This is a genomic window from Pseudoalteromonas sp. Ps84H-4 (assembly GCF_024124645.1).
GTDB classification, from domain to species: domain Bacteria; phylum Pseudomonadota; class Gammaproteobacteria; order Enterobacterales; family Alteromonadaceae; genus Pseudoalteromonas; species Pseudoalteromonas lipolytica_C.
Window position 1 is genome coordinate 1 of sequence record NZ_JAMXSK010000002.1, and the last position, 115,343, is coordinate 115,343.

At 41.0% G+C, this 115,343-nt stretch carries 96 protein-coding genes, 1 tRNA gene and 1 pseudogene (1 of these 98 running past the window's edge); 68 read left to right on the forward strand and 30 right to left on the reverse strand.

Features of this window, described 5'->3' with window-relative positions; all coding sequences use genetic code 11:
* The 4 genes and pseudogenes from NH454_RS02505 to NH454_RS02520 all read left to right on the forward strand — a co-directional run.
* A pseudogene (locus tag NH454_RS02505) lies at window positions 1-72 on the forward strand (elongation factor Tu); the annotation flags it as partial.
* Window positions 73-557: 485 nt separating this feature from the next.
* Window positions 558-2,147, forward strand: coding sequence for an alkaline phosphatase (locus tag NH454_RS02510; RefSeq protein ID WP_138558976.1), 1,590 nt, complete (start codon window positions 558-560; stop codon window positions 2,145-2,147).
* A gap of 11 nt (window positions 2,148-2,158) precedes the next feature.
* A complete protein-coding gene (locus NH454_RS02515) occupies window positions 2,159-3,958 on the forward strand; it encodes an alkaline phosphatase (RefSeq protein WP_253038144.1) in 1,800 nt (599 codons plus the stop codon).
* Window positions 3,959-4,029: 71 nt separating this feature from the next.
* On the forward strand, window positions 4,030-4,746 hold the full coding sequence (locus NH454_RS02520; RefSeq protein ID WP_135922801.1) for a hypothetical protein: 717 nt from the start codon (window positions 4,030-4,032) through the stop codon (window positions 4,744-4,746).
* Between the two features lie 65 nt (window positions 4,747-4,811).
* Here the strand turns inward: NH454_RS02520 and NH454_RS02525 are convergent, their stop codons facing one another.
* Window positions 4,812-6,884, reverse strand: a complete 2,073-nt coding sequence (locus NH454_RS02525) for a TonB-dependent receptor (RefSeq protein ID WP_253038145.1) — start codon at window positions 6,882-6,884, stop codon at window positions 4,812-4,814.
* Window positions 6,885-7,108: 224 nt separating this feature from the next.
* On the opposite strand from NH454_RS02525, the gene NH454_RS02530 reads away from it, so the two are divergent.
* The 5 genes from NH454_RS02530 (at window position 7,109) to NH454_RS02550 (ending at window position 13,387) form a co-directional block, all read left to right on the forward strand.
* The gene (locus NH454_RS02530; protein ID WP_253038146.1) at window positions 7,109-7,903 is read left to right on the forward strand and encodes a VOC family protein; all 795 of its coding nucleotides are present in this window, start codon (window positions 7,109-7,111) and stop codon (window positions 7,901-7,903) included.
* Window positions 7,904-8,020: 117 nt separating this feature from the next.
* On the forward strand, window positions 8,021-8,686 hold the full coding sequence (locus tag NH454_RS02535) for an SDR family oxidoreductase (protein ID WP_235383207.1): 666 nt from the start codon (window positions 8,021-8,023) through the stop codon (window positions 8,684-8,686).
* A 138-nt stretch (window positions 8,687-8,824) separates the two neighbouring features.
* Window positions 8,825-9,205, forward strand: a complete 381-nt coding sequence (locus NH454_RS02540) for a hypothetical protein (protein ID WP_135922798.1) — start codon at window positions 8,825-8,827, stop codon at window positions 9,203-9,205.
* Window positions 9,202-11,538 carry a fatty acid cis/trans isomerase gene (locus tag NH454_RS02545; protein ID WP_253038148.1) on the forward strand — a complete coding sequence of 779 codons (2,337 nt, stop codon included), beginning with the start codon at window positions 9,202-9,204 and terminating at the stop codon, window positions 11,536-11,538. The genes NH454_RS02540 and NH454_RS02545 overlap by 4 nt, the downstream gene beginning before the upstream one ends.
* 97 nt (window positions 11,539-11,635) lie before the next feature.
* Window positions 11,636-13,387, forward strand: a complete 1,752-nt coding sequence (locus tag NH454_RS02550) for a response regulator (protein ID WP_253038149.1) — start codon at window positions 11,636-11,638, stop codon at window positions 13,385-13,387.
* Window positions 13,388-13,395: 8 nt separating this feature from the next.
* Here NH454_RS02550 and NH454_RS02555 read toward each other — a convergent pair whose 3' ends face one another.
* Window positions 13,396-14,019 (reverse strand): hypothetical protein, encoded by a 624-nt coding sequence (locus NH454_RS02555; RefSeq protein WP_253038150.1) that lies wholly within the window; start codon window positions 14,017-14,019, stop codon window positions 13,396-13,398.
* Between the two features lie 129 nt (window positions 14,020-14,148).
* On the opposite strand from NH454_RS02555, the gene NH454_RS02560 reads away from it, so the two are divergent.
* The gene (locus NH454_RS02560; protein ID WP_135922794.1) at window positions 14,149-15,606 is read left to right on the forward strand and encodes an ATP-binding cassette domain-containing protein; all 1,458 of its coding nucleotides are present in this window, start codon (window positions 14,149-14,151) and stop codon (window positions 15,604-15,606) included.
* 26 nt (window positions 15,607-15,632) lie between these two features.
* On the opposite strand, the gene NH454_RS02565 is transcribed toward NH454_RS02560, so the two are convergent.
* Complete coding sequence (locus tag NH454_RS02565) at window positions 15,633-16,511, reverse strand: TraB/GumN family protein (protein ID WP_253038151.1); 879 nt, start codon at window positions 16,509-16,511, stop codon at window positions 15,633-15,635.
* Window positions 16,512-17,046: 535 nt separating this feature from the next.
* On the opposite strand from NH454_RS02565, the gene ilvG reads away from it, so the two are divergent.
* The 7 genes from ilvG (at window position 17,047) to can (ending at window position 25,500) form a co-directional block, all read left to right on the forward strand.
* Complete coding sequence (gene ilvG / locus NH454_RS02570; protein WP_138557996.1) at window positions 17,047-18,696, forward strand: acetolactate synthase 2 catalytic subunit; 1,650 nt, start codon at window positions 17,047-17,049, stop codon at window positions 18,694-18,696.
* Window positions 18,693-18,938 carry an acetolactate synthase 2 small subunit gene (gene ilvM / locus NH454_RS02575; protein ID WP_135922791.1) on the forward strand — a complete coding sequence of 82 codons (246 nt, stop codon included), beginning with the start codon at window positions 18,693-18,695 and terminating at the stop codon, window positions 18,936-18,938. Before ilvG ends, ilvM begins: the two co-directional genes overlap by 4 nt.
* Before the next feature lie 115 nt (window positions 18,939-19,053).
* A complete protein-coding gene (gene ilvD, locus NH454_RS02580; protein ID WP_135922790.1) occupies window positions 19,054-20,910 on the forward strand; it encodes a dihydroxy-acid dehydratase in 1,857 nt (618 codons plus the stop codon).
* Window positions 20,911-20,912: 2 nt separating this feature from the next.
* Window positions 20,913-22,466 (forward strand): threonine ammonia-lyase, biosynthetic, encoded by a 1,554-nt coding sequence (ilvA, locus tag NH454_RS02585; protein ID WP_253038152.1) that lies wholly within the window; start codon window positions 20,913-20,915, stop codon window positions 22,464-22,466.
* A 124-nt stretch (window positions 22,467-22,590) separates the two neighbouring features.
* Entirely contained in the window at window positions 22,591-23,598 is a 1,008-nt protein-coding gene (locus NH454_RS02590) for an ABC transporter substrate-binding protein (RefSeq protein ID WP_171040430.1), read from the forward strand.
* 41 nt (window positions 23,599-23,639) lie between these two features.
* Complete coding sequence (locus NH454_RS02595) at window positions 23,640-24,818, forward strand: methyltransferase (protein WP_253038154.1); 1,179 nt, start codon at window positions 23,640-23,642, stop codon at window positions 24,816-24,818.
* 19 nt (window positions 24,819-24,837) lie between these two features.
* Complete coding sequence (gene can / locus NH454_RS02600; RefSeq protein WP_135922787.1) at window positions 24,838-25,500, forward strand: carbonate dehydratase; 663 nt, start codon at window positions 24,838-24,840, stop codon at window positions 25,498-25,500.
* A 45-nt stretch (window positions 25,501-25,545) separates the two neighbouring features.
* Here the strand turns inward: can and NH454_RS02605 are convergent, their stop codons facing one another.
* Window positions 25,546-25,809 carry an accessory factor UbiK family protein gene (locus tag NH454_RS02605; protein WP_036971505.1) on the reverse strand — a complete coding sequence of 88 codons (264 nt, stop codon included), beginning with the start codon at window positions 25,807-25,809 and terminating at the stop codon, window positions 25,546-25,548.
* 111 nt (window positions 25,810-25,920) lie between these two features.
* Here NH454_RS02605 and rep point away from each other — a divergent pair, with 111 nt between their 5' ends.
* A complete protein-coding gene (rep, locus tag NH454_RS02610; protein WP_138557993.1) occupies window positions 25,921-27,933 on the forward strand; it encodes a DNA helicase Rep in 2,013 nt (670 codons plus the stop codon).
* Here the strand turns inward: rep and NH454_RS02615 are convergent.
* From NH454_RS02615 to elbB, 3 genes are all read right to left on the reverse strand, one after another.
* Window positions 27,923-30,487 (reverse strand): diguanylate cyclase, encoded by a 2,565-nt coding sequence (locus NH454_RS02615; protein WP_199527138.1) that lies wholly within the window; start codon window positions 30,485-30,487, stop codon window positions 27,923-27,925. The genes rep and NH454_RS02615 overlap by 11 nt on opposite strands.
* A gap of 201 nt (window positions 30,488-30,688) precedes the next feature.
* Window positions 30,689-31,081, reverse strand: coding sequence for a cytochrome c5 family protein (locus tag NH454_RS02620; protein WP_062568504.1), 393 nt, complete (start codon window positions 31,079-31,081; stop codon window positions 30,689-30,691).
* A gap of 182 nt (window positions 31,082-31,263) precedes the next feature.
* The gene (gene elbB / locus NH454_RS02625; RefSeq protein ID WP_199527139.1) at window positions 31,264-31,914 is read right to left on the reverse strand and encodes an isoprenoid biosynthesis glyoxalase ElbB; all 651 of its coding nucleotides are present in this window, start codon (window positions 31,912-31,914) and stop codon (window positions 31,264-31,266) included.
* Window positions 31,915-32,428: 514 nt separating this feature from the next.
* On the opposite strand from elbB, the gene polA reads away from it, so the two are divergent.
* The gene (gene polA, locus NH454_RS02630; RefSeq protein ID WP_135922783.1) at window positions 32,429-35,164 is read left to right on the forward strand and encodes a DNA polymerase I; all 2,736 of its coding nucleotides are present in this window, start codon (window positions 32,429-32,431) and stop codon (window positions 35,162-35,164) included.
* A 323-nt stretch (window positions 35,165-35,487) separates the two neighbouring features.
* On the opposite strand, the gene NH454_RS02635 is transcribed toward polA, so the two are convergent.
* The gene (locus NH454_RS02635) at window positions 35,488-36,408 is read right to left on the reverse strand and encodes a triacylglycerol lipase (RefSeq protein WP_253038156.1); all 921 of its coding nucleotides are present in this window, start codon (window positions 36,406-36,408) and stop codon (window positions 35,488-35,490) included.
* A 421-nt stretch (window positions 36,409-36,829) separates the two neighbouring features.
* On the opposite strand from NH454_RS02635, the gene NH454_RS02640 reads away from it, so the two are divergent.
* Both NH454_RS02640 and NH454_RS02645 read left to right on the forward strand, forming a co-directional pair.
* On the forward strand, window positions 36,830-37,417 hold the full coding sequence (locus tag NH454_RS02640; RefSeq protein ID WP_135922781.1) for a YceI family protein: 588 nt from the start codon (window positions 36,830-36,832) through the stop codon (window positions 37,415-37,417).
* On the forward strand, window positions 37,417-37,935 hold the full coding sequence (locus NH454_RS02645; protein ID WP_135922780.1) for a DUF1285 domain-containing protein: 519 nt from the start codon (window positions 37,417-37,419) through the stop codon (window positions 37,933-37,935). Before NH454_RS02640 ends, NH454_RS02645 begins: the two co-directional genes overlap by 1 nt.
* Here NH454_RS02645 and yihA read toward each other — a convergent pair.
* Window positions 37,932-38,579: a ribosome biogenesis GTP-binding protein YihA/YsxC gene (yihA, locus tag NH454_RS02650; protein ID WP_135922779.1), complete on the reverse strand. Its 648-nt coding sequence runs from the start codon at window positions 38,577-38,579 to the stop codon at window positions 37,932-37,934. The genes NH454_RS02645 and yihA overlap by 4 nt on opposite strands.
* Window positions 38,580-38,863: 284 nt before the next feature.
* On the opposite strand from yihA, the gene NH454_RS02655 reads away from it, so the two are divergent.
* The 3 genes from NH454_RS02655 (at window position 38,864) to NH454_RS02665 (ending at window position 41,409) form a co-directional block, all read left to right on the forward strand.
* A complete protein-coding gene (locus tag NH454_RS02655) occupies window positions 38,864-39,496 on the forward strand; it encodes a c-type cytochrome (protein WP_135922778.1) in 633 nt (210 codons plus the stop codon).
* Window positions 39,497-40,297: 801 nt separating this feature from the next.
* A complete protein-coding gene (gene yihI / locus NH454_RS02660) occupies window positions 40,298-40,897 on the forward strand; it encodes a Der GTPase-activating protein YihI (RefSeq protein ID WP_135922777.1) in 600 nt (199 codons plus the stop codon).
* Window positions 40,894-41,409 carry a DUF2489 domain-containing protein gene (locus tag NH454_RS02665; RefSeq protein WP_135922776.1) on the forward strand — a complete coding sequence of 172 codons (516 nt, stop codon included), beginning with the start codon at window positions 40,894-40,896 and terminating at the stop codon, window positions 41,407-41,409. The genes yihI and NH454_RS02665 overlap by 4 nt, the downstream gene beginning before the upstream one ends.
* Before the next feature lie 60 nt (window positions 41,410-41,469).
* On the opposite strand, the gene hemN is transcribed toward NH454_RS02665, so the two are convergent.
* On the reverse strand, window positions 41,470-42,843 hold the full coding sequence (gene hemN, locus NH454_RS02670; RefSeq protein ID WP_253038158.1) for an oxygen-independent coproporphyrinogen III oxidase: 1,374 nt from the start codon (window positions 42,841-42,843) through the stop codon (window positions 41,470-41,472).
* Between the two features lie 272 nt (window positions 42,844-43,115).
* Between hemN and NH454_RS02675 the strand changes: the two genes are divergently transcribed.
* The 5 genes from NH454_RS02675 to NH454_RS02695 all read left to right on the forward strand — a co-directional run bounded on the left by NH454_RS02675 (window position 43,116) and on the right by NH454_RS02695 (window position 47,802).
* Window positions 43,116-43,192 (forward strand) — tRNA-Ile (locus NH454_RS02675).
* Between the two features lie 250 nt (window positions 43,193-43,442).
* Entirely contained in the window at window positions 43,443-44,150 is a 708-nt protein-coding gene (locus NH454_RS02680) for a hypothetical protein (RefSeq protein ID WP_253038159.1), read from the forward strand.
* Window positions 44,151-44,171: 21 nt separating this feature from the next.
* On the forward strand, window positions 44,172-44,675 hold the full coding sequence (locus tag NH454_RS02685; RefSeq protein ID WP_253038160.1) for a sigma-70 family RNA polymerase sigma factor: 504 nt from the start codon (window positions 44,172-44,174) through the stop codon (window positions 44,673-44,675).
* A gap of 4 nt (window positions 44,676-44,679) precedes the next feature.
* Window positions 44,680-45,252: a hypothetical protein gene (locus NH454_RS02690; protein ID WP_253038161.1), complete on the forward strand. Its 573-nt coding sequence runs from the start codon at window positions 44,680-44,682 to the stop codon at window positions 45,250-45,252.
* Window positions 45,253-45,729: 477 nt separating this feature from the next.
* Window positions 45,730-47,802 carry a M13-type metalloendopeptidase gene (locus NH454_RS02695; RefSeq protein WP_135922771.1) on the forward strand — a complete coding sequence of 691 codons (2,073 nt, stop codon included), beginning with the start codon at window positions 45,730-45,732 and terminating at the stop codon, window positions 47,800-47,802.
* A gap of 533 nt (window positions 47,803-48,335) precedes the next feature.
* Here the strand turns inward: NH454_RS02695 and yjgA are convergent.
* Entirely contained in the window at window positions 48,336-48,857 is a 522-nt protein-coding gene (yjgA, locus tag NH454_RS02700) for a ribosome biogenesis factor YjgA (protein ID WP_235384419.1), read from the reverse strand.
* 137 nt (window positions 48,858-48,994) lie between these two features.
* Here yjgA and pmbA point away from each other — a divergent pair, with 137 nt between their 5' ends.
* Both pmbA and NH454_RS02710 read left to right on the forward strand, forming a co-directional pair.
* The gene (gene pmbA / locus NH454_RS02705; RefSeq protein ID WP_253038162.1) at window positions 48,995-50,332 is read left to right on the forward strand and encodes a metalloprotease PmbA; all 1,338 of its coding nucleotides are present in this window, start codon (window positions 48,995-48,997) and stop codon (window positions 50,330-50,332) included.
* Between the two features lie 129 nt (window positions 50,333-50,461).
* A complete protein-coding gene (locus NH454_RS02710) occupies window positions 50,462-50,878 on the forward strand; it encodes a VOC family protein (protein ID WP_135922767.1) in 417 nt (138 codons plus the stop codon).
* Window positions 50,879-51,569: 691 nt separating this feature from the next.
* Here NH454_RS02710 and NH454_RS02715 read toward each other — a convergent pair.
* On the reverse strand, window positions 51,570-52,226 hold the full coding sequence (locus NH454_RS02715) for a LiaF domain-containing protein (RefSeq protein WP_138558023.1): 657 nt from the start codon (window positions 52,224-52,226) through the stop codon (window positions 51,570-51,572).
* 329 nt (window positions 52,227-52,555) lie between these two features.
* On the opposite strand from NH454_RS02715, the gene NH454_RS02720 reads away from it, so the two are divergent.
* The 3 genes from NH454_RS02720 (at window position 52,556) to NH454_RS02730 (ending at window position 53,805) form a co-directional block, all read left to right on the forward strand.
* Entirely contained in the window at window positions 52,556-53,125 is a 570-nt protein-coding gene (locus tag NH454_RS02720; RefSeq protein ID WP_135922765.1) for a BON domain-containing protein, read from the forward strand.
* Between the two features lie 57 nt (window positions 53,126-53,182).
* Window positions 53,183-53,341: a YqaE/Pmp3 family membrane protein gene (locus NH454_RS02725; RefSeq protein WP_064971745.1), complete on the forward strand. Its 159-nt coding sequence runs from the start codon at window positions 53,183-53,185 to the stop codon at window positions 53,339-53,341.
* Between the two features lie 254 nt (window positions 53,342-53,595).
* On the forward strand, window positions 53,596-53,805 hold the full coding sequence (locus NH454_RS02730; protein ID WP_135922764.1) for a hypothetical protein: 210 nt from the start codon (window positions 53,596-53,598) through the stop codon (window positions 53,803-53,805).
* On the opposite strand, the gene NH454_RS02735 is transcribed toward NH454_RS02730, so the two are convergent.
* Window positions 53,790-55,817, reverse strand: a complete 2,028-nt coding sequence (locus NH454_RS02735; RefSeq protein ID WP_135922763.1) for a methyl-accepting chemotaxis protein — start codon at window positions 55,815-55,817, stop codon at window positions 53,790-53,792. The genes NH454_RS02730 and NH454_RS02735 overlap by 16 nt on opposite strands.
* Window positions 55,818-55,940: 123 nt before the next feature.
* Between NH454_RS02735 and NH454_RS02740 the strand changes: the two genes are divergently transcribed.
* Window positions 55,941-56,711 (forward strand): NADP-binding protein, encoded by a 771-nt coding sequence (locus tag NH454_RS02740; protein ID WP_253038163.1) that lies wholly within the window; start codon window positions 55,941-55,943, stop codon window positions 56,709-56,711.
* Here the strand turns inward: NH454_RS02740 and hutC are convergent, their stop codons facing one another.
* A complete protein-coding gene (gene hutC, locus NH454_RS02745) occupies window positions 56,712-57,419 on the reverse strand; it encodes a histidine utilization repressor (RefSeq protein WP_135922761.1) in 708 nt (235 codons plus the stop codon).
* 138 nt (window positions 57,420-57,557) lie between these two features.
* Here hutC and hutI point away from each other — a divergent pair, with 138 nt between their 5' ends.
* Both hutI and NH454_RS02755 read left to right on the forward strand, forming a co-directional pair.
* Window positions 57,558-58,799, forward strand: coding sequence for an imidazolonepropionase (hutI, locus tag NH454_RS02750; RefSeq protein WP_253038164.1), 1,242 nt, complete (start codon window positions 57,558-57,560; stop codon window positions 58,797-58,799).
* A 121-nt stretch (window positions 58,800-58,920) separates the two neighbouring features.
* Window positions 58,921-60,594 carry an EAL domain-containing protein gene (locus NH454_RS02755; protein WP_205994313.1) on the forward strand — a complete coding sequence of 558 codons (1,674 nt, stop codon included), beginning with the start codon at window positions 58,921-58,923 and terminating at the stop codon, window positions 60,592-60,594.
* Window positions 60,595-60,753: 159 nt separating this feature from the next.
* On the opposite strand, the gene NH454_RS02760 is transcribed toward NH454_RS02755, so the two are convergent.
* Together NH454_RS02760 and rraA are read right to left on the reverse strand one after the other, a co-directional pair.
* Entirely contained in the window at window positions 60,754-61,803 is a 1,050-nt protein-coding gene (locus NH454_RS02760) for a formimidoylglutamase (RefSeq protein ID WP_253038165.1), read from the reverse strand.
* 5 nt (window positions 61,804-61,808) lie between these two features.
* Window positions 61,809-62,306 (reverse strand): ribonuclease E activity regulator RraA, encoded by a 498-nt coding sequence (rraA, locus tag NH454_RS02765; protein ID WP_135922757.1) that lies wholly within the window; start codon window positions 62,304-62,306, stop codon window positions 61,809-61,811.
* Between the two features lie 212 nt (window positions 62,307-62,518).
* On the opposite strand from rraA, the gene NH454_RS02770 reads away from it, so the two are divergent.
* The 3 genes from NH454_RS02770 (at window position 62,519) to NH454_RS02780 (ending at window position 66,089) form a co-directional block, all read left to right on the forward strand.
* Window positions 62,519-63,055: a phosphatase PAP2 family protein gene (locus NH454_RS02770; protein WP_235403923.1), complete on the forward strand. Its 537-nt coding sequence runs from the start codon at window positions 62,519-62,521 to the stop codon at window positions 63,053-63,055.
* On the forward strand, window positions 63,052-64,086 hold the full coding sequence (locus tag NH454_RS02775; protein ID WP_138558029.1) for an MJ1255/VC2487 family glycosyltransferase: 1,035 nt from the start codon (window positions 63,052-63,054) through the stop codon (window positions 64,084-64,086). Before NH454_RS02770 ends, NH454_RS02775 begins: the two co-directional genes overlap by 4 nt.
* A 122-nt stretch (window positions 64,087-64,208) precedes the next feature.
* Window positions 64,209-66,089, forward strand: a complete 1,881-nt coding sequence (locus NH454_RS02780) for a methyl-accepting chemotaxis protein (RefSeq protein WP_253038166.1) — start codon at window positions 64,209-64,211, stop codon at window positions 66,087-66,089.
* 97 nt (window positions 66,090-66,186) lie between these two features.
* On the opposite strand, the gene NH454_RS02785 is transcribed toward NH454_RS02780, so the two are convergent.
* The 5 genes from NH454_RS02785 to priA form a co-directional block, all read right to left on the reverse strand.
* The gene (locus tag NH454_RS02785; RefSeq protein WP_135922754.1) at window positions 66,187-66,561 is read right to left on the reverse strand and encodes a gamma-butyrobetaine hydroxylase-like domain-containing protein; all 375 of its coding nucleotides are present in this window, start codon (window positions 66,559-66,561) and stop codon (window positions 66,187-66,189) included.
* Window positions 66,562-66,637: 76 nt separating this feature from the next.
* Window positions 66,638-67,966, reverse strand: a complete 1,329-nt coding sequence (gene hslU, locus NH454_RS02790; protein WP_135922753.1) for an HslU--HslV peptidase ATPase subunit — start codon at window positions 67,964-67,966, stop codon at window positions 66,638-66,640.
* Between the two features lie 11 nt (window positions 67,967-67,977).
* Entirely contained in the window at window positions 67,978-68,496 is a 519-nt protein-coding gene (hslV, locus tag NH454_RS02795; RefSeq protein ID WP_008115012.1) for an ATP-dependent protease subunit HslV, read from the reverse strand.
* An 80-nt stretch (window positions 68,497-68,576) separates the two neighbouring features.
* Window positions 68,577-69,101 carry an SPOR domain-containing protein gene (locus NH454_RS02800; RefSeq protein ID WP_135922752.1) on the reverse strand — a complete coding sequence of 175 codons (525 nt, stop codon included), beginning with the start codon at window positions 69,099-69,101 and terminating at the stop codon, window positions 68,577-68,579.
* A gap of 17 nt (window positions 69,102-69,118) precedes the next feature.
* On the reverse strand, window positions 69,119-71,299 hold the full coding sequence (gene priA / locus NH454_RS02805) for a primosomal protein N' (RefSeq protein ID WP_253038167.1): 2,181 nt from the start codon (window positions 71,297-71,299) through the stop codon (window positions 69,119-69,121).
* A gap of 233 nt (window positions 71,300-71,532) precedes the next feature.
* On the opposite strand from priA, the gene rpmE reads away from it, so the two are divergent.
* The gene (rpmE, locus tag NH454_RS02810) at window positions 71,533-71,748 is read left to right on the forward strand and encodes a 50S ribosomal protein L31 (RefSeq protein WP_036973208.1); all 216 of its coding nucleotides are present in this window, start codon (window positions 71,533-71,535) and stop codon (window positions 71,746-71,748) included.
* A 699-nt stretch (window positions 71,749-72,447) separates the two neighbouring features.
* Window positions 72,448-73,689 (forward strand): malic enzyme-like NAD(P)-binding protein, encoded by a 1,242-nt coding sequence (locus NH454_RS02815; protein ID WP_135922750.1) that lies wholly within the window; start codon window positions 72,448-72,450, stop codon window positions 73,687-73,689.
* An 87-nt stretch (window positions 73,690-73,776) separates the two neighbouring features.
* On the opposite strand, the gene metJ is transcribed toward NH454_RS02815, so the two are convergent.
* Window positions 73,777-74,097, reverse strand: a complete 321-nt coding sequence (metJ, locus tag NH454_RS02820; RefSeq protein WP_054563330.1) for a met regulon transcriptional regulator MetJ — start codon at window positions 74,095-74,097, stop codon at window positions 73,777-73,779.
* A 266-nt stretch (window positions 74,098-74,363) separates the two neighbouring features.
* On the opposite strand from metJ, the gene metB reads away from it, so the two are divergent.
* Window positions 74,364-75,623 (forward strand): cystathionine gamma-synthase, encoded by a 1,260-nt coding sequence (gene metB, locus NH454_RS02825; RefSeq protein ID WP_253038168.1) that lies wholly within the window; start codon window positions 74,364-74,366, stop codon window positions 75,621-75,623.
* A 4-nt stretch (window positions 75,624-75,627) separates the two neighbouring features.
* On the forward strand, window positions 75,628-77,973 hold the full coding sequence (gene metL, locus NH454_RS02830; RefSeq protein ID WP_253038169.1) for a bifunctional aspartate kinase/homoserine dehydrogenase II: 2,346 nt from the start codon (window positions 75,628-75,630) through the stop codon (window positions 77,971-77,973).
* Between the two features lie 79 nt (window positions 77,974-78,052).
* On the opposite strand, the gene NH454_RS02835 is transcribed toward metL, so the two are convergent.
* The gene (locus tag NH454_RS02835; RefSeq protein ID WP_138557077.1) at window positions 78,053-80,563 is read right to left on the reverse strand and encodes a PBP1A family penicillin-binding protein; all 2,511 of its coding nucleotides are present in this window, start codon (window positions 80,561-80,563) and stop codon (window positions 78,053-78,055) included.
* Window positions 80,564-80,695: 132 nt separating this feature from the next.
* Here NH454_RS02835 and NH454_RS02840 point away from each other — a divergent pair, with 132 nt between their 5' ends.
* From NH454_RS02840 to NH454_RS02880, 9 genes are all read left to right on the forward strand, one after another.
* The gene (locus NH454_RS02840; RefSeq protein ID WP_135922746.1) at window positions 80,696-81,775 is read left to right on the forward strand and encodes a pilus assembly protein PilM; all 1,080 of its coding nucleotides are present in this window, start codon (window positions 80,696-80,698) and stop codon (window positions 81,773-81,775) included.
* The gene (locus tag NH454_RS02845; RefSeq protein WP_135922745.1) at window positions 81,763-82,335 is read left to right on the forward strand and encodes a PilN domain-containing protein; all 573 of its coding nucleotides are present in this window, start codon (window positions 81,763-81,765) and stop codon (window positions 82,333-82,335) included. The genes NH454_RS02840 and NH454_RS02845 overlap by 13 nt, the downstream gene beginning before the upstream one ends.
* On the forward strand, window positions 82,325-82,930 hold the full coding sequence (locus NH454_RS02850; RefSeq protein ID WP_135922744.1) for a type 4a pilus biogenesis protein PilO: 606 nt from the start codon (window positions 82,325-82,327) through the stop codon (window positions 82,928-82,930). The genes NH454_RS02845 and NH454_RS02850 overlap by 11 nt, the downstream gene beginning before the upstream one ends.
* Entirely contained in the window at window positions 82,930-83,466 is a 537-nt protein-coding gene (locus NH454_RS02855) for a pilus assembly protein PilP (protein WP_199527377.1), read from the forward strand. Before NH454_RS02850 ends, NH454_RS02855 begins: the two co-directional genes overlap by 1 nt.
* A 22-nt stretch (window positions 83,467-83,488) precedes the next feature.
* Window positions 83,489-85,546: a type IV pilus secretin PilQ family protein gene (locus NH454_RS02860; RefSeq protein WP_253038170.1), complete on the forward strand. Its 2,058-nt coding sequence runs from the start codon at window positions 83,489-83,491 to the stop codon at window positions 85,544-85,546.
* 179 nt (window positions 85,547-85,725) lie between these two features.
* The gene (aroK, locus tag NH454_RS02865; protein ID WP_036973192.1) at window positions 85,726-86,244 is read left to right on the forward strand and encodes a shikimate kinase AroK; all 519 of its coding nucleotides are present in this window, start codon (window positions 85,726-85,728) and stop codon (window positions 86,242-86,244) included.
* A gap of 28 nt (window positions 86,245-86,272) precedes the next feature.
* A complete protein-coding gene (gene aroB / locus NH454_RS02870; protein WP_135922742.1) occupies window positions 86,273-87,343 on the forward strand; it encodes a 3-dehydroquinate synthase in 1,071 nt (356 codons plus the stop codon).
* Entirely contained in the window at window positions 87,343-88,716 is a 1,374-nt protein-coding gene (locus tag NH454_RS02875) for an AAA family ATPase (protein ID WP_253038172.1), read from the forward strand. The genes aroB and NH454_RS02875 overlap by 1 nt, the downstream gene beginning before the upstream one ends.
* 53 nt (window positions 88,717-88,769) lie before the next feature.
* The gene (locus NH454_RS02880) at window positions 88,770-89,621 is read left to right on the forward strand and encodes a Dam family site-specific DNA-(adenine-N6)-methyltransferase (protein ID WP_138557075.1); all 852 of its coding nucleotides are present in this window, start codon (window positions 88,770-88,772) and stop codon (window positions 89,619-89,621) included.
* Here the strand turns inward: NH454_RS02880 and NH454_RS02885 are convergent.
* The gene (locus NH454_RS02885) at window positions 89,584-89,769 is read right to left on the reverse strand and encodes a DUF2970 domain-containing protein (protein ID WP_135922739.1); all 186 of its coding nucleotides are present in this window, start codon (window positions 89,767-89,769) and stop codon (window positions 89,584-89,586) included. The two genes, NH454_RS02880 and NH454_RS02885, sit on opposite strands and share 38 nt — an antisense overlap.
* A 4-nt stretch (window positions 89,770-89,773) precedes the next feature.
* Window positions 89,774-90,070, reverse strand: coding sequence for a hypothetical protein (locus NH454_RS02890; RefSeq protein ID WP_135922738.1), 297 nt, complete (start codon window positions 90,068-90,070; stop codon window positions 89,774-89,776).
* Between the two features lie 333 nt (window positions 90,071-90,403).
* On the opposite strand from NH454_RS02890, the gene rpe reads away from it, so the two are divergent.
* From rpe to trpS, 3 genes are read left to right on the forward strand one after another with little or no spacing between them, the layout of a single operon-like run.
* Window positions 90,404-91,087: a ribulose-phosphate 3-epimerase gene (gene rpe, locus NH454_RS02895; RefSeq protein WP_135922737.1), complete on the forward strand. Its 684-nt coding sequence runs from the start codon at window positions 90,404-90,406 to the stop codon at window positions 91,085-91,087.
* On the forward strand, window positions 91,087-91,752 hold the full coding sequence (locus NH454_RS02900) for a phosphoglycolate phosphatase (protein ID WP_235382199.1): 666 nt from the start codon (window positions 91,087-91,089) through the stop codon (window positions 91,750-91,752). Before rpe ends, NH454_RS02900 begins: the two co-directional genes overlap by 1 nt.
* A 50-nt stretch (window positions 91,753-91,802) precedes the next feature.
* A complete protein-coding gene (gene trpS, locus NH454_RS02905; RefSeq protein WP_063699907.1) occupies window positions 91,803-92,807 on the forward strand; it encodes a tryptophan--tRNA ligase in 1,005 nt (334 codons plus the stop codon).
* A 134-nt stretch (window positions 92,808-92,941) separates the two neighbouring features.
* Here the strand turns inward: trpS and NH454_RS02910 are convergent, their stop codons facing one another.
* From NH454_RS02910 to uvrA, 4 genes are all read right to left on the reverse strand, one after another.
* Window positions 92,942-93,835 carry a TraB/GumN family protein gene (locus tag NH454_RS02910; RefSeq protein ID WP_138557072.1) on the reverse strand — a complete coding sequence of 298 codons (894 nt, stop codon included), beginning with the start codon at window positions 93,833-93,835 and terminating at the stop codon, window positions 92,942-92,944.
* 54 nt (window positions 93,836-93,889) lie between these two features.
* Window positions 93,890-94,081 (reverse strand): hypothetical protein, encoded by a 192-nt coding sequence (locus NH454_RS02915; RefSeq protein WP_135922734.1) that lies wholly within the window; start codon window positions 94,079-94,081, stop codon window positions 93,890-93,892.
* A 303-nt stretch (window positions 94,082-94,384) separates the two neighbouring features.
* A complete protein-coding gene (locus NH454_RS02920) occupies window positions 94,385-95,443 on the reverse strand; it encodes a hypothetical protein (protein WP_235382200.1) in 1,059 nt (352 codons plus the stop codon).
* Window positions 95,444-95,455: 12 nt separating this feature from the next.
* On the reverse strand, window positions 95,456-98,275 hold the full coding sequence (gene uvrA / locus NH454_RS02925; protein WP_253038173.1) for an excinuclease ABC subunit UvrA: 2,820 nt from the start codon (window positions 98,273-98,275) through the stop codon (window positions 95,456-95,458).
* A 162-nt stretch (window positions 98,276-98,437) separates the two neighbouring features.
* Here uvrA and NH454_RS02930 point away from each other — a divergent pair, with 162 nt between their 5' ends.
* From NH454_RS02930 to NH454_RS02970, 9 genes are all read left to right on the forward strand, one after another.
* Window positions 98,438-99,805 carry an MFS transporter gene (locus NH454_RS02930; RefSeq protein WP_199527303.1) on the forward strand — a complete coding sequence of 456 codons (1,368 nt, stop codon included), beginning with the start codon at window positions 98,438-98,440 and terminating at the stop codon, window positions 99,803-99,805.
* Between the two features lie 20 nt (window positions 99,806-99,825).
* Entirely contained in the window at window positions 99,826-100,518 is a 693-nt protein-coding gene (gene ssb, locus NH454_RS02935) for a single-stranded DNA-binding protein (protein ID WP_135922730.1), read from the forward strand.
* A gap of 149 nt (window positions 100,519-100,667) precedes the next feature.
* On the forward strand, window positions 100,668-102,011 hold the full coding sequence (locus tag NH454_RS02940; protein ID WP_253038174.1) for a site-specific integrase: 1,344 nt from the start codon (window positions 100,668-100,670) through the stop codon (window positions 102,009-102,011).
* Window positions 102,001-103,608: a site-specific integrase gene (locus NH454_RS02945; RefSeq protein ID WP_253038175.1), complete on the forward strand. Its 1,608-nt coding sequence runs from the start codon at window positions 102,001-102,003 to the stop codon at window positions 103,606-103,608. The genes NH454_RS02940 and NH454_RS02945 overlap by 11 nt, the downstream gene beginning before the upstream one ends.
* Window positions 103,601-105,850, forward strand: a complete 2,250-nt coding sequence (locus tag NH454_RS02950) for a hypothetical protein (protein WP_253038176.1) — start codon at window positions 103,601-103,603, stop codon at window positions 105,848-105,850. The genes NH454_RS02945 and NH454_RS02950 overlap by 8 nt, the downstream gene beginning before the upstream one ends.
* Window positions 105,850-106,347, forward strand: a complete 498-nt coding sequence (locus tag NH454_RS02955; RefSeq protein ID WP_253038177.1) for a hypothetical protein — start codon at window positions 105,850-105,852, stop codon at window positions 106,345-106,347. Before NH454_RS02950 ends, NH454_RS02955 begins: the two co-directional genes overlap by 1 nt.
* 335 nt (window positions 106,348-106,682) lie before the next feature.
* A complete protein-coding gene (locus NH454_RS02960) occupies window positions 106,683-107,072 on the forward strand; it encodes a hypothetical protein (RefSeq protein WP_253038178.1) in 390 nt (129 codons plus the stop codon).
* 154 nt (window positions 107,073-107,226) lie between these two features.
* Window positions 107,227-109,026, forward strand: coding sequence for an AAA family ATPase (locus tag NH454_RS22415; RefSeq protein ID WP_253038180.1), 1,800 nt, complete (start codon window positions 107,227-107,229; stop codon window positions 109,024-109,026).
* A complete protein-coding gene (locus NH454_RS02970) occupies window positions 109,013-110,758 on the forward strand; it encodes an ATP-dependent helicase (protein WP_253038182.1) in 1,746 nt (581 codons plus the stop codon). Before NH454_RS22415 ends, NH454_RS02970 begins: the two co-directional genes overlap by 14 nt.
* A 50-nt stretch (window positions 110,759-110,808) precedes the next feature.
* Here the strand turns inward: NH454_RS02970 and NH454_RS02975 are convergent, their stop codons facing one another.
* Window positions 110,809-111,987, reverse strand: coding sequence for a HEPN/Toprim-associated domain-containing protein (locus NH454_RS02975; RefSeq protein WP_253038184.1), 1,179 nt, complete (start codon window positions 111,985-111,987; stop codon window positions 110,809-110,811).
* A 335-nt stretch (window positions 111,988-112,322) separates the two neighbouring features.
* Here NH454_RS02975 and NH454_RS02980 point away from each other — a divergent pair, with 335 nt between their 5' ends.
* The 3 genes from NH454_RS02980 to NH454_RS02990 all read left to right on the forward strand — a co-directional run.
* Window positions 112,323-112,631 (forward strand): hypothetical protein, encoded by a 309-nt coding sequence (locus NH454_RS02980; protein ID WP_253038186.1) that lies wholly within the window; start codon window positions 112,323-112,325, stop codon window positions 112,629-112,631.
* Between the two features lie 169 nt (window positions 112,632-112,800).
* Window positions 112,801-113,241 carry a hypothetical protein gene (locus tag NH454_RS02985; protein WP_253038188.1) on the forward strand — a complete coding sequence of 147 codons (441 nt, stop codon included), beginning with the start codon at window positions 112,801-112,803 and terminating at the stop codon, window positions 113,239-113,241.
* On the forward strand, window positions 113,238-115,343 hold the 5' portion of the coding sequence (locus NH454_RS02990) for an ATP-dependent RecD-like DNA helicase (protein WP_253038190.1). Its footprint extends 69 nt past the window's final position; the window shows 2,106 of its 2,175 coding nt (coding positions 1-2,106); its start codon is at window positions 113,238-113,240; the stop codon falls past the right edge of the window. Before NH454_RS02985 ends, NH454_RS02990 begins: the two co-directional genes overlap by 4 nt.

The window sequence follows — 115,343 nt, forward strand, 5'->3', positions numbered from 1 at the left end:
GGTTTACGCTTCGCTATCCGTGAAGGTGGCCGTACAGTTGGTGCTGGTGTTGTTGCATCTATCGTTGAGTAATATCAACAGATAGAGCTTCACAGCTTATAAAAAGGTCGCCCTAGGCGGCCTTTTTAATGCCTGTAGAAAAGCTATCAGCTATCAGCTGTCAGCTTAGGTCGAGATGGTTGTTTAGTGTGGTGTCTCACTCAGCATTTGCCCTGTTCATTCTTCGGGTAGGTTGGTTTGAGCGAAGCGAAACCCAACACAATCCATATAAACCTGCTCTTTTATCAACTCAAATAACCTTTCCTCTGATTAGGCTTGACCTCACCCCTTTAAATTTACCCTTGCAAATTCGCTAACTCATATCTAGCAACTAGCCTATTTATTTCCACTAAAACTAATTACTTACCTTCTTGCGCTGCTTTTTTTGGTTTCATCATTTTGTCATGAAAAGTCACTTTTTCAGTAACAAAACACTCATAGGATGGCTGCGCTAATTAACCAAGCGCAGCTTAATTAGCTCCAAACTCTTAAAAATAACGTACTAACGGAACGTAACGATGAAAATTAATAAAATTGCGACTGCAATTGGTTTAACGTTGGCATTGTCAGCGACGGCCAATGCAGGTGTGTTACCAGACAGTCAAAAACAAAATGATTGGTATAGTGCCGCTGAAGCTACATTAACAAAAAAAGAAGCGGCAGCTCAGGCTGAGCAAACGTTTAAAGCTAAAAATGTCATTCTATTTGTTGGCGATGGTATGGGTATCTCAACGCTAACTGCGTCACGTATCATGGCAGGTCAAATGGAAGGTAAGTCGGGTGAAGAAGGCTTATTAAGCTTTGAAGAGTTCCCTTACTCGGCGCAAATCAAAACCTACAACGTTGATGCGCAAACACCTGACTCAGCAGGCACAATGACAGCGATTATTTCTGGCGTTAAAACTGATGTAGGTGTAATTGGTGTTAACGAAAACATTGAGCGTGGCAAGTGTGCAACAGTTGCAGGTAATGAATTAATCACTGCTACGGAACTTGCAGAAATCAAAGGTCTAGCAACAGGCGTTATTTCAACAGCCCGCATCACCCACGCAACACCAGCTGCAACCTATGCAAAATCAGCTGACCGTAACTGGGAAGACGTATCTGATATGCCTGCTGATGCAGTAGAAGCAGGTTGTGAAGACATTGCCTCACAACTTGTTAATTTCGAGAAGAACCTTGAAGCACGCTTCGTAGGTACTGATGTAGACGGCCTTGAAGTGGTGATGGGCGGTGGTCGTCGTCACTTCTTACCGAAAGATGCGGCATTCAATTCAGCTGATGCTGTCAGTGAAGTCGAAGGTGACCGTACGGATGAGCGTGATCTAACTGCTGAATGGCAAGAAATGTATCCTGATGGCAAGTACGTAATGGACCAAGCTGGCTTCGATACGCTCAATGCTGATACCAAGCGTGTATTTGCATTATTCAATGAATCACACATGCAATACGAAGCAGACCGCGCTAACGATGTAGCGGGGGAGCCGTCATTATCTGCAATGACTGGCAAAGCAATTGATATCTTAAAGAACAACGAAAAAGGCTTTTTCTTAACGGTTGAGTCGGGTCGTATCGACCATGGTCACCATGCGGGCAACGCTTTTAATGCATTAAGCGATACTGTTGAATTTGCTAAAGCGGTGCAAACAGCAGTTGAAAATACTAACCCTGAAGAAACACTTATCCTAGTAACAGCTGACCACAGTCACGTATTCACTATTGCAGGCTATCCAAAACGTGGTAACCCAATTTTAGGTAAAGTAGTAGCCGTTGGCAGTGAAGAACCAAGCCTAGCAGCAGATGGTATGCCATACACCACAGTTGGTTATGCTAATGGTTTAGGTTTTCGCGATTTAGGTGATGAAACCAATGCGGAAGTATCTTACAACGAGGCTCCATTTGCAGGTCGTGTTGATTTAACGGGGGTTGATACAACTGCACCTGGTTATCACCAAGAAGCAACAGTGCCATTAGGTTCAGAGACCCACGCAGGTGAAGATATTTCACTGCATGCAAAAGGTCCCGGTGCGCAACTAGCACAAGGCGTTGTGGAGCAAAACGTAATTTTCCACATCATTAACCAAGCTCTAGAACTAATTGAAGAATAATGGCGACGACGATGAAAAAACTAAATTTAATTTCTCTTGCTGTAGTAGTGGCATTAGCAGGCTGCTCTGATGATGACGATAAAAGCTCAACAAAAACACTGACTGTTGAAAATACTCTAGCGGTTGGTTCTGAGCAGTGTGTAAACGGTGGTACAGAAACTCTAACAGGTGCAGATAGCAACGATAATGGTGAGCTAGACTCAGCAGAAGTAACTGATTCAACAGTGTCATGTAATGCACCGGCAACCTCGTTAACTGCATCGCAATTAGCGCCACTGACTGACAATGACTGGTTTAAGTCAGCACAAGTTAAAGTTGCTACTAGCGAAGAAAATATTGCTGCAGTTGTAAAAGAGTCAGGTAAAGCGAAAAACGTGATTCTATTTGTTGGTGACGGCATGGGTATTTCGACCGTAACAGCTGCGCGTATTATGGCAGGTCAGCTAGAAGGTAAGTTGGGTGAAGAGCACCAACTTAGCTTTGAAAAACTACCATTCTCTGGTTTTGCTAAAACCTATAACGTTGACGCACAAACACCAGATTCAGCGGGTACGATGACGGCAATGGCGTCAGGTGTAAAAACTGATGCAGGTGTGATTGGTGTAGATGAAAATATCGAACGCGGTAACTGTGCAACGGTTGCGGGTAATGAGCTAGTTACAGCCACTGAGCTTGCTGAGATTGCCGGTAAGTCGACTGGTATTGTTTCGACAGCGCGTATCACTCACGCAACGCCTGCAGCAACGTATGCAAAATCGGCTGACCGTAACTGGGAAGACGTATCAGATATGCCAGAAGCAGCAGTGGCAGCAGGTTGTGAAGATATTGCATCGCAATTAGTTAACTTTGAAGCAAACCTCGAAGCTCGTTACGAAGGCCTAGATGTTGATGGCTTAGAAGTTGTGATGGGCGGCGGTCGTCGTCATTTCTTACCTAAAGATGCAGCTTATAACTCAGCCGATGCAGTGAGCTCGGTAGAAGGTGACCGTACAGATGGTCGCGACCTAACAGCTGAGTGGAAAGCTAAATATCCTGCAGGTCAGTATGTGATGGACCAAGCCGGTTTTGATGCAATCAATGCTGATACGACAGAACGTGTATTTGGTTTATTTAATGAAACTCACATGCAATACGAAGCAGATCGCGCGAACGACGTAGCGGGTGAGCCGTCACTTTCTGAAATGACAGCAAAAGCAATTGATGTATTAGATAACAACGACAAAGGCTTCTTCTTAACTGTTGAAGCAGGACGTATTGACCATGCTCACCACGCAGGTAATGCCTATAATGCATTGAGCGATACTGTTGAGTTATCAAAAGCTGTACAAGTTGCTCTTGATAAAACCAGCATCGAAGACACGTTAATCATCGTAACAGCTGACCACAGCCACGTATTTACCATTGCAGGCTACCCAAAACGTGGTAACCCAATCTTAGGTAAAGTGGTACCAGTTGGTAGTGATGAGCCATCACTTGCCGCAGATAACATGCCATACACAACCGTTGGGTATACCAATGGTGGCGGTTTCCGCGACTTAGGTGACGAAACAGATGCTGATGTAGGTTATGACTTTGCGCCAGTGACCGGTCGTGTTGATTTAACTGATGTTGACACAACCACACCTGGCTACCATCAAGAAGCTGTTGTACCGCTTGGTTCTGAAACACATGCAGCAGAAGATGTGGGTGTGTATGCAGTGGGCCCAGGTGCACATTTAGTAACAGGTACTAATGAGCAAAGCCTTATTTTCCACGTGATGGATTATGCAGCCGACCTTGTTAAGCAAGCCGATGCTAAATTAGCACAGTAATGAGTTATTGGGAGGCTTTGAGCCTCCCTGACTTAATTAGTTAATTAAAAATCAAATATAAAGAGAACCCCGTGAAAGTAGCTATCTTAATTGCCTCATTACTAAGCCCATTAGCCGTTGCTGGGCAATGCGATATGAACACAGGTTACACGCAAGCTGACTACAAAGTCACTACAGCTATTGTTGCTAATAAGCAGCAGACTGAAAATACTTTTACACTTTGGCGTACACCACATCAGGTGGCTAAGCAAAATCCACAGTTTATTGAGCTGTGGCAACAGTTACGTAATCAACAAGTTCGCCCAATCCGTTACTTCCAAGACGCACAGCGTGGTATTGAGTATCAACCATCTGAAGTTCAAGGTGAGCAAGATTGGAGTAGCAAATATCAGTTAGTAAGCGATAAATTTTTAGCCTCTATGACGCACCAAAAAAGCACCGGTGAAGGTTGTGAGCTAACAGAGTATTACACCCAGCAGCAAGGCCAAAGCAAAGTAGAGCTAAGCTGGCTTGCCAATCAAAAATTACTAAAATCACTTCGAATTTCAACACCCAGCTATAGCCGAGAGATTGTGTTAACAGCCAGCAATCATAATCAACAAGATGTGCAGGCAGAGTTTGCGAAATGGGATAACTATCAAACAACAGATTACGCAGATATCGGTGATAATGAAAGCGATCCATTTTTAGCTAAAATGATTAACCAAGGTTTTGTTGAACATGGTGCGAGCGGTTTTTATGATGCGCAAGGTAATCAGCTCAAAGGTGAGCATGGGCATCATCACTAATTAGTACCAACCACAAAAAAAGGCACCAAGGTGCCTTTTTTATTGTTTAATTACTTAGCTTAAACCTAAAATGCATAGTTCCAAGTTAGGTTTACGGTACGACCCGTGCCCGCAAAATAGCGTGTTGCAGCTGGGCGTGTTTGCCCGTAGTAAGTGATGTAGTACTTATCTAGCAGGTTATCGATACCTAGGCTAAATGCACCGTACTCAGCGCTTTGATATTGCACCGATAAATCAACGCTTGTGTAGCCGTCAAACTCTTCACCAGTATTAAAGTCGCGGTCAAATACTTTGTTAGCTTGTACGCGGCTAGATAGGTTCGCTGGCCACTGTTGCTGCCAGTAAAGATTTAAACGTGTAGGTGAAATATTGCTGCCGCCTAAATCGCTCTCTACTTTATTGTCGCCATCACCATCATATTGGCCTTCTGTATCAGCGTAACTTGCACCAAATGTTGTGCTGTTAGTTAGGTAATATTGTGCATTTGCTTCAAAACCTGAGATCTCAGTACGCTCACGTTGCACGCTGTAAATACCATCAGCATCAGCTTGTAAACGTGAACCTAAGTCTGAGTCAGATTCAAAGTAGCTGGCTTTAATATTGAAGCTATCGTTGGCATATTCAAAACCTAATTCGCGGTTATCAGAAATAACCGGCTCTAGGTTTAAGAAACTCTCAACCGATAAACCTGCTTGATTAATGCCACGCAGCACACGACCAACATCAGCCATGCTAAAGCCTTCGCTGTAGCTTGCATATAGACGAAGTTCATCAGTTACTTGATAGACAACACCTAAGTTCTCTAATAATTCGTTAAAGCTTGGCTCACCGCCTTCTACAAAGCTGCTGTTGTAAGATGCTAGGGTAGTAAAATCATCCACTTTTAATTTGCCGTACTCGTAACGTACGCCTGCATTGAAGGTCCAATCCTCTAAGCCGTCATAACGTAGTTGAGCGAATGGCGCGATGTTATTAAACTTGGTTTTTGGCACCCAATGGCGACCTGTTTGCGCAAGCTCTTGGTATGTTTCGTCAGAAAGTAAATCAATACCGGTCGCAATATCAAACTGGCTGTTTAACAGGTTATCTTTATTGTAAGTAACGCGGCTACCAAACTTTTGTGATTTATTTTGAGACTGATCGAAAATAGTCTCGCCATAGGCTGGATCTTGGAACGTAGCAAATGTGCCACCACCATACATAGCTGCAAAATCTTGCGTAAACAATTGAATAGCAAGGTTACCGCCAGCCACATTGCTGTGGTTATAATCTAGGGTAAAGGTTGTTACACGGTTACGTGGCGTGTCGCCTTCTACATCGCCTTTTTCAGCAGAGGTTGCAAGGCCTGTTGCTGGATCGCCATTTACAGCTACAAAGTCACCATTACCTTCAATTTTGTAGTGATTCAGCATTGCTTGAATGCTTTGCTCGTTATCAAGCTGATGTTTCACTTTTAAAAATAAGTCTAGGCTGGTTGAATCTTGCGTGTCACCTTGTGTGCCATCTAAACCAACAAAGTCACCGTTACCATCGCGATACATACCTGTACTACGAGCTGATACACCACCAATAAAGCTAATATCATCTAGTTGTTGGCTGAATAAGTAGCTGGCTTTATAGCTTTGGCTGTCGCTGCCACCGTCTGTTGGAGTGCTAAACCCCGCACTCATTTGGTGATTAAAATCGCCAGCTGATTTTGTGATGATATTAATAATACCGCCACTTGCGCCCATGCCTTGAATTGCATTTGCGCCACTGATCACTTCGATGCGTTCGATCATTGCAGGGTCAATCGTATTCCCATCACGAGAACCGTTACGAAGCGGGTTTGACTGAGGAACACCATCAATCATGTATAGCGGCTCACGGCCACGGAGTGTTTCACCGGCACTGGTCATTTTTTGACGACTTGGTGAAAAGCTCGGTAATAAATTACCTAAAATTTGCGATAGATCTTGAGTATGAGCAAGTTGCTCAGCAATGTCTTCACTAGTAATAACGCTGATAGTTGCAGGTACAGTACTAACTGGTGCCGTACTACGAGTTGTAGAAACGGTGATACGTTCAATATCTTGGGCCTGATTTGCAAACGCAGCGATAGGAGTAAGTAAAAAAGGAAGCGCAAGTTTCATTGTCATAGTTAAATCGCTATACAATTGTTATTAAAAATTGTTCGCATTTATACATGCGTTTGTTGTGACAATCAATATAGTCCATAATTGCAATTCTCTGTTTTAGCAGGGTTTAAACCTAAGTTATTGATTATGATTATTTAATTTTTCTAAACGTGAATTAAATAAATTTTAAAAATAATTGGCAAAAAAGCAGCTTGTTGATTACCGTTAATGAAGGAGGAACAGCCATGACAAAAATAAATACAAAGCACCCAGCAGGTACTTTCTGCTGGGCCGAGTTATGCGCGAAAGACTGGCAAGCTGCAAAGCAATTTTATACGCAACTTTTTGACTGGGGTTTTGACGATCAGCCAATAGGCGAAGATATGTATTACACCATGCTGCAAAAGCAAGGTGATGATATTGCCGCTATGTATCAACTGCCAGCAAGTATGAGCGAGATGCCAACCCATTGGTTATTATATATTGCTGTTGATGATGTTGACCAAAGCACAGAGCTTGCAAAATCATTAGGTGCAACGGTTTTGGCAGGGCCACATGATGTAATGACAGCGGGTCGCATGGTGATGCTGCAAGAACCGGGCGGTGCAACATTTGCCTTATGGCAAGCGGGTGAGCATATCGGGGCTAAACGAGTGCAAGAGCTAAACCTGCCTTACTGGTTTGAGCTTGTGTCGAAAGACATGCAAAAAAGTCGCGACTTTTATTGTCAGTTGTTCGGATGGCAGTTTGAGGTGAAACCCATGGAGGGCATGGACTACACCTTATTTACCATCGATGAGAAACCGATTGCAGGCATGCTTGAAATGACCAACGAATGGCCCGATGACATCCCATCTCATTGGATGCCGTATTTTGCGGTAGCAGATTGCGATCAGGCAGTCGCCAAAGCAACGCAGCTTAATGGGGCTATTTGTGTGCCAGCAACAGACATCCCAGATGTTGGACGCTTTAGTGTTATTACCGATCCCCAAGGGGCCGTATTTTCCATTCTTAAGTCAACCATTGATGAATTAACTTAAGCCCTTGGTTTTTGCCAATCTGTCCCAAGGTATATATATACCCAAACCACCTGAAGATGCAGAAACTCGCACCTTGAGGTGACTTGGGTATAGAAAAGCCAACTAAGGAGCAGATTGATGACTAAGCATGTGGTGGTTACAGGGGCCAATAAAGGTATTGGCCTTAATTTTTGTAAACAGTATTTAGCTCAAGGTTACCGTGTTAGTGCAGTAGTTCGCACTCCAAGCGAAGAGTTACAAGCACTCGATGTAAAAATTATTAGCGACATTGATGTATCTAACGCCGATGATGTTGCAACACTTGCCAACTACTTACACGGCGACAAAATTGATATTTTGGTTAATAACGCCGGTATTTTTCATAACGAAACATTAGCTGACATGGACTTTGCTGCCATCGAAAAGCAAATCAGCGTTAACAGTATCGCACCAATTCGCATTACTCATGCATTACTGCAAAGCTTAGGTATTGATGCCAAAGTGGCGATGATCACATCTCGTATGGGCTCAATTGCAGATAATAGCTCGGGCGGTTACATTGGCTATCGGATGTCAAAAGCAGCACTTAATGCCGCCAGTGTTAGTTTGGCCCATGAGCTAAAAGAGAAAGAAATTGCAGTAGGGTTATTTCATCCAGGCTTTGTACAAACGCAAATGGTTAATTTTGCCGGCGACATAAGCCCCGAAACTGCGGCAGAGCGGCTCATTAAGCGTATTGATGAATTAAACCTAAGCAACACTGGTGGGTTTTGGCATTCAAATGGCGAAACACTACCTTGGTAGTTGTTTTTTCTGCTTTTTTTATCTTCAGCTGGTTAGTAGTGATTAAGCTGCTAACGGCTGATAACTTTCGCTAATTATTGAACTTATAGTTTGCTATACTCGTACAATTGAAAGTCATTTTGATGTAGAGAAAAGCACATGGAATTAGAGCAAAATAGCGATTTAACCCTTCCACTTTTTTATTTCGATGAAAATCTTCACAGCCGCGATATCGAATCTCCAGATTTATTATTACATGTAACACTTAGCGAAGAGTTACTCGCACAGCTTTGCCAAAACCCAGCTGTTGATAGCAGTGTCGCAATTGCCATTAATGAATACCGTCTTGAAGCGTTGAATGATGATTATCAAGTATTAATTGATGGTGAGCACAGCGCGCAACTGAGTTTAGTTCGTGGGCCACTATTAAGCGCTATGCTTAGCTGCGACAACGACCAAACCTTTGTGTCGCCGCAAGTAGATATGATGCCAACCTTCGATTTAGGTGATGACATTGAAGATATCGAGGAGGAAGGATGAGAAAACTCCTCACTACCGTATTTGGTCTCATTCTGTTAAGTGGCTGTGCTTATTTAGGTGCAGCACACTATGATAAATTGTTTGGTGAAGAGCAACCAAGAGAGCGTGTTGTTGCTGCATCAACCTTAGAAGGGGCTGAGTTTTTAAATGATGTAAAGCCTGTTCTTGATACTCGTTGTGTGGTGTGTCATGGCTGTTATGACGCACCGTGTCAGCTCAAGCTATCTTCTGTAGAAGGTATCGACCGTGGTTTAAGTAAAGAGCGTGTTTATGACGGCACACGATTATTAGCGCAAGAGCCAAGTCGCTTACTATTTGATGCGACAACGACCGCTCAGTGGCGTGAGAAAGGTTTCACTCCAGTACTCAATGAAAGAATCCAAACAGCAGAGGCAAACCTTACCGGAAGCGTGCTTTACAATGCCTTAGTGCTTAAGCAAAGTAGCCCATTGCCTAAGCAAGCTATTTTAGGCGATGAGTTTGATTTTTCACTCGATCGTGAGCAAACATGTACCACAATGAGTGAGTTTGACTCATTTGCTAAGGATAACCCGCACAGCGGTATGCCTTATGGGTTGCCTGGTATTTCAACGGAAGAGTTTCAGCATCTGGCTAAGTGGCTTAGAAAAGGCGGCTATCTTGCTCATATCGATCCTCCTGAAAAGGACGTACTAAAACAAGTTGAACGCTGGGAAGCATTCTTAAATCAAGATGGTTTAAAGCATCAGCTTGCCGCTCGCTATATTTATGAACACTGGTACTTAGCGCATATTTATTTCCCTGAGCATGGCGATAAACATAGCTACTTTAAGTTGGTGCGCTCTTCGACGCCGCCGGGTGAAGAGATCAAACACATTAGCACCCGTCGCCCATATGAAGACCCTAAAGTTGAGCGAGTTTATTATCGTTTAATGCATGACCGTTCGACTATTTTAGCGAAAACACATTTACCTTTAGCATTAAATGACGAAAAGCTTGCACGCTTACATTCACAATTTATTGAAGCTGATTATCAAGTAAATAAACTGCCAAGTTATAAGCCTGAAGTGGCATCAAACCCGTTTAAAGCCTTTGCTGCAATTCCAGTAAACTCGCGTTATCAATTTATGCTTGATGAAGCTGAGCTTATTATTATGGGCTTTATTAAAGGGCCTGTTTGTCGTGGTCAAATTGCGTTAAACGTGATTAACGATCAGTTCTGGGTAGGTTTTGCGAAGCCTGAAATGGCGGCGACACCGAAAGTCGGTGAAATGTTGTTACAACATGAAGATGCGCTAGCCTTGCCTGCAGAAGAAGAAAGTAATGCTTTACCGATTTCTAGCTGGGTGAAGTATTCAAAACGCCAAAACAAATACTTGTCTGCCAAAGTTGCACTGGCAAATAAGATGTTTGCCAACGGTCAGCACCTCACAACCGATTTACTTTGGCAAGGTGATGGTCATAACCAAAATGCAGCGCTGACGGTATTTCGTCATTTCGATAGCGCAACGGTTGTTAAAGGCTGGATAGGTCAAGAGCCAAAGACCACTTGGATACTCGACTACGCGTTATTTGAACGTATTCATTACTTGCTGGTGGCAGGTTTTGACGTTTATGGCAACATTGGTCATCAGTTATTAACTCGTTTGTATATGGACTTTTTACGCTTAGAAGGTGAAGCAAACTACCTTGCATTATTACCAGAAGCTAAACGTAAAGAAATTAAAGCCCAGTGGTATCGTAAATCGCCACCTAGCCTAACGAGTTTCTTTGAAGATGAGTTGTCGTTTAGTCAGCCTACAGGCATAGAATATAAAACCGCAGATCAACAGTCTGAACTTTATAATATGCTCAAAGAGAAGCTCAAACCAATTTTGAGTCCTCGCTATGACTATACGAAAGTGCCTGAACCACTGGCGAAAATTAACGATCTTCCTGTTAAAGCAGTTAACTTGCTACCGCAAATTTCGTTTGTGTTAGTCAAAGATGGCGATGATAAGCACAAGGCCTACACCTTGATCCACCATAATGCTCATTACAATATCTCGAGCTTATTGAATGAAGAAGGTCAGCGTGCTTATGATGAAGATACCGTAACAATTGTGCCTGGATTTATAGGTGATTACCCAGAAGCAATTTGGTATTTACACAATGAACAACAGGTTGCAGCTTTTGCATCTGGGCTTGCAAAAATAACAGATGAAGCAGCCTACAGAGAGCTAAAAAGTGAGTTTGCTATTCGTCGCACGCATCCACAGTTTTGGCAATACAGCGATATTTTACACCGTGTAGCGAAAGAGTATCGCGGCGTCGAATTTGGTTTGTTTGATTATAACCGACTTGAAAATAGGTAAATTAATTTACCTATTTAGCTGATATTTAAAGCCCACCTTGAGTGGGCTTTATTGCATTATATGATCTACAATTACTCTAAAAATAAACGAGTAAAACATGTTTAAGTTAGTCACAGATATACGCAGAAGATATCGCTTCGGATTGTTAGCGATAGCAATTTTGATATCAACTTCAGCGGCGTTGATCCAAACCCTTTTGTATGTGCAAAAGGGAGATGCGAAAGTGATTAACATTGCAGGTAAACAGCGCATGCTTTCGCAAAAGATAGCTCTTTACGGTAATGCGTTAATTTATCATGAAGCTGATAGCTTTCAGCAACAACATCGTCGATTGCTAGAGCAGGCGGTCGATCAGTTTATTGCAGGTCACCAGTTTTTAATTCAGCAAGATAGTGAAGGTGATTATATTTATCTAAACGAATCATTACAGGCTCACTACTTCTTACCGCCCACAGCTCTTGATGCCCACGTTAAACGCTACATCAGTAAAGCCCAGTTACTTCTCAATAGCCGCGAAAATTATTTAGAAATAGACAGCTCACTATTTGCCAGTAATCAGCTTGAAGCCTTACTTACAAAATTAGATCAAGCCGTAAAGCTCTTGGAGCAAAAGTCAGTGCATAAGGTCACACTACTTGCCGTTCTCGAAATGATGTTTTGGGTTATTGCAATGGTATTACTACTCATTGAGTTACTATTTGTTTTTAAACCAATGGAGAATCTAATCACAAAAGCACTTACAAGTTATAAAGAACAAAAAGATTATGCAGAACAGGTAAATAAAACGAGAGAGCGTTTTATTGCTCGCACTAGTCATGAATTTAGAACACCTTTACAAGGATTAACAGCATCCATAGAGTCTCTTGATATTAAAGAAGAGCAAAAGCTGGCTCAGCAACAAGCACTATATTGTGCTAACCGCTTGGTGGTGATGTTAGATGAGTTGCTTGATTTACAAGAAATGACCACAGGCCAGTGGCAACCTAAACTTGACCAAGGCAACTTGTTAGAAACATTAAAACAAGCGATTGCACCCTATGAATACGCTTGTCACGAGAAAAAGATTACTCTTAGCGTCAGTTTATCTGATTCGCTTAACAGCGAATTCATTACTGATCATCCGCGGTTACAACAAGTCGTTGCTGAATTGATAAATAACGCGGTTAAATTTACGCCGGTGCAAGGGCGAATAGCAATTACAGGTACTAATCAAGGCAAGCAACGCCTGCTATTAGAAGTGCAAGATAATGGTAAGGGGTTTGACGAATTACCCTCAGATATACAAGATAATGAAAATAGAACTGAGCAACATTTTCAAGGCTTAAAAACAGGGCTATTGCGAGTCAAGCACATTGTTAAAGCATTAAATGGCGACATTCAATTTTTTAATGCGCAGCCACAAGGCGCCAAAGTGGTTATAAATCTTAACTTCGTAAGTTCACCGGGCATAGAACAGTCTGCAAAGTTGCCAGGTGCTTTAAACTGCTTAATTGTTGAGGATAATCCTCTTAATGCCACGATACTAGGTCGCATACTTAAGCATTTTAACTACAGTTTTGACGTTGCTGAAAATGGTTTAATCGCCACAGATATGGCCTTGCATACTCAGTATGATGTAATTTTTATGGACCTAAATATGCCCGTAATGGATGGTTTTAAAGCGATAGATATCATTCGTAATGAGCAAGGACAGCAAACCCCAATCTTGGTTGTGACAGCGAACACCTCTAATGATGATTTACAACGAGTATATGAACTAGGGGCTAATTTACACGTATATAAACCGATTTCTGCTGACTCGGTCGAAAAAGCCCTCAGTATTTTATTTACCGAGAGCTCACAGGGATAAACCGGTATTTAGTTAGTTACTTTGATATCGCCGACACCCACTTCAACGTCAATAGCATATTGACCATTACCACGGTAGCTTGAGTGAGAGCTGACAACTTTACGACTAGTGTTTGCATTATTTTTTAAGCCACGAATTTTGGTATCGCCAACGCCCGTATCGAGTTCAATACGTTTATAGTCGTCAAGCGCACTATCAATTCGAACGGCACCTACGCCTAGCTCAATATCTACCGAGTTGCTAGCGTCGTTAATTTCAATATCACCAACACCCAGCTCAACATCAATGGCCATTGACTTCGGCATTTTTACATACCAGCTTTGTTGAATGTCATCGTTATCTAGTTTTAAGTTCAACGACCCTGCGCTTTGTGAATGGCTTAATTCGATATCAGATAAATCAACCTCAGATCCAAACCAACCTTTATCATTTTTAGGCTCAATACGAACAGTAACGACCACTTCGCTGCCGTCATAGTTTTCTACTTCTAAGCTGCCTACTGGAAAATCAATTTCAAGCTGGCTTGCACCACTCACTGCGAAGTTATGATTTAATTCACGTGAATCTTTCGCCATTGCGTATGTTGTTGTTAGTGCTAAGCCAATAGCTGCTACATAAAGTAATTTTTTCATTGTCTGTTTCCTGTTGATGACCTTTTATACCTTAGTCGCAGCTATGTTCAAAAAAGGTTTAAACGATTTTTATTTTTTTGTTGAATGTTGTAACGTCAGGCTAGTAATAAGCCGGAATGAGGATTCATAGTGCAATATGTTCAGTTGGTTAATGTTAATGCCAGCCTTAAGGGGCAGGGTAATGAAGAGTATCGTTTACGTGATTTAAGTTTAACTGTATCAGCAGCGCAGCAATGGGTATTACTGGGTGAAAATGGAGCAGGAAAATCAGCAGTAGCAGCTGTAATTGCAGGTTGCTCGCGTATTGAGCAAGGCCAGTTTACCAATAACTTTGCACGAATTGCTGTGGTGTCACCTGATAGACAAAAGCAATTATTGGCCGATGAGCTAAATAAAGATCAGGATGATATTATTGATGGTCTTACGCCGCTAAGCACAGTTAAAGACATTATTTTGGCCGCCAGAAGCGACCATGACATTGACAGTGAATTACTTGAGCTACTCATAAAAACATTTGATTTTGATAGTAAAATGAATAATGCATTTCGTGACCTATCAACCGGTGAAACGCGAAAGCTGATGCTGATCCAAGCGCTAATTGGACGCCCTGAGTTACTTATTTTGGATGAACCGTTTGATGGTTTAGATGTAACAGCACTGCAAACTCTTAATCAGTTATTAGCTGAATTAAGCAAACACACGACGATGATTTTTGTTCTTAACAGGTTGAGTGAAATCCCTGACTTTGTTGATCATTATGCGTTTATAAAACATGCTCAGATCACTCACCAATTAGCGCAGCCAACGAAAGAGCAACGCCAAGATCTTTTTAAATTGCTACATTTAGCGCAAACCGAATTAAACGTGCCCGAGGCAGATAACGACCATCAAGCGCCAGCCTTAACTGATCCCATATTAGTAAAACTTAAAGATGCCTCTGTAAGTTTTGGCGGAACCGTTATTTTTGAAAAGCTAAACTGGCAAATTAATCAAGGTGAACATTGGCAGTTAACGGGTAAAAACGGCTCGGGTAAAACTTGCTTACTTAATCTAATTACAGGTGATAACCCGCAGTGTTATAACAACGATATTAAGGTGTTTGGCTATCAGCGCGGCAGTGGCGAGAGTATCTGGCAAATTAAACAGCATATTGGTTATATTTCAAATGCCTTGCATATGGATTATCGCGTTAATATAACAGCGCTTAATACCATCGTATCGGGTTTTTATGACAGCATTGGTCTTTATCAAAAAGCCACTGAAACACAGCTATCAATCGCTAAAAAGTGGTTAGCCTTACTAGGGTTAAACGACAAACAAAATAGCTCATTTAGCCAGCTTTCTTTTGGCGACCAACGCTTATTATTGATAGCGCGAGCTATGGTAAAACATCCTAGTTTATTGATTTTAGATGAACCATGCCTAGGTCTTGATGAAGCGAATAGGCAACGCGTGTTGTTACTAATAGAAAAAATCTGCGCCGCGGGTACCAGTACTGTAGTTTACGTTAACCATCATGCCAGTGATAAAATTGCAGGCATCGACAACTATTTAGAGATGGCTGATTTCACAAAAAAAGCGCCATAAGGCGCTTTTTTCTGATGTTTATATATTTAGATACGGGTAATGGTGAAACCTTTATCTGTTAATTGTTTTAATAAACCATATTGCTCAGGTAAGTGTAAAGCACCTACAGCTATGAAAAGTTTTTCTTTACCAATGCGAGTCGATAGTTGCTCAACCCAGTCATTATTGCGATCAATCAGCATAACCTGCTCACTTAGTTCACCGTATTGTGAGTCGTCAAAACTTTCGTTATAAAAAGAGGTTAACGTTTTCATGTCGCCTGACTTCCACGCCTTAATCAGACCTAAAAAGTAGGTATCGACATCAGCGAGTTGCTCAAAGGTTTCCTCAATCATTTTGTCGTTCATGATCGCTAGGTGTTCAAACATTTCCATTTGTCGTTCTAGAGTTTCTAACTCACCTACGGCAATGTTATTTTCTTTAGCGTAAGTAAGAACCTGTTTGTCTATCCCATATTGATCTGAAAATCCAACGCGTTGAAATTCCATTTGCATCATCGTAATCATAACCGCCCAAGGCGCTAAGTTCTTAAACATTGCGATATCAATTGATTTGTCAGCAAAGTACTTTTGCAGTTTCGCATAGTTAGCTGGCGATAATTCTGACTGTAAGGTTTTACCATCTTTTAGCATCATAAATGGCAATGAGCGACGTTGCATCTCCATAGGAGATATTGAGCTAATATCCACTTCAACAATCACTTTATCACTATTATCAAGGGCCTGAGTTACTTTGTTTGGCAAGCCTTTCATGCTGGTATCACCCACATGAACAGTGCCAAATAAATAAGAGGCAACCCCGTTTTTTTCTACCTTCCATAAGCCAGGTTCTGCAAAAACATGCTGACTAAAGCCAAGCACTAAAACAAGACAAAACAAAACCTTGATATGCTGAATGAGTTTCATAACTTTCCTTTTAAGCTGTCGTTATTTTCAATACTAAACTAATTTTTTGTTGGTCGTTAAATTAAATCGCTCTCAAATAGAAAATCAGCAATATCCTAGATAAAAATTAATCAATCATTTAATGGCTTATTACGAGGTATGAAATTTCAAAAAACGAACGATATCGAAAAATAAATCCGTAATAATTGTTTTTGTGCATATATTTTCCTTTAAATTCGCGTTTATCTTATTTTTTTGAATTGATTTTTATGTTGACTTAACGGGCTTGTCGCGGTACTAATAGAAAAAGGCAGCGGGATGGCTAGATTTCCGCTACAAATGAACAGAATTTGGTTACAGATAATGCTTACTAACAAACTCACTCTTATTCTAATTAACGTCGTGGTGATTATTATTACCGCGGGGGCTAGTTAGTGCTTGGAGAAAAGTAAAGCATTTAAAAAGCCCCCCGCACTTAATAGTCCGGGGGGCTTTTTCGTTTAAAGGGTTTGAATCGCAGCAAATACACAATGTCACTGAGGAATGAGGATTTACGATGACAGGCGCAGAGTTAACAATCGATTTATTAGCCAAACATGGCGTTAAGGATGTTTTTGGATACCCAGGTGGTGCCATCATGCCTATTTACGACGCTTTGTACGGTGCGCCAGTCAAGCATTACCTGACACGCCATGAGCAAGGTGCTGGTTTTGCAGCCGTAGGCTTTGCACGTAGCACGGGTAAGTTAGGTGTGTGTTTTGCAACATCGGGCCCAGGTGCAACTAACTTAATCACTGCACTTGCCGATGCCATGATGGATTCAGTGCCATTACTTGCTATAACAGGGCAAGTGCCAACCGCTGCGATAGGCTCAGATGCTTTTCAAGAAGTGGATGTGTTGGGTATGTCATTATCATGCACAAAGCACAGCTACATGGTTGAACGTGCAGAAGACCTTGCCGAAATCCTGCAAGAAGCCATTCACCTAGCACAAAGCGGTCGCCCTGGCCCTGTGTTAGTGGATATCCCTAAAGACATTCAAATGGCACAAGTGCCATTCCACCCTTGGCTAGCTGCAGAAGATTATTTACCTAAACTAGATCCGAACCAAGTTGCTATAGCAAATCAAATCTTAAGCGAAGCACAGCGCCCAGTAGCCTACGTGGGTGGTGGCGTACAAGCCGCTGATGCGCAAAACGAGCTTATGCAGTTTTTAGAAAAAACACATATGCCTGCGGTTTCAACCTTAAAAGCGTTAGGTAGTGTGTTACCTGATTACGATTATGACTTAGGTATGCTAGGTATGCATGGCGGTAAAGCGGCTAACTTAGCGGTGCAAGAATGTGATGTATTAGTTTGTATCGGCGCTCGTTTTGACGACCGAGTAACTGGCAACTTGAGTAAGTTTGCGGCTAAAGCAAAGGTGATCCACTTAGATATCGATGCCGCTGAAGTAGGTAAACGCAAGCCTGTAAAAGCGTCGTTAGTGGCAGATTTAAAAACCTCATTACCACAACTTGATTGTTTTGTGACACCTGATGAGTGGCTGACTCATATCGAAAGTATGATGAAAGAGCATGCTTGGCGTTACGACTACCCGGGCGAAAAAGTATTTGCTCCTTATTTGTTAAACCAACTAAGTCAAAAAATGCCATCAACCGGCGTAGTGTGTTGTGATGTTGGCCAGCACCAAATGTGGGTTGCGCAGCATATGAAATTTAGCCACCCAAGCAATCATTTAAGTAGTGGTGGTGCAGGTACTATGGGCTTTGGTTTACCGGCAGCGATCGGTGCCCAAGTTGCTCGCCCAAATGATTTTGTGATCACTGTGTCAGGTGATGGCTCAATCATGATGAACATTCAAGAGCTGGCAACGATTCGTCGTAACAACTTACCAGTTAAAATTTTAATCTTAGATAACCAGCGTTTAGGCATGGTACGTCAATGGCAACAGCTATTTTTTGAGGGCCGTTATTCTGAAACCAATCTTTCGGATAATCCTGATTTTGTAGCACTTGCGGCAGTATTTGGTATTCCAGGTCAAACCATCACTAAAGCAGATGAGGTCGATGCTGCGGTTGATGCGTTAGTGAAAAGTGAAGGTCCTTACATTTTACATGCTTGTATTGATGATAAAGAAAATGTATGGCCGCTCGTACCACCAGGTGCAGCCAATGATGAAATGATGACGGAGACAGTAAAATGAAACACACCCTAACGATTACATTAAAAAATCAAAGTGTCGCAGTTGAGCGCTTTTTACGCGTTGTTCGTCATCGCGGTTTTGATTTAACAACAATGAACCTAGAAATGGCTGATGGAACTTTTCATGTCACCATGACAGTCGACAGCGATAAGCCAATTTATTTACTAACATCACAGTTAAATAAATTGGTTGATGTAAGACAGGTCAGCATTGAAAACCAGTTTCACCAACAGGCAATGTAACAACGAATAAACTAATTCAACAGGTCGCTTAAGCGCTAAAACGACGGTTAAGCGAATAAATAAATTTTTGGAATGAGGAAGTCAGTGGCATGCCACTGCAACAACTGAGGTAATTATGGCTAAATTAAGAAGTGCAACAACAACAGAAGGTCGCAAACGTGCAGGTGCGCGCGCACTATGGCGTGCAACGGGGATGACAGATAAAGACTTTGGTAAGCCGATTATCGCAGTTGTTAACTCATACACTCAGTTCGTTCCTGGTCACGTTCACCTTAATCAGTTAAGCGAACTAATGGCCGAAACCATCACCGAAGCAGGTGGTGTACCAAAAGAGTTTAATACCATTGCAATCGATGATGGCATCGCAATGGGTCACGGCGGTATGCTTTATTCACTGCCATCGCGTGATTTAATTGCTGATTCAGTTGAATACATGGTTAATGCACACTGTGCCGATGCTATGATCTGTATTTCTAACTGCGACAAAATCACCCCTGGAATGATGCTGGCAGCACTTCGCTTAAACATTCCAGTTATCTTTGTATCGGGTGGGCCAATGGAAGCGGGTAAAACACGCCTTGCTGATATCGATATCAAGCTTGACTTGGTTGATGCCATGGTTAAAGGGGCTGATACCTCTGTGAGCGATGAAGATTCAGAAAAAGTAGAGCGCTCAGCGTGCCCTACTTGTGGCTCGTGTTCAGGTATGTTTACTGCCAACTCAATGAACTGTTTATTAGAAGCGATTGGTCTGGCACTACCGGGTAACGGAACCACACTTGCAACGCATAAAGACCGTAAGCAGCTGTATGTTGAAGCGGGCGCACGCATTGTTGATTTATGCCGTGAATACTATCAAAAAGATAATGCAGCGGTATTACCACGTGCTATTGCAAATCGCACCGCTTTTATGAATGCGATGGTGGTTGATATTGCCATGGGTGGTTCATCAAATACGGTGCTTCACTTATTAGCTGCGGCGCAAGAAGCAGGTGTAGACTTTGATATGTCGCACATCGATGAGCTGTCTCGCAAAACACCATTCCTATGTAAAGTGGCACCCGCGACAAACAAATACCACATTGAAGATGTTCACCGTGCTGGTGGCATGATGGCCATCATCCGAGAGCTAGGCAAAGCTGGTTTAGTTGATTTATCAGTTGATCACGTAGCAGGTCATACTATGGCTGAGATGGTTGCTAAATGGGACGCGACCGATCCAAGTAACGAAGTGGCGCAAAAATTCTATAAAGCGGGCCCTGCAGGTATTCGAACTACAAAAGCAATGAGCCAAGAATGCCGCTGGCCAGAACTTGATAATGACCGAGAAAACGGTTGTATCCGCAGTGTTGAAAATGCTTTTCGTCAAGATGGTGGCTTAGCAGTGTTATCGGGCAACCTTGCCCTTGATGGCTGTATTGTTAAAAGCGCCGGTGTTGTTGAAGAGATGCTACATTTTGAAGGCCCTGCCGTTGTTTATGAATCACAAGATGATTCGGTAGAAGGAATTTTAAATGGCGAAGTAAAAGCGGGTGATGTGGTTGTTATTCGCTACGAGGGGCCAAAAGGTGGTCCGGGCATGCAAGAAATGCTGTACCCAACAAGTTACTTAAAATCGGTTGGTTTAGGCGAAAAATGTGCGCTTATCACAGATGGACGTTTCTCAGGTGGTACGTCGGGCTTATCAATTGGTCATGTTTCGCCAGAAGCAGCAAGCGGCGGTGCAATAGCCTATGTTGAAAACGGCGATAAAATAATCATTGATATCGCGACCCGTGAAATCACTTTAGCGCTGTCTGATGAAGAGCTAGAAGCGCGTAAGCAAAAACAATTAGCGCGTGGTAAAGATGCATATAAACCATTAAATCGTGAACGCTATGTATCGCCTGCACTTAAAGCCTATGCGTTACTTGCAACCAGCGCAGATAAAGGAGCTGTGCGCGATTTAGCTAAACTTGAGGAGCTAAGTTAATTATGGTGTCCCAAGAGCTCGATTATTTTCGCGCTATCATCCAAGCGAACATGGAGCCGCTTGCAAAAGTCACTGAGGTCAGCGAAATGGCTGAACTCAGTGCGCGATTAGGCAATCATGTGTGGTTAAAGCGTGAAGACCAACAACCGGTTTATTCATTTAAGCTACGTGGTGCTTTTCATAAACTGGGCAAGCTGCCAAAAGGGTCTGATGTGATCACGGCTTCAGCTGGCAACCATGCACAAGGCGTAGCACTGAGTGCCTCTTTTTTAGGGCATAAAGCAACTATTGTGATGCCAGTTACAACACCCGAAATTAAAGTCAATGCAGTGCGTGCTTTAGGTGGTGAAGTGGTATTACACGGCCATCATTTTGATGCGGCAAAAGCCCATGCTTTAGAGCTCACAGAGCAGCGCAATGGGGTATTTGTGCCACCGTTTGATGATCCTGATGTGATTGTTGGCCAAGGTACGGTTGCCCGTGAATTAATGCAACAGCTTAATGATCTTGATGCAGTCTTTATTCCTGTGGGGGGCGGTGGCTTACTTGCAGGCATGGCGGTGTACATTAAATCTTTACGTCCCGATATCAAAGTTATTGGTGTTGAAGCCGACGAGAGTGCTTGTTTAAAAGCTGCGCTTGAGGCTGGCAAACCCGTTGAGCTTGACCGTGTTGGCAGCTTTGCGGATGGCGTAGCAGTAAAAATCATCGGTACAGAAACCTTTCGTTTAGCGCAAAAGTTTTGTGATGAAGTTGTCACTGTAACGGGCGATGAAATCTGCGCAGCAATGCAAGATATCTTTGTTTCAACCCGTGCTATAGCGGAGCCTTCAGGAGCACTATCAACTGCGGGTTTAAAGAAGTGGTGCCAACAAAATGGTGTGAAAGGCTTAAACGTAGCTGCGATTTTATCGGGTGCAAACTTAAACTTTGACCGTTTACGTTATGTTGCTGAGCGAACTGCGCTTGGTGAAAAGAACGAGGCACTTCTTGCCGTAACTATCAAAGAAGAAAAGGGCAGCTTCAAGCAGTTTTGCGCTTCTTTAGGCGGGCGTGCAATCACCGAATTTAACTATCGTTATGCAGGACCAGGCGAAGCACAAATTTTTGTTGGTATTGCTTTGAGGCAAGGCCAACAAGAGCTTGATGAGCTGAAAGGCGCACTGACTGAAAATGGTTATACGTTTTGCGATCTATCAGATAACGAGCTGGCTAAATTGCATATTCGTTATATGGTGGGTGGTAAAGCACCGGCTCAGTTGCATGAGCGTCTGTTACGTTTTGAGTTTCCTGAATACCCAGGTGCACTAGCGCGCTTCTTAGATACACTAGGTAGCAATTGGAGTATCACTTTATTCCACTATCGTAATCATGGTGGATCAATTGGTAATGTTCTGGCTGCCTTTGCTATTGAGCCGAGTGATTATGAGGTATTTAACGAGCACTTGAACCGGTTGGGTTATAACGTTCAAGATGAAACAAATAACCCATGCTTTACGCAATTTTTAACCACTCAAGGCCAAGAGTTAGCTGATGTAAAAGCGGCTAATCAATAAAACCGATTTAAGGCTCCTTTTGGAGCCTTGATTTTTTATTGGCTTTTCCTATAGTTAATGGATGGTTTTCAAGCAAGGATGATGCGTGCGTGGAACTCGCTATTACCTAGGGTTACTTTGTTTAATGTGCAGCTTGAGTGCATTGAGTAAGGATAAGGTTACCCTACAATTAAAATGGACTCATCAATTCCAATTTGCTGGCTATTATGTGGCATCACAGAAAGGCTTTTATAAAGAAGCAGGCCTTGATGTAACAATTTTACCCGCCGATCCAAACGACCCTGATACCTTCCCTAAAGTGTTAAGTGGCAAAGCTGACTTTGCAATTACTCACTCAGGCATATTGCAAAAGCGCCAACAAGGAGCGCCAGTTGTTGCCTTAGGAGCCATACTGCAGTTTTCACCTTATTGTTGGATGGTGAAAAATAACTCAGATATTTTTCAGCCTCGAGACTTTGTAGGCAAGAAGATCAGTAAAGTAAGCTCGTTGGAAAACGCCGAATTACTAGTCATGCTTCGTAAAGCTGGATTAGATTATCAACATTTAATAGAGGCAAGCGCCGAAGGAGGAATTGAGCAGTGGCTTAATGGTGAGCTTGATGCGGTGCAAGTGTATGTTACCAATGAACCTTATACAATGACGCTGCGTGGTGTAGGGCACCGATTAATCTGCCCACAAAAGTTTGGTCTAAATGTGTATAGCGATATTTTATATACTTCAGAGTCGATGCTCAAAGCTAATCCTGATGTTGTTAACCGCTTTTATCAAGCAAGTATTAAAGGCTGGCGCTATGCATTACACAACATGAATGAGACGATTGCATTGACCAAAAAGCACTATGCGGTTCATAAGAGTATTCAAGAACTTGCCCATGAAGCTGATGTGTTGGTCAATTATATTCAGCCACCAGGAATTAATATCGGCAATATGTCGATGGCTAAATGGCGATTGATTGCGGACTTATATGGACTCAGCCAAGATGAGTTTGATCAAACGTTTGCCGGTTTTATGCATCAACACCAGCAAGATGAGGGATTAGAATTATCTTGGATGCTGATTTTAGCAATTTTATTAAGCATTGCCTGCATTCCATTATATATCCACTTGAACAGAAGTAATCTGCGCTTGTAAAAACTGTTATACTGCATTTTATTTGTTGTCGTTTTGTAGTTATGACCCTTGCTCAGCATTTTGCTGCCTTAGATACTTTGCTTTTTTCAACCCGCCAGTACTGGCAATGTACCGCATTTGATTATGATGCAATCCCTTGGCCTGAACTTTCGTCTTTATTATGGGCGCTTGACGATCAACAAGTTAGTGAACTAGATAGTGACCAGAATGCGTTATATGCCTATTTTGCAAAGGCAATTAAGGGGCTCGATGAGCTTAAATCGTTATGCGAACTTCCCACAACCCAACAAACCCGAGATGAGTTTCCATTTTGGATCAGTAACGGCATTAAAGGACGTAAGTTCGAGCAACTACAGGACTTTGTTGCAGCGATTAGCCAGCAGAAGTCACAGTATCCAGTACTTGAATGGTGTGCTGGAAAAGGGCATTTAGGGCGCATGCTCGCTTTTAATGGAGCACCGAGTATTCATAGCATAGAACTACAAGCGCATTTGTGTGAACAAGGTCAACAAAGTGCTAATCAACAACAATTACCTATGCAGTTTTCGCAAGCTAATGTACTTACCGATGATGTTACTGAGTATTTTAAAGAGCAACAGCATGCCGTTGCGTTGCACGCCTGTGGTCGATTGCATCAAACATTTATGCAGCAAGCAAGTGATGCTAAAACTCAGCAAATAAGCTTTTCTCCATGTTGTTATCATTTATTCACGGATAACGATTATCAAGCAATGAGCGAGCCTGCAAAGCAAAGCCAGCTTGCGTTGACTCATCGCGATTTAAAATTGGCACTACAAGAAACCGTCACTGCTCCGAGTCGTGTTGATAAAGTACGAAAAACTGAAGTCGAATGGCGGCTTGGTTTTGATGCGTTGCGTAAATCAATCACGGCAGAGCAGCACTATGTTAGTGTCCCGTCGGTGAACAAAGCGATCTTTTCTGATTCTTTTAAATCATTTTGTTTATGGGCTGCTGAGAAAAAATCATTATCACTGCCAGAAGATATTGATTACCATGAATTTTTAGCAATAGGGAAACAACGAAAACGAGTAACTGAGCGTGTTGAACTCGTCCGACATGTGTTCAGAAGGGCAATTGAAGTTTGGCTCGTGCTCGATCGTGCTTTATATTTGCAACAACAAGGGTATCAAGTAACGGTTAGTACGTTTTGTGAAAAGCAGCTCACCCCAAGGAATATCTTGATCCAAGCTAATTATTAAAACATCGTAAAGAGGCGCAATGAGAAAGTTAAAAAATTTATTCGAAAATAATAGACGTTGGGCAGCGCGTACGAGTGAAAATGATCCTGAGTTTTTTAAAATTCTATCAATGCAGCAAAATCCAGAGTACTTGTGGATCGGTTGTTCAGATTCGCGTGTACCGGCTAATGAAATCGTTGACTTGTTACCGGGTGAATTATTTGTTCACCGTAATGTAGCAAATGTCGTTGTTCATACTGATCATAACTGTTTATCAGTAATGCAGTATGCTGTTGAAGTGCTTAAAGTAAAACACATCATGGTGGTCGGTCACTATGGTTGTGGTGGTGTGCAAGCGGTATTAAATGAAGCGAGCTTTGGTTTAATTGATAACTGGCTTCGTCATGTAGGTGATGTAAAAGAAAAACACATCGAACAACTTAACGCATTACCTGAAAAAGAGCGTTTAAATAGTCTGATAGAATTAAACGTTATTGAACAAGTACGTAACGTGTGCCGTACTAACATAGTGCAAGATGCGTGGGCGAAAGGCCAAGAGTTAACAATTCATGGTTGGGTTTATGGCTTAGCGAATGGTCACCTCAATGACTTAGAGTCGGTTGTGACGTGTGCTGAAGAAGCTAATGAGACCTATGGTATTGCGGTTAAGCGTGTATTTGAACGAGTGGCTGAAAAAAGCTAATACCGAATAAAGTAGAAAAAAGGAGAGCTAATTCGCTCTCCTTTTTTATTGTTCGTCTTGTTTGCTAGCAAGTTGCTGCTCAAGTAATGCAACTTTCTCTTCAAGCTCAGTGAGTTTTTCACGAGTACGAATAAGTACTTGGCTTTGAATATCAAACTCGTCACGGCTTACAAAGTCCATCTCAGCAAGTTTGTTTTGAATAGCTTGCTTAGTTTTGCCTTCGATTGTATCGGCAAGGTTTTTCACACCTTGCGGCATGTTATCAGTAATTTGCTTAGCGATTTCTTCAAGTTTTGCTGGGTTGATCATGTTCGTCCCTTGAGTCACGTAAAAAAACAATCTTACCTTATTGGCTAGGCGTAGTGTAGTGATTACGGTAAAATTGCCCGTCCTGTCTTTGGATAATTTCTTTAGGGGCTTATGAAACTCAACCCAAAACAAGATGAAGCGGTAAAGTATATTAGTGGGCCGTGTCTGGTATTAGCCGGTGCGGGCTCTGGTAAAACGCGTGTTATTACTAATAAAATCGCTTACTTGGTGCAAAAGTGTGAGTATCAAGCACGCAATATTGCTGCGGTAACCTTTACCAACAAAGCAGCAAAAGAGATGCGTGAGCGTGTCACGCAAACACTCGGCAAGCAAGAGTCGAAAGGCTTATGGGTTTCAACGTTTCATACCCTCGGTCTTGAGATCATCAAAAAAGAGCTAACCACTTTAGGCTTTAAGCCCGGATTTTCGTTGTTTGATGATCAAGATACCAATCAGCTATTAGCTGAGCTGACCGAAGAAGAGCTTAAAAAAGACAAAGACTTACTCAACCTGCTTAAGATGCAAATAGGCAGCTGGAAGAACGAATTAATTCTACCTGAGCGTGCTATTCGCGAAGCCAGAGAGCCGCAAAAAGCTTTATTTGCCCAGCTGTATGCGCGTTATCAAAATCAACTGCGGGCTTATAATGCGCTTGATTTTGATGATCTGATAATGATCCCCACTTTATTACTTAGCCAAAACGCCACTTCTCGTGAGCGTTGGCAACAGCGTTTTCGTTACTTGCTGGTGGATGAGTATCAAGATACTAATACCAGTCAGTATCAACTGGTTAAATTATTAGTGGGTGAGCGAGCTCGTTTTACCGTGGTAGGCGATGACGACCAATCAATTTACTCATGGCGCGGTGCCAGACCACAAAATCTTGTGTTATTGAGTAAAGACTTTCCGGGCTTACGTTTGATTAAGCTTGAACAAAACTACCGAAGTGCTGGGCGAATTCTTAAAGCGGCGAATATTTTGATTGCCAATAACCCTCATGAGTTTGATAAAAAGCTATTTAGTGAGCTTGGTTATGGTGAGCCTATCAAGGTCATTGGTTGTCGTGATGAAGAGCATGAATCAGAGCGAGTGGTGGCAGAGATCATTTCTCATAAATTTATGAAACGCACCAGCTATAAAGATTACGCAATTTTATACCGTGGTAACCACCAAGCGAGAGTGTTTGAAAAAGCACTCATGAGCAACCGCATTCCTTATAAGATCAGCGGTGGTATGTCGTTTTTCTCTCGCTCAGAAATTAAAGACATCATGGCTTACTTACGCCTATTGGTGAACCAAGATGACGACAACGCATTTTTACGAATCGTCAATACGCCACGCCGTGAGATTGGTACGGTCACTTTGGAAAAGCTAGGTACGCTTGCTAATGAAAAACATATCAGCTTATTTGCTGCCTGTTTTGAGCCTGAGCTTGCGCATCGACTAAAAGGCCGTGGTTTTAATGCTTTAGCTGGTTTTGCCCGTTGGGTGGTTGAGCTATCTGATAACGCTGTACGTGGTGACACCCTTGAAGCAGTTAAAGAATTAGTTAGGCAAATTAATTACGAAGCATATCTGTACGAGTCATCACCGAGTGCAAAAGCCGCTGAAATGCGCATGAAAAACGTCTCAGAGCTTTATCGTTGGATCACTGATATGCTAACAGGGGACGCAGACAATCCACCGCTGAACCTCGCTGAAGTGGTCAGTAAACTGACCTTACGTGACATGCTTGAACGTAACGAAGAAGAAGACGAATCCGATGCGGTACAATTACTAACGCTACATGCTTCAAAAGGTTTGGAGTACCCGTATGTGTTTATGGTTGGCATGGAAGAGGGGTTATTACCGCACCAAGTGAGCATTGATGAAGATAACGTCGAAGAAGAGCGTCGCCTTGCTTATGTAGGTATTACGCGTGCTCAGCAAGAGCTGGTAATGACCTATGCTAAGTTACGCCGTCAATTTGGTGAAACCTCAGAGACTGAGTTGAGCCGTTTTGTACAGGAATTACCGCAAGATGACCTAGCCTTTGAATCTAAAAAGCCACCGTCATCGCAAGCAGAGCGTATGGAAAAAGGACAGGCTCGTGTGGCTAATCTAAGAGCAATGCTTAAGAAGTAATCGACTTTGCGTTTGGCACGACTTGATCAAAGGGTGCCAGCGCACGTTGTTTTCCAATAAACAAAGATAAGCCATGCTTTTCTAGCAAGGTGCGGTAATTGAAAATAGACGGCCCTTTAGCGATTACTTGGATATTTTGCAGTTTAGTAATCGCCAGCACACCTTGCAGTTGTAAATGATAATTTTCTTGCTGTAGTACTCGTTTGCTGAAGGTTGAGCTTAACAGTAAGTAATCGAACTCGAACTCAGTAAGCAGGTTTAGTTCACAGCGATCTTTAGCAAATTCGTTCAAGCCGATAGATACTCCCAAAGAAATAAGCTCTTTTAAGTTCTCTATTTGCACTGCTGATGCATAACGGATCTCTTGCTCATTAAATAGCAAACAGATTTTGCTCGCATGATTTACTTGTAATAGCTTAGTCAATACTTTGAAATTAATGCGTTCAAGTACTAAGCCTGAGCATGGGAATAATACTTTTTTAAGATTATTCGTATTGATTAACGTAAAAGCTTGTTCAATGAGCTTTAGCTCAACTTCAAAGTGCTGCACGCGATCAGTCGCAAACTTCTTCAAAACTTCAAAGCTAGTACTGCCAAGTACAGGGTGTTCACCAAATGCTTCGAGTAAAGACTCTGGGTGAGGTTGCTCATCAAGGGTAATGATTTCTGCACTTCTAAAGTGCATTGGCAAATCATCCAAGTGATGCATTGATTCTGATTCGTGATGAGTTAGCGACGTATTAAGCAATGGATGAAAAGATTCAAATCGATTACGACCTGCATTTTTAGCGTAATACATAGCAGCATCAGCATCGCGAATAATTTCATCAGTGTGCTTATAACTCGGTTGAGAGTAAGTAATACCAATACTCGCACCGCTTTGAATACATTGACCTTTTAAACAAAACGGCTTTTTCATTATCTCAATAATTCGCTTAGCAACATCTTGTGCTTGCTGCTGCTCTGTTAGATGAGTCAACAACACAACAAATTCATCGCCGCCTAAGCGCGCTAATAAATCATGCTCACGAATACAGTGCGAAAAGGATTCTGCAACACTAATTAAAAACTGATCTCCGGCTTGGTGACCAAGCTGATCATTAATGTCTTTAAATTTATCTAAATCGATAAATAACACTGCAAATTGTTGTTCTGGATAGCGCTGGTAGTGCTGAAGTGTTTTCTCAAGCTGAGTTAAGAATAAACTGCGATTAGGTAAACTAGTGAGAGAATCATGATGGGCATCATGATAAAGCTGTTGCTCTATTTTTTTACGTTCTTCCATCTGCATTTGCAAGTGCATATTAGCTTGGCGTAATTCTTTGGTTTTTTCGGCCACTCTATGTTCAAGCTTTTGATGGCTTTGTTTAAGCGCTTGATTGGCTAAATGTGCTTGGATAACGTTGGCAATTTGATGTGAAACAAAGGTAATGAGCTCACAGTCATCTTGGCTAAATTCATGTTTGTTATTATATGCTTGGCAGACTATTAAACCGATAACACCTTGCGATGTTTTAAGAGGGGCACCTAACCAGCTCGTGGCTGTTTGTTCTCGGGGAACATTAACAGGCTTCTCAACTATGCCAAGTTTAACCAGTTCTTGTTCTCTTTTACTATCAATAAGCTGACATTTTTCGGTACTTAGCACTAATTCACTGTACCCTTTAGCAAACGGACGCGGCTTAGCATTGTTATTATATTCATCAACACAATACGGAAAGCTTAACCAGTTTGTGTTTTCATCATACAGTGCAATATATAAATTATCTGCGTATGTAATTGTTTTAATTATTTCATGCACATGTAGATAAACATCCTCTAAGTTTTCACTGAGCGTAGCTAGCTCTGAGATTTTAAACAGGATCTGTTGTCGCTCGAGGGCATTTTTCCGATGTTGAATTTCTTCGTTGAGGGCTTGGTTACTTTGCGTTAGTGCACGAGTACGAATTTTTACTTCTGATTCTAGTAATTCACGTTTTTTGACCCGCTCAATCGCTGTTGCTAAGTACATCGACATCGCTTCGAGTAGTTCAATTTGCTGCTCGGTATAGCCATTTTGTTCATCGTAACTTTGTGCAACCATTACACCAATGATTGTTTTATCTCGGTATACAGGTACCCCCACCCAATGCTCCGCCGGGGTACCAAATACTTTAAACAGACCTTGCTGCTCTGCTAGCTCTGTTTGTTGTTTAGTAAAGTAACTGGTTTCTCCGTGTTTAAACACATACCCCGTTAATCCTTCCTTAAAGTACTGCTCATATTTTAAAGGCACCGATAAGCCATCTTTTTCATCGGCAAAATAAGACAGTTCGAGGTTATCGTATACAGGATTGTGTAAAACGACGAAAAAATTCTTACTAGGAATAAAATCTTGTAAAATTTCGTGAATAGCTGGATAGAGTAGGGTTAATTCGGCAACAGTGCTGGCCTGCTCTGATAATTGTAAGAGAGCATTTTGCAGGTGATGTGATTGCTTATACTGTTGTAAAAGCGATTTTAAACGAGCATTTTTACGGGCTAGTTTATCAATGTGTGTTGCTGAATCTTCCAATGATTTAGAACCAGATCTTATTATTGTTTAAATATCGTCCTATATAGTTCCACTTTTTTATTAGATCGTCAAGTAACAGTTGTTAACAAAATACTAATTAATTGTGGGGCTAATTCTGCGACAGAGCTAGCCTGGCGAGCAAAAATGGGCACAAAAAAAGGGCTTAAAAAATTTAAGCCCTTAGTATTAGTTTCTGAATTGTTACTTGCTAGTCATAAAGTCGATAGCAGCACTGATTTCTTCATCAGAACAATCCATACATGTACCTTTTGGTGGCATCGCATTGAAGCCATTGATAGCATGATCTAATAGTGTATCTTTACCTTTAGCAATACGAGGAGCCCAATCATCAGCTGATTTAGGAGCACCTAATGCACCAGTACCATGGCATGCAAAACATGCTGCTTGATAAACTTGTTCACCAGAACGAGGGCCAGTAGGCTCAGCAGCGGCCGCAGCTTTATCACCTTCTAGATATACAGAACCAATTGGCGCTAGACGCTTTTTAATAGCATCTTCAGTCAAAGAGTTGTCATACGCTTGTGCATATGCCGTTGTTGCTAGCAGTAATAATGCAGCTGATAGTTTTTTCATTTTGCCTTGCTCACTTCGATTTGAACGTGATCAATCACGATATCTGACGGAAATTAGAACGATTATAACGCTAAGCCACAATTTATAAAATGATCTAAAAGGCTTTTTCTTGATAAAAAACGTCATTTTTTTGCGTTAGCGCAAGAAAAGCCAGCATTAGATGCTGGCCTTAACATAAATAATTAAACGAGTTCTAAGACCTTATTTACTAATTTTTCGATACCTGCATCTGCATCTAAAATGCTTTGCGCCAGCATATATGCAGGAGTCGTGACCACTTTGTGTTGCTCATCAACAACGATATCATTAACTGCACAGCTTTGGTGTGAACCACCAAGTTGTTCAATGGCCGCTGCTGTATCTTCATCATTACCAATGGTTGTTTTGACTCCTTTACCATAGATCATTGGTAACATTGCCGGTGCAATACACATATATCCAGCTGCTTTGTTTGCATCAACAAAGGCCTTTGCTGTTGTAAGTACATCATTTTGCACTTGGGCATCAGCACCTTTCACTGCAAAGTCAGATAAATTTTTCGCGGCACCAAAACCACCTGGTACGATTAAGGCATCAAACTCATTCACATTAAGCTCGGTTAATGCTTTTATTTCACCACGTGCGATACGTGCCGCTTCTACTAATACATTACGGTTTGGAGTCATTTCTTCGCCCGTTAGATGATTAATAGTGTGCATTTGCTCAATATCAGGAGCGAAACATTGATAGCTTGCACCTGCTTTAGCAATGTGTAGTAAAGTTAGGACGGCTTCGTTGATTTCTGCACCATCATAAACACCGCAACCCGCTAAAATTACAGCAACTTTTTTCATTTTTTGTCTCTCCTTAATGTGACTAACGCTAGTGTAACAATTATGCGAGTCAGGCGACAAAATAAAAAATTTTTGATGCTCAGTTACTCGCAAAGCATGATGAATGGCTGTTTATGCCATTTCATAAACAGCTAACGAAAAAAAAAGTATAAAGGATCGCTATGATCTTTGATCCATTATGCTAGAATACTCCTCCGGTTATGAAAAGGGATGTTAATTCGGTATCGAATAAGCACAAGGTAAATCGCTGCTAAAACCGTTTTCCACATCGGATAAAAATAATAAAAAAAGAACCACGCATTATCTTTTTTAAATAAAAACATAGTCTTAATAAAATTTTCCTAAGTGTTTTTACATTTTGGGAGGATTAACTGTGTCCGTTATCTACATAGTTATCCACAGGTTGCTATTGAGTTAAACGCTTGTTGGTTAATAATTCACAGTCGTTTTCTTCATAGCCTTATGGCATGCTTACAAACAATTTAATGTTATTCAATTAGGATCCAATTTCACCATGGCTCAGATCCCTGAAAATCCACTAATTCTTGTTGATGGTTCTTCTTATTTATTCCGTGCATATCATTCGCCACCGCACCTTACTAATTCTAAAGGTGAAGCGACAGGTGCTATATACGGTGTTGTAAATATGCTGAAGAGTTTGATCAAACAATATGATCCATCACATATGGTTGTAGTGTTTGATGCGAAGGGAAAAACCTTTAGAAATGATATGTACAGCGAATACAAAGCTAATCGTCCACCTATGCCGGATGACTTACGCACACAAATTGCGCCCTTACATAACATTATTAAAGCAATGGGTTTTCCGCTTATCAGTATTGAAGGTGTTGAAGCCGATGATGTGATTGGTACTTTTGCACGTATTGCCTCTGAGCAACAGCGCCATGTGCTGATCTCTACCGGCGATAAAGATATGGCGCAGCTAGTAAATGAACATGTAACGCTTATCAACACAATGACCGATAGCATCTCAGATCCAGAAACAGTCGTTGAGAAGTTTGGTGTTGGACCTGAGCTGATCATTGATTACCTTGCCTTAATGGGTGACAAAGTCGATAACATTCCGGGTGTTGATGGCTGTGGTCCAAAAACGGCGGTGAAATGGTTACAAAAATACGGATCATTACAAGGTGTTATTGATCACGCTAGTGAGATCAAAGGCAAGATTGGTGAAAAGCTTGCTGCAGCACTTGATCATTTGCCACTTAGCTATGAGCTGGCAACCATAAAATGTGATGTTGAAGTTGAAACGGACCTTGAAAGTTTCAAACTACAAGAGCCAAACCGTGATGAACTGATTGCACTTTATGGTGAATGTGAGTTCCGCCGTTGGTTAGCTGAGCTACTTGATAACCCTAAAGATGCTGACACTCATTTAGATGTACCAACAGAAGCCAACGAACTACCTAAAGTGGCTGATGCGCACTACGAAACAATCTTAACTGAAGAGCAGCTTGATACCTTAGTTGCGCAGTTAAATGACGCCGAGCTTTTTGCCTTTGATACTGAAACAACCAGCCTTGATTACATGCAGGCCCAATTGGTTGGTATGAGCTTTGCGGTTAAAGCCGGTGAAGCGGCTTACCTTCCGGTTGCTCACGATTACCCAGATGCGCCAGAGCAATTAAGCTTAGACACAGTTATGGCAAAAATTGGCCCAATCTTAGCTGACGAAAACAAGGCAAAAGTAGGCCAGAATCTAAAATACGATAAAAGTGTATTAGCGAATGCAGGCTTTGAATTAAAGGGTATTAAGTACGACACTATGTTGGAGTCGTATGTATTTAATAGTGTAGGCAGCCGTCATGATATGGATTCGCTGGCACTTAAATACCTAGGCCACAAAAATATCAGCTTCGAAGATATTGCTGGTAAAGGTAAAAAGCAGCTGACATTTAATCAAATTGAGCTCGAAAAAGCCGCACCATACGCTGCTGAAGATGCAGATATAACGCTTCGTCTTCATCAAGTGTTATGGCCAAAAATCGATGCTGATAGCCAATTAAAATCGGTATTCGAAGACATTGAATTACCTCTTGTGTCGGTGCTTTCTGATATTGAACGTACCGGTGTTGCAATTGATAGCAACATGCTGGCAGCTCACAGCCAGCGTTTAGGCGAACGTTTATTAGAGCTTGAGCAAGAAGCCTATGATATGGCTGGTGAAAAGTTTAACTTAGGTTCACCTAAGCAGCTGCAAGCAATCTTGTTTGAAAAGCTAGAGCTTCCGGTTATCAAGAAAACACCAAAAGGTGCACCGTCGACGGCAGAAGAAGTATTGCAAGAACTTGCTCATGATTACCCGCTACCTAAGGTAATTATTGAACACCGTGGTTTATCGAAACTGAAATCAACGTATACAGATAAACTACCGTTAATGGTGAATGAGCGCACTAAGCGTGTGCATACTTCTTACCATCAAGCGGTAACAGCAACGGGGCGTTTAAGTTCAACGGATCCAAACTTACAGAATATTCCAATTCGTTCGGAAGAGGGTCGTCGTATTCGTGAAGCCTTTATTGCTGCACCTGGCCATAAAATTGTCGCTGCCGATTACAGCCAAATTGAATTGCGTATCATGGCGCACTTATCACAAGATAAAGGCCTACTTACCGCGTTTGCTAATGGCTTAGATGTTCATAGCGCCACCGCAGCAGAAGTATTCGGCGTTAGCCTTGAAGAGGTTACCAGCGATATGCGCCGTAAAGCCAAAGCGGTTAACTTTGGTTTAATTTATGGCATGTCAGCGTTTGGTTTATCGCGTCAGTTAGATGTACCACGTCATGAAGCACAGCATTATATTGATAAATATTTCGAGCGTTTCCCGGGCGTACTTGAGTACATGGAAACTACCCGTGAAAAAGCGGCTGATAAAGGTTATGTAGAGACTATTTTTGGTCGTCGCTTACATTTACCAGAAATCAACGCCCGTAACGGTGCTCGTCGCAAAGCCGCTGAGCGTGCAGCTATCAATGCGCCAATGCAAGGTACTGCTGCTGATATCATCAAAAAAGCGATGCTTAAAGTTCATCAGTGGGTAAACGCACAAGCTGAAGGGTCAGTGAAGCTTCTAATGCAAGTGCACGATGAATTAGTGTTCGAAATTAAAGAAGAGTGTGTTGACGACTACAAAGCTGAAATCTGTAAGCTAATGTCAGAAGCTGCCACTCTTGATGTGCCACTGATTGTTGAAGCCGACAGCGGTGACAACTGGCAACAAGCACACTAATAGTCGCAATAAATGAGAGCTGTCAGCTATCAGCCGTCAGCTTTCAGACTGAAAGTTAGCGAGTTTCTAGGGGAAAGTTAGAGCTGTCAGCTATCAGCCGTCAGCTTTCAGACTAAAAGTTAGCGATTTGCTTGACCGTTATACCGTATTTATCTCGAATCTAGCTTCCAATTTAAGGGTCGCGGCATAAAGGCGCTGCTACAGGTAGGCGTGAAACTTGTTTCGCGCGTCTGACCGCTGAAGGCTGAAAGCTGATCGCTTCTGTATATAGAACATCACTTCTAGCGACCCGACTTAACCAAAAATAAATCATTACTCGTTAACTATAACCCCAACTCTTGTAACCTTTTTACATGTTGACGATAAAGCTCAACAGGGTCGACTTCGCGTAAATGATGCAAACCTATAAATTGATTGATTTCGTCTAAATGATTCATTTTATAATCATCTTTAATGACATGACCTAAGTGACTACTACAGCGTGAAATCAGGCCATCATCTTGACCTACGATCAATATTGATCCAAGCAGCATAGATAAGTCGGTTGGATCAAGAATATTGGTAAGCGCTGCTGTGCCACTCCACGAAAAATAATACACCCCATTACTGGCAAGCATTTGTCCTTGCTCGCATGCCGTTGGCGGTAAACCTTCTGGGTACTTTTGATTGAATACAGAGGCTCCTTGGCTGGTTAAGCTATATAATGCTGCTAACGGATCTTGCGGTAAATCACTGTGACCTGATAGTAACGAAATCATGCTGCCTAGTGCTGCAAATACTAGCTTAAACGAATGTTCAGATGGTGAGTTTGGTTTTATTTCTTCGCGAATAAGATCAGCAAGTGTACTGCCATAGTTTGCACCCCCGATACTGGTCACAGAGGCAACTAAGTTAGGCGAGATCGAAGCGACATAGCGAACCGTTTGCGCTCCTTGACTATGACCAATTAAGTTAACCTTTTCTGCGCCCGTGAGTGCCAAAATATGATTAACCTGAGCCAGTAATTGTTGACCACGAAACTCTGAACTGTGAACAGCTGACACAGCAGCAACAAAAACCTGGTGGCCATCAAGCGATAAAGTGCTAGGGATATTATGAAAATAGTCAACGCCTAATAGGCTATCAAAACCTAACAGCCCATGTACCAAAACAATCGGGTATTGAGTGCTATTATTTTTCGCGTGACAGGGCAAGCTCAGCGAAATGAGTAAGATGGTAGCTAGTGCTAGGAGGCATTTTTTCATTCCTTTTTACTCTTGTGCTAAGTTTTTGCCATCAACATGTATTAATAATGCTGCTATTTTCTCTGATTAATTTAACGATACCTTAAATAACCACTTGATGTAATGTTAATTATAGGTAAACAAGAAAAGATAGTTTTAGAGTTTCGTTATATGTTTATCAAATCGAGCGTTTTCTTTGCGGATGCAATTTCTTTTTAACGCGGACTTTGTTAAAGTCCGCGCCGTCCTCATCCTGTAGGACATCCTGTTGATGATGCATCTGAAAAGATGCAACGTATTGATAGCTTCTCCCCAGTTTGCTATACCGGCTCGCTTGTTATTGAGCGAGCCGTTTTTTCTCTTCTTATCATACAATTCATTGCACAAATTAACGCAGGTGATACCATCTAATAGATTGTTATTATCTTCGAAGGAATGCGTTATGTTTAAATCTGTGGCCTTTGCCGCCTTATCATTATCAAGTTTATTAGTTGCTCCTTTTGCTAGTGCAAACTGGCAGGTTAACAATGAGCAAAGCAAGGTTAGCTTTGTATCTATCAAAAAGAATTCAATTGCTGAAGCGCATCATTTCAAAAAAGTATCAGGTACGTTGAATGAGCAAGGTCAATTCAAGTTAATGATCGATCTTAGCTCTGTTGAAACGCTAATTCCTATCCGTAATGAGCGCATGACTAAATTGTTGTTCGAAACAGCTGAGTTTCCTCATGCAGTTTTAACTGCTGATTTAAGTAAATCATTATTAGCACTGAAGCCAGGACAACATGTATTAACTGGTTTGAAAGCCGAGCTTGACTTCCATGGCAATAAAAAAGAGTTAACGATTGATGTACTGGCAAATATGTCACCCAATGGTGATGTGACAGTTTCTTCGTTCTCACCAGTGATTATTAATGCAGATGATTTCAAAGTAACAGAAGGCATTGCACAGCTACAAAAGCTTGCTGGTTTACCATCTATTGCAACAGCTGTTCCTGTAACTTTTTCTTTGACGCTCGATAAAGATAAGTAATGCAGTCGCTTGCCGAGCTAGAAGCTGCACTTGCAGAGCCTGATAAACCTTTTGATCAATGGCAACCAGACAATTGTGGTCAGTTGCCTATTGAGATCAATGGTCAAGGAGTGTGGTTTTATGCTGGCAGCGAAATTCAACGGGAGGCAATGGTCAAACTATTTGCCTCCGTACTTTGTAAAGAAGCCAATACTTACTATTTAAAAACGCCAGTAGAGAAAATGGCGATTACAGTCATTGATGTGCCATTTGTTATTGTTGATTGGTATTTTGAAGAGACCGAGCAAGGACAGGCTTTATGCTGTGTTGATAATCTACAACGCACTTGGTTAGTGACATCATCGCAACCACTACAATTACGCAAATTTGAAAATCTGCAGGTACCTTATTTACAGTTAGCACATGGGTTAGCGGCAAGAGTATCGAGAAATGTTTATTATCAATGGGCTGAAATAGCCTGCTCAGACGAGCAGGGCTACTTTATAGAGTCATTAGGTAAGCGTTATTACTTGGCCTAAGCTTCTGGTTCTTCTTCAGATTCAGGAGTTTGAACTTCAATTGGCCCTAAGAACCATTCATCTAGCTTTTTAGCAACTTCTGGTAAGCCTGTTCCTTTTAATGATGAAAATGCATGAACAGTAATATCACCTTCCAAGCTACTTAGCTCACGGCGAACTTGTAAAACTTGTGCTTTACGTGCGCCCTGTTTTAATTTGTCGGCTTTAGTTAAAAGTGCAAGTACTGGGATCTCACTGCCAACGGCCCAGTCAATTAAGTCACGATCAAGATCTTTTAGTGGATGACGAATATCCATTAAAATAACAATCCCTTTTAAACTTTGGCGCTTTTGTAAGTACTCACCTAACGATTTTTGCCATTTCTTCTTCATTTCGATTGGCACTTTCGCAAAGCCATAACCAGGTAAGTCGATAAGGCGTTTATCAGCATCAAGCTCAAAAGTATTGATCAACTGAGTACGACCCGGCGTTTTAGAGGTACGTGCTAACTTTTGATCAGTTAGCGTATTAAGGGCACTTGATTTACCCGCATTAGAGCGACCAGCAAACGCGACTTCAATCCCCGTATCAGCAGGCAAGCGTGAGATGTCAGGTGCGCTAGTAACAAAGGACGCAGTATTGTATTTGATACGAGATTTGAGCACAGGCTCTCCTAATCTTTTATAAATAATGTTGAACAGTGACTAAAATTCACTTAAGACGCGTATTTTATACTATTAAAGCAGCATTCAAAAGCGTATTTAAGCGTGCTAAATTTAGTTACATAGTGGGAAAATTTCTAGATAGAAACTTAATCTAAGTCAAATCCCTATAAATTATGAGCTTAAAGTGGGCAGAAAACGTGCCAGAGAATTTATTATCGTGTAGAATATAGAAATCACAACATCCATATTGTAGATGATACAGGGTCGGAAACAGAGAATTCACCATGAAAAAAATAGCACTATCTTTAACTATATTGCTTGGAACGTTGTCAGCAAGCAACGCAACAGCATTTGATGGCGATGTAAACGCAGGTAAAGAGAAATCGGCAACGTGTGCGGCCTGTCACGGCCCAGACGGTAATGCACCGGTTAATATCTACCCTAAAATTGCAGGCCAACACGCAGATTATATCTATAAACAATTACAAGAGTTTAAATTAGGTATGACGTCTGGCGGCAAAGAAGGCCGTATGGATCCAGTAATGAGTGGTATGGCTATGCCGCTTAGCGATCAAGACATGAAAGACCTAGCAGCTTACTTCTCTTCTTTAAATATGTCTGAAGGTTCAACACCTAAAGATGTAGTAGAAGTGGGTCAGCAGCTTTATAAAGCCGGTGATGCAGAGCGTGGTATTCCAGCATGTGCTGCGTGTCACGGTCCTCGTGGTAACGGTACATCACTTGCTAAATTCCCAAAAATTTCGTTCCAACACCCAGAATACATCAAGTCTCAACTTGAAAAATTCCGTGATGGTACACGCAATAATGACCTAAACGGCATGATGCAAGACATCGCTAAAAAATTAACAGACAAAGACATCGAAGTTCTTTCAAAATACTTAGGTGGCTTACACTAAAGTCTGATTGCCGAATGTAAATATTGGCATTAAAGTGTACAAATTGTAAAAAAAGCAGCGCAAGCTGCTTTTTTTCATATTTATCTCATCGAAATTTCTTACTTCCTTGTGAGACATTGCCCACACTTCAATGTGAGCTAAATCTTATTTTTATTTTTTTTTATAATATAACGAATTGTTTTAAAAGGTAATTGTCGTTTTTTAATCTTTTGACTGTAAGAAAAGTTATATAAATTAGTTGTAACAAAATTATTAATGAGTAAATTAACCACTGTCGCTGAGACAATAAAAACAACAAGGACAAAGCAATAAGGAAAGTGATTGCGGCAAATCTTTAGGGGGTTACATCGTTTGATGTACTAAAGGAAATAACAAAAAAGTGTCAGGATTGACCGAGAATAATAAAAGCTCACGGAAGTTTAATAATAAAAACAAAATGGAATGCTACACGGAAGGTTTAAAAATAACAAAATGGATAAAAAATAATAATAAAAATAATAAAGACTAAAAGTCGAAGGGAGAAGTGTCCAAATTATTGGCGCTCAGATTAGTAGGCGGTAGAGATGTTTTCTCTACCGCCTTTTTATTTGTCCTGTTACAATAGCCACCGTTTGTACTAATACCAATCGACTTAAATATTTAGCTGCTAAATAACTTAACACGATTGATATGAGAGTATGAAAAGTGCGCAGTTCGTCATGTTGACAAACCACATCCGCACACCGAATTCTTCTGGTTATGCCAGCATTACAATGCCGCTAAAGGTGTTGTGCACAACCTCTTAAGTGAGACGATCAAGATATGAGTAGAAAGAAAAAGTCGCGTAAAATTCCATCAAATGGCCCGGTACGTCTGAGTAAAGAAAAACTTAGAGAGATGCGAGCGTTGAAGGAGCAGCGAGTTAAAAAGACCAAAGGTGCTAAACCAGGTTCTCGAAACGCCCCTGACGTGCAAAAGGGAGAGAACACAAAGGCTAATAACCAACCGAAAGATAAACGTGTTGGTAGCAAAAAGCCAGTTTCATTAGTTGCGCCTAAAGCTGAACCAAAAGTTGAAATGAAACGTAACTTAAAACCAATGGTTGAGCTTAAGAAAGTTAATGAGCCAGAGCTAACACCAGAGCAAGAGCTAGAAGCATTAGAAAATGATGAGCGCTTATTAAAGCTTGTTGAGCGTCACGAACGTGGTGAGCTGTTAACAGGTAAAGATGCTAAGTACTTCAATAGTCGTATCGCACGTCACCAAGAGTTATGTGAACTGCTAGGTATTGAAGACGAAGACGAGTACGAAGATGACTTTGAAGATGATTCATACGATGAAGGTGAATCTGACTTCGATAAGTACTTATCTGATGACCTAGCAAACGAATGGTTAGATGACGAAGATGAGGATGAACGATGAGCATACCCTTGATTATTGCCATAGTTATTGGTGCGGCAATTATCGCAGGACTTGCGTTTTATGCAGGACAACTTCTGTATAAACTAAAAGAGCAAAATAAGCTTATCGCTAAGAAAAAAGCTGAGTATGCGCTAAAGCTTGCTGACTCAAAAGCAAAGCGTAATGCAAAGTTAGCCGACAGCATTCATTTAATTGCCCGTGCGATGAATGAAGAGCAATGTGAGTTCTCAGAAGGCTGTCTACGCATTTGGGTGCTGATCTCTCAATACAGCTTTGCAGAAGAGTTTGAGTTAAGTGAGCGCTACCCAGGCATATTCAAAATGTACGAAGTTGTAAAAGACATGCCAACGCACGATGCCCGTAAAAAGTACTCTAAAAAAGAGATCTTTAAAATGGACACCACTCGTTGGCGTGCTGAAGAGCAGCATAGCGATGAGATTAAAGCCGATTGCGCACGTATCATTGAAGAGTTTAAAGCAGCTCCAGGCAGCGAAAACGTAGTATTTAATTAAGCCGACGTATCGTTGAATTAAGCTAATTAAACAGCAGAGCCTAGGCTCTGCTTTTTGTTGTTAAATTACTCGTGAGAAACGAGTTTGCTTTATTTGTTGTTGTAGGTGCGCATCAAAGCACATACAAATAATACGAATAAATAAATTACCGCGGGCTGTTACTGTGATCTTATTTTGGCTAACAGACACCAAGCCATCAGCTAGTAATGGGTCCAGTGCTTGCAATGCCTCACAGAAATAGCTGGCAAAGTTGATATTAAACTGTTTTTCGATTGAGGGAATATCCAGCTCAAACTGGCAGATCAATTGTTTGATCACTGCTGCACGTAAAGTATCGTCATCAGTGAGAGCGACACCTTTACATACTGCATTGCCAAAGCCTTCTTGCACGGCTTTGTAATAGTGCTTTAACTCTTTTTCGTTTTGTAAAATGGCATTGCCTATTTGCGAAATAGATGACACACCCAAACCTAATAAGTCACATTGGCCATGCGTTGTGTAACCTTGGAAATTACGGTGTAATTGACCTGCGTTTTGGGCAATCGCTAGTTCATTATCCTTACGAGCAAAGTGATCCATACCGATAAACTGATAGCCCGCCGCTAACATTTGCTCAAGTGTATTTTTGAACATAGTAAGTTTATCGCCAGCAGAAGGTAAGTCAGCGTCTTTAATTTTACGTTGCGCTGCAAATCTATCTGGTAAATGAGCGTAATTAAACACAGACACTCGGTCAGGATTTAGCTCAATCAGCTGTGCAATCGTCTCTTTAAAGCTTTCAGGTGTCTGTAATGGCAAACCGTAAATCATATCAGCATTAATTGATTTAAAGCCAAGCTCACGAGCCTCGCTAATTAAACCTTTTACTGACTGCACGCTTTGCGGACGATTAACCGCCAGCTGTACAGCATCATTAAAATCTTGAATACCAAACGAGACACGATTGAAGCCAAGCTTACGTAGATGTACTAACATGCCATCAGCTAAAGAGCGAGGGTCAATCTCAATTCCGCGCTCGGCATCATCAGCAAAATTAAAATGCTGCTCAACTAACGTCATTAAGCGGCTCATTTGCTCTGCAGATAAAAACGTTGGCGTACCACCCCCTAAATGCAGTTGCTCAACGTTATAATCAGCAAAAAGCGTTGCCTGCTCAGCAATCTCAAGCGCTAAATTATCGAGGTATAAATCGGCTTTAGACTGATGACGAGTGATCACCTTATTACAACCACAGTAATAACAAAGCTGACTGCAAAAAGGGATATGGATATACAACGATAAAGAACGGCTTTTCGATGCCGCAATCGCGTTAATCATATCTTGTTGGTTATAACCATCAGCTAGAGACAACGCAGTGGGGTAAGATGTATATCTTGGCCCTGAAATATTGTATTTATTGATCAAAGATTGATCCCAGCTTGGTAAATTTATCACAGTCAGCACTCCGCAATTGATTGAGCGGTTATTTTAACGAGTTTAGTGATTTAGCTATTTGATCTAGAACAATGTCGGAGGCTAGAAATCAATCGACATGCTTTAAGGTCGTTGAAAAAACAAAGAGTTTACTATTTGAGCAAATAGTTTAAGGATTTTTAAAATAAAGAGTTTTGCTAGTGACAAGGTTACAAAAACTTTTTATACTGCAACCCGCTTTAGTGAGTTAATCCTCCTAAACGCATCTCACAATTAGCAAAAGCTAATACAATGGCCCCTTAGCTCAGTTGGTTAGAGCACACGACTCATAATCGTTAGGTCCCCAGTTCAAGTCTGGGAGGGGCCACCATTTTCTTACTGTAAAAATCCAAAAATCAAAAGCTTATATCTATTTTTAGCAATTGTGTTCCACTTTTGTTCCACCTCTTTTTTATCCTTAAAATTCAACGAAATAAAAAATATTTTTATTTTTTTTAAAATATTTTGTCAGGTTTTTAGAGTTTGTCTCGTCTATAGCTGCAAATGACACGAAGTTGTTCTATTTGGTGGTAGCGATAGGCAGTGTCTTGTGTATCTATTTTTACGAAAAGGACAAACTCATGACGATTACAACCTCAACTATGAATACGCTAAAACTTGATTCAATGAGCGCACCATTTAGTGATGCTGCTCTTTGGTTAAAAGAAGGGTGGCGGCTATTTAAAAAAGCACCCTTTAAACTTTTTTTACTTATGACGCTGTTCGCTATTGTACCTGGTGTGGTGCAACTATTGCCTGCACCTACTGGTTTAACCGTATCAAAATGGTTAGCGCCTATGCTTATGGCAACGGTATGGCCTTTGTTGTTTAACCTGAATAATAACCAGAGATTTTCATTTAGGTACAATGCAACATGGGCGAAGTGGGGCAGGGTTGCGATTTGGTCTGTTGTGGGTATTTTACTGGCGCTGGTGCAATTTGCTGTTGGCAGTGCTTTGATCGGTAGTGAGCAGTTATCGGTATTATTGTCTGGTCAATTTGTTGATGTTGAGCGCTGGCGCGTAGGGGTTATGTTTGTATCAATTGTCCCTATAAATATGCTGCTTATGTTTGTGGTGCCCCTGTTACTTTTAAATAATGCTTCGCTTATTTCAGCTGTAAAAGAAAGTATTACAACCGCATTAACGGTGATTAAACCATTAAGCATGCTTTGTTTGATTAATATGCTTGTTACCTTTGTTGCCCCTTATAGTCTTTTACCTATGCTATTGGTGGGGCCTGTATTAGCATGTACCTTCTTTTGTGCCTATAATCGCTTGTTCAAATAATAATAAAAACATGGAAGTACAGTGAAAGCTGACGTTCAAATAAACTCGTTGCTGAATGAATACGCGCCGTTGTTGGCGCGTGTTGCTGCAACCTACGAGATAAACCAAGCGCTGCAAGATGAGCTCATTCAAGAGATGTCGCTGGCTGTTTGGCGCGCTTTTGAAAGTAGCGGCTCATCTCCCGATATTGCCTTTCGAGGTGATGCCAGCATGAAAACCTATATTGCCCGAATAGCTCACAATAAAGCGGTTGATCATGTGATTAAAGAGCAAAACCGTAAAGAGATGGCAAGCTCTGAAAGTATTAATTACACCCACGCCTTAAGTGCACATAAATCACCAGACGACAGTTTAGATTTAATGGCCGCCCTTCGTAAATTAGCACTGAAATACCGGCAGGTGCTTGCTTTGCAGCTTGAAGGGTTTAATCAAAATGAGATAGCTCAAACGCTGGGATTGTCTGAAGATGCAGTTGCTAAACGTGTAAGTAGAGCAAGACAGCAACTTGCGAGCCTAATGGAGTAATAAAGTGGATAAATTCGAAGCAGATGATCAATTAGCCAAGTGGCAGCAGGCATTCGTGCAGGCAACCCCGAAAGTGGATAGCGCGGCGTTAATTGCACAAACGCAAAAGTCGCGAACTAAGTTAAAGTTAAAAGGGTTAATCGACTCACTTTTAGGTATTGTGGTAACCGTATTTTGTATTTACGCCATGTTGTTTGAGGCAAAAAATACCTATGAAACCATTATGTTTGCGCTATTAGTACCTATTCCTTTAGGTTTTGGGATTTGGTCATACCATTTAAGACGAAAGCTTTGGCGAGCAGAAACGCTAGATGTCAATGCAATGCTTAATTTTAAAGAGAATCAGCTGAAGCACCAAGTTCATTACTGGCATGTGAGTTTTATTGGCTGCGTTGTTCTTTGGTGCGCTTTGCTGATCGTTGCCTTGTTTAATATGGTTATGTTTAAAACATACAGCCTATGGCTTATCCAGCTTGGTATTAATGGCATTATCGTACTGGCTGTTTATATACGTTATAAAAAACTAAGAGCACAGCTTGCTAAAGCGCTAGAGAGTATTCAAGCAATGCGTGGATAATGCTTCTTGACGAGCCGTTCCTAAAACCTATATAACGTGTTATTCAAATAATAATAAAGGATATAGAAATGGAAGTTTTATACAGTATTTTGTTTTGGGGATCGCCTGTCGGCTTGGGTTTGTTCTTTTTCTTATCATGCACGGGGGCTGGGGTGCTTTTTTGGGGGATTGCACAGCTTAAGAAAGCTTCATCTAATTAAAAAGCTGATGTGTGAAAACGTCGGCTCATAACGACTTCGACTTGCGAAATATACGCTGGTGAGTTGTTAGGAATTCCATTACGGTCTTCACCTTATCGCTTTTCTCCCTTCCACCGCTCAGATATGCCGCTTATCTTTTTTTGATAAGAATTGTTACATATTCGGTTTTATTGTTTTGCTTGAGAGGTTTATTATGGAGAAAGCGAAAAACTAATGATTAATTAGGTTTGCTAGTTTTTCGATAAATACATCAAAAAATAATTAGTACGGGACTCCCATGAAAAAAGTAACACTTACCGCGGCAAGTATTGCACTAGCCCTCGGTCTTGTTGGTTGTGGTGAAAAAGAACAAGAAACTAAAGCACCAGCAACTGCGGCCGTCACTGAAGCAAAAGCACCTTTAAATTCAGGTATTGAACTGGCGAACATGGACAAGTCTGTTCGCGCACAAGATGACTTTTACTATCACGTAAACGGCGAATGGTTAGAAAAAACAGAAATTCCGGGTGATAAATCAAACTATGGTTCATTCACTCAGCTTTACGATGATTCGCAAAAAGCGATGAAAGAAGTGCTAGAAAAGGCAGCGGCAAACACTAATGTTAAACCGGGGTCAGATGAAGCTAAGTTAGCGGCGTTCTATAACAGCTATATGGATGAAGCAGGCCGTGAAGCGGCTGGTATCAAACCATTAACGCCAGTACTTGCAAGCGTTGATGCAGTAAAGAGCAAGCCTGAGCTTGTTGCTTTAATGGCTGAACTTCGCATTAAAGGTGGTAGCTTACCATTTGGTTATTATGTCAATAATGATGCAAAAAACTCGAGCGAATACGCGATGTATGTTTATCAGTCTGGTTTAGGTTTACCAGATCGTGATTATTACTTAAAAGACGATGAAAAATTCACAAAAATTCGTGAAGCTTACCAAGCATACGTTACAGCTATCTTAAGTAAAGCGGGTGTAGCAGATGCAGAATCTGCGGCTAAAGCTATTATTGATCTTGAAACAAGCATTGCTGATGCGCAGTGGAGCCGAGTTGAAAGTCGTGATGCTACTAAATCTTACAACAAGATGAGCGTTGCAGATGCTAACAAACTTACTGGCGACTTTGACTTTGCAGCTTACCTTGATGCGTCAGGTATCAAAACTGAAGAGGTAATCATTCGCCAACCTAGTTACTTAGAAAAATTTGCAGGTATCTACAAGGATACAGACTTAGCAACTTGGCAGAATTACCTTAAGTTCCACTTTGTGAGTAACTACGCTGCACTATTAGATAAAGAGCTTGTAGATCTTAACTTTGATTTTTACAGCACAACGCTTCGTGGTGTGACTGAGCAATCTCCGCTTTGGAAAAAAGCAGTTGATGCATCAAACGGTGTATTAGGTGAAATGCTTGGTAAAGTATACGTTAAAGATAACTTCCCACCTGAAGCGAAAGCGCGTATGGAAGAGTTGGTTGATAACGTAATTAGAGGTTACGCAGTTGCGATTGAAAACCTTGAGTGGATGAGCCCAGAAACAAAAATCGCTGCAAAAGAAAAGCTTGATAAGTTCACACCAAAAATCGGTTACCCAGATAAATGGAAAGACTACTCAGCACTTGAAGTTAAAAGCGATGATTTAGTCGGTAATTACATTCGCCACAGCGAATGGGAGTATGCCGATATGATTGCTAAACTAGGTAAGCCAGTTGATCGCTCTGAGTGGCACATGACACCACAAACAGTAAACGCTTACTACAACCCAGTGAACAACGAAATCGTATTCCCTGCGGCTATCTTACAACCGCCATTCTTTAACCTTGAAGCTGATGACGCTGTTAACTACGGTGCAATCGGTGCGGTAATCGGCCACGAACTTGGTCACGGTTTTGATGACCAAGGTGCGAAATACGATGGTGACGGAAACTTACGTAACTGGTGGAGCGAATCAGACCTTAAACAGTTTGAAGAGCGCACAGGTCAGCTAGTTGCTCAGTATAATGAATATAAGCCGTTTGAAGATGCTAGCGTAAATGGTGAGCTAACATTAGGTGAAAATATTGGTGACTTAGGCGGCTTAACTGTTGCCTATACTGCTTACCAATTATCACTTGGTGATGAAAAAGCGCCTGTGATTGATGGTTACACGGGTGATCAACGTTTCTTCATGGGATGGTCACAAATTTGGCGTCGTAAATACCGTGACGAAGAGTTACGTAACCGCCTAATGACAGACCCTCATTCACCAAGCCACTACCGTGTAATCGGTATTCTTTCAAACATGCCAGAATTCTATCAGGCGTTTGATGTGAAAGAAGGTGATAAGATGTATATCAAACCAGAAGATCGCGTAAAAATCTGGTAATTGATTATCGATTTAAAAAGGCTCTGAGTGAACGCTCAGAGCCTTTTTTGTTTTAGGAGCAGAAAGCTTTTAGCCGTCAGTTTGAAGCTGAACTAATGGGGTATGTTAGTACTGCGTTCATTTGCTGTTATGGTGGTGAGCGCTAGAAAGTCGTGCAAAAATATATTCACAAAGAGAAGTGAATGAGAAGAGAAAGAGTAAACCAAAAAGATATCTTAATTTATTTCTCTTTAGCGCTGCGTCTCTTGGCCTCTTTGTGAAAATTACCGAAGTCTGTTTGCACAAAGAAAAGTGAATGAGAAAAGAATGAGGGAACCACAAGATCATTTTTTACTTTCTCTAAAGCGCAGCGTCTCATGATCTCTTTGTGATAATTTGGTTTTCTCTGTGGTTCAAATATGTTTTTCACAAAGAGAAGTGAATGAGGAAACCAAAAAATATTTTGTTTCCCTCTAAAGCGAAGCGTCTCACAATCTCTTTGTGCGATTAAATGTCTTTGCTGTAGGCGTGATATTTATTTCGCACGAAGGAAATTAAATCATAATCGCATCTTTAAGATACTGGAATAACTCTTTGTACGCTTTGGCTGGTTTTTCAGCTTTCACTTCTTTTGCGGCGCTGCGTACTAACTGGCGCATTTTTTGGCGCTCAAGAGAAGGGTATTGATCAATTGTTGAATTGATCAGATCGTCACCTTGTTTGATTAAATCATCACGTAGCGTTTCGATTTTGTTCATCAAAACATCCGCTTGGTTGTTTTTGTTGAGCATAATATCGATCATCGCTTGGATTTCATCAACGTTTTCAGTAGTACGTAATACTTTTGCGATATAGTTTAAGTTACGACGGTAAGCATCGCTCTTATCACTTACTTTATCAGAAACAACAAGGGCTTCTTTTAAATCGTGATTGAGTGGTAAGCGATCGCGTTGCTTTTTCGGCATTTTCGCGATTTCAGCACCCAAACCATGATATTGCATGGCTTCACGTTTTAACTCGCTTTTTGATACGTAAATAATTTCTTCTTCGATAAGTGGCTTTTTCTTCTTCGCCATAAGGATGCTCATTCAGTAAACTTAACTATTCGCTATTATACGTCATTTAGTTAATGATTAATATTAGCTGATGCACGTCTCGCAGTGTGTTAGCATTCGCTACACTATAAAAAATATCAGAACCTAGGACACACAAGATGAAAGATCCTATTTATCAACACATTTCTGAAGTGAAAGACGCGGTAAGCGAAGTACTTGAGCATGCAAAAAAGTTGGGTGCTACTGCTGCAGAAGCGGCGATGTCGAGCACGTCAGGTTTGTCTGTTAGTACGCGCATGGGCGAAGTTGAAACAATAGAGTTTAACCAAGACGGTGGCTTAGGTATTAGTGTTTATGTGGGGAATAACAAAGGCTCTGCTTCAACGGCTGATTTAAACCCTAAAACATTACGTACAGTGGTCGAAAAAGCCATTGATATTGCTAAATTCACTTCAGATGATCCATACAATGGTATCGCTGATAAAGAACTGCTTGAATTCGCACCACTTGATTTAGATCTGTATCACCCGTGGGAAGTAAGCCCAGAGCAAGGTATTGAGCTTTGCCATCAAGCAGAGCTGGCGGCACTAAACGCCGATGAGCGTATTGTAAATTCAGACGGTGCGAGTTTTTCTTCTCACCAAGGTTTGCGTGTTTATGGCAACAGCCATGGCATGATTGCAGGTTACCCGCGCACACGTCATAGCATTAGCACCATGGTGATTGGTAAAGATGGCGAGCAAATGCAGCGCGATTCTGCTTATACCGTAGCGCGACATAAAGATGATTTAAACGATGCTGCAAAAGTAGGCCTCGAAGCGGCAACAGAAACATTGGCTAAGCTTAATAGTCAAAAGCTAGGTACCATGAAAGTGCCAGTTATCTTCAGAGCAGATATTGCCAATTCACTATTCGGTCATTTAGTGTCTGCGATTGGTGGTGGTGCACTTTACCGTAAATCAAGCTTCCTACTGGATAGTTTAGGCACAAAAGTATTTAGTGATTGTGTAAATATTTCTGAGCGTCCACATTTATTAAAAGGCTTAGCGTCTTCACCATTCGACTCGGAAGGGTTAAAAACTATCGACCGTGAAATTATTCAAGGTGGTGAGCTTCAAACATATCTATTAGCAAGCTACGCTGCACGTAAACTGTCTATGACACCAACGGGGCATGCTGGTGGTATTCATAATTGGTTAGTTGAGCAAACTCATGCTGACTTAAAAGCACTCTTAAAAACTATGGGCACAGGTTTACTAGTAACCGAGCTTATGGGTCAAGGTGTGAACACTGTAACGGGTGATTACTCACGTGGCGCGGCGGGCTTCTGGGTTGAGAATGGCGAAATCCAATACCCAGTCAGTGAAATCACAATTGCTGGTAACTTAAAAGATATGTTTAAAGCGGTAGTCGGTTTAGGTGGTGATATCGAGCGCCGTGGCGGTATTCAAACCGGCTCTGTATTGATTGAACAAATGCAGGTTGCTGGTAGCTGATTCATCAATAACTACTCAATATTTAAAGCCTCACGTTTGTGGGGCTTTTTTATTTGAAAAAGTGCTTTACCTGAACTTAACTTGAGGTTTTATCTTGCTGGCAGTTTAAAAATAAAAAGGAAAACTACCATGTATTTAGAGCACGTAAACCTTGTTGTTAGTAATGTTGATGCCATGCTGCACTTTTATAAAGCTGCGTTCCCGCATTGGCGGGTGCGTAGCCAAGGTGATAGCACATGGTCAGGCAAACCGCGCAAATGGCTGCACTTTGGTGATGATTACCAATATCTTGCTCTGAGCGATAACGGTGAAGACGAAAACCGTGATTTAGCAGGGCACCAAGTGGGCCTTGCTCATTTTGCTTATGTGACAAACGATATTAATGCCGTAATTGAACGCTTGGTTGACGCTGGTTATGAAATAGATAAACAGGGTCCAGAAAACCCGTATCGTAAAAATGTATATTTTATCGATCCCGCAGGTTTTGAAGTTGAGTTTGTAGAGTATTTCAGTGATATACCGAGTGAAAGGAATAATGACTTGTAGCTAGAGCAGTCAGCTTTTAGCCGAGCACTAGAAGGTCGAGAAAAATATATGCACAAAGAGAAGAGAATGAGAAAGTAATAACTTGCTTTTCTCTGTGGTTCAATATGTTTTAAAAAATTTGCACAAAGAGAAGTGAATGAGAAGAGAATGAGGAAGTGATAATTGTGTTTTTTGTTTTCTCTAAAGCGCAGCGCCTCTTGTCCTCTTTGTGAATTAAAGATCTTTTTTCTAACTACAGAGGACACAGAGGACACAGAGGTAGAGAAGGACAGGCTCTAGTCATTCTCTTTGTATTAATTTGGTTTTCTCTGTGTAGCGCGCAGCGCCTCTGTGCTCTCTGTGGTTCAAATATGTTTTGCACAAAGAGAAGTGAATGAGAAGAGAATGAGGAAGTGATAATTGTGTTTTTTGTTTTCTCTAAATCGCAGCGCCTCTTGTCCTCTTCGTGAATTAAAGATCTTTTTTCTAACCACAGAGAACACAGAGAGCATAGAGGAAGAGAACTGAGTTTTCTCTTAAGCGAAGCGCCTCTTACCCTCTTTGTACGATTAGATCTTCGATGTAGGCGTGAAATTTATTTCGCGCGCATTCTAGTAGGTCGTGCTTTAGCGCGTCATTGGTGAAACGTATGCAATATCTTGTCGCCATAAATGACGACCTACATTAACATAATCGCAACTCGCAACTTTTACTACATCTTATTCATCTCTTTCCAACTGGCTTTTAGACTGTTGGCAAAGCTGATGAACTTTTCTTTCATGGTACGTTTAACTGAAATCTCGACTGAGCCTAGCCATACATTACCTTCAATGGTGATGGTTGGGCCTTGGCCTTTATTTAAGGCGACTGATCTGTTCTCTACACTGCCAATAACACTGAACAGCTTTGATACCACATTGACATGTTCTGGCACATAGATTTCGTCGTTACCTAAAATACAGTTCACGTAAATAGTGACATGTTGGTGCTGGAAAATCGCTTCGCTAAAATCGAGCTCAATTGAACCTAAGCAGTTTGTAAGGTGGATTTCTTTTGGCACTACCCACTGGCCGCTGCGCTCATTTGAACCCAAAATGCTACGAAGCTGCAGACTTTCGTTATCGCTGCTGTGGCCATAATGAGGTTTAAATTGCGCATGCTTTTGCGATTTGTAGTCAATATCAGCTTTAAGCTCTAAGTCAGCAACAAGTTCAACGAGTACTTCGTTGCTGGTGGCTTCCATTGCTTGGTCTAAGCGGCGTTCAAATGCTTCAGCTGAAATAACAGCATGACTGTAGTTATAAATGAGTTGATCAATTACTTCTTCTCTTACTTGATCGAGTGGGCGATCTTCAAGTTTAACGGCCATGGTAGTTCCCTGTTGTGATTATCAAAGTGATTTTTATGTTATTCGTTATAAAGCAAAGCTTAGGCCAAATTTTATTTTATTATAAATCAATATGTTGTGTTTTGTAGTGTCAACGTTACTTAGTTAAATTAACCACAGATTAATAAAATCAGCAACTAAATGGTTATTTTTGCAACATAGTGAACTTCTTACCGAGCAGCCTGTAAATCTTTACCGAATTGAATATAAATAGTCGCTGAATGAGGGTTTAAGGTGTTGAAATTAAACAAATAAATAGTTGGCATCATAGTCGCATTAGTAAAAGTGTCTTAAATCAAAAGGAGAAGATTATGAACACTTTTAACAAATCTATGATTGCCGCTTTAGTAATTGGTGCAACAGCAAGTATGTCAGCTCAGGCAAGCAGTTGGGAAAATGAAAGTAAAGATGCTTGGATTGATGGTAAGGCAGAAACTGTGCTTCTTATGAACACAAACCTTAACAACTTTGACATCAACACTGATGTAACGAATGGCAAGGTTGTACTTACAGGTAAAGTTGATAGTGAATTAGATAAAGAGCTTGCTGAAGAGCTTGTTCTTAGCCTAGATGGCGTTAGCTCTGTTGATAACAAACTAACGGTTGTTAAAAACATGAAGGCTAAGAAAATGAAAGCAGATAAAGCTGATTCAACTGAAAGCGATTTAACAGATGCGAAAATCAGTACTGTAATCACAACACGTTATTTATTTAACTCAGAAGTAGGTGGTACAGACATCGATGTTGATACCGATAACGGTGTAGTAACACTTAAAGGTACCGTTGAGTCTGATGCTGAAAAGCAATTAGCAATCAGTATCGCTGAAAACGCTGAAGACGTTCGCAAAGTAATCGATGAATTAACGATTGTTGCTGAATAACAGCAAGCCTAAATTAGCCCAGCTTTGGCTGGGCTAATAGATTTCAAGGAGTGAGTCATGGATTTAATACGTATTATTTTATCGGTTTTAATTCCACCTCTTGGCGTATTTTTACAGGTAGGTTTAGGTGCGCAGTTCTGGATTAATATTCTTTTAACCTTATTAGGGTACATTCCAGGTTTGATTCATGCTGTGTATATCATCGCTAAGCGATAATTACCGCATTAATAAGCAAGGATGAGTCAGGGAACACAGCAAGGAGCAGCTGTAGGAGTAAAGGACGATAAACCGCAAGGAGTTTACAGTATGGACAATGTAGCACAGCAAAAAGGACAGCAAGGAAGTAACAAAGCGTTATGGAGTAGCGCACAATGGCAACGCTTTATGGATAAAGTGAACGGAGATGACAGCAAGGGATAAGCTCAGGCTTGGAGCCAAACAGGATGAAGCTAGCGTAAGGAGGTGACTATATGGAACAAGTACAAACGCAACCAACACAAGGATTGACCGACAAAGGAGTTGCTTTATGGAATAAGCAACAGTGGCATGAATTTATGGAACACGCGAAAGCGGTTGCGCCACGATTAACAGGGAAGGCTGACGATAAAAACCCGATGTCATCTTCAGGTGACATCGGGTTTTTAATAACTTCGGCAATTTATCTTTATAACTTAAACTGATTTACTGTCTTATTTAAAGACGCTGCCAATTCATTTAAATCACGTGCTTCATCTGCCAATTCATGAGCATGATCCGCAGTGCTATTAACAAGGTGGTTAATAGCCGCCAGGCTATTATTAATATCTTCTGCAACCACAGTTTGCTGTTCTGTTGAAGTCGCAATTTGATGACTCTGATCTTGTACATTTGTCACTGATTGCGCGATATCTTGCAGTGCTTGCAATACAATTTGCGTTTGCTCAACGGAGCCTTCAGCACGCTCTTGACCCTGTTGCATCATAGTTGATGCTTGTTGAGCAATTTGCTGTAAGCGACTGATCATATTTCGAATATCATCCGTTGACTCTTGTGTTCTGCTTGCTAGTGAACGAACTTCGTCAGCCACAACAGCAAAGCCTCGCCCTTGCTCACCGGCTCGTGCCGCTTCAATTGCTGCATTAAGTGCTAGTAAGTTAGTTTGCTCTGCAATTGAGTTGATTACGTCGATCACAGCGCCAATGTTGCCACTTTCTTGTTCAAGACCAGCAACTACTTTAGATGCTTCGCCGATGTGGCTTGCAAGCGCAGTCATTACTGACTGAGCTTGTGTAGAGCGCTTAGTGCCATCAACTGTAATGGCTTGCACTTCTTCGGCTGCATTATTGGTATGCTGCGCATTACGTGAAATTTCGAGTACTGTAGATGCCATTTCAGTAACAGCGGCACTTACACTATCAACTTGTTGTTTTTCTTGCTGAATTTCATCATTGGTTTTTTGCGATACAATTTTCAGCTGACTAGCTGCTTGGCTCAGCTGCTCTGCTTGCGCAGCAGTGTTGAGCATCATTGCACGTAATTTATCGATGAAGGTGTTCATATGATGAGCAAGCTGGCCAACTTCGTCCTGACTATGAATTTCAATTTTCTGTGTTAAATCGCCATCGCCTGATGCGATATCACGCATGATGTAAGTCAGTTTTGTAAGAGGTTTGGTGATCATTTGCGTGGCCCAAAAGATCATCGCAATGATAATCGCAAGGATGATGATTAATGATGTAGTGGTTGTCATCACCGCATCGTTAACTGGCTCATCAATCATGCTAGTTGGGATCAAAATCCCGACATACCAATCAAGATATGGACTTTCTAGTTCAAGGCGATTGTATACAACGTAATATTGCTCACCTTTAAATGTGACATAGCTGCTACCATCTTTTTGGCTTTTCATCGCGCGGTTTAATTCGCTAAAGCCTGATGTGTCGCTAAATTGTTTTTCGAGGGCATCTAAGCCTTCTTTACCATTAGGGCCTTCGTCAGTCACAGATAATTTATGGCCAGTACGCTCAGAGAAGTGAACAACCTTTTGATTGCCATCTAGCAAGAAGCCAAAACCTTGGCCATTAAAGCGAATGGCCTCAACCATGTCGTTGATATTGTTGAGCTGTAAATCAACCCCACCAAAACCAACAAGTTTGTTTTGTTTATTATAAACTGGCTGTTGCACAACCGCTGAGGCATTACCTGTGGTTAAATCTACAGAAATAGGGCCAACATAAAGTTTGTTGATCTTTAAAGCATCTTGCCACCAACCACGTTTATAAGCGTAATAAGGCTGGCCATTGTAGTGGGTGGTTCGCTCGTTTTCTTTAAAGTATTCGCCTGTTGTTGCTGATGCAAAGAAGGCCGATAGAATGTTGTCATCGTTACCACTGATACGAACAAAATCTTGATTAACGTTGTCGTATCCTGGTTGGTTATCAAGGCTTTGATCACGTTTAGTCCAGTTGTCAAACCAGTTTACTAAATGCGGATTTGTTACGAAGGTTTCAACAACTTTACCGTATTTAGCAAAGTAACCTTGCATTGATAGTCGTTCGCTTTGTAAGTAGCTATCAGCTTCGCGTTGAATCGCTTTGCGAGATAGGTCAGCAATATGATTAACAAAGAAACTAGACGCGATGATCAGTAGTACACTAATCGTCCCGCCAATCAGCAGTAATATTTTTTTACGTAAAGAGAGATTGTTTAACATAGGTGCACGTATTTTTATTATCGGTTAGAGTTATCTATCTAATCATATTTGCGCTTAAATCGCTACTTTGCAAAACGGTAGTTATTAATAAAATATTACAAAATACATAGAGTAAGTTACTAAATGGTTGTGAATGATAATAAAATGGTGGTGCTAGGTGCAGGTTGGTTGGGGCAAGCTCTTTGTCTTAAGGCAAAGGGATTGGCGTGGCAGGTGCAGGGGACACACCGTAGTCGCGATCACGAACATGACTTTCAGCGTCAGTTTGCACTTGAAGATGGTGTACTTAAACATGACGTATCACTTGAAGGAGCATGGTGGGTGTGTGCAATTCCACCGCGTAGCCGCAGCTCAGAAAGTAATTATTTAGATACATTACAAGCTGGGCTTGAACTTGCCAAACACCTAAATTGTAAAGGCTTTATTTTATGTTCTTCGACAGGTGTTTACCCAACTGACAATGGTTGTTACGACGAAAGCACAGAAATTAACTGCCAATCAGCACGCCAACAAACATTATACGATGCGGAGCAATTAGTGCTAAATGCAGGTGGCAAGGCATTGCGCTTAGCGGGACTTGTAGGCCCCGAACGCGACCCAGGTAAGTTTGTTGCAGGTAAAGAGCTTACTAGCTCAAGTCAGCAAGTGGTGAACATGGTACAACAGCAAGATGTAATAGCGGCGATTTTTTCAGTGCTTGAAAACTGGTCTAACGCCAATAGCATTTATAACGTTGTTAACCCAGCGCATCCAACAAAAGCGGATTACTACCAGCAAAAATGCTCTGAACTGGGTAATCAACCACCCACCTTTACAAGTCATGAAGCTGGCGAACGTATCATTGATGGTTCGGCTATTGAGGCGCTGAACTTTCACTATCAATTGCCAATTTAATTACTTTTTAAAGGTTAAGTGACCGCCGAGTCTGTATTTACTACCTGGTGAGACTAAGCGTGCAAAGCTTACAATGCCATTTGCTGACCACGTTCGGCGGATCACTTGCAAACAAGGCTCTTCATTGTAGAGATTAAGCCATTCGCACATTTCTTGGTTAGGCATAATCGCCTCAACCGTATGTCTGGCCTCAGTTAATGGCGCACTGGTTGATAAATACTCATGGGGAGTTAGGCTGTGGAAATCTTGTTGTAAGTAATCTTTTGCCAGAGCCGGGTTCACAAAGCGCTCTTCTACTTGCAGAGGTTGCTCGTTCTCGTTGTGAACGATGACGCTACGATAAACGTGACTGTCTACATCAACGCCCAATGCAATTGCAATAGGGGCAATTGCACGTATTGATTCCATCACTAAAATTGTACAGCTGTAATCACTGTTACGAGCTTTAACTTCATCAGCGATGTTTTTAATTTCGAGCAATGATGATTGTGACTTAAAGCTTGCTACAAAAGTCCCTTGGCCTTGGCTACGAGTTAGTATACCGGCGTCTGTAAGTTCAGATAACGCGCGTCTGGCCGTCATGCGGCTAACCTGAAACTGGCTGGTTAATTCGTTTTCTGAGGGCACGCGGCTATTTTCTTGCCATTGACCCGATCGAATGTTTTCCAAAATATATTCTTTTATTTGTGCAAACTTAGGGACGCTCATTGTGAAAGTGCACAGGTAAGTTAACAGTGTGTTACAAGGTGGCATAATTTTCTTGTATATACAAGATGAGTTGTTAAACTTTAAGCTAATTTGATTAGGCGCTTTAAAGCTCGCAGCAGATATAAGTATAGGTGAAAAATGCATACAACGAACGATAGCCAAATGCACTGGGATTTAGTGATCACAGATGCCAATATTGCCACCATGGATCCTGCAGTTGATGCGCCATACGGTGCTATAGAAAATGCAGCGATCGCAGTAAAAGAAGGTAAAATTGCTTGGTTAGGTTCGCAAGCTGACTTACCAAACTTTGATGCATTAGCAACACCGACTATCTCAGCTAAAGGGCAATGGTTAACACCGGGATTAATTGATTGCCACACTCACTTAGTGTTTGCCGGTAGCCGCGCTGAAGAGTTCGAGCAACGGTTGCAAGGTGTTAGTTATGAGCAAATTGCTGCTAATGGCGGCGGTATTGCAAGTACAGTACGAGCAACGCGCGCAGCAGACCACGAAACCTTATTTGTCAGTGCGAAAGAGCGTTTAAATGCGTTATACGCAGAAGGCGTGACTACGGTAGAGATCAAATCTGGCTATGGTCTTGACTGCGAAGACGAAATTAAGCTACTCGAAGTGGCTCGCTTATTAGGTGAAAATCATCCGGTTGATGTTAAAACCACATTTTTAGGTGCTCACGCATTGCCACCTGAATATAAAGGCCGTAGTGATGAGTACATTGATTTGGTTTGCGGTGAGATGCTTGACCGTGTTGTTGAAGCTGATTTAGCTGATGCGGTTGATGCATTTTGTGAAAATGTCGGTTTTAGTAACGAGCAAACTCGCCGTGTATTTGAAGCGGCTAAAAAGCACAACTTACCCGTTAAGTTGCATGCTGAGCAGTTATCTAATCAACATGGTGCAGAACTTGTTGCTGAATTTAATGGCTTATCAGCCGACCATATTGAACATTTAGATGAAGCAGGCATTCAAGCAATGGCCAAAGCAGGCACTGCGGCAGTGCTGTTACCGGGGGCATTTTATTTCTTACGCGAAACAAAATACCCACCAATTGAATTGCTTCAGCAGTATCAGGTGCCTATTGCTATATCAACCGACTTCAACCCAGGAACGTCACCATTGTGTTCATTGCATTTAATGATGAATATGGCCTGTACTCTTTTTCGTATGACACCAGAGCAAGCGCTTGCAGGTGTAACACGTAATGCCGCCAAAGCCTTGGGTCTTGATGATCGAGGTGTATTAAAAGTGGGGGCACGCGCTGATATTGCTCACTGGCAAATATCCCACCCTGCGCAATTAAGTTACCAATTCGGCGTAAATAAACTGTTAAATCTGTGGATTTTGGGTAGACTTAGTTAGAAGTTATTTTTACGTATTTTTGGATTAGATGTCATTAATTGCCAGTTTAGCGAGTAACGGTGTAGGGCTCGTAAATTTAAGTAGTGATGCAGTGCCTGTGTTTTTAGCAGGCTGCGTTTTTATGGCAATGATTTGTGCGTTGTGTGTCACTCGTCATCCAATACTTAGACTCAGTTTAGTTGTTAATGGTGTGCTGGGGTTGGCAATCCTCAGCTCCGCTATTCCTTGGTTAATCATTTTATTAGCAATGAGTCTTTGCTTTCATTTATGGCAAGCTTTTCGAACAAATAACTGGTTAGCGATTATTTTTACTGTCGCTGCGGCGATTACGTTTACAGTTATGTATTCTGCCCACTTATTGCTCGAAACTTCCGCGTATTGGCTAGTGATTTCAGTTATTGTTTTATCTGTGTCTGGCTTTTTTAACTTTGAAGAACCAGAAGAAAGTGAAGAAGTCATAGTTGATACTCCTTACCATGATGAAATAGACAGTACTCCACTAACAGGTTTGCCAGATCGCAGTGATTTACGACGTAGCTTTGCTAGCTGGGTTGAAGAACACTCGCATAACTGCGCCCTTGTTATGCTGCGTTTAGAGGGATTTGAAAGTGTTAACCAGCATATAGGTCGGGACTTTGGTGATTTATTACTTGCTCAGTCTGCTACTCGTATTAAACAGCAATTAGACAATGATGCAGTGCTTAATATTAGTAGTGGCGCTGGCAATATAGAAAAGCTTGCTCACTTAGGTGGATTAAATTTTGCCTTCATTTGCTCTCTTGAGGAGCAAAAGCATTTGCATGAGCAACTTATAAGTCAAATAAAACAAGTGACCTTAAAACCCTTCAATGTGGCAAATTGCACTATTGAGGTGAAAGTGCGAGCTAGCTACGTTAGCTGTAACGAGCCTGAATACAGTTTTGAAAACCTTATTTCTTTCGCTAACCTTGCACTTGATTCAAACCCAGATCGGGCTATCGTGCCATATCATCCACAAATGATGATTGAGCAGCTAGAGCAGCAAGCAAGGCTTCGAGAGCTGGCGCACTTAGATTTTGCTAGTGAGCTTGAGTTGTATTTTCAACCAGTGGTTCGTAATAGTGACAACAAAATAGAGTTTTTAGAATTATTGTTACGCTGGCAGCATCCAAAACAAGGGATCTTAGCAGCTAACAAGTTTATTGATGATATTCGTGTTGCAGGCCTTAGCTATCCGGTTGCTGCTTATGTGATTGAGCGAGCAGCAGAGCTTGCTATGGCATTACGTATGGAAGGCATGCAGCTGCCACTCAGTATTAATGTGTTTGGTCCTGAGATGCTGCATGAAGAGTTTATTGAATTTGTAGACCGTATTGCCACCGAGCATCATTTAGAACCCGGCGCTTTAATTATTGAATGCCCGCTTGATCTATTTATGAGCTTGGATGATCAAGGTAAAGCCATGGTTGCAAGGCTAAGTAGCATTGGTATTAAACTGTGTGTAGATGGATTAGGTGATACCCCTGTTTGGCTATCTAAACTACCAAATTTGAATGTTGAGTATGTTAAAGTTGCAGCATCGCTTACCGCAGATTTTGCTCACCAAACTCAAATACGTAGCCTCGTTTCAGGGGTGGTGGCTATGCATAATCAAAATAATGCTAAAGTGATTTGTGAAGGGGTGGAAACCTTAGAACAACTTAATTTTATTAAGTCATTAAATACCTATGCAGCGCAAGGTTATTATTTTAATTACCCGCTTAGTAGTGTAGGTATGGTGTCATGGTTAAAACAATGGCATTTAGAGCATCAGTAATGAAGCTAGCGAGTTGTTTGACTCGTTACATCGCGTTTATCTCAAACCTTGCTTACAATTTAAGGGGCGCGGCATAAAGCCGCTGCTACAGTTAGGGGTGAAACTTGTTTCGAGCAGACCTCCCCAAAAATCAGTCGTTATCTCGTTTCTCGCATCTTTCTAACTTGCCTCTCTTGCCTGCAAATACGCATTCACTAGGGCAGTGATGATTTGGCCGGCATCGTTCATGCCTGCTTCTAAACTAACAGGGTGTTGTGATGGTGCACCTTCACATAAATGAAGGTAGCGAGCAGTTGTTTGGCTGGCTGCTAAATGCACAAAGTGTTCTGCATCACTCACACTAAAGCCGCAATTGGTATAAGCGCTAACTGGCATTAGCGAAATACTGTCTAAGTCAACTTCGACGCCTAATGGGGCATTATCGAATTTATTAAGTGCTTGTTTACATGCGGTTGATAAGTCTATATTGCGACGAACTTGAATGTCTTGATAACTATCAAACGAGAAGTTTGCTTGAGTTAACGCATTCATAATTGCTTGATTATTCTTAAATTCGTGCAAACCCATCACATGATAATCAGCGAGATGATTTTCGCTGTAGGCATACCTAAAGCCATTACCGCTATGGCGACCTTCACAGTCTCTAAAATCAGCGTGAGGGTCTAAGTTAATGGCGTTTACTGGTTTGCCATGCTGCTTACTAAGGGCACGTAATATACCTAAGCAGTTGTTGTGTCCGCCACCTATCACAATTGGCTCAAGGCCAGCTGCAAAAATCATTGCCAGTACTTGCTCAACACGGGTGTCGATATCGCCACACAGTTCACGTAGTTTGGCTAAGTCGGCGTCGTTTTTATTATCAAGGTTAGCTGCTTGTTGGTTTAAATCATCAAGCGCAACTTCACCAAGTAGCAATACACGCTCATGGTTTAAAAATTGGTTATGAGTTTGATTCAAAAAGCGCTTTAAGAAAGCTAGCCATGCTTGCTGTGCACCGCCATTACCTAGGTTAGCACGAGGCCCAATATCTTCACACACGCCAACTAAAACGTAACGAATACCAAACTGTTTGGCATCAATAAGAGCCTGAGAGGCGTTTACATGTGTATCAAGAAGAGCAAGAGCTTGCCATGCTTTTTGTTCATTGGTGCGGCGGACACATAAATGTTTTACCGCCGCTTCATCATAAATTTTAAGGGGATTTATCACTGAGATTAGTCTTCTATTATTTCTAACTCTAATTCTTCAGCAGATAATATAATGCCGGTACTATCGGCGTAAACAAAGTCACCATCAAAGAAAGACACACCGGCAAAATTAACGCCTATACCATCTTCGCCTGCGCCTTCACTGTCTGCAGCAACTGGAATAGAAGCAATTGCTTGAATGCCTAGATCTAGCTCTTCAAGTTCGTCAACATGGCGAATAGCACCGTAAACGATGATCCCTTGCCAGTTATTCTCAAGGGCGATTTCTGCTAGTTCAATATCTATTAGTGCGCGTCGGGTTGAACCACCACCATCGATCAAAAGTACACTATCGGTTCCGTCCGTAGTTAAGATATCGCGGATCAGCTCGTTATTTTCAAAACATTTAACAGTTTTCACTCGGCCACTAAAGCTTGGGCGTCCACCAAAATTGATAAACATTGGCTCGAGCACATCGACCACGTCGGCAAAGTGATCGCATAAATCAGAAGTGCTGTAATCCATTTTTTCATCCTCTAAAGAGACTGTCTGTTTAGTACCCAGTATACCTTGATACAACTCAATAACAACGACTTAATACTGGTTTATTCGTTTAAATCAAAGGAATTTCGTTATCGCAACATTAGTGTCTCAAAAGCGTCACCTAATTGTTATTTTTACCGCCTAAGCTGAGATGAGTATAAAAATTAGACGCAAAGTATGACAAGGAGCTTACCATGGCAAACAACATGCTTACTAAATTGGCCAAAGTGGATGAACAGCTGTTTTTAAGTGTGTTTAACGACGCTTCGCCAAATTGGCTCAGAAAGTCAGCGCTTGGTTTATCAAAAAGCGGTGATGGCGGACTTTATGTGGTGTTGTTCCTTGGGTTTTGGTGGTTTACCGAACAACTTCATTTTCAGCAGCTTGCGATGAGTATATTGGTTGGCTTTGCAATTGAGCGCCCCATTTACTTTTTAGCTAAAAAGCGAATTGCGCGGGTAAGACCTTGCGACTGCTTAGTGCAAGGTGCGTATTTAGTGCCAAGTGACCAGTTTAGCCTACCGTCGGGGCATAGTGCTGGGGCATTTGTTATAGCGACTATTTTAACCATGTATTTCCCTGAGCTTACTGTGCTGTGGCTTCTTTGGGCATCGGGTGTAGCAGCATCTCGGGTGGTAATCGGTGTGCATTACCCTGCAGATGTAATTATTGGCGCAGGTATGGGGTCGAGTTGTGCAGTTTTAGCAGTCATGGTGGTGGAATCTATATGAGAATTTTGTACGGTATACAAGGAACAGGTAACGGACACATAACCCGTGCTCGCGTGATGGCAACCACCTTTAAAGCATTAGGGGTCGATGTTGACTACGTATTTTCCGGGCGCAAAGAGCAAGATTACTTTGATATGGCTGATTTTGCCGACTTTAGAACATTTAGAGGTTTATCATTTACCAGTAAATCAGGACAAGTTGATAGTTTAAGAACATTAAAAAATGCACGCCCTTTGCAGCTAATTAAAGATATTAAAAGCTTAGATTTACGTCATTATGATTTGGTTTTTAATGACTTTGAACCTATCACAGCGTGGGCAGCAAAACAGCAAGGTATTCCGGTTATTGGTATGAGTCATCAGGCTGCATTTTTGTCTGATAAAGTGCCAATGTTTGGTCGAGCTTTCTTTCGTCGTGCGTTGATCCGTAATTATGCCCCCGCGAATGTCTATCTCGGTGTTCATTGGCAACCTTATGCTGAGAATATTATTCCTCCTTTCATCGCGAGTCATCACCATGACAATCCTGTGATGGTTGAAAATAAAGTCTTAGTTTATTTACCGTTTGAGAACCTAGACAGTGTTGTCGACTACTTAAAGGACTTTCCTGAGCGTGAGTTTTACTGCTATCACCCCGATGCGCAAGATTGCTCAATCGGTAATATTCATCTGCGAGCGCCGTCACGAGTTGGGTTTCTTAACGATTTAGCCAACGCTGGTGGTGTGATTGGTAATGCAGGGTTTGAGCTTGCAAGCGAGGCATTACAGTTAGGTAAAAAGCTGTTACTCAAGCCGCTTGGCAAGCAGTTTGAGCAGGGGATTAATGCACAAACGCTGCTAGGCATGGGAGCTGCCCATGTTATGAGTTACCTTAACCCCTATGCGATGGATGATTGGTTGCAATCACCACAAAATAAAAGATTGAACTTTCCGAGTGATCCCGCGCCATTAGTTGAATGGGTAAGGAAAAAGCAGTGGCAGAAATTAGATAAGTTACACCAACATTTATGGCAAAAAGTTAACTTACAGTAAATACAGTTTGTTTGTTGGTTCCTTATATTGGAAAATGCATCGCCTTTTCAGGCTACTTTTTATTAGCTGCTTCAAATAGTTTAGCTATACTTTGAAATGCATGTTGCTATAGGGCACTTTGAATGAATGTATTACAAAATTTAACTATAAAACGTCGTTTACAGTTAAACGCGCTTGTTGTTGGCCTTGCAATGGTTGTAATGCTGTGTGTAATTATTTTTGAGTCACGCATGATGCTTAAGCTCAATGAAACAATTCAAAATGCAGAGGAACTCGATATTCATGAGCTTGCCATGCGCAAGCATGAAAAAAACTTTTTGTTTTATAAAAAAGTCGAGAGCCTTGAGCTTTTTGAAAATGAGTATACCCAGTTAAAAACCAAAATTGCTCGCCTAGATGAGTTAGTCGATGATCTTGATATGGATAGCACTAAACTTGATGAGTTTAAAGGATTAGCAAAAACTTACTATGACGACTTCAATAAGGTTGTGGTACTACAAAAGAAAATAGGTCTACACCCGAAAGATGCACTTTATGGTGATTTACGTGGTGCGGTGCATCAAGTAGAAACATTATTAAGTGAGCGCGAAAACTATAAATTACTAACTTTAATGCTACAGCTTCGCCGTGCAGAAAAAGACTTTATGCTGCGCTTTGATTTAAAGTATATGGGCAAGTTTGATGATTTAGTTGCTAGCTTTAGATCAGAGATTAAAAACGCAGGGTTCGATGCAAATTACGAAAACCAATTGCTTAGTTTGCTTGCGACTTATCAGAGTAAATTTAAAGCCTTAGTTGATGCACAAGTTGCCTTGGGCCTTGATTTAGAGTCAGGGGCACTCGGTGAGATGAAACGCAGTGTTGAGCTTAGTGATGCAATTGTCAGCCAACTGACCACACAAACTAAAGAGTTTGTAGAATCTAGTGCTGCTAGCGCGCAGTTGATTGCCATTCTTGTGTTTATTATTGCGAGCATTTTAGTGATGCTATTAGTTTACTTTACTAGCCGCTCAATTATTCAGCCTATCGAGCGTGTGTACCACACGATTAACGAAATTCGTCGCAATAACGATTTAAGCATGTCGATTTCTCAATCAGGTAAAGATGAAATTACCACCATGACGATCGACTTTAATAGCTTGATCAGTGATTTCAAAAAGCTGATTTATGAAGTTAATACCGCGCTAAGTACCCTTAACGTGGCAACTGAGCATTTATCAGAAACGACAGCAGCAACAAGCTCAGGTATGCAAGAGCAGCTTCACGAAGCAGATATGGTTGCTACAGCTGCCACTGAAATGCAGGCGACGATTCAAGATATTTCTCACAACACAGAAGCGGCTGCGAAAAAAGCTGAGTCAACTAACTTAAGTGCGCAGCAAGGTCGTGCGGAGGTTGAATCGACGGTGGTGCAAATTAATCACTTATCAGATTCACTCGGGAATGCTTCAAGTGTGGTGTCGCAGTTAGAAAAAGACGCTGAAACGATTGGCTCTGTGTTGGATGTTATTCGTGGTATCGCTGAGCAAACTAACTTACTGGCACTCAATGCGGCCATTGAAGCTGCGCGTGCTGGTGAGCAAGGTCGTGGCTTTGCGGTGGTTGCTGATGAAGTACGTTCACTTGCCCAGCGTACCCAAGACTCAACACAAGAGATTGAGAGCATTATTTCGACCCTACAAGGTCGCACACGAGAAGTGGTGAGTATTATGCAGCAATGTCGTACACAAGGTGGCGAAAGCGCGGCGCAGGCAAGCAAAGCCGGTGAGTTACTGCGTTCAATTACCGAAGATGTACAAACCATTATGGATATGAGTACTCACATAGCCACAGCAATTGATGAACAAAGCCAAGTGGCTTCTGAGGTCAATAAAAACGTGGTACGCATTCGTGATATCGCTCAAGAGGCATCGGGTCACGCGGCAACCAATGCACAAACCAGCGAAGAAGTATCTGAGCAAGCGCGTGTGCTTTATCAGGCAATCGATAAGTTTAAAGTTTAATAATTACTTGATACTTTATACTTTACATAAAAAAGCGCGGTGATGGTTTCGTCATCGCGCTTTTTTGTTGCTTGGGTGTGTATACCGCGACAAGGTATTAAGGCACAAACTTAATAGGCACGCTGTCTTTGTTGGCTTCGTGCTCTGTGACTCTGGCTTGATATTGTTGCCAAAGCGCATCATGATTTGCTTGTAGATCAGCTAAGTAATGCCAGCTAAACAAGCCACTATTATGATTATCGCTAAATACCAGTCGAATTGCATAATGGCCAACCGGCTCAATTTTACTAATTCCTACTTGCTGTTTGCCAAGCACCAGTTTCATCTGCTCATTACCGTGGCCTTGTACTTCAGCAGATGGTGAGTGAACACGCAGAAATTCAGCACTAAATTGGGCAATAGTCTGATCATCAAAATGAACATCTAATACTTTACTAACGCTGTGATAATGCACTTTAGTGACTTCTTTCATGTGAGCCTCGAATCTACGATTTATATACTAAAAAGCCTCCAACTGGAGGCTTTTTAGTATAACGCTAATTTGTTGATTAAAGAATGAAACGGCTTAAGTCTTCATCTTCAACAAGTGCACCTAAATGCTGTTCAACGTAATTGGCATCAATTGTTAGTGTTGAACCTGCTTTTTCTGAGGCATCAAATGAAATTTCTTCCATTAGTTTTTCCATCACTGTGTGTAAGCGACGTGCGCCGATGTTTTCGGTTTTCTCATTTACCTGCCAAGCCGCTTTCGCGATACGCTCAATTGCATCATCGGTAAACTCTACCTCAACTTGCTCAGTTTTTAACAGCTCACGTTGTTGCTCAGTTAATGAAGCATGAGGCTCAGTTAAGATACGTTTAAAGTCATCAGCACTTAGTGCTTCAAGCTCAACGCGGATTGGTAAACGACCTTGCAGCTCAGGGATCATGTCTGATGGTTTAGCCATTTGGAATGCGCCAGATGCAATAAACAACATGTGGTCAGTTTTAACCATGCCGTGTTTAGTGCTTACTGTTGAGCCTTCGATTAATGGTAGTAAGTCGCGCTGTACACCTTCGCGGCTAACATCAGGGCCAGACGCTTCACCACGTTTACAGATTTTATCGATCTCATCGATAAACACGATACCGTTTTGCTCTACCGCGAAGATAGCTTGCTCTTTTAACTCTTCAGGGTTAACAAGTTTTGCAGCTTCTTCTTCAACTAATAGTTTGAAGGCTTCTTTAATTTTTAACTTACGCTTACTGCGCTTGTCGCCACCCATGTTTTGGAACATGCTTTGTAGCTGGTTGGTCATTTCTTCCATACCAGGAGGTGCCATGATCTCAACATTAGGCTGAGCTTGTGCAACATCGATATCGATTTCTTTATCGTCTAATTGGCCTTCACGTAATTTCTTACGGAAAGATTGACGAGTCGAAGAGTTTTCTTCAGTTTTTGATTCACCAAAGGTGTCGCGCGCTGGTGGTAGTAGGGCATCTAAAATGCGCTCTTCTGCCGCTTCTTCAGCACGGTGCTTAAACTTCTTAGTTTGCTGTTCGCGGGTCATTTTAATTGAAATATCCACTAAATCACGGATGATAGTTTCAACTTCTTTACCAACATAGCCCACTTCTGTGAATTTGGTTGCTTCAACTTTAATGAAAGGCGCATTAGCAAGTTTTGCAAGGCGGCGAGCAATTTCAGTTTTACCCACACCAGTAGGACCAATCATTAAAATGTTTTTTGGTGTTACTTCGGCGCGTAGCTCGTCGCTTAGTTGCATACGGCGCCAGCGATTACGAAGCGCGATTGAAACTGCTTTTTTAGCTTTAGCTTGGCCGATAATGTGTTGATCTAGCTCGTGAACGATTTCTCTTGGCGTCATCTCAGACATGGCAGTTCCTATTACAATTCTTCAATAGTTTGGAAATTATTCGTGAATACGCAGATGTTGCCGGCAATAGTTAGGCTTTTCTCTACAATTTCACGTGCACTTAGGTCGGTGTTTTCAAGAAGCGCTGTGGCTGCTGATTGTGCGAAGTTACCACCACTGCCAATCGCAATTAGGTCATTTTCTGGCTGCACAACATCACCGTTACCTGTGATGATCAATGACGCAGTTTCGTCTGCAACTGCTAAGAGTGCTTCGAGTTTTCGAAGTGCACGGTCACTACGCCAATCTTTGGCCATTTCAACGGCTGCCTTAGTCAGGTTACCTTGGTGCATTTCTAGTTTGCTTTCAAATCGTTCGAAAAGGGTGAAGGCATCAGCAGTACCGCCAGCGAAACCAGCGATTACTTTGCCATTATAAAGACGTCGAACTTTGCGGGCGTTGCCCTTCATTACGGTATTACCAAGTGAAACTTGGCCGTCGCCACCAATTACGACCTTGTCGTCGCGGCGTACACTTACAATAGTGGTCATGATTATTCCTCATCATCGAGCGGCAAAGCCGCTCGTAAAAAGCGATTGATGAGGTGTTTATATGGGTGAATGAACTAAAATCAAGTCCAAAGCCAAATTCCGCAGCCCATTATTTTGATACGTTTAAGTTTATTTTTATCACTTTCGGCCAAACGTTTGGTTTCGTAAGGGCCTAAACGCACTTTATACCAAACACCATTGCTGCCTTGGGTTTTCTTTACCTCGGCAACCAAGCCGGCAAAAGCGATTTTAGCTTTTAATGTTTGTGCTTGCTCTAAGGTTCTAAAAGAACCGCATTGCATTACATACGGGCCCTTTTGTTCAATCTCTTTTACTTCAACCTGAACTTCGTGCTCTTTAATCTCTTTGATAAATTCAGGTGTTTTAGGTGGCGGAATAACTGTTTCTTCTTGTTTAGTCGGATTGGCTTGTTGTTCCACAAGTTCAGGGTCAGCATTATGTTTGATATACCATAAGCCATAGCTAAACCCGCCTACTAAAATAAGCGCGATTAAAATTAGAATAATAGGAAATGGCTTTTTCGCCGGAGCCTGCTTTTTATTTCTATTTGCTGGTTTTTTATTAATGTAATCGTGTTGTGCCATGACTCTTTTATTGGCCTTTAAATCATATCTATCGGATCAACGTCTAGGCTCCAACGCACTTTTTGCGCTAATTTGCTGGTGCTTATGTAGTCGACCATTTGCGCTAAATATTGGTGCAAGTGGGAGCGTTCCTGCGCCTGAATATGTAATTGAAAGCGATACTTACCAGCCACACGTTCCAGTGGCGCAGGTATCGGACCGAGCAATTGTATACCAGATACGTTCTGGACAGGAACCAAATCAGTTAAAAAATCGACCACTTGATTAATGTTATGTCCTTCGGCGCGCACCATAGCCATATTGGTAATGGGTGGAAGCTGAGCCTCTTCGCGCTCTGTCAGGGCATAGCGGGCAAAATCCTGATAGCCATTGTTGACTAAATCTTGTAGTAATGGATGCTCAGGAAAATGGGTTTGCAATAATACTTGCCCAGGTTCACCACTTCGACCAGCACGGCCTGCCACTTGTGTGACAAGTTGCGCTAAATGCTCGGTAGCGCGAAAGTCGCACGAATATAAACCGCTGTCGACATCTAAGATTAAAACCAGGCTAACATCAGCAAAGTGGTGGCCTTTTGCTAACATTTGCGTACCAACGAGGATACGCGCACCGCCTTGGTTAATATCATCAAGGGCTTTTTCTAAGCTGCCTTTACGACGAGTTGAATCTCGGTCGATACGACTAATCGGAATATCAGGAAAGGTTTGTGTTAAAAACTCTTCGATTTGTTCAGTACCTTTACCATTTGGAAAGATCTGTGTGCTGCCGCAATCGGGGCATTGATGAGGCACCTGATGTTGCTCACCACAGTGGTGACAAATCATCTGGCCAATGGCTTTATGAAAGGTTGCACTGGTGCTACAACGTGAGCACTCACTTAGCCAGCCACACTCATGGCATATAAGGGTAGGCGAAAAACCGCGACGGTTTAAAAACACCATTACTTGTTTGCCACGCTCTAAATGTTGGCGCATATAGGCAAGGCTAGCATGGGCAATGCCTGCTTGCTCTGGCTGACCTTTCATGTCAATTAGTTGAAACTGGTTATCGGTGCTGGTTTGGGCGCGCTCAGTGAGGCTCAACAGCTGATATTTGTTATTAATTGCTTTATGTAAGGTCTCAAGTGCCGGTGTGGCACTACCTAGAACGAGCACAATATTATGCTGGTATGCTCTATAAGCGGCTAGGTCTCTAGCATGATAGCGCAATGTATCTTGTTGCTTAAACGAGCTGTCGTGCTCTTCATCAACGATGATCATGCCAAGTGATAAAAAAGGTAAGAAAATACTCGAACGTGTGCCGATCACTATGGCGCAGCTGCCTTTTTCACAGAAACGCCAGGTCTGTAAGCGTTCGTTATCTGTCAGTGCGGAGTGCCAGAGCATAATCGGTGTATCAGGAAAGCGACGACGAAAACGATTAACCGTTTGTGGTGTTAAGCCAATTTCAGGCACTAATACTAGGGCTTGTTGGCCCTTTTTAAGTACTTCTTCTAGGCATTGCAAATACACTTCGGTTTTACCACTTCCGGTAACCCCTTCAAGTAAAAAGCTGGTAAAGCCGCTAGCTTGATTAATGCTGGTACACGCCACAGCTTGTTCTTTATTAAGTACAGGTTTGCTACCTACCGTCGGCGGGCGTTGCTGCCACTGGTTATCATGTTCGATAAACTGAGTGATCAGTTGTTTGTCGAGCAGGCTATCGATGGTTTTTTTTGTAAATCCGAGTGCTTTTAATTCTGTAACCGATGATTTGCCCGATTCGGCTAGCTGCTTTAATAAACTTAACTGGGTTTTTGCTTTTAGCGACGGCAGCTTTGCACCTTTTTCGGTCAGCTCAACCATGTTAATGCTGGTTTTATCAGGGCATTCGCCTTGTCTTAATGCAGCTGGAAGTGCCGTATGAATGGTTTCACCCAATGGATAACAGTAGTAGCGTGCAGTGAACTTCAGAAGCGCTAAATGTTGCTCAGATAAAACTGGCGTGTCGTCTATTACGTCTATAATCGGCTTTATTTTGTCAGCGGGAACATCGGTTGATGTTTTTAGAGCCAACACCACTGCAACCTTTTTTTGACTACCAAATGGCACGCGAACGCGCATGCCTGGCTTTAACTCAGGGCTGTGCAGCAGCTGTTCAACTTTATAATCGAAGGTACGCTGTAAAGGGACTTTTATGGCAACTTCTACAAAGTGCATAACAACTCTACTGAAACAAAGACGGAAAGATAATGTACTAAAATTACGGTTAAAAACCTACCAACAAATACTGAACAACAAGCCACTTGATTATTTTTTTAGCGAAATATGTATTTAAAGCTTGTCGCAAGGTCACTTGAGCTATAAAATACGCGGCCTATTAATTGTATTAACTGCGTATGGTGCCAGACTTCGGGTTTGGAGAGCGATACGGCCTTAACTAGAGGTTCCCTATGAAAGAAGGTATTCACCCTAAGTACGAAGCTATCACTGCAACTTGTTCATGTGGTAACAAATTCGAAACTAGCTCAACTCTTTGTAAAGACATCCACTTAGACGTATGTTCTGAGTGTCACCCGTTTTACACTGGTAAGCAAAAGATTTTAGACACTGGCGGCCGTGTTGATCGTTTCAACAAGCGCTTCGGTGCACTTAGCAGCAAGAAGTAATTTCTGCTGTTTAGTTAAAAGAAGCACCTTAGGGTGCTTTTTTTATGGCTAAAATTCACAAAATTCGTTATTAACACTGACACTTACTTATCATCTTCACTCATTTCCTTTGCATAACTATTTCTGGCTGTTATGCCCATTATGTCGTTAATTGTAGAGACAAAGTGCCACCCCTTGGCTATATTCTTTTTTGTATAAATGAGTATACCAATCCGCAATAATACTTAATCATTTTGAGGGATTAAACCTGTCGCTACCTGCGTTAAAAATTTCTGATTTAGAACACAACTAAATAACGAAATTTTTGCCTTGCTATCAACAAGGTTTCATTGCCTCAAAATAGACTACTTAACTAAGCGTATTGGTATCTAAAAGTTATTAAAAATAATAAATTTAAATAATTTCGTGAGTAAATGCTGTGAACTTCGTTGAAATGGCTGTTTTGGGCTAATTTCGGCTATTTGCAGTGTTCGTGCATATAAAATACAAAAACACGCGCTTAAAAGGCCATAAATAGGTTGATTTTTATGTTTGATTAATCGCAACTATGCACAGAAATTGTTGGGAAATCCTTTAAAATTAAGCGATATAGCTTATAACAGGATAGACCTGATAATACTTGGAATTTTTATACATTACAGGTATCGTACTGATGCAAGCTCTCTCACTTTTTAACTTTTTGCAGGATACTATCGCGTTATGTCAGATTTTCGTGAAAAAGCATTACATTACCACGCTCACCCCGTTCCAGGTAAAATTAGTGTTGAACTAACTAAGCCAGCCGAAACGGTTAACGATCTCGCTTTAGCTTATAGCCCAGGTGTGGCTGAACCAGTCCGCGAAATTGCTGCTGATCCAGCAAATGCCTATAAGTACACAGGTAAAGGTAACATGGTTGCGGTTATTTCAAACGGTACCGCAATTCTAGGATTAGGTAACTTAGGCCCGCTTGCATCAAAACCTGTAATGGAAGGTAAAGCGTTACTATTCAAACGTTTTGCTGGCCTTGATTCAATTGATATTGAAGTAAAACACCGCACAACAGAAGACTTCATTAATACGGTTGCTAACATCGCTGATACGTTTGGTGGTATCAATCTAGAAGATATTAAAGCGCCAGAGTGTTTTGAAATCGAAAAAGCGCTTATCGAGCGTTGCGATATTCCAGTTTTCCACGATGACCAACATGGCACTGCTATTGTTACCGCTGCTGGTATGCTTAATGCCCTTGAAGTACAAGGTAAAGACATCGAAGATGCAATTATCGTATGTTTAGGTGCCGGTGCAGCTGCAGTTGCTTGTATGGAGCTATTAATAAAATGTGGCGCACTGCGTGAGCACATCTATATGCTTGACCGTAAAGGTGTGATCCACACTCGTCGTGATGACTTAAATGAGTATAAGCAATTATTTGCTAACAATACTGATAAGCGTACATTACAAGACGTTATTGCTGATGCTGATGTGTTTGTAGGTGTATCTGGTCCTAATCTATTAACTGCCGATGATCTTAAACTGATGGCAGATAAGCCTGTGGTGTTTGCGTGTTCAAACCCAGATCCTGAGATTGCCCCAGAAGTTGCACACAGTGCACGTAACGATTTAATTATGGCAACGGGGCGTTCAGACTTCCCTAACCAAGTGAATAACGTGCTTTGTTTCCCGTTTATTTTCCGTGGTGCGCTAGATGTGCGAGCAACGGCAATTAATGATGAAATGAAAATTGCAGCTGTGCATGCTATTCGAAGCATTGCAAAAGAGCCTGTACCAAGCGAAGTATTAAAAGCGGCTGGCGTTGAGTCACTAGAGTTTGGTGCCGAGTACATCATTCCTAAGCCAATGGACCCGCGTTTATTACCTCGTATTGCTCGTGCTGTTGCTGAGGCGGCAGTAGAGTCAGGGGTTGCGCAAATTGAGATGCCAGAAGATTACATGCGTTAAACTTAATTAACGCTAATAAAAAAACTCAGCCTAAGCTGAGTTTTTTTATGCCTGTGGCTATCGGCGGTGATCCGATGGCCGAAATACTTACTCTGAATCAAGAACAGGGATATCTAACCCCATTTCTTGCATAATCTTTTTAACTTCTTCTGGCACCTTTTCAGGGTTGTCTTTACGAAGGTCATCGTCATTTGGTAATGGTTGACCTGTAAAAGCATGTAGGAAAGCTTCACACAATAACTCACTATTCGTCGCATGACGTAAGTTATTGATCTGACGACGTGTACGTTCATCAGTTAATACTTTTAATACATTAAGTGGGATCGATACGGTAATCTTTTTTACTTGTTCTGATTTTTTACCGTGTTCTGCATATGGGTGAATGTATTCACCGTTCCATTTAGCCATAAGTTATTTCGTTGCCTCGGTTGTCAGTTATTTACGCGAGATACCAATTCAAAATAGAACACTTCGTAAAGGTAATTAGTATTTCTCATCGCGCAAGATGCGGAAATTCTATCTCTTTAAAAAAGATAGTCAAATACTAGTTATTTAGCCATCTAGTAGTGTAAATGTATAAACTTCTATTGTGAGCTATAAATACTTTGACTTCTCATAGTCGATCATCTAACCTTTTAGACGTCTAAACATCCAATTTATGAATAGGTGATGAAATGAGTGAAAAAAATAAAGCGACGATAGCGGTTCGTCACGGCATCGAAGCCGATAAGCATCATGGTGCGGTTGTGCCACCTCTATACTTATCAACCACCTATTCATTTGCTGACTTTGATACTAAACGCCAGTATGACTATGGCCGCAGTGGTAATCCGAATCGCGATATCTTAGCTGAAACCTTAGCTGAGCTTGAAGGGGGTGCAAGAGGCATTATTACTGCAACAGGTATGTCTGCAGTGCATTTAGCAACTCAGCTGTTAAACAGTGATGACACACTGGTTATTCCACATGACTGTTATGGCGGTAGTTACCGTTTATTCACTTCGCTTGAAAAGCGTGGCTTATTAAAACTAAAAGTTTTGGATTTAACCAAATCTGAAAACCATCAAGAAATTTTATCGATAAAACCTAAGTTGATTTGGATTGAAACGCCAAGTAACCCAATTTTGCGTTTAACTGATATTAAAGCAATTACGAGCATTGCTAAGCAGTGTGGTGCTTTAGTTGCGGCTGATAACACCTTCTTATCACCTGCATTACAAAACCCAATTGAGTTTGGTGTTGATATTGTTGTGCACTCAACCACTAAATATATTAATGGTCACTCTGATGTGGTCGGCGGGGCGGTGATTGCTGCAACGCAAGAGTTAGGTGATGAGCTTGCTTGGTGGGCGAATAACATTGGTATTACTGGTGCACCATTTGATAGCTACTTAACACTTCGTGGTTTACGTACTTTAAATGTACGTTTGAAGCAGCACCAAGAAAATGCCTTTGCAATTGCTGAGTATTTAGAAAACTCACCTTATGTAAGCCAAGTTTATTACCCAGGCCTTTCTTCACACCCACAGCATGAGCTTGCTAAAGCACAGCAGCGCGGTTTTGGTGGTATGGTGAGCTTTGATATTAAAGGCGACATTAACGATGCCGCAGCGTTTTTAACAAGCCTTAAAGACTTTAGCCTTGCTGAGTCGCTTGGTGGGGTAGAGAGCTTGATTTGTCACCCTGCAACGATGACACACGCAGGTATGGAGCCTAAAGCCCGTCTTGAAGCTGGTGTCGGTGATACCCTTATTCGTATTTCTGTAGGCATTGAAGACGTAAAAGACCTTATTGCCGATTTAGACCGTGTTTTTAATTTAGTAAAACCAGGTCAAGGCCAGCAAGTTACAAAAGCTGAAGTTAAGCAAGCACAGCAAGATACACAACAAAACACGTCATTTAAGTTAACGCCAGCACATACGGCATTGTGGTAGAAAAATGGTAAATATTGTTCATAAATTTGGTGGCTCAAGCTTAAGCTCGGCAGAACGCTATCATGCGGTGGCTAACATTGTTTTAGCGAATACGGAGCAGGGCGATTGCGTAGTTGTATCGGCATCGGGTAAAACAACCGATACTTTAGTAAAGCTTTGGCAAAGTTACCAGCAGCAAGATAGTCAAGCCGTTAGCGATATTCTACTGCTTATTGATAATAATCAACGTGCGCTTATTGAGCAGTTACTTACAGGCCAAAATAAACAACAGGCGTTGGCACAGTTAAAAGATGAACTTGCTGTATTAAACGAATTAATTAGTCAGCAACAGTTACTTGAAGCACCTTTACTTGCACATGGTGAAGTGTGGTCGGCGCGCTTGTTGGCGGCTTACTTAAATCAGTTGGGTATTGCTGCACAAGATGTTGATGCAAGGCAGCTATTTACTTTAAATGATGGCCAGCTTTTACATCAAAAAAACCAGCAGCAATGCAGTGATACGATTAGCAAATCACATATCAACGTAGTAACGGGCTTCATTGCCGCAGATTGCCAAGGTAATACGGTTACTTTAGGCCGTAATGGCAGTGATTACAGCGCCACATTACTGGCCAGTTATACTTTTGCTAAACAAGTGTCTATTTGGACAGACACACAAGGGGTATTTAGCACTGACCCTCGTAAGGTTAAAAATGCGGTTAAATACGCCAAGGTATGTCGTGAGCAAGCAAACTTATTAGCGCGCTTAGGCAACCCAGTACTTCATGCAAAGACGTTATCGCCGTTAAAAGACTCAGAAATCAAACTCGTAGTTAGAAGTAGTTTTGATTGCGATGCCACGCCAACCGAAGTGGTAAAAGAAGGCTATAGCAAAGCAAAACGTTTTATTACTACCTTAGATAACATTGATTTATTACGCGTTGATAAACTAAGTAGTGGTGAAGTAGGTGAGCTAAGTCAGTTAATTCAACACAGCTTGCATCACTTTGTTAAAGAAGGTGATACCTACTTGTTAGTGCCTGGTCAAAGTACTCATCAGATTGTCAGCCATTTAGCGGGTCGCGCCAATATTGTAGAGTCTAATTTAAGCGGTTGTGCGGTAGTTGCACCGACTGCTGATATCGGCGCTCTTGCAGAGCAAGCAACAGCGCTTTTAAAAGAGCAGAGCATTCATCCTCGTTTTGTACAACAAGACGATAACTATGTGTTGATCTTAAATGATCAAGCAATTGATAGTGATGTTTTAACTCTTCTACATGACAAGTTGGTAAACAAAGGCCAAGAGCTGGCCATTATAGTTGCTGGCCTTGGTAATGTGGGTGAAGTGTTCTTATCGCAACTTCAAGCTCAGTTTGCTCGTTTATCTGCCCATTATAAAGTAAAGGTGGTTGCTCTTCTTCGCTCTAAGCAAATGCTATTTAGTGCCAGTGGTTTAAATACTGAAACATGGCAGGAGCAGTGGCACAATGAAGCGCAAAGCTACGACAAAGCTGAATTATTAGCGCGTATCAATGAGCTTGATTATGAGCATAAAGTGATAATTGATATCACTGCGAGTGAGGCTTTTAGTCAGTTGTATCCTGATTTTGTAGAGCTTAACTGTCATCTGATCAGTGCAAATAAATATGCGGGTACCGCTGCAAACGATTGGTATCAAGCACTGCGTAGTCAATTAGCTGAGCGAAATCTGTTATGGCGTTATAACACCAGTGTTGGCGCAGGTTTACCGATTAACTTTGCTTTGGCTGATTTACAAAATAGTGGTGACAGCATTAACCGTATTGAAGGGGTATTCTCGGGTACTTTATCGTGGTTATGTAGCAGTTATGATGGCAAGGTGCCGTTTTCTGATTTAGTGCTACAAGCACAGCAAATGGGTTACACAGAGCCTGATCCTCGTGAAGATTTATCTGGCCGCGATATGCAGCGTAAACTGCTTATATTAGCGCGAGATTTAGGGCTAGATTTAGAGCTTGATGACATTGCTCTAACACCACTTATGCCAGCAGCATTGGCAGCAGGTAGCTGGCAAGATTTTCTTGCAAACAGACAGCTGCTCGATGAATTCATGACAGAAAAAGCAGCCCAAGCTGCGGCAGAAGATAAAGTAGTGCGCTACACAGGTGCTATCACACTTGTTGATGGCAAGGTTCAGGCACAGGTAGGTTTAGTCTATGTTAGCAAAGATGATGTGCTAGCAAGTCTTAAACCGGGCGATAACATCTTTGTGATTAATTCACAGTGGTATACAGACAATGCATTAGTGATCCAAGGCCCTGGAGCGGGTAAAGAAGTTACTGCGGCAGGGGTTCATTCAGATCTGTATTGGCTGGTGAATAACTTAAAATAATTTTGCTGATCTTAGTTTTAATGGCTAAGCAAAAAGCGCCCCATGGGCGCTTTTTTATTGTCTAAAACTAATATAGTAATTAGAACAGTTCTTCTTCTGTACTCAGTTTTTCTTCAAATACATCTGTTGGCTCTTCTGTAACATACTTTGTAGGTGCAGTGCCTTTAATAAAGTATTCGAAGCGGCTGGTATAGTCATTCTTGTGGCTTAATAAGCCCGTTGCTAAATCAATACGAACCGAGACTAAGCCTTCAGGAAGTTCGATAGGAGCTTCTGGCATACCGTCAAGCGCTGCGCGCATAAAGTCGACCCACGCTGGCTGTGCGGTTTTTGCACCTGACTCAGCCCCAGAAATTTGTGAATTATCTAAGTTTTTATTTCTAGCACTACGGCCAAGTGTAATACCAGGATTGTCAAAACCTACCCATACGGAGGTTAGTACATTGCGATTAAAACCACTGAACCAAGTATCAACAGAATCATTAGTGGTACCTGTTTTACCAGCTAGGTCGCGTCGGTCTAAAGCTTGAGCACGCCAACCGGTGCCACTCCAACCTGTTTTATGACTCCAACTACCGCCGCCCCAAATGGCGCTGTGCATAGCTTGCGAGATTAAGAATGCATTTTGCTTTGAAATAATACGCGGAGCACAACGCTGGACTGGTGTTTGCTCTGTTTCAGTGATGCTAAGTTGGCTCGAATCGCGCGCTGCAAGCTCAACAGTGGCAGCCGGTTTTGGGCTATCACAAGCCAATTGAGGATTTGCCTTAAATAATGTATTGCCTGCTGAATCTTGGATTTCAGTAATAAAATAAGGCTTAATTAGGTGGCCACCGTTTGCAAAAGCGCTCATACCGCGTGCAAGTTCAAGCGGGGTAATCGAGGCACTACCAAGGGCTAACGACTCACTGCGATTAATATCACTATTTAAAAACCCAAACTTAAGCAAGTGATCTGCAGTGCGCTCTAGGCCAACACCACGCAGTAAACGAACAGAAATTACGTTTTTTGATTGTGCCAGTGCTCTGCGAATACGAATAGGGCCATTATAAACAGCTGGGCTGTTTTTAGGTCGCCATGCAACCCCTTGGCTTTTATCCCACTGATTAATAGGTGCATCATTCAAAATAGAAGCGAGTGTATAACCATTCTCAAGAGCTGCTGAATAAATGAATGGTTTAATGTTTGAACCCACTTGGCGTTTTGCTTGCACTGCACGGTTGTATTGGCTTTGTTCAAAGCTGTAACCACCTACAATGGCTTTAATTCGACCATCTTGCGGATCAAGCGAAACTAATGCACTCGATGCTTCAGGTATTTGGCTTAATATATAGCTATTGTCTGGATTTTTACGTAACCAAATTTGAGCGCCTGCTGTGAGAATGTCGCCAGCTGTTTCTGGTGCAAAACTTTGGCGGTAGCGCGTAATATATTTACGAGCCCACTTTAAACCATCCCATTCAACATTAACTTGTTCGCCACTTTTTAATAAAACAGAGATTGATTGCTCAGCTACTTGAGTGACAACACCAGCTAATAAAGGGCCAAACTCTTTTACATCTTTAAGTTTGTTTAAAATCGCGTCTCGAGTTAATGGCGTGTCGGTTTCACTATCCCATAAATGAGCGGTTGCTCCTCTATAGCCATGGCGCATATCGTAGGCATGTAAGTTGTTTACAAGCGCATCTTGTGCCGCCTGTTGGATATTTGAATCTACACTGGTGTAAACCTTGAAGCCTGTATTATAAGCTCGTTCATGGCCATAACGCTCAACCATTTCGGCGCGAACCATCTCAGAAATATAAGGCGCATATACTTCAATTTCAGCACCGTGGAATTTTGCCGTAATAGGCGCGTTAACGGCGTCTTGATACTCTGACTGACTAATATATTTTTCAGTTAGCATACGACCAAGTACAACATTACGACGTGCCTTGGCTCTCACAGGGTTACGAATTGGGTTTAGTGCAGAAGGAGCTTTAGGTAAACCAGCAATCATTGCCATTTGGGCTAACGTAAGTTCATTTAATTCTTTGCCATAATAAACTTGGGCTGCTGCACCAATACCAAAAGCACGATTCCCCAATTCAATTTTATTTAAATATAATTCGAGTATTTCATCTTTAGTTAATATACTTTCAATATGCAATGCGATGAATATCTCTTTGACTTTACGGATATAAGCCTTTTCTCGGGTTAAGAAAAAGTTACGGGCAAGCTGCATAGTTATGGTACTTGCGCCTTGTTTCTTTTCACCTGTAGATATGAGTACAATGGCTGACCGAACGATACCAATTGGGTCTATACCAATGTGTTCGTAAAAACGATTGTCTTCGGTCGCTAAAATCGCATCGATTAACGGTTGGGGGATTTGATCTATTGTGACGGGAATGCGGCGTTTTTCACCAAATTGATTAATCAATAAACCATCGCGTGAAAAAACTTGCATAGGTGTCTGTAATTGAACGTCTTTTAAAACCTGTACGCTAGGAATGTCAGGTTTAACGTAATAGTATAGACCAACTAAAGTGATTAGCCCTAAGAATGAGCAAATGATAAAAAATTGTAAAGTTCGTTTTAATAAAATCACTTATATTTTCCCTAAATGGACTCCCAATTAGAATCGGAGACTGCTAGTATATATTGATTAAAAAATGAATAATATTTTTTCAGATAAAAATTATAACTTGTTTATTATTAAAACAAAGGCAAAGTTGCAATCATGCTAAGTCAGCTATTAAAAAAGCCTTCATCTATGATGGTAGGGATCGACATCGGATCTCACTGCATTAAAGCAGTGTTGTTGCAAGAGACAGACGCAGGTTTGCGGCTTGAGGCATTAGCTATTGAACCTATGCCAAAAGGGGCTATGTCTGAACGCTCAATTCAAGACATTGAAGCTATCGGCAACGTTGTTGCTAAATTAAAACGAAAATTGCCTAAAACAGTCCAAAGTGCCGCCGTTGCAGTGTCTGGGCAAACTGTGATCACAAAGGTTATTTTTATGGATGTATCATTAACTGATGCTGAATTAGAATCGCAAATAGCCATTGAAGCAGACAGCTTAATTCCATACCCACTCGACGAAGTGAACATAGACTTTGAAAAGCTCGCCATTAATGAAGCCGATCCGAGTAAAGTTAATGTACTTTTATCTGCAGCACGCACAGAAAGTGTTGAGGCTCGCATTGGTGTATTAGAAGCTGCAAATCTAACTGCTAAAGTAGTTGATGTTGAAAGCTACGCGTTGAGCCGCTCGTTAGATGTGTACTACCAACAATTGCCTAGCGATGCCTATGATAAGTGTGTGGCAATTGTAGATATTGGTGCTGTGCTAATGCTTGTGAGTGTGGTTCAAGCCGGTGAGACTATTTACACTCGGGATCAGGTTTTTGGTGGCGACCAATACACAAACAGTATTGTCGCTTATTACAACAAAAGCTTCGATGAAGCAGAAATAGGTAAAACCACAGGCGACTTACCTCCTAATTATACGTTTGAAGTACTTGCACCTTTTCAGACTTCGCTGCTACAACAAGTAAGACGTGCAGTACAAATGTTCTTAACGACGAGCGGTAAAGATCAAGTCGATTATATTGTTTTAACCGGTGGCACAGCCATGATTGAAGGCTTAGACCGATTGTTAATTGAAGAGTTAGGGATACATACAGTGGTTGCTGAACCCTTTGCAAATATAGAAATTGCTCCAAAGGTAGACCGTAATATTTTACAGCGTCATAGAACACAGTTCGCGATAGCCACAGGATTGGCGTTGAGGAGCTTTTCGTCATGCCACATATAAATCTACTGCCTTGGCGCGAACAAAAACGAAAAGAATCGCAAAATAAATTTGTTACTTTGCTGTTCGCTGTTGTTGTAGTGAGTTTTTTAAGTATGTATATGTTGAGTTCTTTCTATTCAGGATTACGTGAAGGACAAAATGTAAAAAATAACTTTTTAAGCAACGAAATTGCACTACTTGATCAACGCATACGTGAAATCAACGAATTGGATAAAAAGAAAGAAAACCTACAGCAGCGAATGCGCTTAATTGAGGAGTTACAAAGCAATCGAAATCTTGGTACACAAATTATGGATGAGGTTGCGAAGATTGTGCCTTCAGGTGTTTATTTAACTAAGCTAGAACGTCGTGATGACCGCATACATGTATCGGGACGTAGTGAATCTAATAATCGACTATCGACTATGTTGCGCCAAGTTCAGGGCTCTTATCTTCTAGAGCGACCTGTTATGCAAGGTATTGTGGCTGGTGAGCAAACGTCGAGGTTACTAAGTGACTTTAATATGGATTTTTATGTTAAACCATTTGATAAAATAGGTGAGGTACGCAATGAACCTTGATATCAAATCGTTAACTGAAATAGATTGGAACGAAATAGAGCTCGAAAATATGGGCGATTGGCCCATTGCTGTAAAAGTAATGTGTTGTACTTTTGTTGCTGCAATCGTGCTTTATTTTAGTTATAGCTTGCTAGTGTCTGATGAAATAGCTAATTATCACAGTTCAGTAGCCAAAGAGACTGAGCTGAGAAATACTTACAAAGCTAAATATGCTGTTGCGAGTAACCTAGATTTATATCGCCAGCAAATGATTGAGATGGAAGATAAGTTTTCGCAACTATTAAAGCGCTTACCCACCTCTAATGAAACACCAGGTTTACTTGACGATTTGTCTTATGTTGGCACGACAAGTGGTTTAACGTTTTTAAAAATTGGCTGGTTACCAGAGATAGAAAAAGAGTTTTACACTGAGCTGCCAATTAAGATAGAAGTTGTGGGCTCATATCATGAGTTTGGTGAGTTTGTTGGTAAAGTTGCACAATTACCGCGTATCGTAAGTTTGCATGACTTTACTATTCAAACCCTTGATGATGGTGAACTTACTTTTAGCGTTGTTGCTAAAACCTATCGTTATGAGGGAGGCACTCAGAAATGATGAGAAGGCTTCCGTTAGTTATTATTATGACTTTTGCACTGAGTGCATGTAACGATGATACATCAGAGCAAAAAGAGTTTATCGATCAGGTAAAGGCAAGCACTACACCCAAAGTAGAGCCTATTCCTCAGATCGCAAAGTTTGAATATTTTGAATACAGTGCCAGTAAGTTGCGTAGCCCATTTGTTGCACCAAGACCTGAAATTATTCAAAACAACTTAGTACAAGTTAAAAACTGCTTACATCCAGATCCTAGCCGAGTTCGCCAGCCTCTAGAGAAGTACCCGCTTGAAAATTTATTAATGAAAGGGACTATCGGTCAAGCTGATAATAGCTGGGCATTGATTAAAGCGGCAGACGATACACTTTATCGTGTCACAGTAGGTAATTATCTTGGTTTGTATCATGGTGAGATTAAAGAAGTGCATGACAACTACATTGAATTATTAGAATTAATCCCTGATGGGGCTGGTTGCTGGAAAGAGCGCCTGACCAAGCTAGAAATGTTAGAGGCAGGTACAAATGGTGCAGATTAATCATATAAAAGGTAAAAATAAAATGCATAAAGGAATGGCTTGGTTAAAGCACATGCGAAAATACATGTTCGCTGCATTAACCTTACTGGTAGCGCAGTCGGTAGTCGCTGCACCTGTACTTTATGATGTGCGTTACAATCCAATCATGAAGGATGAAACGCAGCTGCAGCTAGTCTTTGATGAAGCCCTTACATTTGAGCCTAAAGTTCAGGTTTATAACGCACCAGCTCGGATAGAAATGTTATTTGACGATGTTGGTGTTGATAAAGAAGTTCAGACTGTAAATATAAACCAAGCAGGTATTCAGCAAGTCACTAGCACAATGACAACGGATGGTTTAAAAGTTGTTGTTATGCTGGATAAATTGAAAATTTATAAAACAACAGCTAAAGACAATGTTTACACGCTGCATGTTTCAGATAACCCAATTGCCAGTGATGAATCGGCTGATCCCTTATCAGCCTCAAGTAACTTTATAAATACTGTACAATCCATTGATTTTCGTCGTACTGAAAAAGATGAAGCTCGCTTATTGGTGTTTTTGCAAGGTACTCAAGCTGCGATTGATGTACATGAAAGCGGTGGTAAAATTATTGCAGAATTCCATCATACGGATATTTTAGACGAGCTTCTGTATGAACTAGACGTTATTGACTTTGGTACCGTTGTAAGCAAAATCGAGACCTTCAAAGAAGGAACAATGACTCGTATAGTGGTAGAGCCAAATGCTGCGTTTAAATTTACTCACCAACAAATAGAGAACATCTTTACGTTAACAGTTGAAAAAGATGATACTCAACGTGCATACCTAGACGGCGGTATTGAATATCAAGGTCGTCCTATGAGCCTTAACTTCCAAGATATTCCAATTCGCTCTGTACTACAGATTATTGCGGGCTATAACGAGTTTAACTTAGTAACAAGCGACTCTGTAACAGGCAATATTACGCTTCGTCTAGAAGGTGTTCCTTGGGATCAGGCTTTGGATGTTGTGCTTAAAATTAAAGGTTTGGATAAACGCATGGATGGTTCTATTTTGATGGTTGCACCATCTGAAGAACTGGCAGCGCGTGAAGCCAAAGAGCTCAAAGCTAAACAGCAAGTCGAAGATTTAGAGCCTTTATACAGTGAATATATTCGCCTTAATTATGCTAAAGCTGAAGAGTTTGCTGATTTATTAAAAACCGATACCAACAGCATCATTTCTTCACGAGGCAGTGTTTCGGTTGATAAACGTACTAACACATTACTAATTAAAGATACTTCTAAAAGTATTGATAGTGTTCGCCGTATGGTTGAAACCCTTGATATTCCAGTAAAGCAAGTGGTGATTGAATCACGTATGGTTACTGTGAATGATAACGTGCAAGAAGACTTAGGCGTACGTTGGGGTATAAGCGATGTCGGCAGTGACGGTGCTATCTCTGGGACTCTTGAAGGCGCCGGAGGCATGTTTGGTGCTGGCTCTTACAATAACATTCCAAGTTTAGCTGACCGATTAAATGTAAACTTACCAATTTCAAGCCCAGCGGGAAGTATTGGTGTACAAGTTGCCAAATTAGCTAACGGCACCATTTTAGATTTAGAGCTCAGTGCTTTAGAAGAGGAAAACCGAGGTGAGATCATCGCAAGTCCGCGCATCACTACGGCTAACCAACAAAAAGCACGTATTGAGCAAGGTACCGAAATTCCTTATGTTGAAGCTGCATCAAGTGGTGCAACAACGGTTACCTTTAAAAAAGCGGTATTAAGTTTAGAAGTAACGCCACACATTACGCCTGACAATAAGGTGATTTTAGACCTAGTTATCACACAAGATACACGCGGTGATACGGTGCAAACACCAACGGGTTCAGCGGTGGCGATTAATACTCAAGAAATCCAAACACAAGTGTTAGTAGAGAATGGCCAAACAGTTGTTCTTGGTGGTATCTTCCAACAGCAAATTGTTAACTCAACGAAGAAAGTTCCTGTACTTGGAGACATTCCATATTTAGGAACCTTATTCAAAAGCACTAGTGAGTTTAATGAAAAGAAAGAGCTGTTAATCTTTGTAACACCAAAAATTCAATTGGATTAAGTGATTTTTTCTTAAGCAACGAGCAATTAGCATGTTTAATTGCTCGTTATATGGCTTTTTATGCTAATTGACTTGAAATACCCAAGCAATTACTGAGATAATCCCCTCCTTAATTTTGGGGCCAGGTCGTTAGGCGGGGTTTTATTTCAAATTTTAGAGTTCGTTTGTACTAAAAAGATATGGCTGAGAAACGTAATATATTTCTAGTGGGCCCTATGGGGGCTGGCAAAAGCACAATTGGTCGTCACATTGCTGACCAATTACACCTTGAATTTTTCGATTCAGATCAAGAGATCGAGCGACGCACAGGAGCAGATATTGCTTGGGTGTTCGACCTTGAGGGTGAAGAGGGCTTCCGACTTCGTGAAGAAACTGTTATTTCAGACCTAACTGAGATGCAAGGTATTGTACTTGCAACAGGTGGTGGTTCTGTGATCAGTAAAGAAGTACGTAATAAGCTTTCTGCTCGCGGTATTGTTGTATACCTAGAGACACCTATCGAAAAGCAAGTTGCACGCACGCAGCGCGACAAGCGTCGCCCATTATTGCAAACAGAAGAAGCACCGCGTGATGTATTAGAGCGCTTAGCTGAAGAACGCGAACCGTTATACAAAGAAGTGGCTGATTTTGTTGTCCGCACTGATGAGCAAAGCGCTAAAGTTGTTGCTAATCAAATCATTGAGAAATTAGATTTTTAAAACCAATAATTAAAAAAGGAAACTAGCGATGCTTGAATTAACTGTTAATTTGGACGAGCGAAGTTATCCTATTTATATTGGTCAATCTGCTCTTAAAGACACAGGTCGATTACGCGAACACATTGGCGATTGTCGTCCTATCATTATCACCAACGACACCATTGCACCTCTATACCTTGATGATGTAATGGCGTCATTGGCTGATCTTAACCCGTTATCTTTTTCTATACCTGATGGTGAACAATATAAGTCACTAGAGTGGTTTGAGAAAATTTCGGCATTCTTACTCGAACATAACTGTGGTCGTGACACCTGCCTTATTGCATTAGGTGGTGGTGTTGTGGGCGACTTAACCGGTTTTGTTGCTGCCTGTTATCAACGCGGTGTGCCTTTTATTCAAGTGCCTACTACCTTGCTATCACAAGTTGATTCATCAGTTGGTGGTAAAACCGCTGTTAATCATCCGCTTGGCAAAAACATGATTGGTGCGTTTTACCAACCGCAAGCCGTTTTTATCGATACCCAATCACTACATACTTTACCTGAGCGAGAGTTCGCAGCAGGCATGGCTGAAGTGATCAAGTACGGTTTAATCTATGACACAGAACTATTTGCTTATTTAGAGCAAAATATCGCTAATCTTAAATCACTCGATGAGCAAACATTACAGCATGTTATTTATCGTTGCTGTGAAATCAAAGCCTTGATTGTTGCGCAAGATGAAAAAGAAGCAGGTTTGCGTGCGTTATTAAACCTGGGTCATACTTTTGGTCACGCAATTGAAGCGCAAATGGGCTATGGTAATTGGTTACACGGCGAAGCTGTTGCTGCTGGCATGGTGTTAGCAGCACGTTTAGCGCAAACTCGCGGTGATTTAACTGCAGCTGAAGTTGAGCGCATAGTTCAATTGATTGCTCATTACGATTTACCTGTTGATATTCCAGCTGAAATGACTAGCGAGCAGTTTTTAACGCATATGCGTAAAGATAAGAAAAACAAGAAAGGCACGATCCGGTTTATTCTTCCTACCCAATTTGGTCAGTGCGCGCTGGTAAGCGATGTTACCGATCAGCAGGTTTGTGATTTAATAGCGCGCTAATGCAATCGCAAATATTGCCTAGCCGTGCTGCGCTAGTTGATCGAATCGCTCTGCAGTTTGAATATGGGCAGAATTTAATTTGCTTACTTGGCCCTTCAGGGCTAGGTAAAAGTTACTTACTAGAAACATTCATCACTGATAAGTACGCTGAGTTTAACAAAGCATTTGTACAATTGTCTGGCAAAATGACAGATCAACAGCTGCTTACAGAGCTACTCGAACAAAGCTTTAGTAACCCACTTATCGATCATACCCAAACGTTATCAGAAAACTTTTATAACCTGTATAGGCAGCAACCTTGTGGTGATTGCTTGTGGGTGATTGATGGCGGGCGTCATTTATCTGAGGATATGGTTCATCAACTCGAGATACTGGCAAAGAAAAGCCCAAGTACCTTATATATTTTGATAGCATCTCAGTCTGTTGGGCAATTCACACAAGCTGTTGAAATTCACCTAGAGGCACTTAATCTTAGTGAAAGTAAGCAGTTGATGCGTTGGTTTTTCGATAGCCTTCCGGTAGAAGAAGATCCTGTTTTTCGAACCTTTTTGCAAGAAGCTCATGGTAATCCTGCATTATTACTTGCATGGCAACCAGATCAACAAACTGCAGATATTCGCCCTCCAGTAAAGAGCTACAAACCGTTGTATTTAACCCTGTTGTTAATAACAACTATGTTATTAATTATTGGCTTTTTGTACAAAGCAGATATGACCCAATGGTGGAAAGCACATTATCAACAAGAGGAGAGTGCCACTATTGCTACGGCTCTCCCAGCAGAAAAGGTTACTGCGGCTCAACAGAACAGCGATGAAACGCTATCAGAGCCGAGCAGTGCGTCAGTAGAGCTTGATAATAATACTGTGACAGTTCAACAGTCAGAAGCTCCAGCAGTAAGCCATGAAAATAATATTGCTGCAATTGTTGATAGTCTTGCTAGTGCAAAACCTGAAGAGCAACAGGCCAAACCAAGTAGCGAAGAAATTGCCGCAGTATTGACTGACGACGCCTTAAATCCTCCTCCAGCTGATAATGCCGTTAATACAGTAACAGTTGAAAAAGCGCCGACAGTGAGTGCAAATGCATGGTATTTAGCAGAGCCAGACGAGCATTTTGTAATACAGCTGTTAGCTGTTACTAAAAAAGAAATCACTGATAAGTTTATTACAGAGAACTCATTAGAAGGGCAAGTTAATACGTATCAAACTTTGCGAGGTGGCAAAGTGTGGTGGATTGTAACTTATGGTAGCTATGCCACCTTAAACGACGCGAAAAATGCGTTATCGACACTACCGAATAAAGTGCGTAAAAATCAGCCTTTTTATAAAAAAATAAGTAAAATTAAGCAAGAAATTGCTTCACAGGATCAGTAAATTAAAACTGATTAGTGTAGAATCGCGCAATATCGAATTGAAGTTAAGAGCAGATGCAGCAAAAGACCAGAGCCTTCCTTAAATGGGCAGGTGGAAAATACAGCCTAGTTGAAGATATTCATGCCCGCTTAAAACAAGCGAGTTTGGATGCTGATACTTTAGTTGAACCTTTTGTTGGCGCTGGCTCTGTATTCCTCAATACTGACTTTAAGCATTATATTTTAAATGATATCAATGCTGATTTGATCAACCTGTACACAGAGCTTAAACGCACGCCAGATGAATTTATTAGCGATGCAAAAAAGTTATTTGTTGAGCTAAATAATCATCCAGAAGCTTATTACGAATACCGTGTTCAATTTAATCAAAGCAGTGATGTATATGAACGTGCAATTTTGTTCTTATACATGAACCGTCACGGGTACAACGGCCTATGTCGTTATAACCTAAAAGGGATTTTTAATGTTCCTTTTGGAAAATATAAGCGCCCATACTTTCCAGAGAAAGAAATGAATTTCTTTGCTGAAAAAGCGCAACAAGCAACTTTTACCTGCTTAGGTTATGACGAAGTGTTTAAGCTTATTCCTGAAAACGCAGTAGTGTATTGTGATCCACCCTATGTACCACTCAGTAAAACGGCGTCGTTTACTTCTTACGCTAAAGGCGGCTTTAATTTAGATGACCAAGCTAACTTGGCTAATTTAGCTGAGCAGGCTGCATTCGAAAATAATACGCCCGTACTTATTTCTAATCACGATACAGTGTGGACTCGCAAAATCTACAGCCAAGCATCACTTGATGAGATTAAGGTGAAGCGGACAATAAGCCCTAAGGGTGGTTCACGAAATAAAGTGAATGAATTGATGGCTATGTATTTAGCACCAAAGAAACCGCGAAATAAATAGCAGCAATAAAAATAATAAACAAAATGACTGCAATCACAATGATAGCCAGTGGTGAATGCTCTTTGAAGTCAGCTTGACGTTTTTGCTCTGACTGCACACCAAAAAATGCCGCAAAGACACTTTGTAATGCACTAATAAAGCTGCTCATGTAATTAGAATTTTGAGCTTAAACTACTAACGTTCTTTGACTCTTCGCTACTTGTTAAAAGCTCAAGTAAATCGAGGTAATGGAATTGTGCGCTACGGCTGTCACCAGTCAACCAAGAAAACCATCCAGTTTCTTGTTCTGCTTTCATACATTGAGCAGAAGATGATGATGCGTTTAGCGTATTGCATGAGCAACCAGACGCCGTTGCTAAAAACTCGTCTTCATCGGCAGATGAAAAAGATACAAACGTAGCAACAGTAAGTGCGGACGCGATTAAGATCCCTATTTTAAAAGCACGCATGAGAATAACCCTTGTTTGTGTTATTTAAACAAGCATACCTAATAATTGCTCAAATAACAAACTTAATTCATGCTGAATTGATTAAAAAATTAATAAAATTAGCGCGTTAAAGTTAATTTTATGTTTAATTTTTGTTTTGTTTTTTGGTTCTTTTGACATGTTTAATCGGTTTAGGTAGCAGGTCAGCTAGTTAATAGTTCTTATATTCGAATGATCTTAAAGGCTTTCTACTATTTAGCTAAGTATTTACCCTGTGTCGTACTGTTTTAATCAGTAAGCGATTAGGTTACATTAAGCGCTCCTTTAGCGTAGCAAATTATTATTGGATCTCTCATGTTAGAAACCTTACAAAAGTATTTAATAGCCCCTTCAATTTTATCGGCTGACTTTGCTCGCTTAGGTGACGATGTCGATCGTGTTCTTGCAAGTGGTGCTGACGTTATACATTTTGATGTAATGGATAACCATTACGTGCCTAACCTCACATTTGGACCAATGATTTGTAAAGCGCTGCGAGATTACGGCATCACAGCACCAATTGATGTACATCTGATGGTAAAGCCCGTTGACCGCATTATTCCTGATTTTGCTGAAGCAGGGGCGTCGATTATCAGTTTTCACCCAGAAGCCAGTGAGCATATAGACCGCACTTTGCAATTAATTAAAGATAACGGCTGCCAAGCGGGATTAGTGTTTAATCCTGCAACAAGTTTAAGTTACCTTGAACATGTGCTTGATAAAGTTGATGTAGTGCTATTAATGTCGGTTAACCCTGGCTTTGGTGGCCAAAGTTTTATTCCACATACTCTCGAAAAGCTCCGCCAAGCACGTAAAATTATTGATGCTTCAGGTCGCAATATTCGTTTAGAAGTTGATGGTGGTGTCGGTGTTGATAACATTGCCGAAATAGCAGAAGCGGGCGCTGATATGTTTGTATCAGGCTCTGCAATTTTTAATCAACCAGATTACAAAGCGGTCATCGATGCGATGCGCAGCGAACTTGCGAAGGTTGAATAATGAAATACGATGCGGCATTTTTCGATTTAGATGGCACCTTGGTCGATAGCGTTTATGATTTATACATTGCGATGAACCTGACTTTAACCGATTTAGCGTTTCCGGTTGTTACACAAAAGCTAGTAGAAAGCTGGGTCGGCAATGGTATTGAAACCTTAGTTAAGCGTGCTTTGAGCGGTGACATGCAAGTAAGCGAGCATTTGGATGAAGCCCTTGCAGAGCGTGCTATTAATTTGTTTTATCAGCACTATGACCAGGTTGTGGGTGACTATAGTGCGCTTTATCAACATGTTGAAACGGGGCTTGCTGCACTTGCTGGTGTTCCTAAGGTGGTGATCACCAATAAGGCACGTCGTTTTACCGAAAAGCTACTTGATAAACTCTCATTGACCAGTCATTTTCAGTTTATTGTCTGTGGCGATGATATGGCAAAAAAACCATCACCTGAACCATTGCAATATGCTTGTCAGCAACTCGATGTCAGCCATGAAAAAGCGGTTATGATCGGCGACTCAAAAAGTGATATTTTGGCAGCAAAAGCTGCGAATGTTGACGTTGTTGCACTCGGTTATGGCTATAACCAAGGTGAAAACCTCGCTGATTTCAATCCAGAGTACCTCTGCGAGAATTTCTTAGATATAATACCCGTTCTTACCCAAAGGTAAGTGCATTTTAAATTCGTCTTTTTAGTTTAGTAAAAATATAAAGGAACATCATGAGTAAACCAGTAGTGTTAAGTGGCATTCAGCCAACCGGTGGTATGACAATAGGCAACTATGTTGGCGCTATTAACCAGTGGCTTAAGCTACAGGAAGACCACGAAAGTTTCTTTATGTTAGTAGATTTGCACGCCATTACAGTTCGCCAAGATCCAGAGCAATTACGCTCGCGCGTGCTGGACGGTATTGCGCTATATGCTGCATGCGGTATCGACCCAGAGAAAGCTGCGTTATTCGTGCAATCTCAAGTGCCAGAACATGCACAGCTGAGCTGGGTATTAAACTGTTACGCGCAAATGGGTGAGCTTAACCGTATGACGCAGTTTAAAGATAAGTCATCTAAACATGCGAATAACGTGAATGTGGGCTTATTCTCTTACCCAGTGCTGCAAGCGGCAGATATCTTGTTATACCAAGCGGATCAAGTGCCAGTGGGTGAAGATCAAAAGCAACACCTTGAATTAACACGTGATATCGCAACACGTTTTAACAACCTATACGGTGACGTGTTCAAACTACCTGAGCCGTATATTCCTGAGTTCGGCGCACGTGTAATGAGCTTACAAGATCCGCTGAAGAAAATGTCTAAGTCAGATGAAAATCCAAACGGTTACATCATGTTATTGGATGAGCCGAAGAAGATTGAAAAGAAACTGAAAAAAGCAGTAACCGATTCAGACGAACAAGCACGTATTTACTTTGATCGTGACGAAAAACCAGGTGTATCTAACCTACTTACTTTATTATCAGTTGCAACTAAGCGCTCAATCGAAGACTTAGTTCCTGAATACGAAGACAAAATGTATGGTCACCTGAAAAAAGACACCGCAGCAGCGGTTGTTAATATGATTGAGCCAATTCAAGCACGCTTTAAAGAGATCCGTGAAGATCAATCACTACTTGATAGCATTATGAAATCAGGTGCTGAAAAGGCGAGTATTCGCGCTGAAAAAACATTAAAAGCTGTGTACGATGCGGTAGGTTTTATTCCTCGCCCGTAAGCTTGCAACAAATAATTGAAATAAAAATACCGCTTAACAGCGGTATTTTTTTTATTCATTAAAAACTCAGCACAATTAAAACAGTAAAAAAACACATCAGCGCGGCAGCAGTTTTGTCTGTTTTTTCCATTTTTTTATTCCTCATCTGTGTTCAACTGTTTAATTGCATAGCCTTTATTTTTTAATAGGCCTAACAAGCTATCTTCACCAGCCAAATGGGCTGCACCAACGAGCACCAGCTCTTTTTGATGATTAGTAAAATAGCGCTCTATCTTACTAAGCCAGGTTAAATTACGTTGCTTAATTAACATTTCATAAGTAAGGGGATCACGTTGTTTTAGCGGTAGGGTAGTAAGCTTAGCCATTGCTTGCATATCGCCATTTCGCCATGCATCGAGCATTTCAACATACAGTTGCTGGAAGTCAGAAACTTGTGCCAATAGTGATTCTATAAAGGCATTCTCATCTTCATTGCCTAATTGTTTAAACAAATTTAACTGGAAAGCTAAGGTTTCAAGGTAAGCTATTTTTTTATTATCTTGTTTGGCCAGTTTCGCAAGATAGCTATCGACGCCCTCACCTAAGAGCTGCTGTTTTTGTAACTCTAACGACATGATTAGCAAGCTCACCATAAAAGGTCGAAAGCTATCCAGTTCATAGAGATGCATGCCATAGCTATTAAGCTGTAATTTTAATTGTTGCTTAACTTTTTCTGTCAGTTTGCTACTTAAGGTTTCACCTGCTTGATAGCTAAGAGCTTTAAGCAGGGTTAGTTGTGCCGAGCTATCGCTTGGTGCAGGTACATCGGCTTCAAGCACTAAGGTATCTATCAGTTTATAAGCCTGATTAAATTCAGTGGGAAGTGGCAGCTCTTTAGAAGGTAAAATATGAATTGAACCAGCAAGATAAATATATTCATCACCTTTACTTACCTGCCAAATGGCACTTTTAGCGATGCTAAAACTACTTGCTAATAAGCCTGATGTAGCAATGAATGAGATGAGCAAGTATCGAGTTAATGTTTTCATTATTTTAGCCTGTTAATTGATGAGGTTTGCCCAGCATGCTGGGCAAACTAGCTGTTAGTTATTGAGCTGTTGTTCAATTTGGTGATCAATTTTATTGTTCATTTGCTCAATAGAGGCGGCTATAGATGTCTCTAACTGTTGATCTAGTTTTTGAGCACCTTGATTATTTAGTAAAGTGTTCGGTGCTGTAATAACGAGTGCAGCGACTGCTAGTAGTGGCATCATTTTTAAAATTGAATTGCTCATAATGTAATTCCCTTAATTGGTTGATTGGTTTTATCAACGAGGCAAAAGTGGTTGGTAGCCCGTTGATGGAAACTACAATAGCGAGGAATTCGGATAGAGTCGCTTATCTAGTTCTAAGCGATTTATTTATAAGGTTTTTAAAATTTAATTCAAACAATTTCAATGGTTTAAATCCAATCCTTATGGGCCGAAATAAGGTTTTAAAGGATATTATTTTTGAGGGTTTGCTTTATCGAGGGCTATTATTCTTTCACTGGCTGGCAGAAGCGCAGCAAGCCTCATTAATAAAAGAGGATTACTGCGTTACTTTGCAACAGGGGTAACACCTGGCGAGTCACACGCAATGACTTCAAATCGATAGCCATATTCAGCATTGTGATCAGGGGTTACTTGCACTATTTCGTAATCATTCAGCTCAACAGCTTTACTGTTTTCAGCCTTTAAACAGCGCGAATAACTATCGGCCTCAAAGCTGTAAGCAAACATGGCAATTAAGCGTTTGCTGCGCTCAAAGTAACCCTTACTATCCAAAAACTGACGTAGATTTTCAGCCGTTTCGTTATCAGCTTGTATGTTTATATCACGGCTAGGTACCTGAGCTTCTTCGTTGATGTCAGGAATTTGTTGCTCAATTTTTTCACTGAGTTCTTCAACCGCTTTTTGCTGCTCTTCACCTGACTCTTTGGCAATGACTTTGCTATCGATAAAGGTACTGACCATGTTGTCGAGCACTTCTTCAGGTGGCTTGTCATCAAGAAACGAAATTAAGTTAATAAATACTACGGTTGCTAAAATAAAACGCACGATGGCGGTTAATAGCGGCGAATAGCTTTGACTTATAAATTTAACTCGCTCAGAGCCAAATGGTTTTATCAGCAATAGAATAAAAATATAAAAAGGCAAAAAGAGTTGAAATAACAATAATGTACCTAGTGTTATTCCCAGCGCCCAAGGCGGTAAATATAACAGTGTGGCAAAGTTATGTGTGTAGTTAAAATGATTGGCAGAAACATGGGTTACATCATTTACTATGCCGCTTGCACCTGCCAACACAAAGTTAGCGATACTAGCATAGAAGATTAAAATCAGTGCCTTGCCGGCAAGTGAATGCCAAAGTTGATTAAATTTAGGCCAAAATTCAATAACAAGCGCAATAATGGTGATGGTGGCACTTAACCAGCCTGATGGCACAACAATCAGGCTGCTTAATGCCAAAAGATAGAGCTTTTGTGCGGTACTTAAGTTAAACCAAATGGCTTGTAAACGTTCAACCAACCTTGTTTTATGAGGTTGCCAGCTACGTTGCTGTTGTTGAAACTGTTTATTAGCGCGCCATTTTGCAATTTTTAAATACCTACGCACGCAATATCCTTTTTATAGTAGTGGTTTTAAGTACCTGCCTGTGTGTGAACGCTCACAATCGGCGACGTCTTCAGGTGTACCAGAAATTAAAATTTCACCACCGCCAGAGCCACCTTCAGGGCCTAAATCGACAATCCAGTCTGCGGTTTTGATCACATCAAGGTTATGCTCAATAACAACAATGGTATTACCGTGATCGCGTAAGCGGTGCAGTACTACTAATAATTGCTGAATATCAGCAAAGTGTAAACCCGTAGTTGGTTCATCAAGGATATACAGTGTTTTACCGGTATCGCGTTTTGAAAGTTCACGAGCCAGTTTCACACGCTGTGCTTCACCACCTGAGAGGGTTGTTGCAGCTTGACCTAAGCGAATATACGACAAGCCAACATCCATTAACGTTTGCAGTTTACGTGCAATGGCCGGGATTTTATCAAAGTAGTCACGGGCATCTTCAACGGTCATTTCGAGTACTTGGTGAATGTTTTTACCTTTGTACTGTACTTCTAGGGTTTCACGATTGTAGCGCTGACCTTTACATACATCACAAGGCACATATACATCTGGTAAAAAGTGCATTTCTACCTTGATCACGCCATCGCCTTGGCAAGCTTCACAACGGCCACCTTTAACGTTAAAGCTAAAGCGACCGACTTTATAACCACGCGAACGGGCTTCTTGAGTGCCTGCAAATAGCTCACGAATACCGGTAAAAATACCAGTGTAAGTTGCAGGGTTTGAGCGCGGAGTACGGCCAATTGGGCTTTGGTCAATATCAATCACTTTATCAAAATGATTCAATCCCTTAATTGACTTATACGGTGCTGCTTCTGCGGTCGTTGCGCCATTTAACTCGGTATGAGCCAGCTTAAATAAAGTGTCGTTGATAAGTGTCGATTTACCTGAGCCCGATACACCTGTGATACAGGTCATTAAGCCAAATGGAATACGTAAATCAACGTTCTTTAAGTTGTTACCTGTGGCACCAAATAGCTCAAGCCATTTGTCGTTGGTTTGATGGCGAGCCGCCGGTACTTCGATTTTCTTTTCACCAGAGAGATACTGACCGGTGATAGAATCTTTACTTGCTAGAATATCATCATGGGTACCTTGTGCAATAACATGGCCGCCATGAACACCAGCACCTGGGCCGATATCGATAATATGATCGGCAGCGCGAATGGCATCTTCGTCATGCTCAACCACAATGACGGTGTTGCCTAAATCACGTAAGTGAATAAGGGTTTTTAGTAGGCGGTCGTTATCGCGTTGGTGCAAACCAATTGATGGTTCATCCAGTACGTACATAACACCAACAAGGCCTGCACCAATTTGGCTTGCTAAACGAATACGCTGAGCTTCACCACCTGAGAGGGTGTCAGCGCTTCGCTCAAGTGATAAGTAATTAAGGCCTACATTAATTAGGAAAGATAAACGGTCGCGAATTTCTTTGAGGATTTTATCGGCAATTTGGGCACGCTGACCAGTTAGGCTTAAGCTATCAAAAAATGCCATGCTTTCACCAATACTCATTGTGGTGATGGCAGGTAGATTGGTTTGGCCAATAAATACATGGCGAGCTTCTTCGCGTAATCGAGAGCCATGACAGCTTGGACACGCTTGGCTCGTTTGGTATTTAGCGAGCTCTTCGCGCACCGAGTTTGATTCTGTTTCGCGGTAGCGGCGGTTCATATTATTTAAAACGCCTTCAAACTCGTGGTTACGCGTAATTAAATCGCCACGGTCATTGCGGTAATTAAAAGCAATTTTAGTCTTGCCTGAACCTTCAAGAATAACTTTTTGTGCTTCTTTACTCAGATTTTGAAACGGCGCTTCTAAATCAAACTTGTAATGCTCCGCAACGGCTTGCAGCATTTGGAAATAATAAAAGCTGCGTTTGTCCCATCCTTTAATTGCGCCGCCCGACAAGCTTAGCTCTGGGTTTTGCACTACACGGTTTGGATCAAAATACTGACGTACACCTAAACCATCACAGCTTTGGCATGCACCTGCTGGGTTATTAAACGAGAATAAACGCGGTTCAAGCTCGCCCATTGCATAGCCACAGGTTGGGCAAGCAAAGTTAGCTGAAAACAGCATGTCTTCGCTAAGAGAGTCATCCATTGCCGCTACATGAGCTATACCGCTTGAAAGCTCAAGCGCCGTTTCGAATGATTCAGCTAAACGCTGTTGTTGGCCATCTTTTACTTTAAAGCGGTCAACCACAACTTCGATAGTGTGCTTTTTATGAAGCTCAAGGGTTGGTGGATCTGATAAGTCACAAACTTCGCCATCGATACGGGCACGAATAAAGCCTTGGCTTGCAAGTTGCTCAAGCAGCTTAACATGTTCACCTTTTCGGTCTTTCACAACTGGTGCTAATAGCATTAGCTTGCTACCTTCAGGTAGCGCTAAAACCGTATCGACCATTTGGCTGATAGTTTGTGCTGCAAGTGGTAAGTCGTGAGTAGGACAGCGTGGCTCACCTACACGGGCAAATAATAAACGTAGGTAATCGTAAATTTCGGTGATGGTTCCGACTGTTGAGCGCGGGTTATGCGAGGTTGATTTTTGCTCAATAGAGATTGCAGGCGATAAACCTTCGATGTGATCCACATCGGGTTTTTCCATCAGCGATAAGAACTGCCTTGCATATGCAGAGAGTGATTCAACATAACGACGTTGCCCTTCTGCATAAAGCGTATCAAACGCTAAAGACGATTTTCCTGAACCAGATAGGCCAGTGATAACTATCAGCTTATCACGGGGAATGGTTAGGCTGATGTCTTTTAAATTGTGCGTACGGGCGCCTCGGACTTCAATGTTTTCCATGCTATCTCGTTTTGTTACCTAATTATTTTTTCAGTATCTCACAATACGCGATAAGATTAATCCTTGATCAAAGAAAAAATCATCACTCACAGGTGATTATTTAGTTTTTGCTTGTGGTAGAATCCACGCTCACATTTTAACAGACAGCAAGATCAGTAATTCATGACAGCATCTTCACTCAACTCTCGAGAAAAACGCGCTGCCGTTTCGTTGGCGAGCGTATTTGCATTTCGCATGCTTGGCCTATTTATGCTGATGCCAGTATTGGCAATTTATGGTCAGCAGCTAGAAGGGTTTTCGCCACTATGGATTGGCTTTGCTATCGGTGCTTATGGTTTAACGCAAGCTGTATTACAGATACCTATGGGCTGGTTATCGGACAAAATTGGTCGTAAAAAAGTCATTATTGGTGGTCTTTGTGTGTTTGCGCTTGGTTCTGTGATAGCGGCAACAGCTGAGTCAGTACAAATGGTGACGTTAGGGCGTGCATTACAAGGCATGGGCGCAATAGCCAGTGCATTGTTAGCACTTGCTTCTGATCTAAGTCGTGATGAACAGCGTCCAAAAGTAATGGCCGTCATTGGTATGTGTATTGGTATGAGCTTTGCCGTTGCTATGTTACTTGGGCCAATAGTAGCCGCATCATGGGGTGTTGCAGGAGTATTTTGGCTTACCGCAGGGCTGGCGCTTTTAGGTATTTTTATCGTGTTGTTCTTAGTGCCCAATGCAGTTAGTAAAGCCCCAAAAGGCGATACGCTTGCAACACTTGATGACATTAAGCAACTTATTAAACACCCACAATTAGCGCGCCTTGATTTTGGGGTGATGCTGCTTCATCTTACATTAACTACCGTATTTGTAGCATTACCAGGTCAGCTTATTAAAGATGGATTGATTGCAGATCATCATTGGTATTTATACATACCTGTATTATTTTTAGCATTTTTCTTGATGGCACCTATGATGATAGTGGCGATTCGCAAAGAAAAAGAAAAACAAGCATTCATTGCTTCAATCGCACTGCTGGTGTTAAGCATGTTAGCCATGTCGCTATGGGTTGATTCGGTGATTGGCATTGGTATTTGTATGTTGGTTTACTTTATTGCTTTTAACTTTTTAGAAGCCACCATGCCAGCTCTTGTTTCGCGTATTGCCCCTGCAAACCAGAAAGGTTCTGCGATGGGGGTGTTCTCATCAACGCAGTTTTTTGGTGCCTTTTTAGGCGGTTTATTGGGTGGCTATGTTGCTCAAGCATTAAGTGCGCAAGCAGTGTTTGCGGCAGCGGCACTTGTTGGGGTAATATGGCTTATCATTGCTTGGAATATGCAAGTCCCACCAAGAAGTAAAATAATTAGCTTAATGACCGAATTAAGTTCAGAGCAGCAAGCACAAGCACTTGCTTCTCGTCTTGTTGCTTTACCGGGCGTCATTGAAGCAACGGTTGTTTGTGATGAAAATCGCAGCTATTTAAAGATTAATGACAAAGAATTTGACCTAGACCAAGCACGTAAAGTTGCTGGTTTAATCTAACGTTTTATAGGAGAAGTTCCATGGCACGCGGTGTGAACAAAGTTATCTTGGTTGGTAATTTAGGCCAAGATCCAGAAGTACGTTATATGCCTAATGGCAATGGTGTAGCGAATATCAGCATTGCTACGACTGATAGCTGGAAAGATAAAAACACAGGGCAAATGCAAGAGCGTACTGAATGGCACCGTGTTGTGTTATTTGGCAAACTAGCTGAAGTTGCTGGTGAGTATCTTCGCAAGGGCTCACAAGTTTATATTGAAGGCCGTTTACAAACGCGTAAATGGACTGATCAATCAGGCCAAGAAAAATACACCACAGAAATCGTGGTAGATATGGGCGGTCAAATGCAAATGTTAGGTGGCCGTGGTGGCGATCAACAGGGTGGCGGCTATCAAGGTGGTCAATCACAAGGCGGTTACCAAGGTGGTCAACAGCAAGGTGGCGGTTACGGTGGTGGCTCACAACAAGCACAAAGCAATAATAGCTATGCACCACAGCAACAGTCTGCACCAGCACCACAGCAACAACGTCCACAGCAGTCAGCGCCGCAACAACAAAACAATAACCAATACGGTGGCGGTTATGGTGCTCCACAGCAAAGCAGTGCACCACAACAAGGCGGTTTTGCTCCTAAGCCACAAAATGCACCACAAGGCGGCGCATCAAACCCAATGGAACCACCAATCGACTTTGATGACGATATCCCGTTTTAGACAAAGACAAAATGTCAAATGTTGAAAAATAATATTAAAAGCCGCTTTTTAGCGGCTTTTTTAGTTTTATTAGAAAATTAATGTTGAAAAGTTCAAATTATCCACTATATTACTTTATAACAAATAAAAATGTTTATTAGTGGGTGTTCATGAAAGTTGCTGTAAAGAAATTTAAAAGTGGAGAGCGCTACGCCTTTTTATTAGGAGAAGATGGCGTTCCCGATTTTTGGGTCACTCATTTTGTTACGCAAAAACTGCGAATGACTAAAGCTGCAACATCAATTGAGCAATACTTGAAAGACATTAAACATTTGAAACGCTGGGAGAAGATTAATGGTAGGGATCTGCTTGAGGAAATATATAACGGTAAAGTACCTAACCTTGATGATATTAATAAACTTAAAGAGCACTGCTCATATCATGCTAAAGTGGTTAAAGATAAACCATCAAGTAACGTGGTCGATATGGGAAAGTTTTATTTATCAAAATCACAAGACAAACCGACTATTGGTAAATCTCAATATGTATCCCGTATAGCTCACATTGCAGAGTTTCTTCACTTTATAGGGCAAGAAAGAGTCAAGTATAAGCCAGCAGCCGCAGAACTTTTTGAGGCGCTGGATAAGATGAAAACTCGACTTAAGAGTGGTAAGCCAAAAGGAAAATCGAAGAAAGTTTCCTTAGATAAATCTGGTATTCCAGATGATGTATTTGATGACTTTGTCGAGGTAGCTAAGCCTGATTCACATTACAACCCGTTTAAAAACCCAGTTATCAAGTTTAGAAACTATCTCATTGTTCAAGTTTTGTATGAAACAGGATTTAGATGTGCTGAGTTATTAGCGCTTCGAATTAGCGATATTGGAACAGATATTGACAATCCAACATTGTCAGTTGTTAGAAGACATGACAGTAAGGATGATCCTAGGGTAAAAGAGCCAACAGCAAAGACCCTCGGCAGAGCGGTTTCTATTACAAAAGAGCTTAGAGACTTACTAAACACTTATATCAAGATTCATCGTGCTGATACAAAAGTAGCGAAAACACACCCATTTATTTTTGTTTCTCACAAAGATAAGGAGGGACATTACCAGTCTGGACAACCGCTCATTCAACAAACAATTAACGATATATTTAAAAGCATTAAAGGTGTAAACCCTGAGCGTTTCTGGGCTATTACACCTCATTCTTATAGACATTATTTTAATGATCAACTGTCAGATCAGATTGATGAGGAAAGAAGGGCTGTCAGGCAAGAAGTAAAACGGTTGGAACAGGCGGGGCTGCATCAAGCTGCAAAGCAATATGCAGACGAAAATAAGATTACAAAGCAGCGAGAGCTGGAGATAAGAGCCGAATTAAATGGACATTCATCTCTTAAATCAGGTGAGATTTATCTCAAGCGAACTGCAAGAAAACAGGCGCAAAGGGTACGCCAAAGAATGCAATCGCGGATGAAGCACAAAACAGACGGGGGCTATCATGGTAGCTAAAGCAAAAAAATTACACGGCTCAAAAAGCGCTAGAACAAAGTCGGATAAGCGATACAGTAAAGCTAACTATGAATTTGATGTGTATGACGATCTTTGGCAATTAGATGCAAATAAGTCGTTGAATTTTGAGTTGCTCGCTTCGCTAAATTTAGATCCTAAGTTCGAAAGTAATTTTCGGTTAGTATTAGCTGCTTATGCATGTGAATTTTCATCTTCTTATACAGATAATTTGTTTCGATATTGTCGGTGGTTCTTCGCTGTTGGCGTTACAGAAAAAATAAATGAAGAGCATGTAATTAATTACAAGGCAACACTAACCAAGAGTACAGAATATAAGCTTGGTTACATCCGTGCTTTTTTACTGGACTGGCACGACAAAGAGATCAAAGGAGTTGATAAAAAGGCGGTTGAGTTACTTAACTCACTTAAACTTTCTGGTAATGAAAAAGGAAAAGCCGTTGCTTTAGGCTGCCCTTTTAGCGGAGCGTATTCATTTGAAGAACAAACTGCCTTTATAAACTGGTACGTGGATGCCTTTACTGAAAAGCTGATCTCGTTGACTGATTACGCCTTTATTATGGCACTACAACAAACGGGTGCCCGCCCTGTCCAACTCACGTATCTCTACTATGGAGATTTAACAACAAGGGCTGAAGAAGGTGTTGAGCATTTTGATTTGCAACTCCCAAATGCTAAAAAACGTGATGAGAATTTTAGAGGTTCCTTTCAACACAAGAAGGACATTGGTGAAGATTTAATGCTGGTGCTAACAACACAGGCACATCAATCCATTAAGGCTGTTGAAACACAATTTAATATTGAATTGACATCCAGTCAAAAACTTCAAATCCCTATTTTTCTAAACAAACGAGAAATGGCTAAACTCGCGAGTTTTGAGGCATTCGAACAGCTACAACAAAGAACACCTGACTTATTATGTTTACGAACAAAAATTGGAAATCCATCAGTTGATGAAATAATAAGGCGCTTGTCTCGACTTTGCCCTTTAAAAACAACACGGATTAAGTTAGATGATGGGTTTGGTGATTTGCATATTAACCCTAGACGATTCCGATATACTCATGCAACCAATATGGCAATGCTAGGAGCAAGCGATTATGCAATAGCAGAAGAGCTAGGCCAGTCGGATACCCAACAAGTAAAAGTCTACACAGAGTTCAACGAAGAAATGGCCGACAGAATTGATGAAGCATTGGCACCTGATTTAACGCCATTAGCGCAGGCGTTTTCAGGAACTTTAATAGATTGCGAGAAAGACGCAATTCGAGCCAATGACCCTCGTAGCCGAATAAATAATAACGATGGTAACCCAGTTGGAAATTGTGGAAAGTTTGGCTTCTGTGCTAATGGCACAATTCACTGTTACACCTGCAATAAATTTCAACCTTGGTTGAATGCACCTCATACAGAAGTCTTGAAAAGTGTCATTTCTGAACGTGATCGAAAGCGTAAAATGGGTGCAAGTGAATTTGTATTGCAAGGCCATAATCGCAGCATTGATGCAATCAAAGTAGTCATTCAAAAGTGTCATGTTAGAAAGCAAGAGCTGGAAAAAGAAGGATCGTTAAATGTCTGATGTATTGGTATTTACACCGAAGCATAAGCTTGATTACCAGAAAAATTATGCGGACTTCATAGCATTCGCAAAAAATGACTTAACACTTTTTGGTGATTATGAGTTTAATACTCCTCTAGGAACTCAGAAAGGATGGGAGTGCGATAAATGGTCTTGGGGTACAGCTAGAGGAAAGAAATTAACCATCGTATTTGGAAACAGTGTAAACCATTCCAAATATATACCATTCAAACAGCCATTTGCTGATTTTGCCAAAGCCTATGTGCGTTATGAGCAGTCACTAAATCATAAAGACTCAACCGCTTGGGCTTCATCTTTAGTGTGGGTCTATAATGCGCTAGAAGAAAACGCGGCTCAAAATGACAGATCTGATGTTGATATTATGCACCTCAATAACACAGTTATTAATCGTGTTGAGGAACAGATTAAGAACAGTAAATTAGGTGCTGGAGGAAAGCGCAATATTGGCCTGTCATTTGAAAGAGTATTGAAGTTCATTAGGGACAAGCGATTCAAGCTAGATCTACAAGACTGGTCAAATCCTTTCCCTCGTCCATCCGATTCTAGAATCAAACTTGATGAAGAGAGTCGTAAAGAAGAAGTGGAAAAATGCCCTTCTGACTATCAAATGCTTCAAGTGGCGGATGCCTTTCACAAAGCTAAAACACCTCGTCAAAAGTACTTCTCCAGTCTATGTGTAATGTTGATGTGCCAGCCGAGTAGAAATACAGAACTTAATGGTTTAACAACAAACTCATTACAAACAAGTGAAAAAGGACGTTTATATCTAATGTGGCATCCTGCAAAAGGAGGAGACCCCGTCAAAAAATGGGTGCCTAAACTACTTGAGGATGTTGTCCAACAAGCATTTGACAGACTCATTGATATTTCAGCACCCGCTAGAACTGCTGCGAAATTTGCATATGAAAACCCCAATGTATTTATGGTACATGAACACTGCATTACACCTACTGATTTTCCACAAGATAAGCCATTAACGTACAACCAGTTTGCAAAAGCAATGGGGTTCAAAACTGGTAAGTCTACAAGAGGCGCGGATATTAGCTGGGTTACATATGGAAGTAATATTCAATGGCTCAGTAAACTAATCAGTGAATTAAATGGCGTATCTAATTGGAAGAAAGAGTTATGTGGTGGAGCAACAATTTTACCCGATAATGAGATTGTGGATAGGTACTCTAAGAAACCAACAGGATGCTCTATTAAATTCCCAAGTTATAGTGACCTAAGGATTGTCGTTGAGCAGCAATATAAAACTAAAGGTTTTCCTAATTACGGTGAAGTAAAACTTTGGGACTGCATTACCTTAGTTCGCGAGAATGAGTTTCACAAAGAGTTTGATCTTAAGCCGTTTTCTTGGGTAATGGTCGGTCATGGAGCTGTGAGCGATGCTATGGGTTCAGAGCGCCCTTCAGGAGAGGAAACTATTGAGTCAATCTTCGATGAATTGGCAATCACAGACGAAGACGGCACTCGGTTACAATTGAATACACACCAACCTAGGCATTGGTTAAACACCAAGTTGAAACTGGCGGGTGAAGAAGATTGGTTGATTGCCAAGTGGTCGGGTCGCGCTGATATTGAACAAAACAAAGCTTACGATGGAAGAACGGAAGAGCAAAAATCACGGTTAACCAAGCGTATAGGTCATGTTGCAAATGGTGAAGGTGTTATGACGGTTGCTCAAGCCAATCAGTTTTTATCGCCATACACATCAGAGTCGCCACCTCCTGCAATTGTGTTGCATGATTTGGGCTTACCAGTCTCTCTCAAGTCACTTGGGATTAATCGCTCAGGTGTCGCTCAGTTCACAGGGTTAGGTTATTGTGTTCACAATTATGCAGAAAGCCCGTGTGTTAAAAATGGCGATTGTGCGGTCTGTAGCGACCATGAATGCCTTAAGGGGTTGCCAAACACTCTAGAAGAACTTAAAAACCTTGAGAAGCTTAATGAGGAGCAATTAGAGGATGCAATCGTTAAAGCGGGAGATAAAGTTTTCGGTGCTGATCGTTGGGTAACCGCCTCAGGCTTTAGGTTATCAAAAATTAAAACCATTATTGCTATGATGGAAGATCCAAACAGACCTGATGGTACGCCCATCAGAATTCCTGACGAATTAGACCCTTCCCCTGTTAAACGTTCACTCAATATTGATGAGCAAAATGTTATTCCAATCTTCGACCTTACTGCCTTGGCACTATCTGATATGGAGGAGTCATAATGGCTTTTGTAACAGACAACAAAGAAACGATTCTAGCTATCATTGATGCTTGGAGCGGTAAACTTACATATGATCTTCTTTCAGAAAGGCTTCAATCAGAATTGGGCTTAAAACGTCCCCCATCAAGGCACACTTACACAAAGCATGATGAAATAAAACATGCATTTGACTTAAAGAAAGAAGAGCTTAGATCTAAAAAATCTGCTGCAATTGAAGAAGCCAAGTCGCTATTTGATAGCTCTGATAAATTAAGTCAGCTTTTGGAAAATTTGGACAATGATGATGCAACCATTGCTGAACTTATAAAGCGAGTTGAAAAGCTTGAAAACGAGAACGAAAGGCTTTCTTCAGAGAACAATAGGTTAAGTACCCATAATGACATGTTGCTTGAAAGGTTTGCTAGGTGGCAACATAATCTTCAGAAGATGGATGGTGTTGATTTGAATAAGCTTGCCGCAACTATTGATAGTGGGTTACCAGCAAAGAATCGAAGTTAATTTTAGCTACATTAACTTACTCCGTTTGTAACAGTACATCAGTACAGATTAGATAGCGTTCTAATTCAATCAAACTAGCATTGTATTCTTTTAAAGAAATAGCTTTTGACTGTTTAAATGAGTTCGAAATCGAATTTCCATCTTGAGCTGAAGATGCCGATGAAAATTTAAATGTGTTTGAATTGAAAAACTCAGGATTAGATCCACGTATTTGATATGTTTTTAAAAAGTTATTGGATACCATGATGATTTACTAATGTTGGAAATGAATTGAAATGTTCCAATGTTATTAATTAATAGAGTAAATAATATTACTAATAATTAAGGAGTGTGATGTGGATAGTCAAGGTAGAACTGGCGTAGACAATATTATGGATATGTCAGATGAAGAGTTAAAAGCCTTTGTAAAGGGACGTCTGAATCAATTTGATGGTGTAAAAAGTACTAAGCTTCGATTTGATATGAGTGGTTATGAGAGTAACAAAGGTGCATGTACGGTGCATAATACAAATATATTAAACCTTTTTGCTGATTTAGGAGTGTATGACTATACAGAATACTTATTCTTGGATTTTTATAAGGGTTGCGGAAAAATATATTTTAAATACTGGGGTGATAATAAAAACCATGAGGTGGAAGTTAGCGGTTACACAACTTCTGGTATTATTTTAAAAATAGTTCAGTTGACAGTGTTGTCAGGCAGAAATACGAGACGCCGTAGTTAGATCATTAGGTGAGGACGTTGGAGCTTTAATGCTTTTTCGTTAAGCAGTGTTAGTAATTGCATTTTCCATAAAATTTCTTGTGCAGTTTTTTTTGAGGCACTTTAAAAATAATTTGGTTCTATTATGGATGTAATAATCTTCTGAAGGAGTTGGAGTGTTTCTATCAAAACTAACAATTAAAAATTTTAGGCGTCTTGACGAGATTACTTTTAATTTTGTAGATGGATTAAATGTAATAGTTGGTGAAAACAACATTGGTAAAACAGCACTTGTTGATGCCTTAAGGGTTATTCTGGCAAGTCATGAAGATCCTTATTTAAGAATTACCGAAGATGATATATTTCAACCTAAAGATGGAAGGGAAGCATCAGGTGACATTACATTTCACTTTGTATTTTCAGATTTGAATGAATCTGATGAAGCAGATTTTCTGCACGCCTTGGTTCCTATTGATAAGGAAAAGTTTGAAGCACATATACACGCTCGGTTTTCTCTTATTGATGCTTCAGGTCGGATGAGGTTGAAAAGGTGGTGTGGAGAACATGAAGAGGTCGGGATGACTTCAGATATGTTAGAAAACTTAAGAGGTGTTTATCTTCAGCCATTACGTGATGCATCCAAAGGGTTAAAGCCGGGAAGAAATAGCCAACTAGCAAGATTGATGAGACTTATTGGAGAAGAAGATACTCTAGGAAGGCAGAGTGTGGATGGACTAGTACGTGCTTTTGAGAAGCTTTTGAAGCGTAAACCTCCATTAGTTTCTACAGGGAACTCCATAGTTGAAAAACACAAAGACATGTTAGGCGAACAGCTTTCTCAAGAGCTTTCACTAGGCTTGAGTGGCGCTGATTTTAAAGAGCTTTCATCCAAATTATCAATTACAACAAATGGTATGGAAATAGATACAAACGGCCTTGGATATAATAACCTAATTTTTATGGCTGTGGTCTTAAGTGAAATGATAAAGGACCCTTCTGCCGCATACCGAGGCTTGATAATTGAAGAACCTGAAGCTCATCTTCACCCGCAGTTACAGGTTGTCCTGTTAGATTATTTTCAAACTATCGCTGCAAGTAAGGTAGAAAAATCCATCCAACTTTTTGTAACCACTCACTCTTCAAATTTTGCTAGTTTAGCTAATTTAGAAAACTTAACGTGTATGGTGGATCGAAACCGCTCTGTTAAAGTTTTCAACCCGCGAGAAGCTACCTTTGACACATCTAAAGCTAAAGCTGAAAAAAAGAGAAAAAAACTGGAGCGTTACTTAGATGTAACAAAAGCCGAATTATTCTTTGCTAGAAAATTGATTCTAGTTGAAGGTACGGCAGAACTCATGTTGATAGGAGTATTAGCAAAACAACTTGGTTATGATTTGCAAAAATATGCGGTAAGTATAATAAGTGTTGATGGTCTGAACTTCGATTGTTTTTTACCGTTAATGGGTCAAGAAAAGTTGGCAATACCAGTAGCAGTAATAACCGATGCTGATCCTACCAAAGAAGAGAATAGCAGTGGCACAAAAAAGACAGTTCCACTTTATCCGTCTGCTAGTGATAATGTTATTGCTTCGGATAATACAAAAAGCCTCAAAGAACAAGAATGTGATCTCGTAAAAGTGTTTTTTGGGGTAAAGACTCTGGAGTATGATCTAGCATTACATGAAGATAATCGCTCAATAATGTTAGACGCACTATCCGAAATACATCCTCAGATAGCACAATCAATTAAAGATGACATAAAGGACAAAGCAACAGATCAAGAAAAGGCAAAAGCACTATTTTGTGGAATGTTTGAACGTGGGGATGGATTGAAAAATGTTCAAAAAGGGCGGTTTGCACAGGAGTTAGCGTATCAAGTCTCTATTACTTCAGCTAATTTTGTTGTACCCGATTATATAAGAGATGCAATCAAGCATGTGATTGAAGGAGGGGACATTTTAGATGAAGCTTTCTGATGAGCAGCATAAGGTAGTTTTTTCGCCCTTGAAACCCCTTTCTGTTATTGCTTGTGCTGGTAGTGGGAAGACTACTACAGCGGTACATCGTCTCTCACATGTTAGGCATTCATTAAATAATGAACGTGGCTATATTGCACTATTGTCTTTTTCTAATGTAGCAGTTAATACTTTTAAGAGAGACTTCTTACGGCATACTTCAAACCAAACCAACAAGCATGTTTATTCAGATAGAGTTGTTATTGAGACGCTTGATAGCTTTATTGTAGGAAACGTTATACGGCCTCATGGTTCAAGAGTTATGGGATGTTCCGGTGTACCCTTTTTGCTCTCTGGAGGGGAATTATTTTTAAAGAATAGAAATTTCAACTTTGAGATAGAGACCCAAACTGGGCGAAAAACAATTGGTTCGGATAAGGTTGTTGAGCTTACATGCCGTGTAGTAGATAGTAGCGTTGAATGCTTTCTAAATAAGAACAAAGTAGCTGAAGGTCGAGATTTAATCCTTACGTTAGGAAAAACGGGTGGCTATACACATGAGTTTGGAGGGTATTGGGCCTGCAAAATATTGAAAGAACAGAAGTCATTAGCTAAAGCCATAGCCAAAAGGTATCCGCATATAATTGTCGATGAAGCACAAGATATAGGCTCAATGCACGCATATTTTCTTAGTATGCTGATTAAAGGAGGCACGAAACTATCTTTAATCGGAGATCCTAATCAGGCTATTTATGAATTTGCAGGAGCTGATGGAACCTTTTTAAATACTCATAATAACAAACCGAGTACTTTAAAATGTCCCCTTAGCTTAAATAGAAGATCGATAAAAGATATCGTAGATGCAGCTAGTTTAGTATCAGGGTTTCAGAATCAACATATTAGAAGTAAAGAAAATAATGACTTTGGCCTATTCTATTGCACATATAAAGAAAAAAATTATACAGAGGTTATCGACTCATTTTTGTCCAGACTTAAAGACTTGAGTATTAATAAAAACAAAAGTGCTATTCTTGTAAGAGGAAGTGAATTAAAGAAAACTCTCCTTGGATCTAATGGGAAAAGTGGACAAGGAAAAACAAACATTTTCGCGCAGGCAGCGATAAAAAGGGACTTGTATGGTCACCCATTTGAAGCTTTTAAATTAGTGTTACGTTGTATTGCAAACTTGATTGAAGATGCGCCGAAAGAGTTCTTTTCTGATGTGCTGAGTGCTGCAAAAGATAAACGTGAATATAGCGAGAGTAAAAAAGTTATTTGGCAATTTGTTCGCTCGGAGAGTGCAGGTTTACCTTCGGCAAAATTACATGCTAAAAAAGAATGGCACCCTAAGTTGAAAGAAAACCTTGCTAAGGTACTAAAAAAAATATGTGAATTACATGGCTTTAATAATGTTAGTAAATTAGGCAACAAATTAGCCTCTACAAACTTACCCGATAGTGCCCTTTTGCCAAGTGAATATGCTAAAAGTGATGATGATGGCCGTAGATTAATTCGTATTGACACAGTACATCAATTGAAAGGTGAAACACTTGATGCTGTCATGTATATTGCAAATAATGATCAAGTAGTAAAGATGGCTGAAGGAACTTCTACAGAATTAGGGCGAATAGGCTATGTCGCATTGACTAGGGCTAGAGACTTTTTTGTATTAGCAATCCCTCACTCGAAAGAACCCAAATTATCCAAACTTTTAACGCCAATGGGTTTTAAGAAGTTAACGAGTAGTGATTAGAAAAAGCATCAAAAGCAGGATATTTCTTTCCGCATCTAATTCAACTACACCTACACCAATGTTCCATCAACGATTTGAGAATCCACAGAAGTTATGATATCCAGCACTAATGTGGATACAGCCTTCACATCTGCCAAAGTTACTTCGTTGGACTTCCCATCTTTAGTTCTCCCTGCGCGGTGAACGATATCGTGCCGAGTGATTTCTGCTACAGCAAGGCGATCACTTAAATCATCTGAAATACTAACCAATAAAACAGAGGGAAAGAATTCTTTAATAGTCTTCACATTATGGAAAGACAAATTGTCAATGTACTCTATAATCTGATGATCAAGCAGCTCCATTCTAAAGTAGATCTCTGTTATTTTTAAGTTTTTTTGGCTTCTCGAAAATGGGTCGAAGTTTTCAACAAATCTTCTCTTAATTGAATCTTTATTAAGCACCTGTCGTTTTGCTATGTCCGCTAAATAAGCTTCGAGTATTGTAATCAGCCCGCTATAAGAGAGGCGTTGTAACACATTATTATCTCTAAACGATTCACTAAGCTTAGTTATATCCTGAATTTCAATCTTTGCTCTTTCAGAAAACTTGGTTTGCCCTGCTTGATACTCTGCAAGATCTTCAAAATCGTCAACCCAACCACTGTCAATTAATGGTGATATATCCAGCTCACAAACTGAATTTGGGGTAACAAATTGAAGAATTGCCCATGCATAACTGTATGATGAGAGACAAGGAAAGTGATAGCTTCCGGCAGTGTAATTAGGGTATTCATCGTATTCAGAACACATGAACTTTAGAAGGTTTCGCTCTGCTTTAGTTAACGATGGAAGCAATTTACTAGGTTCATCACAGCTTCCTGTAATCTCATGTTTTTGCATTGATGCTGCTATGGGGATAAGCTTCAACCAGCTATTCAAAGAGCAACTCTTAAGTCCGTCAATGTAGCATGAATATTCTTCACGGTGTTTAGTGGCAAGTGTCTCGGTTAATAGATCTTCCATATCTTTTATCCATAAACCTTTGATCTCATCAACCTCCAGTTCAACTGATGCCCTATTAACTCCTTGAAGTTCTAATCTGCGTTTGAGCGTTTCGATGTCTATACGGTAACCAATAAAGTCTCCTTCTCTGACGCGATCAGCATCATTGAAGAGCCACTTATGATACGTATTTTGCCATTCCTCGATGGAATATTTCCCAAAATCAATTCCAGCCCAAGTAGACATCGCGATCGACTCCTTTTAACAACGATTGTTTTTTCAGATATGAACTAATTAAGCTAAACTGAGTAGTATGGTTTAAGACTCATGTTTCTAATTAAAGCTATTATGAATCAATAAATAAACAAGTAAATCCCTTAGCTTTGTAGGCTAATACAAATTCCTATCACTATGAATACAGCATATGAAAAATAAACTACTCAATGTGATTGAAAAGTCTACTTTATTCCCTTTATTTACTGCACCATAGAAAAAAGTCAGGATTAGATCCACGCTTTGGTTATGCTTTTAATTCCTATTTTTTTATCATATATCCTCACGCTAACTTCGAGGAGAGGCTTTTGAACACCACTGTAAAAAATTGGTACATTGTTGGCGTCATGGATGGGAGACAATTAATAGGAGAAGTGTTATACGCTATAGTACAACACGATCAAACTTTTCGCTTTTTCGAAGGGGACTACGTGACAACATCGCGGATCGTATCGATGGATACAGAGGCGCAGCTGGTTATTACATCTAGTCACTCACAGTATCAGCTCATTGGAAAAGGAAAAAAGGCAATCATCGATTTAGATGATTTTGAATTACTTCGGCACGGCTTTTCTCCAGAGCAGATTCGGACATTGAACAGCTCATCGCCTCTTTAGCACACTAGCTTTTGGCATTCACAATAAAAAGAATATTGATATTAGAGCTGAGAAAGGTGCACCGTCAGAGAATAAACTTAACGCTATTCGAAAGGTAATTCTTTTTGGTTCTCAAAGGAGTATGGTGTTAACAGGACTACGATGATACACATCGTGGGTGGAGGTTAAGATGAGTAAAGAAAGAGGCCAACGTAACAGAGATTTATTTCTCGGTTGGGTTGCAGAAATGAAATCGAAAGAGTCGCCTAATTGGTTGGATTATTGGCATGGTGATACGTTAAGTCCCAAAAAAATTGCTGATGAGCTTGGTTTTGATTCCTCTGCATTTAAGGAAAAAAGAAATAAAAAGCTCTTTGATTTGTTGCAAGAACTTAAACAAGAACTTGCTACCTCAGGGGTGTACCAGCAACGTAAGAAAAACCTGCCTCTCGATAAAGAGATCATTGATGTATCAAAAGGTACTGACGAAGACATCAAAGATAGCGCTAAAGTCAGAGACCTAAAAAGAACAAACCGAAGACTACAAAACGAAAACGCTAAGTTAGCTGCCGAAGTTGCCAAGCTATCTGAATTTAAAGATGTACTGATTGAAATGGGCTTGTGGAAATGAAGAGTAGTGCTTATCTGGTAAGGATCACCAGAATATACCAGTACCACCCGGATAATGTCCGGCTGGGAGCTATTTTTGTTAACCACAAAGCAGGTGCGCATCGTATTGAGATTCTGACTACTCAAGATAAGTTAAATATTGATCCGAAAGTCGGGCAGCAATGGAAAATTCTCAAAGAGCAAAATTTCAGCATTAGGCAACAACAAGTCAGTATGGGTGGTTATGTTGATGTCTGGCGCTTTATGGAGCCGACACTGAAATGTGTTATGCCTGATAATGGCCTTGGCTTTGTAACTTTTTTAAGCACTGAGAAAGTGTTTGAAGGCATAGGAAAGGTAAGCGCACAATTTCTTTGGAATGAATTTAGAAGCGATATATTTAACATACTTGAATGTGATAAATATGCGCCATACGAACAAGACCAGTCAATAACGAATTTTCAAGCTGTCAGGAATGTTCTGCTTGGTGATAAAGCCGTGCATGGATTATGGGATGGCTATAAAGAGTATTCCAACTTAAAACACTCAGCTCAATTGGTTGAGTGGGAAATAGAAGCCCCTATCCAGCGCCAGTTGTTCAGATTTGCAGATCAGGATGCGATCAATTTTCTTACACAGAACCCATACCGCTTATTTTCACTGGGGATGCGATTTAACAAGGTAGACGCTATTGCTCAAAAACATTTCGGTATCAAACAGGATGATGAAGTCAGACTGATAGCAATCGTTGAACAAGCATTAAGATTATGGAGCGATCAAGGCAATACGGTAGCAGATTGGCAAGATATTGAATCGTCTGTTTCTAAGCTGTTGAACAAAGACCAACGGTTAGTTGCAAGGGCAAGTGAGCTAGATGGCGATATCGTTGGGTTTTTTAAGCAAAACAACCAATATTTTGTTTCAGGCAATTATATATTTGAGAAAACGATAGCCAAACGTTTTGGTAACCTCAGAAAATCACACAACCGTTGGTCGAGCGAGTTAGAAGAGGCATTTATAACCTCATTCCCTGCCGATTGGCCCATTGAAAAAGCACAAGAACGTGCCGTAAGGACAGCATTAGTCAGCCATGTCTTCGCCCTATCTGGAGGAGCTGGAACAGGCAAAACAACGACTACTAAGCTGATTGTAAATGCTTATCAAAAACTAGGTTATACGATATACCCCGTTGCGCTATCAGGAAAGGCAGCCCGTAGACTTCAACAATCAATAGGTAGTGAAACGAAGACGATTGCAAAACTGTTGCGAGAAACTGATCTTGATATAGATAAGGCTGTATTGCTTGTGGATGAAGCTTCCATGTTGGATGCATATACCATGTGGCGTTTAGTTACTTTGTTTTCTGATAAAGTTCGAATCTTGTTAATTGGTGATCCGTATCAGCTTCCACCGATTAATGCAGGTTTCATTTTAAATGATGTCATTAAAAGCGGTGTAATAAACCATGTGGAACTTGATGTCGTGAAACGACAGGGAGTAGATAGTAGTGTACCTACATATTCCAATGCTATACGGCACGGCATAATGCCAGAGTCATTAACTACCGCTGACATTAAGTTCCAAGAATCAACAGGCGATATTCTGCAAGACGCAGTTACTGCGTATTCTAAGTATGACAAGGCCATGATAGTCGCCCCTACCAATGACACGGTAAGAAAAGCCAACATCATACTGCAAGGTGTTGTGAACCCTAATGGCAAGCTTCTTGACCTTACGGATATGCCAATTACCAAAGGAAGCTATGACTTCAGAGAAGGTGACCCGATCGTCATTACCTTAACCAGTTATAAACACAATGTTCAGAATGGTACTCTGGGGATCATAAAGAGTGCAGAACCTACTGATGAGTATGCTTGCGTAATTGAACTGGAAGACCTTGATGAAAAAGGTAACAAACGTCTGTTAGAAGTCGATTGGCAGTTATTTGAATATATCGATCTCGCTTACTGCTTAACCTTGCATAAATTGCAGGGGTCACAAGCTCCTAATGTGATTGTTTTGCTTGAACGAGGAAGGTTGCTTGATCGTAGTTGGTTGTATACGGCTGTGACAAGAGCAGAAGATAAAGTACATATTATTGGCAAGGAAACGGATTTTCGTTAT

What these genes read in the sequence shown, in the direction of transcription:
- NH454_RS02910 (WP_138557072.1), bottom strand. Translation starts at nt 93,835, where the DNA reads ATGAAAACATTAACTCGATACTTGCTCATCTCATTCATTGCTACATCA.
- NH454_RS02555 (WP_253038150.1), bottom strand. Translation starts at nt 14,019, where the DNA reads ATGAAAAAATTACTTTATGTAGCAGCTATTGGCTTAGCACTAACAACA.
- NH454_RS02950 (WP_253038176.1), top strand. Translation starts at nt 103,601, where the DNA reads ATGTCTGATGTATTGGTATTTACACCGAAGCATAAGCTTGATTACCAG.
- ilvA (WP_253038152.1), top strand. Translation starts at nt 20,913, where the DNA reads ATGGTGTCCCAAGAGCTCGATTATTTTCGCGCTATCATCCAAGCGAAC.
- NH454_RS02620 (WP_062568504.1), bottom strand. Translation starts at nt 31,081, where the DNA reads ATGAAAAAACTATCAGCTGCATTATTACTGCTAGCAACAACGGCATAT.
- pmbA (WP_253038162.1), top strand. Translation starts at nt 48,995, where the DNA reads ATGAAAGATCCTATTTATCAACACATTTCTGAAGTGAAAGACGCGGTA.
- NH454_RS02530 (WP_253038146.1), top strand. Translation starts at nt 7,109, where the DNA reads ATGACAAAAATAAATACAAAGCACCCAGCAGGTACTTTCTGCTGGGCC.
- NH454_RS02510 (WP_138558976.1), top strand. Translation starts at nt 558, where the DNA reads ATGAAAATTAATAAAATTGCGACTGCAATTGGTTTAACGTTGGCATTG.
- NH454_RS02715 (WP_138558023.1), bottom strand. Translation starts at nt 52,226, where the DNA reads ATGGCCGTTAAACTTGAAGATCGCCCACTCGATCAAGTAAGAGAAGAA.
- NH454_RS02855 (WP_199527377.1), top strand. Translation starts at nt 82,930, where the DNA reads ATGAGAAGGCTTCCGTTAGTTATTATTATGACTTTTGCACTGAGTGCA.
- NH454_RS02640 (WP_135922781.1), top strand. Translation starts at nt 36,830, where the DNA reads ATGTTTAAATCTGTGGCCTTTGCCGCCTTATCATTATCAAGTTTATTA.
- NH454_RS02915 (WP_135922734.1), bottom strand. Translation starts at nt 94,081, where the DNA reads ATGAGCAATTCAATTTTAAAAATGATGCCACTACTAGCAGTCGCTGCA.
- NH454_RS02740 (WP_253038163.1), top strand. Translation starts at nt 55,941, where the DNA reads ATGGTTGTGAATGATAATAAAATGGTGGTGCTAGGTGCAGGTTGGTTG.
- NH454_RS02880 (WP_138557075.1), top strand. Translation starts at nt 88,770, where the DNA reads ATGCAGCAAAAGACCAGAGCCTTCCTTAAATGGGCAGGTGGAAAATAC.
- priA (WP_253038167.1), bottom strand. Translation starts at nt 71,299, where the DNA reads ATGCACTTTGTAGAAGTTGCCATAAAAGTCCCTTTACAGCGTACCTTC.
- NH454_RS02945 (WP_253038175.1), top strand. Translation starts at nt 102,001, where the DNA reads ATGGTAGCTAAAGCAAAAAAATTACACGGCTCAAAAAGCGCTAGAACA.
- NH454_RS02730 (WP_135922764.1), top strand. Translation starts at nt 53,596, where the DNA reads ATGGAACAAGTACAAACGCAACCAACACAAGGATTGACCGACAAAGGA.
- rpmE (WP_036973208.1), top strand. Translation starts at nt 71,533, where the DNA reads ATGAAAGAAGGTATTCACCCTAAGTACGAAGCTATCACTGCAACTTGT.
- NH454_RS02545 (WP_253038148.1), top strand. Translation starts at nt 9,202, where the DNA reads ATGAGAAAACTCCTCACTACCGTATTTGGTCTCATTCTGTTAAGTGGC.
- NH454_RS02535 (WP_235383207.1), top strand. Translation starts at nt 8,021, where the DNA reads ATGACTAAGCATGTGGTGGTTACAGGGGCCAATAAAGGTATTGGCCTT.
- NH454_RS02710 (WP_135922767.1), top strand. Translation starts at nt 50,462, where the DNA reads ATGTATTTAGAGCACGTAAACCTTGTTGTTAGTAATGTTGATGCCATG.
- can (WP_135922787.1), top strand. Translation starts at nt 24,838, where the DNA reads ATGAGAAAGTTAAAAAATTTATTCGAAAATAATAGACGTTGGGCAGCG.
- NH454_RS02860 (WP_253038170.1), top strand. Translation starts at nt 83,489, where the DNA reads ATGCATAAAGGAATGGCTTGGTTAAAGCACATGCGAAAATACATGTTC.
- elbB (WP_199527139.1), bottom strand. Translation starts at nt 31,914, where the DNA reads ATGAAAAAAGTTGCTGTAATTTTAGCGGGTTGCGGTGTTTATGATGGT.
- uvrA (WP_253038173.1), bottom strand. Translation starts at nt 98,275, where the DNA reads ATGGAAAACATTGAAGTCCGAGGCGCCCGTACGCACAATTTAAAAGAC.
- ilvM (WP_135922791.1), top strand. Translation starts at nt 18,693, where the DNA reads ATGAAACACACCCTAACGATTACATTAAAAAATCAAAGTGTCGCAGTT.
- NH454_RS02775 (WP_138558029.1), top strand. Translation starts at nt 63,052, where the DNA reads ATGAGAATTTTGTACGGTATACAAGGAACAGGTAACGGACACATAACC.
- NH454_RS02800 (WP_135922752.1), bottom strand. Translation starts at nt 69,101, where the DNA reads ATGGCACAACACGATTACATTAATAAAAAACCAGCAAATAGAAATAAA.
- NH454_RS02665 (WP_135922776.1), top strand. Translation starts at nt 40,894, where the DNA reads ATGAGCATACCCTTGATTATTGCCATAGTTATTGGTGCGGCAATTATC.
- NH454_RS02975 (WP_253038184.1), bottom strand. Translation starts at nt 111,987, where the DNA reads ATGTCTACTTGGGCTGGAATTGATTTTGGGAAATATTCCATCGAGGAA.
- rpe (WP_135922737.1), top strand. Translation starts at nt 90,404, where the DNA reads ATGTTAGAAACCTTACAAAAGTATTTAATAGCCCCTTCAATTTTATCG.
- NH454_RS02595 (WP_253038154.1), top strand. Translation starts at nt 23,640, where the DNA reads ATGACCCTTGCTCAGCATTTTGCTGCCTTAGATACTTTGCTTTTTTCA.
- NH454_RS02605 (WP_036971505.1), bottom strand. Translation starts at nt 25,809, where the DNA reads ATGATCAACCCAGCAAAACTTGAAGAAATCGCTAAGCAAATTACTGAT.
- NH454_RS02885 (WP_135922739.1), bottom strand. Translation starts at nt 89,769, where the DNA reads ATGAGCAGCTTTATTAGTGCATTACAAAGTGTCTTTGCGGCATTTTTT.
- rep (WP_138557993.1), top strand. Translation starts at nt 25,921, where the DNA reads ATGAAACTCAACCCAAAACAAGATGAAGCGGTAAAGTATATTAGTGGG.
- rraA (WP_135922757.1), bottom strand. Translation starts at nt 62,306, where the DNA reads ATGGATTACAGCACTTCTGATTTATGCGATCACTTTGCCGACGTGGTC.
- hutI (WP_253038164.1), top strand. Translation starts at nt 57,558, where the DNA reads ATGCATACAACGAACGATAGCCAAATGCACTGGGATTTAGTGATCACA.
- NH454_RS02985 (WP_253038188.1), top strand. Translation starts at nt 112,801, where the DNA reads ATGAGTAAAGAAAGAGGCCAACGTAACAGAGATTTATTTCTCGGTTGG.
- ilvG (WP_138557996.1), top strand. Translation starts at nt 17,047, where the DNA reads ATGACAGGCGCAGAGTTAACAATCGATTTATTAGCCAAACATGGCGTT.
- NH454_RS02735 (WP_135922763.1), bottom strand. Translation starts at nt 55,817, where the DNA reads ATGTTAAACAATCTCTCTTTACGTAAAAAAATATTACTGCTGATTGGC.
- ilvD (WP_135922790.1), top strand. Translation starts at nt 19,054, where the DNA reads ATGGCTAAATTAAGAAGTGCAACAACAACAGAAGGTCGCAAACGTGCA.
- NH454_RS02930 (WP_199527303.1), top strand. Translation starts at nt 98,438, where the DNA reads ATGACAGCATCTTCACTCAACTCTCGAGAAAAACGCGCTGCCGTTTCG.
- NH454_RS02655 (WP_135922778.1), top strand. Translation starts at nt 38,864, where the DNA reads ATGAAAAAAATAGCACTATCTTTAACTATATTGCTTGGAACGTTGTCA.
- trpS (WP_063699907.1), top strand. Translation starts at nt 91,803, where the DNA reads ATGAGTAAACCAGTAGTGTTAAGTGGCATTCAGCCAACCGGTGGTATG.
- hslU (WP_135922753.1), bottom strand. Translation starts at nt 67,966, where the DNA reads ATGTCTGAGATGACGCCAAGAGAAATCGTTCACGAGCTAGATCAACAC.
- NH454_RS02815 (WP_135922750.1), top strand. Translation starts at nt 72,448, where the DNA reads ATGTCAGATTTTCGTGAAAAAGCATTACATTACCACGCTCACCCCGTT.
- NH454_RS02900 (WP_235382199.1), top strand. Translation starts at nt 91,087, where the DNA reads ATGAAATACGATGCGGCATTTTTCGATTTAGATGGCACCTTGGTCGAT.
- metB (WP_253038168.1), top strand. Translation starts at nt 74,364, where the DNA reads ATGAGTGAAAAAAATAAAGCGACGATAGCGGTTCGTCACGGCATCGAA.
- NH454_RS02550 (WP_253038149.1), top strand. Translation starts at nt 11,636, where the DNA reads ATGTTTAAGTTAGTCACAGATATACGCAGAAGATATCGCTTCGGATTG.
- metJ (WP_054563330.1), bottom strand. Translation starts at nt 74,097, where the DNA reads ATGGCTAAATGGAACGGTGAATACATTCACCCATATGCAGAACACGGT.
- NH454_RS02515 (WP_253038144.1), top strand. Translation starts at nt 2,159, where the DNA reads ATGAAAAAACTAAATTTAATTTCTCTTGCTGTAGTAGTGGCATTAGCA.
- NH454_RS02565 (WP_253038151.1), bottom strand. Translation starts at nt 16,511, where the DNA reads ATGAAACTCATTCAGCATATCAAGGTTTTGTTTTGTCTTGTTTTAGTG.
- NH454_RS02695 (WP_135922771.1), top strand. Translation starts at nt 45,730, where the DNA reads ATGAAAAAAGTAACACTTACCGCGGCAAGTATTGCACTAGCCCTCGGT.
- NH454_RS02720 (WP_135922765.1), top strand. Translation starts at nt 52,556, where the DNA reads ATGAACACTTTTAACAAATCTATGATTGCCGCTTTAGTAATTGGTGCA.
- NH454_RS02970 (WP_253038182.1), top strand. Translation starts at nt 109,013, where the DNA reads ATGAAGCTTTCTGATGAGCAGCATAAGGTAGTTTTTTCGCCCTTGAAA.
- NH454_RS02725 (WP_064971745.1), top strand. Translation starts at nt 53,183, where the DNA reads ATGGATTTAATACGTATTATTTTATCGGTTTTAATTCCACCTCTTGGC.
- NH454_RS02875 (WP_253038172.1), top strand. Translation starts at nt 87,343, where the DNA reads ATGCAATCGCAAATATTGCCTAGCCGTGCTGCGCTAGTTGATCGAATC.
- NH454_RS02850 (WP_135922744.1), top strand. Translation starts at nt 82,325, where the DNA reads ATGAACCTTGATATCAAATCGTTAACTGAAATAGATTGGAACGAAATA.
- NH454_RS02540 (WP_135922798.1), top strand. Translation starts at nt 8,825, where the DNA reads ATGGAATTAGAGCAAAATAGCGATTTAACCCTTCCACTTTTTTATTTC.
- yjgA (WP_235384419.1), bottom strand. Translation starts at nt 48,857, where the DNA reads ATGGCGAAGAAGAAAAAGCCACTTATCGAAGAAGAAATTATTTACGTA.
- yihI (WP_135922777.1), top strand. Translation starts at nt 40,298, where the DNA reads ATGAGTAGAAAGAAAAAGTCGCGTAAAATTCCATCAAATGGCCCGGTA.
- NH454_RS02845 (WP_135922745.1), top strand. Translation starts at nt 81,763, where the DNA reads ATGCCACATATAAATCTACTGCCTTGGCGCGAACAAAAACGAAAAGAA.
- NH454_RS02525 (WP_253038145.1), bottom strand. Translation starts at nt 6,884, where the DNA reads ATGACAATGAAACTTGCGCTTCCTTTTTTACTTACTCCTATCGCTGCG.
- metL (WP_253038169.1), top strand. Translation starts at nt 75,628, where the DNA reads ATGGTAAATATTGTTCATAAATTTGGTGGCTCAAGCTTAAGCTCGGCA.
- hslV (WP_008115012.1), bottom strand. Translation starts at nt 68,496, where the DNA reads ATGACCACTATTGTAAGTGTACGCCGCGACGACAAGGTCGTAATTGGT.
- NH454_RS02940 (WP_253038174.1), top strand. Translation starts at nt 100,668, where the DNA reads ATGAAAGTTGCTGTAAAGAAATTTAAAAGTGGAGAGCGCTACGCCTTT.
- ssb (WP_135922730.1), top strand. Translation starts at nt 99,826, where the DNA reads ATGGCACGCGGTGTGAACAAAGTTATCTTGGTTGGTAATTTAGGCCAA.
- NH454_RS02770 (WP_235403923.1), top strand. Translation starts at nt 62,519, where the DNA reads ATGGCAAACAACATGCTTACTAAATTGGCCAAAGTGGATGAACAGCTG.
- NH454_RS02635 (WP_253038156.1), bottom strand. Translation starts at nt 36,408, where the DNA reads ATGAAAAAATGCCTCCTAGCACTAGCTACCATCTTACTCATTTCGCTG.
- NH454_RS02890 (WP_135922738.1), bottom strand. Translation starts at nt 90,070, where the DNA reads ATGCGTGCTTTTAAAATAGGGATCTTAATCGCGTCCGCACTTACTGTT.
- NH454_RS02785 (WP_135922754.1), bottom strand. Translation starts at nt 66,561, where the DNA reads ATGAAAGAAGTCACTAAAGTGCATTATCACAGCGTTAGTAAAGTATTA.
- NH454_RS02755 (WP_205994313.1), top strand. Translation starts at nt 58,921, where the DNA reads ATGGCAATGATTTGTGCGTTGTGTGTCACTCGTCATCCAATACTTAGA.
- polA (WP_135922783.1), top strand. Translation starts at nt 32,429, where the DNA reads ATGGCTCAGATCCCTGAAAATCCACTAATTCTTGTTGATGGTTCTTCT.
- NH454_RS02840 (WP_135922746.1), top strand. Translation starts at nt 80,696, where the DNA reads ATGCTAAGTCAGCTATTAAAAAAGCCTTCATCTATGATGGTAGGGATC.
- NH454_RS02955 (WP_253038177.1), top strand. Translation starts at nt 105,850, where the DNA reads ATGGCTTTTGTAACAGACAACAAAGAAACGATTCTAGCTATCATTGAT.
- NH454_RS02680 (WP_253038159.1), top strand. Translation starts at nt 43,443, where the DNA reads ATGACGATTACAACCTCAACTATGAATACGCTAAAACTTGATTCAATG.
- NH454_RS02645 (WP_135922780.1), top strand. Translation starts at nt 37,417, where the DNA reads ATGCAGTCGCTTGCCGAGCTAGAAGCTGCACTTGCAGAGCCTGATAAA.
- NH454_RS02780 (WP_253038166.1), top strand. Translation starts at nt 64,209, where the DNA reads ATGAATGTATTACAAAATTTAACTATAAAACGTCGTTTACAGTTAAAC.
- NH454_RS02590 (WP_171040430.1), top strand. Translation starts at nt 22,591, where the DNA reads ATGTGCAGCTTGAGTGCATTGAGTAAGGATAAGGTTACCCTACAATTA.
- aroB (WP_135922742.1), top strand. Translation starts at nt 86,273, where the DNA reads ATGCTTGAATTAACTGTTAATTTGGACGAGCGAAGTTATCCTATTTAT.
- hutC (WP_135922761.1), bottom strand. Translation starts at nt 57,419, where the DNA reads ATGAGCGTCCCTAAGTTTGCACAAATAAAAGAATATATTTTGGAAAAC.
- aroK (WP_036973192.1), top strand. Translation starts at nt 85,726, where the DNA reads ATGGCTGAGAAACGTAATATATTTCTAGTGGGCCCTATGGGGGCTGGC.